The sequence below is a fragment of the Paenibacillus albiflavus genome (assembly GCF_004344915.1).
GTDB lineage: Bacteria > Bacillota > Bacilli > Paenibacillales > NBRC-103111 > Paenibacillus_AM > Paenibacillus_AM albiflavus.
Window position 1 is genome coordinate 1 of record NZ_SKFG01000011.1, and the last position, 115,343, is coordinate 115,343.

92 protein-coding genes are annotated in these 115,343 nt (G+C 42.2%); 78 read left to right on the plus strand and 14 right to left on the minus strand.

Annotation, left to right across the window (positions count from 1 at the left end):
- Positions 1–76: 76 nt before the first annotated feature.
- From E0485_RS12390 to E0485_RS25100, 5 genes are all read right to left on the minus strand, one after another.
- Positions 77–1,009: an IS3 family transposase gene (locus E0485_RS12390; protein WP_132417162.1), complete on the minus strand. Its 933-nt coding sequence runs from the start codon at positions 1,007–1,009 to the stop codon at positions 77–79.
- Complete coding sequence (locus E0485_RS12395; protein WP_132417163.1) at positions 1,006–1,332, minus strand: helix-turn-helix domain-containing protein; 327 nt, start codon at positions 1,330–1,332, stop codon at positions 1,006–1,008. The genes E0485_RS12390 and E0485_RS12395 overlap by 4 nt, the downstream gene beginning before the upstream one ends.
- A 256-nt stretch (positions 1,333–1,588) precedes the next feature.
- The gene (locus tag E0485_RS12400; protein WP_132418373.1) at positions 1,589–3,310 is read right to left on the minus strand and encodes a hypothetical protein; all 1,722 of its coding nucleotides are present in this window, start codon (positions 3,308–3,310) and stop codon (positions 1,589–1,591) included.
- Positions 3,307–4,260, minus strand: a complete 954-nt coding sequence (locus E0485_RS12405; RefSeq protein WP_132418374.1) for a hypothetical protein — start codon at positions 4,258–4,260, stop codon at positions 3,307–3,309. The genes E0485_RS12400 and E0485_RS12405 overlap by 4 nt, the downstream gene beginning before the upstream one ends.
- Positions 4,261–4,265: 5 nt before the next feature.
- Complete coding sequence (locus E0485_RS25100; protein ID WP_165921163.1) at positions 4,266–4,427, minus strand: hypothetical protein; 162 nt, start codon at positions 4,425–4,427, stop codon at positions 4,266–4,268.
- A gap of 203 nt (positions 4,428–4,630) precedes the next feature.
- Here E0485_RS25100 and E0485_RS12410 point away from each other — a divergent pair, with 203 nt between their 5' ends.
- The 7 genes from E0485_RS12410 to E0485_RS12440 are packed head-to-tail and all read left to right on the plus strand — an operon-like array spanning position 4,631 to position 18,054.
- Positions 4,631–6,424: a vWA domain-containing protein gene (locus E0485_RS12410; RefSeq protein WP_165921164.1), complete on the plus strand. Its 1,794-nt coding sequence runs from the start codon at positions 4,631–4,633 to the stop codon at positions 6,422–6,424.
- A gap of 14 nt (positions 6,425–6,438) precedes the next feature.
- A complete protein-coding gene (locus E0485_RS12415; protein WP_132418375.1) occupies positions 6,439–9,831 on the plus strand; it encodes a tubulin-like doman-containing protein in 3,393 nt (1,130 codons plus the stop codon).
- Positions 9,832–9,861: 30 nt separating this feature from the next.
- The gene (locus E0485_RS12420) at positions 9,862–12,201 is read left to right on the plus strand and encodes a hypothetical protein (RefSeq protein ID WP_132418376.1); all 2,340 of its coding nucleotides are present in this window, start codon (positions 9,862–9,864) and stop codon (positions 12,199–12,201) included.
- Positions 12,202–12,243: 42 nt separating this feature from the next.
- Positions 12,244–13,512 (plus strand): vWA domain-containing protein, encoded by a 1,269-nt coding sequence (locus E0485_RS12425; protein WP_132418377.1) that lies wholly within the window; start codon positions 12,244–12,246, stop codon positions 13,510–13,512.
- Positions 13,513–14,166 carry a beta-mannanase gene (locus tag E0485_RS12430; RefSeq protein ID WP_235857552.1) on the plus strand — a complete coding sequence of 218 codons (654 nt, stop codon included), beginning with the start codon at positions 13,513–13,515 and terminating at the stop codon, positions 14,164–14,166.
- Between the two features lie 15 nt (positions 14,167–14,181).
- Entirely contained in the window at positions 14,182–15,450 is a 1,269-nt protein-coding gene (locus tag E0485_RS12435; RefSeq protein WP_132418378.1) for a TRAFAC clade GTPase domain-containing protein, read from the plus strand.
- On the plus strand, positions 15,451–18,054 hold the full coding sequence (locus tag E0485_RS12440) for a GAP1-N2 domain-containing protein (RefSeq protein WP_132418379.1): 2,604 nt from the start codon (positions 15,451–15,453) through the stop codon (positions 18,052–18,054).
- A gap of 421 nt (positions 18,055–18,475) precedes the next feature.
- Here the strand turns inward: E0485_RS12440 and E0485_RS12445 are convergent, their stop codons facing one another.
- From E0485_RS12445 to E0485_RS12455, 3 genes are all read right to left on the minus strand, one after another.
- The gene (locus E0485_RS12445; protein WP_132418380.1) at positions 18,476–20,137 is read right to left on the minus strand and encodes an alpha/beta hydrolase family protein; all 1,662 of its coding nucleotides are present in this window, start codon (positions 20,135–20,137) and stop codon (positions 18,476–18,478) included.
- A 108-nt stretch (positions 20,138–20,245) separates the two neighbouring features.
- On the minus strand, positions 20,246–21,244 hold the full coding sequence (locus E0485_RS12450) for an alpha/beta hydrolase family protein (RefSeq protein ID WP_165921165.1): 999 nt from the start codon (positions 21,242–21,244) through the stop codon (positions 20,246–20,248).
- A gap of 33 nt (positions 21,245–21,277) precedes the next feature.
- Complete coding sequence (locus E0485_RS12455) at positions 21,278–21,832, minus strand: helix-turn-helix domain-containing protein (RefSeq protein WP_132418382.1); 555 nt, start codon at positions 21,830–21,832, stop codon at positions 21,278–21,280.
- A gap of 238 nt (positions 21,833–22,070) precedes the next feature.
- Between E0485_RS12455 and E0485_RS12460 the strand changes: the two genes are divergently transcribed.
- From E0485_RS12460 to E0485_RS12535, 16 genes are all read left to right on the plus strand, one after another.
- On the plus strand, positions 22,071–22,436 hold the full coding sequence (locus tag E0485_RS12460; protein WP_132418383.1) for an NADH-quinone oxidoreductase subunit A: 366 nt from the start codon (positions 22,071–22,073) through the stop codon (positions 22,434–22,436).
- Positions 22,421–22,939 carry a NuoB/complex I 20 kDa subunit family protein gene (locus E0485_RS12465; RefSeq protein ID WP_132418384.1) on the plus strand — a complete coding sequence of 173 codons (519 nt, stop codon included), beginning with the start codon at positions 22,421–22,423 and terminating at the stop codon, positions 22,937–22,939. Before E0485_RS12460 ends, E0485_RS12465 begins: the two co-directional genes overlap by 16 nt.
- Positions 22,936–23,616: an NADH-quinone oxidoreductase subunit C gene (locus E0485_RS12470; protein WP_235857553.1), complete on the plus strand. Its 681-nt coding sequence runs from the start codon at positions 22,936–22,938 to the stop codon at positions 23,614–23,616. Before E0485_RS12465 ends, E0485_RS12470 begins: the two co-directional genes overlap by 4 nt.
- 3 nt (positions 23,617–23,619) lie before the next feature.
- Positions 23,620–24,717, plus strand: coding sequence for an NADH-quinone oxidoreductase subunit D (locus E0485_RS12475; protein ID WP_132418386.1), 1,098 nt, complete (start codon positions 23,620–23,622; stop codon positions 24,715–24,717).
- Complete coding sequence (gene nuoH, locus E0485_RS12480; protein ID WP_132418387.1) at positions 24,717–25,739, plus strand: NADH-quinone oxidoreductase subunit NuoH; 1,023 nt, start codon at positions 24,717–24,719, stop codon at positions 25,737–25,739. The genes E0485_RS12475 and nuoH overlap by 1 nt, the downstream gene beginning before the upstream one ends.
- A 3-nt stretch (positions 25,740–25,742) precedes the next feature.
- Entirely contained in the window at positions 25,743–26,195 is a 453-nt protein-coding gene (nuoI, locus tag E0485_RS12485) for an NADH-quinone oxidoreductase subunit NuoI (RefSeq protein ID WP_132418388.1), read from the plus strand.
- Positions 26,188–26,721, plus strand: coding sequence for an NADH-quinone oxidoreductase subunit J (locus E0485_RS12490; protein WP_132418389.1), 534 nt, complete (start codon positions 26,188–26,190; stop codon positions 26,719–26,721). The genes nuoI and E0485_RS12490 overlap by 8 nt, the downstream gene beginning before the upstream one ends.
- Positions 26,718–27,029 carry an NADH-quinone oxidoreductase subunit NuoK gene (nuoK, locus tag E0485_RS12495; RefSeq protein ID WP_132418390.1) on the plus strand — a complete coding sequence of 104 codons (312 nt, stop codon included), beginning with the start codon at positions 26,718–26,720 and terminating at the stop codon, positions 27,027–27,029. Before E0485_RS12490 ends, nuoK begins: the two co-directional genes overlap by 4 nt.
- 13 nt (positions 27,030–27,042) lie before the next feature.
- Positions 27,043–28,920, plus strand: coding sequence for an NADH-quinone oxidoreductase subunit L (gene nuoL / locus E0485_RS12500; protein WP_132418391.1), 1,878 nt, complete (start codon positions 27,043–27,045; stop codon positions 28,918–28,920).
- The gene (locus tag E0485_RS12505; protein WP_132418468.1) at positions 28,920–30,542 is read left to right on the plus strand and encodes a complex I subunit 4 family protein; all 1,623 of its coding nucleotides are present in this window, start codon (positions 28,920–28,922) and stop codon (positions 30,540–30,542) included. The genes nuoL and E0485_RS12505 overlap by 1 nt, the downstream gene beginning before the upstream one ends.
- Before the next feature lie 6 nt (positions 30,543–30,548).
- On the plus strand, positions 30,549–32,057 hold the full coding sequence (locus E0485_RS12510; RefSeq protein WP_132418392.1) for an NADH-quinone oxidoreductase subunit N: 1,509 nt from the start codon (positions 30,549–30,551) through the stop codon (positions 32,055–32,057).
- Between the two features lie 163 nt (positions 32,058–32,220).
- On the plus strand, positions 32,221–34,224 hold the full coding sequence (locus E0485_RS12515) for a S8 family serine peptidase (RefSeq protein WP_132418393.1): 2,004 nt from the start codon (positions 32,221–32,223) through the stop codon (positions 34,222–34,224).
- Positions 34,225–34,250: 26 nt separating this feature from the next.
- Positions 34,251–34,502, plus strand: coding sequence for a DUF1146 family protein (locus tag E0485_RS12520; protein WP_132418394.1), 252 nt, complete (start codon positions 34,251–34,253; stop codon positions 34,500–34,502).
- Positions 34,503–34,779: 277 nt separating this feature from the next.
- On the plus strand, positions 34,780–36,141 hold the full coding sequence (gene murA / locus E0485_RS12525; RefSeq protein WP_132418395.1) for a UDP-N-acetylglucosamine 1-carboxyvinyltransferase: 1,362 nt from the start codon (positions 34,780–34,782) through the stop codon (positions 36,139–36,141).
- 207 nt (positions 36,142–36,348) lie between these two features.
- Entirely contained in the window at positions 36,349–37,455 is a 1,107-nt protein-coding gene (gene spoIID / locus E0485_RS12530; RefSeq protein ID WP_132418396.1) for a stage II sporulation protein D, read from the plus strand.
- 89 nt (positions 37,456–37,544) lie between these two features.
- Positions 37,545–38,495 (plus strand): M23 family metallopeptidase, encoded by a 951-nt coding sequence (locus tag E0485_RS12535; RefSeq protein WP_132418397.1) that lies wholly within the window; start codon positions 37,545–37,547, stop codon positions 38,493–38,495.
- An 850-nt stretch (positions 38,496–39,345) separates the two neighbouring features.
- On the opposite strand, the gene E0485_RS12540 is transcribed toward E0485_RS12535, so the two are convergent.
- Positions 39,346–40,017, minus strand: a complete 672-nt coding sequence (locus E0485_RS12540; RefSeq protein ID WP_132418398.1) for a PDDEXK family nuclease — start codon at positions 40,015–40,017, stop codon at positions 39,346–39,348.
- Positions 40,018–40,409: 392 nt separating this feature from the next.
- Here E0485_RS12540 and spoIIID point away from each other — a divergent pair, with 392 nt between their 5' ends.
- The 12 genes from spoIIID (at position 40,410) to E0485_RS12600 (ending at position 52,604) form a co-directional block, all read left to right on the plus strand.
- Positions 40,410–40,700 carry a sporulation transcriptional regulator SpoIIID gene (gene spoIIID / locus E0485_RS12545; protein WP_132418399.1) on the plus strand — a complete coding sequence of 97 codons (291 nt, stop codon included), beginning with the start codon at positions 40,410–40,412 and terminating at the stop codon, positions 40,698–40,700.
- A gap of 161 nt (positions 40,701–40,861) precedes the next feature.
- Entirely contained in the window at positions 40,862–41,863 is a 1,002-nt protein-coding gene (mreB, locus tag E0485_RS12550) for a rod shape-determining protein (protein WP_132418400.1), read from the plus strand.
- A gap of 68 nt (positions 41,864–41,931) precedes the next feature.
- The gene (locus tag E0485_RS12555) at positions 41,932–42,849 is read left to right on the plus strand and encodes a flagellar hook-basal body protein (protein ID WP_132418401.1); all 918 of its coding nucleotides are present in this window, start codon (positions 41,932–41,934) and stop codon (positions 42,847–42,849) included.
- Between the two features lie 10 nt (positions 42,850–42,859).
- On the plus strand, positions 42,860–43,738 hold the full coding sequence (locus tag E0485_RS12560; RefSeq protein WP_132418402.1) for a flagellar hook-basal body protein: 879 nt from the start codon (positions 42,860–42,862) through the stop codon (positions 43,736–43,738).
- 7 nt (positions 43,739–43,745) lie between these two features.
- The gene (locus E0485_RS12565) at positions 43,746–44,054 is read left to right on the plus strand and encodes a DNA-directed RNA polymerase subunit beta (protein ID WP_235857554.1); all 309 of its coding nucleotides are present in this window, start codon (positions 43,746–43,748) and stop codon (positions 44,052–44,054) included.
- A gap of 186 nt (positions 44,055–44,240) precedes the next feature.
- Complete coding sequence (locus tag E0485_RS12570; protein WP_132418403.1) at positions 44,241–44,756, plus strand: CDP-alcohol phosphatidyltransferase family protein; 516 nt, start codon at positions 44,241–44,243, stop codon at positions 44,754–44,756.
- A 5-nt stretch (positions 44,757–44,761) separates the two neighbouring features.
- Complete coding sequence (gene fabZ, locus E0485_RS12575; RefSeq protein ID WP_132418404.1) at positions 44,762–45,193, plus strand: 3-hydroxyacyl-ACP dehydratase FabZ; 432 nt, start codon at positions 44,762–44,764, stop codon at positions 45,191–45,193.
- Between the two features lie 48 nt (positions 45,194–45,241).
- Entirely contained in the window at positions 45,242–46,951 is a 1,710-nt protein-coding gene (locus E0485_RS12580; protein WP_132418405.1) for a phospho-sugar mutase, read from the plus strand.
- Positions 46,952–47,143: 192 nt separating this feature from the next.
- Positions 47,144–49,207 carry a DUF5693 family protein gene (locus E0485_RS12585; protein ID WP_132418406.1) on the plus strand — a complete coding sequence of 688 codons (2,064 nt, stop codon included), beginning with the start codon at positions 47,144–47,146 and terminating at the stop codon, positions 49,205–49,207.
- The gene (csaB, locus tag E0485_RS12590) at positions 49,180–50,349 is read left to right on the plus strand and encodes a polysaccharide pyruvyl transferase CsaB (protein ID WP_132418407.1); all 1,170 of its coding nucleotides are present in this window, start codon (positions 49,180–49,182) and stop codon (positions 50,347–50,349) included. Before E0485_RS12585 ends, csaB begins: the two co-directional genes overlap by 28 nt.
- A gap of 17 nt (positions 50,350–50,366) precedes the next feature.
- The gene (locus E0485_RS12595) at positions 50,367–51,137 is read left to right on the plus strand and encodes a WecB/TagA/CpsF family glycosyltransferase (RefSeq protein WP_132418408.1); all 771 of its coding nucleotides are present in this window, start codon (positions 50,367–50,369) and stop codon (positions 51,135–51,137) included.
- A gap of 363 nt (positions 51,138–51,500) precedes the next feature.
- Positions 51,501–52,604 carry a glycosyltransferase family 4 protein gene (locus E0485_RS12600; protein WP_132418409.1) on the plus strand — a complete coding sequence of 368 codons (1,104 nt, stop codon included), beginning with the start codon at positions 51,501–51,503 and terminating at the stop codon, positions 52,602–52,604.
- A 193-nt stretch (positions 52,605–52,797) separates the two neighbouring features.
- Here E0485_RS12600 and E0485_RS25105 read toward each other — a convergent pair whose 3' ends face one another.
- The gene (locus tag E0485_RS25105; RefSeq protein WP_165921166.1) at positions 52,798–52,959 is read right to left on the minus strand and encodes a hypothetical protein; all 162 of its coding nucleotides are present in this window, start codon (positions 52,957–52,959) and stop codon (positions 52,798–52,800) included.
- Between the two features lie 156 nt (positions 52,960–53,115).
- Positions 53,116–53,790 (minus strand): hypothetical protein, encoded by a 675-nt coding sequence (locus E0485_RS12605; RefSeq protein WP_132418410.1) that lies wholly within the window; start codon positions 53,788–53,790, stop codon positions 53,116–53,118.
- A gap of 408 nt (positions 53,791–54,198) precedes the next feature.
- Between E0485_RS12605 and E0485_RS12610 the strand changes: the two genes are divergently transcribed.
- The 8 genes from E0485_RS12610 (at position 54,199) to E0485_RS12645 (ending at position 72,713) form a co-directional block, all read left to right on the plus strand.
- Positions 54,199–58,137: an S-layer homology domain-containing protein gene (locus E0485_RS12610; protein WP_132418411.1), complete on the plus strand. Its 3,939-nt coding sequence runs from the start codon at positions 54,199–54,201 to the stop codon at positions 58,135–58,137.
- A 458-nt stretch (positions 58,138–58,595) separates the two neighbouring features.
- Positions 58,596–62,435, plus strand: coding sequence for an S-layer homology domain-containing protein (locus tag E0485_RS12615; protein ID WP_132418412.1), 3,840 nt, complete (start codon positions 58,596–58,598; stop codon positions 62,433–62,435).
- 582 nt (positions 62,436–63,017) lie between these two features.
- Complete coding sequence (locus E0485_RS12620) at positions 63,018–66,098, plus strand: S-layer homology domain-containing protein (protein WP_132418413.1); 3,081 nt, start codon at positions 63,018–63,020, stop codon at positions 66,096–66,098.
- A gap of 123 nt (positions 66,099–66,221) precedes the next feature.
- A complete protein-coding gene (locus tag E0485_RS12625; RefSeq protein WP_132418414.1) occupies positions 66,222–66,722 on the plus strand; it encodes a hypothetical protein in 501 nt (166 codons plus the stop codon).
- A gap of 93 nt (positions 66,723–66,815) precedes the next feature.
- The gene (locus tag E0485_RS12630) at positions 66,816–67,082 is read left to right on the plus strand and encodes an alpha/beta-type small acid-soluble spore protein (RefSeq protein WP_132418415.1); all 267 of its coding nucleotides are present in this window, start codon (positions 66,816–66,818) and stop codon (positions 67,080–67,082) included.
- Between the two features lie 146 nt (positions 67,083–67,228).
- Positions 67,229–68,434 carry a methionine adenosyltransferase gene (metK, locus tag E0485_RS12635; RefSeq protein WP_132418416.1) on the plus strand — a complete coding sequence of 402 codons (1,206 nt, stop codon included), beginning with the start codon at positions 67,229–67,231 and terminating at the stop codon, positions 68,432–68,434.
- 144 nt (positions 68,435–68,578) lie between these two features.
- Positions 68,579–72,217 (plus strand): S-layer homology domain-containing protein, encoded by a 3,639-nt coding sequence (locus tag E0485_RS12640; RefSeq protein ID WP_165921167.1) that lies wholly within the window; start codon positions 68,579–68,581, stop codon positions 72,215–72,217.
- 244 nt (positions 72,218–72,461) lie between these two features.
- Complete coding sequence (locus tag E0485_RS12645; protein ID WP_132418418.1) at positions 72,462–72,713, plus strand: hypothetical protein; 252 nt, start codon at positions 72,462–72,464, stop codon at positions 72,711–72,713.
- Positions 72,714–72,855: 142 nt separating this feature from the next.
- Here the strand turns inward: E0485_RS12645 and E0485_RS12650 are convergent, their stop codons facing one another.
- The 3 genes from E0485_RS12650 to E0485_RS12660 all read right to left on the minus strand — a co-directional run bounded on the left by E0485_RS12650 (position 72,856) and on the right by E0485_RS12660 (position 77,705).
- On the minus strand, positions 72,856–73,899 hold the full coding sequence (locus E0485_RS12650; protein ID WP_132418419.1) for a hypothetical protein: 1,044 nt from the start codon (positions 73,897–73,899) through the stop codon (positions 72,856–72,858).
- Positions 73,874–75,310 carry an MBOAT family O-acyltransferase gene (locus E0485_RS12655; protein WP_132418420.1) on the minus strand — a complete coding sequence of 479 codons (1,437 nt, stop codon included), beginning with the start codon at positions 75,308–75,310 and terminating at the stop codon, positions 73,874–73,876. The genes E0485_RS12650 and E0485_RS12655 overlap by 26 nt, the downstream gene beginning before the upstream one ends.
- A gap of 712 nt (positions 75,311–76,022) precedes the next feature.
- Positions 76,023–77,705, minus strand: coding sequence for an FAD-dependent oxidoreductase (locus tag E0485_RS12660; protein WP_235857555.1), 1,683 nt, complete (start codon positions 77,703–77,705; stop codon positions 76,023–76,025).
- A gap of 303 nt (positions 77,706–78,008) precedes the next feature.
- On the opposite strand from E0485_RS12660, the gene E0485_RS12665 reads away from it, so the two are divergent.
- From E0485_RS12665 to secA, 35 genes are all read left to right on the plus strand, one after another.
- A complete protein-coding gene (locus E0485_RS12665; protein ID WP_132418421.1) occupies positions 78,009–80,624 on the plus strand; it encodes a stalk domain-containing protein in 2,616 nt (871 codons plus the stop codon).
- A 122-nt stretch (positions 80,625–80,746) separates the two neighbouring features.
- Positions 80,747–81,913, plus strand: coding sequence for a sensor histidine kinase (locus tag E0485_RS12670; RefSeq protein WP_132418422.1), 1,167 nt, complete (start codon positions 80,747–80,749; stop codon positions 81,911–81,913).
- Positions 81,906–82,637, plus strand: a complete 732-nt coding sequence (locus E0485_RS12675; protein WP_132418423.1) for a response regulator — start codon at positions 81,906–81,908, stop codon at positions 82,635–82,637. The genes E0485_RS12670 and E0485_RS12675 overlap by 8 nt, the downstream gene beginning before the upstream one ends.
- Positions 82,638–83,137: 500 nt before the next feature.
- Complete coding sequence (locus E0485_RS12680) at positions 83,138–83,506, plus strand: glycosyltransferase family protein (RefSeq protein WP_132418424.1); 369 nt, start codon at positions 83,138–83,140, stop codon at positions 83,504–83,506.
- An 85-nt stretch (positions 83,507–83,591) separates the two neighbouring features.
- On the plus strand, positions 83,592–83,807 hold the full coding sequence (locus tag E0485_RS25110; protein WP_165921162.1) for a hypothetical protein: 216 nt from the start codon (positions 83,592–83,594) through the stop codon (positions 83,805–83,807).
- Positions 83,808–84,359: 552 nt separating this feature from the next.
- Positions 84,360–84,488 (plus strand): hypothetical protein, encoded by a 129-nt coding sequence (locus E0485_RS25690; protein ID WP_268957566.1) that lies wholly within the window; start codon positions 84,360–84,362, stop codon positions 84,486–84,488.
- Between the two features lie 134 nt (positions 84,489–84,622).
- On the plus strand, positions 84,623–85,630 hold the full coding sequence (locus tag E0485_RS25515; protein ID WP_235857556.1) for a helicase-related protein: 1,008 nt from the start codon (positions 84,623–84,625) through the stop codon (positions 85,628–85,630).
- Between the two features lie 162 nt (positions 85,631–85,792).
- Positions 85,793–86,569 carry a ComF family protein gene (locus E0485_RS12690; protein ID WP_132418425.1) on the plus strand — a complete coding sequence of 259 codons (777 nt, stop codon included), beginning with the start codon at positions 85,793–85,795 and terminating at the stop codon, positions 86,567–86,569.
- Between the two features lie 51 nt (positions 86,570–86,620).
- Positions 86,621–87,046, plus strand: a complete 426-nt coding sequence (locus E0485_RS12695) for a TIGR03826 family flagellar region protein (RefSeq protein WP_132418426.1) — start codon at positions 86,621–86,623, stop codon at positions 87,044–87,046.
- A gap of 186 nt (positions 87,047–87,232) precedes the next feature.
- A complete protein-coding gene (gene flgM / locus E0485_RS12700; protein ID WP_132418427.1) occupies positions 87,233–87,502 on the plus strand; it encodes a flagellar biosynthesis anti-sigma factor FlgM in 270 nt (89 codons plus the stop codon).
- A gap of 31 nt (positions 87,503–87,533) precedes the next feature.
- The gene (locus E0485_RS12705; RefSeq protein WP_132418428.1) at positions 87,534–88,034 is read left to right on the plus strand and encodes a flagellar protein FlgN; all 501 of its coding nucleotides are present in this window, start codon (positions 87,534–87,536) and stop codon (positions 88,032–88,034) included.
- A gap of 14 nt (positions 88,035–88,048) precedes the next feature.
- Positions 88,049–89,614, plus strand: coding sequence for a flagellar hook-associated protein FlgK (gene flgK, locus E0485_RS12710; protein ID WP_132418429.1), 1,566 nt, complete (start codon positions 88,049–88,051; stop codon positions 89,612–89,614).
- A gap of 46 nt (positions 89,615–89,660) precedes the next feature.
- Entirely contained in the window at positions 89,661–90,578 is a 918-nt protein-coding gene (gene flgL / locus E0485_RS12715; RefSeq protein WP_328591312.1) for a flagellar hook-associated protein FlgL, read from the plus strand.
- A 26-nt stretch (positions 90,579–90,604) separates the two neighbouring features.
- Positions 90,605–91,171 carry a DUF6470 family protein gene (locus tag E0485_RS12720; RefSeq protein WP_132418431.1) on the plus strand — a complete coding sequence of 189 codons (567 nt, stop codon included), beginning with the start codon at positions 90,605–90,607 and terminating at the stop codon, positions 91,169–91,171.
- Positions 91,172–91,232: 61 nt separating this feature from the next.
- Complete coding sequence (gene fliW, locus E0485_RS12725; protein WP_132418432.1) at positions 91,233–91,655, plus strand: flagellar assembly protein FliW; 423 nt, start codon at positions 91,233–91,235, stop codon at positions 91,653–91,655.
- A gap of 4 nt (positions 91,656–91,659) precedes the next feature.
- Positions 91,660–91,881: a carbon storage regulator CsrA gene (gene csrA / locus E0485_RS12730; protein WP_132418433.1), complete on the plus strand. Its 222-nt coding sequence runs from the start codon at positions 91,660–91,662 to the stop codon at positions 91,879–91,881.
- Positions 91,882–92,061: 180 nt separating this feature from the next.
- Entirely contained in the window at positions 92,062–92,835 is a 774-nt protein-coding gene (locus E0485_RS12735; protein WP_132418434.1) for a flagellin N-terminal helical domain-containing protein, read from the plus strand.
- A 389-nt stretch (positions 92,836–93,224) separates the two neighbouring features.
- Positions 93,225–93,596 carry a flagellar protein FlaG gene (locus tag E0485_RS12740; RefSeq protein ID WP_207910978.1) on the plus strand — a complete coding sequence of 124 codons (372 nt, stop codon included), beginning with the start codon at positions 93,225–93,227 and terminating at the stop codon, positions 93,594–93,596.
- Between the two features lie 12 nt (positions 93,597–93,608).
- The gene (gene fliD / locus E0485_RS12745; RefSeq protein WP_132418436.1) at positions 93,609–95,189 is read left to right on the plus strand and encodes a flagellar filament capping protein FliD; all 1,581 of its coding nucleotides are present in this window, start codon (positions 93,609–93,611) and stop codon (positions 95,187–95,189) included.
- A gap of 23 nt (positions 95,190–95,212) precedes the next feature.
- Complete coding sequence (gene fliS / locus E0485_RS12750) at positions 95,213–95,605, plus strand: flagellar export chaperone FliS (protein ID WP_132418437.1); 393 nt, start codon at positions 95,213–95,215, stop codon at positions 95,603–95,605.
- Positions 95,598–95,936, plus strand: a complete 339-nt coding sequence (locus E0485_RS12755; protein WP_132418438.1) for a hypothetical protein — start codon at positions 95,598–95,600, stop codon at positions 95,934–95,936. Before fliS ends, E0485_RS12755 begins: the two co-directional genes overlap by 8 nt.
- A 195-nt stretch (positions 95,937–96,131) precedes the next feature.
- Positions 96,132–97,145, plus strand: coding sequence for a dTDP-glucose 4,6-dehydratase (gene rfbB / locus E0485_RS12760; RefSeq protein ID WP_132418439.1), 1,014 nt, complete (start codon positions 96,132–96,134; stop codon positions 97,143–97,145).
- 6 nt (positions 97,146–97,151) lie between these two features.
- Complete coding sequence (rfbD, locus tag E0485_RS12765) at positions 97,152–97,994, plus strand: dTDP-4-dehydrorhamnose reductase (protein ID WP_132418440.1); 843 nt, start codon at positions 97,152–97,154, stop codon at positions 97,992–97,994.
- The gene (locus E0485_RS12770) at positions 97,982–99,919 is read left to right on the plus strand and encodes a glycosyltransferase family 2 protein (RefSeq protein ID WP_132418441.1); all 1,938 of its coding nucleotides are present in this window, start codon (positions 97,982–97,984) and stop codon (positions 99,917–99,919) included. The genes rfbD and E0485_RS12770 overlap by 13 nt, the downstream gene beginning before the upstream one ends.
- Positions 99,920–99,947: 28 nt before the next feature.
- On the plus strand, positions 99,948–101,894 hold the full coding sequence (locus E0485_RS12775) for a glycosyltransferase family 2 protein (protein WP_132418442.1): 1,947 nt from the start codon (positions 99,948–99,950) through the stop codon (positions 101,892–101,894).
- A gap of 429 nt (positions 101,895–102,323) precedes the next feature.
- The gene (locus E0485_RS12780) at positions 102,324–103,973 is read left to right on the plus strand and encodes a glycosyltransferase family 2 protein (RefSeq protein ID WP_165921168.1); all 1,650 of its coding nucleotides are present in this window, start codon (positions 102,324–102,326) and stop codon (positions 103,971–103,973) included.
- Between the two features lie 17 nt (positions 103,974–103,990).
- On the plus strand, positions 103,991–104,770 hold the full coding sequence (rfbF, locus tag E0485_RS12785; protein ID WP_132418444.1) for a glucose-1-phosphate cytidylyltransferase: 780 nt from the start codon (positions 103,991–103,993) through the stop codon (positions 104,768–104,770).
- 31 nt (positions 104,771–104,801) lie between these two features.
- Positions 104,802–105,893, plus strand: coding sequence for an NAD-dependent epimerase/dehydratase family protein (locus E0485_RS12790; protein ID WP_132418445.1), 1,092 nt, complete (start codon positions 104,802–104,804; stop codon positions 105,891–105,893).
- A gap of 35 nt (positions 105,894–105,928) precedes the next feature.
- Positions 105,929–107,056 (plus strand): FkbM family methyltransferase, encoded by a 1,128-nt coding sequence (locus E0485_RS12795; protein WP_132418446.1) that lies wholly within the window; start codon positions 105,929–105,931, stop codon positions 107,054–107,056.
- A gap of 42 nt (positions 107,057–107,098) precedes the next feature.
- Positions 107,099–108,355, plus strand: a complete 1,257-nt coding sequence (locus E0485_RS12800; RefSeq protein WP_132418447.1) for a UDP-glucose dehydrogenase family protein — start codon at positions 107,099–107,101, stop codon at positions 108,353–108,355.
- Positions 108,356–108,361: 6 nt separating this feature from the next.
- Complete coding sequence (locus E0485_RS12805) at positions 108,362–109,669, plus strand: glycosyltransferase family 2 protein (RefSeq protein WP_235857557.1); 1,308 nt, start codon at positions 108,362–108,364, stop codon at positions 109,667–109,669.
- Positions 109,670–109,700: 31 nt separating this feature from the next.
- Positions 109,701–110,654, plus strand: a complete 954-nt coding sequence (locus E0485_RS12810; protein WP_132418473.1) for a glycosyltransferase family 2 protein — start codon at positions 109,701–109,703, stop codon at positions 110,652–110,654.
- 709 nt (positions 110,655–111,363) lie between these two features.
- Positions 111,364–111,561 (plus strand): cold shock domain-containing protein, encoded by a 198-nt coding sequence (locus E0485_RS12815; protein WP_132418448.1) that lies wholly within the window; start codon positions 111,364–111,366, stop codon positions 111,559–111,561.
- A gap of 405 nt (positions 111,562–111,966) precedes the next feature.
- Complete coding sequence (gene hpf / locus E0485_RS12820) at positions 111,967–112,515, plus strand: ribosome hibernation-promoting factor, HPF/YfiA family (RefSeq protein ID WP_132418449.1); 549 nt, start codon at positions 111,967–111,969, stop codon at positions 112,513–112,515.
- Positions 112,516–112,710: 195 nt separating this feature from the next.
- On the plus strand, positions 112,711–115,227 hold the full coding sequence (gene secA, locus E0485_RS12825; RefSeq protein ID WP_132418450.1) for a preprotein translocase subunit SecA: 2,517 nt from the start codon (positions 112,711–112,713) through the stop codon (positions 115,225–115,227).
- Positions 115,228–115,343: the final 116 nt, after the last annotated feature.

Genomic DNA, 115,343 nt, shown 5'->3' on the forward strand with positions numbered 1-115,343 from the left:
CGGTTAGGCCCCCTTATTCTGGAGTCTACCTTATTAAAAAACCAGTTTGGTTAGCAAAGCTCATTATTTCATCTGTTTACAAGGCTCTGTAGAATTTCGTCCGATCTTCTTGCTCTAAAATCCATTTAGAAAACTTCGCTGGCGGCATGCGCTTCAAACTTCCATGCAATCTACGATTGTTGTAAAAGTCCATATAACGATCCATAGCTTCATAAGCCTGTTCTAGTGTCATAAATATCTCCATGGCAAATAGATTTCGCTCCACCAAACTATGGAATGACTCAATATATGCATTCAAATCAGGGGTTTTCGGAGGAATCCTCTCGTGTACAACGCCCCAAGCTGTACACATATCTTCAAAGAGTGCACTCACGAACTGTGGGCCGTTGTCAGTACGTATGGTTGGCAGCGGCTCGCCGGGTTGTATGCGATCCTGTAGAGCCTTTCCTAAGACTTGAACGGCATGTTTCGCTTCACAAGTTGTGCCAACATAGTAACCAACGATTACACGATCAAATATATCGATGATGCTCAGAATGAAAAAGAAGCGGTTTCTAGCTACTACGCGACCATACTTAATATCCATTTGCCATAGCTGGTTCGAACCTGTAACCATTCGATTCACAGGCAATCTACGTGGATAATTGATTTTCTTCTTGCGTTGCTGCTGAAGAATTTCCAGCTCTTTGCATAAGCGATAACACTTTTTAGGATTCAAACTAAGTCCATATTTGTTCCTAAGGCACTGAGCTAAGCACCTATAACCATAGATGTGCTCTTCGCCCTCTAGGAGCTCCAAGAGCCATTTCTTAATTTGCTCATCGTCTATTTGAACGCCACTAATTGTCAAGGAGTATCCCGGGCAGGGACGGCCTTTACGAGCGGTTTGTTTATGTTCTTTAGGTTGCTTGGCTCGTTTAATTCGTGCGTAATAAGTGGACTCTGCTAACCCTATGATCCTTAGAACAAGTGTGGCTGGATTTCCCTGCTTAATGAAACGATGAGCTATTTCAAATTTTTCAGATAAGCAGGGTTCTGCTTTTTTACTAGTTCACGCAAGATTTCGTTCTCAAGTTCTTTCTCACCTAAGATTTTGATTGCTTTATGATATTTATCCTCAATTTCCTGCAGTCTCTTCAGTTCTTGGATTTGTTCATCTGTGCTTGGAATCTGATCTTCCCCTATTTCATCTTGATAATCTCTAATCCATCCACGGATAGTCTCTGGGTGTAATTCATACTTTCTTCCTAGCACTGCAATCTTAATACCAGATAAAGCCTCCCGCACTACCTTTAATCTGATCTCCTCATACACCTTTTTCGTTCTTCTCATTCGATCATTCCCCCTTGATAAATAGTTTATCTTATTGGCGACTAAGACTCTACGTTATTTAAGGGGCTTAAGAGGTTATGCAGGCAAAAGTTAATTTTGGGTAGAAACTGTGATTTTGACTGTATGTTTTACATTCAAGTTGGGGTGAGTTTTGAAAATGGTACGAGAATAGCATCATCCAGTTAAATTTATAACTATCGCGGAGCTTCTTAAATAACTGCATGAATGCAGCTAATTGGTCAACGAGAGCAGATTTTTAGTTATCACTGCTCTCATCTACTTCCACCGTGTAGACCTTAATAAGATCATTACCGATGAGCATATCTTCCATACCGACCCATGTACCTATAATGGTTTGAGGACCGGTCTTGAATTCGGTATTGCCTTTCAGATGGACATAAGTGTTCCAGAACGGTATGAAGGCTTCGTTCTCGCCTACTGCAACAACCTCTGCCTGAAATCTAACTTTAACGTCAAAGTAACTGTCAATATCATCGAGCATAATGTTGACAAAGTCATTGGCAAGCTTCGTAAAAACATAACTGCCATTTAAATATTCATAGTATGCTCCTTCATTAGCGCCTTCACCAACCGCATTATCGACGAGAATTACACCTTTGCGATTTAGTCTGATACGATCAGCTTCAATGTTCAGAATTGGATTCAGCTGCTCCCCTTCCAGCTCGAGTAAGATGAAGCGGTGCTTGCGCTGCTGTGAATCGCCTTGAAGAAGCAGAGTTGGCAAGGCTTGTCCACTATACTCATAAGCGAACGCAATATCCTGCACTTGCAAACCATTTAGCTTAGCTTCTGTAATTTCCATTTTCTGATCAGGCGACATACGAACATAGTTGAGTGTGTCACCATTTATGCCAGCGGCCTCGAATGAACCACTAAGATTACCTTGTTGCCCGACAGCTAGCGAGAAGAATTTATCAGGCAATGCTTTGGCAAGCAGACGACTAGGATCATGCTTCATCCATGCCATTTCGGCAGCTTCAATCTGTTCCTTGACATCTTTATAGTCGGCAAGTACATTGTAAAGCGCGATTGCGTCCGCAAATTCCTTGGCTTGTACGAGCTTGCCAGCTTCTTTGAACTTAGCGTTTATTTGTTTGGTAATGTAGCTATACAGCTTCGATTTGGCGCCAATCCATTGCTGGTTAGCCTCCGAAAGCTTGGCATATTCAATAAAAGAAGTTAACGCAGCTGGCTCGTCCTTGTCGATCAGAACCTCCAATTGGCTTTGTAAATGTTGCTCTACAAGTAGTGTTAACCAACCAACCTTGAGCTGCTCTTTCTGATAAGAATTCCATAGAGCAGCAGTGGCTATCAGGTAATCAGGAACGGATTTCTTTGTAGCCCAGTAATTCAATTTTGCCGTATCGTATTTTTTCAAAAAAGCTTGTACATCCGTATTTTTCTTCTTCTCATCGCCAAATACCTCAGTAGGCAGCAGATGAAATTCTGCAAGATAGCTATCCTGATCAAAATTGCCATTGTGTATGCTGGAATCCGCGACTTGAAGCATATCTTTGTGAATGCGAATGAACGCGTCATGCAGGGTTTGATCAATTGCGTATCGTCTATCTATAGTTTGGAACAATTGCGCGATGTTAGCTTCCTGCTTAGCATAGTCTTCTTTAGCTTGCTCATACCTTTTTTTGAGGTCGAGCAATGGTTGTAGATTATTCTTAGTCGCATTTTCATTGACCCCAGCATCAAGCGAAGAGAATAATTCTTTCATTTGCGTAACGGGCAATAGTTTATTCAAGCTAGCGAGAGTCTCATCTTCCTTATATCGAATTGAATGATTCTGGCTAGTTCGTGTGAAGCTTTCTTCTGCTGCTAGTAGATCATTATTCTCTAAATAGGCTGCAGCTTGGTTGTATTGGTGAATCTTATCTGCGACAAGGTAAAGTTTATAGCCGGTTAATAGAATGGCAATCGAGCAGATGACTATTGCAATTTGTCTCATGTACTAAGCCCTTTCAAAAGTTCTGCAAATTCGGGATCATAGCTGTATTTGACGCGGACGATTTCGACGGTTTGACTATAAAGCTCTGGCCATAATCTAGGATCTGAGTTTGATAATAATTGACATAAACGCAGTAGACGCTCTTTAGGCAAGTATTCTACATACTCTTTAATCAAGGCTTGATATTTATGTACGTATTGCTTTACCCGAAGGGCTGCACCTGCAAAGCTCGTCATCATCTCTTGATGCTGATTCAGACTGCGGATTTGTGACCGATAGGTGATGACGTAGTCGAGCGCACTGCTTTTGATCAGACTTTTGTTAACCTTGGAAACCTCATATAAATACAGAACGAAGCCAGGATCAAAGGTTTTGGGAATCAGAGAGTCGAGCTCAAGGTCCATATCTTTTCGGATAATAAAATGGAACAAGCACCACAGCTTATGATGCTTGATCGGCTCGTCTAATAGTAGATAACCGATTTCTCGCAGCATTTCGTATGCGACCTTGTATTGTTCCTCATTAATCTGTTTGACTGCGAGCTCAAGATCGAATTCAAGGTCTTTCCTAATACTTGGAATCTCTTGTTTAAGCGTTTTATGAAACCATATACGGCTGTTGCTCGTCTTATACTTATAGCGCAAATAAATATAGACGCCGCTTAAGAGAAGACTAGCCGCAAACGCAATAATAATTTCAAGCAAGCTGCGAGCAACTAGAATACATAGACAGAAGAAGGTGATGATCGCCAGCGTTTCGGTATGGACTTTTTTTCGATTGAGGGCTGCTATATGATCTGTGGCAGGAATGAAATTTTGTTTACCGCAATGCTCACAGCTATCATCCCATAGAACGGAGTAATGCTTACAGCTTTTGCAATAACGAAGTCTTTCGAACGCAGGAATATTCTTAGGTGTTTTGCGAAATTGAACCGCATGTTTCGTTGGCATGGCTTTTATGACACCCCTTCATCTGAGCGACTCTTGCTATTTAGCAAGGCAATGAAGTCGGAGTCAATTTGCTCATAGGATGGTTGATTAGCATCATGTCTACGGAATATAATCCATTTGCGGAGCACATAGATCGCAGCACAGCCAAGCAATAGATAAGTTATCATATTATTCTCCTAATCATATAATAAGTGCGTACAAGTCAATTCCTATATTATAGAAATTGATTCGGAATTTGTAGAAAAATAGGCGACAAGTCATATTATAGTTTATAATATATCATAGTCTAATATTACGAATTTAGCGAATAAAGGGCACTCTGAGATAAAGACAATGAGAAGATATATACTGGTGTGGAGGTACTTAAAAGATGAAACCAATAAACAAAGCACTTCATATAGGGTTTAGCTGTATGCTAGCTATCGTCCTGCTGCTGACTAGTTCAGTAAGCCTATATGCAGCAACCGATAGCGATACCAAAATGGATGCCGTACTAGCAGTCGATATGAGCACATCGATGAACAAGAGCGACAAGAACAAGCTCAGTAATGAAGCGATGAAGATGTTCATCGATATGACATCGGTATCCGGTGACAAGATTGGCATTCTCGGTTATACCGATCAGGTCATTCGAGAGAAGGCGCTGCTCAAAATTAATAATGCGAAGGATAAAGAGAATCTCAAAACCTTCGTTGATCAATTGACGAGAGGACCATATACAGATGTTGCAGTTGGGGTTAGCGAAGCGTTGAACATTCTGGAGTCAGGGCGTGAGCAAGACCATGATCCGCTTATCATCCTGCTGACAGATGGCAATAACTCGCTTAACAAAGACCGAACGCAACAAGATTCTGATAAGATGCTGGAAGACAGCTTGAAGAAGGCGAAGGATGCAGGCGTACCGATCTATACAATTGGTTTGAATGCAGATGGCACGTTGAATAAGGATGTGCTGCAAAGAATATCCGATGAGACGAATGGTAAAATGTTCGTGACGACAGATGCGGGTTCGTTACCGCAAATTTTAAGTGAAATTTTTGCCAACCATATGAAATTGAAAGTCGTGCCAATCTCGACATTCACCTCCAATGGACAATATCAGGATGTAACGCTGAGCATTCCGAATGCAAGTGTACTTGAAGCGAATATATCCATCATGTCGAATAAGCCAGTGGAAGTGAAGCTGTTTGATCCATCCGGGCAAGAGCAGAAGATTCCATCCGATAGCTTGCTGCTGTCCAAATCTACGGCCTATTCCTTACTGAAAATATTAAAGCCTGCACAAGGGGATTGGAAGTTGCAGGTCAAGGGTGCTAATAAAGAAGAAATTAAAATCAATCTGTTATTTAATTATGATTTGGAAGTTGTGCTCGCCCCGCTTAGCAAGCAGAATTACAAGAAGGGCGATGTTATCGATATTGCAGCTGAGCTGCAGTCTAATGGCGTCAAGGCAACAGAGCCTGAGTTATATAAGAACTTGAAGTCTACTTTGCTTGTGAAGGATCTCGATACACAACAGACGGAAGAAATCGCCTTAACACAGGCAGATCAGAAGTTTACAGGTAGCTACAAAGTTGCGGATGAACATGATTATGAATTGATTGTTAGGCTGGAGGATTCCAGCATGCTGCGCGAATCTGAGCCTGTGACGATTTCCGCCAAGCAGGGTGGGGCAGTTCAGCCAACTGCAACGCCAAGCGCGACGCAAGCTCCTGATGCAGCAAAAGATGAGAAGCCTTTCCCATGGTTATATGTGATACTTGGCGTTGTGGGTCTACTCATTGTCATTCTAGCTGCGCTATATATCCTGTCGATGGTGAAGAAAGCGAATAAAGGCTTCTTCGGGCAGATGGTCATCGAGGTTCGCGATGAGAACACAGGTGAAAGAAGCAATCCGCAGTACAAAAAGCTAAATAGTTTCAAAGGTAAATTCAACCTGCATCAATTACTTCAACTGGCGCCTGAACTTGCGGAAGTAAGCAAAATTAGCTTTAGCCCAGGTAAGAATGATACGATTATCTTAACCAACTCTACAAGCTGTGTAGTGGAGATAGGCGGAAGAGTAATCGACGCCAGCAAAGGCAAGGAACTTCGTAAGAACGACCGCGTCAAAATTACCTTACAGAATGTTAATAAGTCGATAAGCATTGAATATATCATTTAGGAGGCTTCATAACGATGAAAGCAACGGTCAGGGAGCATATCCAGCAATTAGATGTATCATTAGGAGGAGGGATTGTCAGCGACAAGATTCGGGTCGATACGATCGACAATCCGATGCTCGTGATCGGGCTAGGTGGAACAGGGATCGATGCGCTGCTCCGTCTGAAATACCAGATCAATCGAAGATTCAAATTACCCGAAGATCCAATCTCCAAGAAAAAGAAAGACAAACCCGATAATGTCGAGTTCATTGCTTTTGAAACGAATGAACATGATCGGAATAAGAAGTACAAAGGGATCGGCCTCGATCCCTTAACGGAATTCGTTCTGCTATCGAATGCCGAAATTGGCGGTCTGCTACAGAATCGAAGTATCCTTGAGCCATACATTACGGACTGGCTGTCGAATGAACTCATTATTACAGATGGGATTAGTGGCGCATCAGGCGTCAGACAAGCGGGAAGACTGCTGCTCTTCACCAAGATCATTCAGGTCGTACAGGCGATCGAGAAGAAGATTGCGATGCTGTCCGTTGGTACGAATAAGAAGCTGATGGTATTCCTTCTAACGGGACTATCAGGCGGTACCGGAAGCGGCTGCTTCCTGGATATTTCCTATATCGTACGCGGTCTTATGGAACGCGAGCATGGCGTATCGGGTGTCGATAAGGTCAGCCTCCTAGGCTACTTGTTTACCCCAGACGTAAATTTGTCCAATAAGAGCCTATCCGATCATTCGAAGGAATATATTAAGAAAAATGGTTATGCAGCGCTCAAAGAGCTGGATTACTGGATGAACGTAGATGAGCGTGGCGAACGTTTCCAACAACGTTACGGCAATATTCTTACGGTGAATTCACCTATGCCGCCGTTTAACCTGGCACACTTGATTTCAGCGACGAATCTTGAAGGCAAACTGCTTGAGAATGCTTATGACTACTGCATGAATGTAACAGCAGAGAATATTACGAACTTTATGGCAAGCGAGGAGAAGAACTCTGGCGAGGAGTTTGCGATTCACGATTATATCAGCAATATTCGGACGAACATCAATCAGATGCCGAAAGCATATGCAGCCAACTATCAATACAACATTCTCGGAGCTTCCTCTGCGGTACTGCCGATTGAGGAAATGACGACGTATCTGGCGTATCGAGTATTTAAGAAGATGGAACGTATGTTCCAGAGCGCTCCGACTCAGGAAGATACGGAGAAGCTGGCACGCAAACTGGCGATTGATCTGGATTCGATTCATCGTACATTTGAGCAGAGAGTGCCAGAACCGATTCCAGGTTATCAGCATAGTGAGCGACTTAGTTATAACAATGTGATTAAGCAGCAGGTCGTTCATCTGGACACCGAGCTGGAGCAGAACTTCCTGTCCAGGGCGAGGGAAGAATATATTAAGACACGCAAGCAGCTACCTGCGCAGAAAATAGAAGAGCTGGCGGATCAGATTGAGCGTGTGTTCCTGCACCCTGAGCAAGGTCCATTCTTCGCTTCCCGTATTATTTATTCGGATAAAGGCTATTGCATCCTGAACTTAATTTCATCCTATATCGCAACGCTGCGTGAGAACTTGGCTCGAATTCCGCATGACATAGAGATCGTACGCGAGCAAGCAACTATGAAGATGGCAGACGCAAGAAGTGCCTTTATCTCCAAGGATAAGAAGAAAGATGCTTATATCGAGGCCAAGATTGAAGAATATCTGATGCTTGGCGATATGGAACGCATGGAGCAGATGATCGATTTCTACGAGGATCTGCACAAGCTGATTAACGATCACAATACAAGGATCTATCAAGTATTTACGGAATTACTTGGTGCGCTTAACCAAATTTTTGAGAAGAATGGCGACATTCTTATTAATGGTGAAGAAGAGGTTGATCATAAAGGAAATCGCACGTACTTCTGGAATGTGGTCAGTGTGCCTGATATGGTCAAAACGATTGGTCATATGATGGACGACCGTAACGTCGATGATCTTATTCGTGACTTTACGAGTGAGCTGCTCGAGCATTCCGGCAAGTGGATTAAAGAGCAAGAGGTTGATGTTATTGGATCCATCTCGGAATTCTTGTCCGATCAGTTCGGTGATATCATTACGAAGTCAATGGAAGACTTCCTAGTCATGAAATATGGCAATGAGGATGCGATTGATAAAATTGTCGAGCGCAAAATTTCAAGTCGTCTAGACGAAGAAGCGATTCCTGTATTCCATTTGAATAATAGCCTTGGCAATCATCATTTCCCATCATGGGGTTTCGTATCTGTGCCTGTTCAGGCTCCGAATATTTTTAAAGGAATTAAGAGCTATCAGGAAACATCCATTGCCAAATCTCGCTACACGATCAAAGAGAGCAAAGTGAAGAACCGCATTTTCTGGTTGAATACGAAGAACGGGATTCCACTCTTCTTATATACACCGCTTAAGGTTTATGAAGAAAGCTATGAGCGCACGATCCTTGAACAAGAGGGTGTTGGGCGTCATCTTGTTCAGACAGATAAAATCAACTGGACGAACCTGCCGTCCCCAATTCCTGAGAAATCATGGGGCAGCACGTATATGAATCGCCGAGTTCAGACTTTCAATGCAGAAGTTAGGGCATTATTTGATAAAGCGGTTAACTTCAAAAGCATTGCGATGAAATCGAGTGATGTCGGAACAAGCAGTCGATACGAGATTGTATTCACCAAAGAATTATCGATGAATGAATTGCTGAGCAAATACAATATGCAGTTAGGCGAATCGAGACCAAACTTTGGAGAAGTGAAACGCTGTGTAAATGATCTTGCGGGTATGCTTCAGAATGGACTTGAACGCATTTTTACCAAAGATATTTTTGGTAGTGTCGATGAGGATATGGCCAAGGAGAACTTGATTCGTTCACCAGAGCTGCTCCGCGCTCTTAAGGAAGAGGTTCGTAAATACGAATCGATCGTAGAGAAGAAGACAGAGCTTGAGCGTGTGCTTAGCTCGTTCCAAGACGAAGAGAAGCTGATTGATCAGTTCCTAGAAGCGATGTATACCGACACGATTACCAAAAAAGGGGCTTTGATCGTCTACGACCATGATGCAGAGGAAGATGCATGGGCACCGCTTGTTAACTTGATTCAAGTGAACAAATATGTGGACTATGAAGTATTCAAGATCATGCGCAAATTCGATGAGAAGCAGATGGGACTTATCGGACGCAAATCTTCCAAGCGTGCAACACAGGTCGCTTCTTCGACAGACATTTCGAGACTGCTGTCCAAGCTGCATGAAATGTTGGATAAATTCCAAGAAGCGAAGAGCAGCTTAGATTACACACGCAATGAGCTTGTGAACGGGGAAGAAATGTACACGTTCTATAATCAAGTCATGAGCAAGACCAATGATATGATCCGCACTTTAAAATATTAAACTTATGACGTAGGGAAAGGGTGATGACGATTGAAAGGACGGATGCTCGAATTTGTGAGGCAATTTGCTGCTGAGCAGGAGAAGCGAAGTCATGAGGGTGATGAACAGCGTAATATTCATAATCCGCTCGTGTTTCTATTCGTCGGTGATAAATCCCTTGAAGCCTTGCGATGCATTCATGAATTAGTCGATGCAAATTGGAATAATGCTTCAGGCATTTTATATTTTCATATCGGTGCCACGGAAAGCAGCAGCGCTGCGAACACTTATTATTATCAGATGGCTGGCTCGTGCGAGGACCGAAAGGTGCTGCGCACGAGTCTGCATCAGCATTTGTACCAAGATGAACAGAAGTTGACCCAGCTGAACCATCTCATCAGACAAATGAGCTATCGCATTTCGGAGCTCGGCGGTCAGTATGATTCTTTCCAACGGTTGAACATAGCGGTTGTTACGCATGTCACGGACCCATGCAATGTCGTTCTGCCTGAGATCACGCTCTTAATGAAATCGATTCTGAGTGAATCATTCAAATTTATTCAAGTCGATCTATATGGACTGGTGCAGGAGAAGCATGAAGGCGAACAGTTCGCACTGCCGATCTCTTATGGCATCAGCTTCCTGAAAGAGTTGGATCACTACCAAGCGAAAGATTACAAGTTCCGTGCGATGCTGCAAGTAACAGAGGATCAGATTAAATTCCCTGTCGAGCATCCGCCGTCACCGTTATTTGATCTTGTGTATCTCCTCAGTGACAAGAATGAAGCAGGTATCGTGCCTGAGAATAGTATGATGGTTAATTACGAGATGATCTGTAGATTGAATTTGCTTAAGAATGGCAGAATCATTGAAGGGATCGACCATCGATATGAAACGTATAACAATACACAGTTTAAACAAAATATCGGCTCAGCAAGCGGAGGAGATTCCGTCTATGCTTCAGCTGGTTTTGCGAAACTTAAGCGTCCGAGCAGTGCGATTGCAGCTACGGTCGTTCAGCAGTTTTTTGGCAAAGTGATTAAACAAATGAAGGAGCATGGCGACATTCAGAAGCGGGAAATGGCTCAATTGCTCATGCTTGACCCTCCTTCTATTGAACGTAAAGTTCACGCATTAGTACCTGATATCGGCAGGCTTGAGGAAATGAATAGCTTAATGTATCGCATGCTGTCTGTGGATGATCTGCAGCACGATACACTAAGGCAAGCAGAAGAAGCGCTGTACGGCAAAACCTGTCAGGATTTCTTCTCTTCCTACTTCAAAGAACCTGCTGGGATTGCACTTACCGTGATGAATCCGTATGCAGAGCTCGAGCAGACGATTGATGACAACGTGATTCAGCATGCAAGATATGGCCTATACTGTGCTCACATGTGGACGATGGATGATTCCGTCATGATGAATGAACTGCGGACGATGATCAAGGATACGGCTAGGGATTTGGAGCAGGCTCGCGATGAACTAGCGGATGCTTATCAGGAGACAGTTGGAGGTCAGGTATTCCCTCGGATGCCTTTGTTTAAAAAAGGAAACACGAAGCGGTTTATACGCCACTTTTTCAATAAAATTTATGGTACGCAGTATTCGGTGCTGCAGCTCGAAGTGAAGCTGAAACTGCTTGAAGCCTATGAACGGGCGCTTGAAAAGCTGCATGGCATGTATAATGGCCAAATCGGCCAACTGGATGAGATCGGCAAATGCCTGAAGGAAGTTTCCAGACAGCGTATATCGGAAGCTAGCGATCATCTTGGACGGAACATTCCGGAATATTATGAGACTGTTGTGGACCAGATTGCGAAGGATTTGGAGCAGAAATATGGTCCGCAGTTTTATTTTGAAGATCGATTCATGGGGAATATAGCTGAACAATTGGATGGACAATCGGATCGTTTATTGGAGCGATTACTTGATGTATGCAAGCGGGAAGTATTCCCGTCACCACGACTTCAGTTATCGTTCGAGGATGAGCTGCTTGCACGGGCCAATGTAGCCGTCAGCTTCGATCATCGTGAAGTGCTGTCCAAAGAAATGCTGTTCCGAGATTTATACGTTACGCTTGAACAGGACTCGATGGTTCATATGGACGTGTATAATTACACGCATAAGCATCGCCATGAGGAAAAGTATTTCTTAGGCGATAGCCATAGTGAGTTTATCCAATATGCCTTTGCAGTAGATAGCGGCAATAGAAGATATAAGCTTGGATGCGTACATGAGAATAAGAGCAGCGGGCTCGAGAAGCTGAACCTAATGGGTGGCTTCCATATTACAGACATGATGTTCTATCGTAATGGGCTCAAGTATTATGAAAAGTACCAAGACAATGGCTATAAGTTCCATCCTGAAGAAGAAAGTATAAAGAAGGTTTGACAAGTCAGCTCATAGATAGCTGTAGAGGGGAGTGCCCATATAATGGGGGAGAGAAAAATTAGTGGTTTGATGGTGCTTTTAAGTGTGCTGGGTGGCGTAGTGGGATTCGTCATTGGTGAGCTGCTCTTATCACAGCTAGAAGGCAATATATCGCCAATTCTGCTAATTGCGTTATATTATGGACAGTTCGCTTTAGTAGTTGGCTTCTTTATTTTCTTAGCTGAGCTTATTTCGCCAGATCTTAACGGAATTGGATGGCGTACAAGATATACGCGCCAAGGATGGCTATGGCTCGTTCCTGCCACTTTCGTTATGCTATTCGCAGCAGGAGCACTGTTTCAATTCGTATACGGCCTTGATTTAAATAAGCAAGGGCGTGCGCGGAATCTGATCATGGTTATGGACGTATCAGGAAGCATGAATGAAACAGATCCGAAGCGTGAAAGCATCCAGGCTGCGAAGGATTTAATACAGCGGATGGATAAGGATATGAAGGTAGCGGTTATCACGTTTAACCATCAAACGAATATTTTGCAGCCGCTCGTACCGTTAAATAATCAAGCTGCCAAAGATAGTGTTATCGCTGCGCTTGATGGCTTTGGTGATTTTGACGGTCAGACGGATATTGGACTAGCGCTGAACCAAGCGGTGGAGCAGATCGGTCTTGAAACGGATGCGGATCGCAAGAGTGTTGTTATTCTTGTATCTGATGGGTATAGCGAGGTGAACCTGCCTGCAACACTATCACCTTTTCTAAAGGATCGAATCGCTATTCATACCATTGGGATGAACAGTACACAAGGTTCTGCCTTATTGGAAGAAATCTCGAAGCAAACAGGCGGAAGCTTCTATGAGGTGGATAAAGCACAGCTTCTATCAGGAGTGTATGATCAAATCTATAAAGAGCAGCAGCAGCGTCATCTTGTCGGTGAACGTCCAGGTGAAGAGCAAGCAAGTGCAGCCTATGCCGCTTTACGAATTGTGCTTATTGCGATCATCGGATCGCTTCTCGGATTATCGCTAGGCATTATTTTTGATAATCGACATTTGGCGTTTAGCTTCGGAATCGGCGGTTTAATTGCAGGACTTCTTGCAGGATTGATTCTGGAGTTCGGATTAAGAAGCAGTATACTTCCTAACTGGAGTGATCGATTGTTAGCGGATCTCGCGCTAGCGGTGCTCTTGTCTATATCTTCATTGATCATTCCGATTAAAGGCAAGTATGTACTGAATGAGTCAGCTAGAAATCTTAGCGGTAGAGCATTACATGCGGATCCATATAGGCCAAAATCAAGTAAAGGATTCCGATAAATGAGAAACGTATCCATAGATTGGATTGAAGAAGCTGCTGTCGAGTCACATATTTCGGGAATAGCTTACACTTTGCAGGATGGTGAATGCACGTTAACTTGGCAGTGGCCTGAGAACGTGCATGCAGTCTATATCTATAGCTATTCTGTTGATCATGAGCAAAGCATTGAGGAGCGTCCTGCCAAATCAATGAAGCTCTATACTCGCGAAGAGTATAAGTCTGCCAAAGGTTATTGCGAGCGGCTTGAGACGATAGAACGGCACGGGTATATCGTCTATCCCTGTGTACGACAGGATGGGAAGCTCGTAGCGATTAAGCAGGAAGACGAGGATAATCGCATTCAGTTTAGTGCAGGCAAGGCGATTATCAAGTATGGCATTCATTATCGCAAAAGTCTCTTCAGCAAGCGTCAATCGGTGCGGATCCAGATTACAAGTGAAGTGCATGTTAAGAAAGAAGTGTTATGCTTTGTCAAAAAGGAAGGCAGCCTTCCTCTGCATAAAGATGATGGAATCGTTTATCCGTTCGTCCATGATTTTGAACCGGGACGCAATGAGATGTCCGAGATTGAAATACAGAAGAACGAATACATTAAATTATTTTTTACGGATGGTAAAAAATACGGCCAGATCTATGAGCTAATGCCAGAATGATAAGGAGGATGCGATATGTTTGGCTTTTTAAAAACGATTTTCGATAAAAAACCACCTGTTAAAGAACGGCCGCCCTTCTACCCGATTGTATGTCCTTATTGCTTTAGCAAATTCAATCCGGATGAAGTTGTTTTTCGTGCAACGCACGCGAGCGAAGTGGATGAGGACTACATGCTTCAGGATGATGAAATTCTCAATCGCTATCGGGAGAAATTCGGCTTAGCTCCATTAGATGATATGGAAGCCGTTATTCACCCTGATCATATTCCACAAGACAATCGTCTTTACTCTGATCATGTGCTTGTCGGTGTGATTGATGGCTATGGTTTTGAGACGAAGAAACGGTTATGTCCTGGTTGCCATAATGAATTGCCGCTTACTTCTGGCAAGTTCCCAAGCAATATTATCTCAATTGTCGGCGCATCCCAAGTGGGTAAATCCGTGTATATGACCTCGCTTATCCATACGTTGCAGAATTCGACGGCGTCGAATTTTGATGCAGCGTGTATGCCGCTTAATGCAGATATTAGCCGCAAGTTCCGATATAATTATGAGGAGCCGATTTTTGAGCGGGGGCGGATGCTGGATAGCACACAGAAGGAACAGCGCCAGGAGCCTTTCATTTTCCAATTCGTGTTCAAGGATCAGTCGCAAGCACCGCTGACGCTCGTGTTCTTCGATGTGGCGGGTGAAGGCGTTGTGGAGCGGGAATACCTCGACTTATATGCTTCGCATATTAAGAACTCGTCGGGGATTCTTTTCTTAGTCGATCCCCTGCAAATTCGGACGATTCGCGAGAAGCTGCAAATTAATATCGGCGACCGCCAAGGGGAATTCACAGATCGCTATGATGAACCGAGAGATGTCGTGATTACGATGTTCGAGAGCTTCATCGGTCATCAGCAGAATAGCAAGACGGACATTCCGACAGCTATCGTTCTGACAAAGAGCGACATGCTGGAATATCTCAAAGAAGATGATGGCAACGGCTATATTAAATCCAATAGCAATGTTTTCCGTAATTTCGTACATAGGCAATATATGAATACGGATGAGATCGAAAATATCAATGGGGAAATTCGCAGGTTCATCGAGCGGGTCGATCGACCATTCAAGGATGCGGTTGATGTTTACTTTATGAATACAGCGTATTTTGCCGTATCTTCGCTTGGCAGCAATCCAGTGAATCAACAAATTACGGGTGTTGTTAATCCGATTCGGGTTGATGAACCGTTTATCTGGTTATTGAACCAGCTGGATTATATCGAAGGGAGAGATGAGTAAGTGGCGACCACAGGCCGAATATTTCAACAGATTTATACACGCGACCGAGAAGGAATATTTAGAACTAACGAGGGATTAGACACCGTTGCCAAATCGCCATCGCTCGATAATAGCTTTATTAAGAAGGTATTGCATCCTTTTTGCTTCTATAATGCGCCGCATGAGCTGCGTGTCCGTGCAGAGCAGGATATTGCTCAGTATCCTAAAGCACTTACGATGTTCCCTGTAGAAACTGGGGAGCTGATTATTGGCCGCAGCTTATATGCAGGATCGGACTTTACGGGGCAGCGCAATACCTTTTTGACACATAATTTCGTTATTCCTCCAGAACTAAAAGATGATTTCGTTAAAAATCCGTCCAAAATTTTCCGCATACGCGGCTTTTTGGAACGTTATGATATTCAAGAAGGCAAGGAACTGCCAGAGCTGGCTGATCTGGATTATGAACAGACGCTAGGTTATGATCCTGGTGCGTTGTTAGAGCAACTTGGCATCACGGAGACTATTTTCAAGCAGTTGCTTGCGTCGATGATGATGTCGATTTCTGGCAAGAAAAAAGTGTATGTCATTCTGAATGTCGATATTTCCGAAACCTCGGTTGCCGCTACTATGCTGCTCGAGCTTCTATTCCACTGTCTGCCGTATGAGTTGCGCAGAAATTGTGGATTCATGACTTATAATAATGAACCACAGGGTAAGAAATATATTAACGTCATGTTCGTGGAAAAAGGCAGTATCCGCGCGCTGGACCGCAACATTGAGAAGGATTACCTGTTCGATTTACCGAATGATCGCATTGCCAATATAGATGCAGGTAGTAGTAACAGCGAGTACCTAGATTATGCGTGGAGATATCGCAATGAGCCTGAAATGCTGAATGCATTCTATGAATTTGCTGACGAAGCGCTGACTGGTGCAGATGAGAATGATCGTCTGGCCTTATCTACGTACTATAAACTATTTGCGCTCTATCAAATTGAACAGGGCAATCAACAAGCATATGAGAGTAATAAAGAAGCGGTGCTAGAGTCGCTTAATAGTTTCTTGCATGCCGAGCCAGAGAAGGTTCAACCGCGATTGAACAACATAATGCTGAAGCTCCTGGAGCAAGAATATCGGATGATTCGTACGGAATATACACCTCCGATAGGCGTTATTCAAAGTTCGATGCAGTATGGATTACATGCAAAGGAAGCTGTGAAGAAACAGTTGATCGAATTCTGGGTGCTAGCGATCTATAATGGCTGGCAGAAGCAGGATGCAGGCTACACGGCACAAATCTATGATCGACTGCTCGCTCAGGAGAATCTATTTGATGCTAGTATGGAGTTCCTGTACGGACAAGCTTATTTTGAGCAGATGCTGCTAGATTACATAAATATACGCTTCACGAAGGTGAAGGATGCTGGGCGATTCGAGCAGGAGCTGCTATTCTGGGTGAAGCATCTTCCAGCAATGCTGAATTCGGTCATGTTCGAGGACGCTGCACTTCGCAGAATCGATGAGATGTTTACGAAGCAAGCGGCTTCTAGAGATAGTAGAGCTTTGTATGATGTGATTACGAGGACTTTTGACAAGTATCCGAACTTAGGGATCGATTCATTGTGCGCGAATCTTGTTTCGAGACTGATTGTTCAAACGCTGAATGAGATTGAACCAAATCCAACAAATGAAGAAGAATTGAAGGATTTGAAATTCTTATTTATTATTCCAAGAACAGAGTTGATGGCTGAGTTAACGACTCGCGGAAGAGGGAACTGGAAGATTCTGCATGTCGTAATTCAAGTTGTAACTCGGGAAGAAATTCAAGCATCAGAGCTCGTGAAGGAGTTTGAAGATTTAGCTCCTGCTGAACTGCGCAAGGCGCAAGAGCTCTTGCAGAAGATTTATAGAGGCCAAGTCCGTGAAGATATGTACGGCAAATTGATTTATGCCTTCTATGAAAGCAATCATGAAAAATTTTCAAATGATTCCTATGACCAATTCCAATATGAGCTGCTGCTCGAGTATCTGTTTATTAACGCGGATGAAGAAGGGGTTTATGGCTTTTTGCTATGGTCCAGCACGCAGTCAGGATTTACAGTAGGTAGACAAGTACTGCCTGGTTATGAGAAAGCGATCAGCAACTATTTCCGTAAGCATGACGACAAAGCGTTCAAGAACCGCCAAACAGCTGCTGCCTTGATGGCCGTTCGCCATACAGGCATGCTGAAATTGTTCAAAGCGATCAAGCTTGATCAATCGAATCCACTTGTACGTTTTATAGCTAAGAACAAGAAGCTGTTTCGGCTGACCTTGTTATTTGCAATCATTATCGCCTTGCTTGCCGTCGTAATCATTCTGGTCAGAACGCTGATTCATGCTTTCTCTGGAGATGATACGCCACAAGACAATATCGTAACGCCACCACCAACTACGGTGGTATCACCGTTACCATCACCGGCGGTGTCGGAGATGCCTGATGTCTCACCTTCTCCGGATGGAGCGGGTACGACGGTTCCGCCAACATCGACGCCATCTCCATCTGGTGTACCTAGTCCAACGCCAAGTCCAAGTTCGAGTCCAAATGCAAGTCCAACGCCGAGTCCGGCGATAAAAAAGTAAGTCCTTAGTCTTATCGGTACTTTGCTGATTGGCAGGGCGCATAAACATTGGTAAAGCACATATACCGGTATGCACAGGCGCTCGCTGTGTGCGAACGGTAAAAAATTACCTAACATCGGAAACAAATTACCGAAAAAGCACCTCAAGTTGCCGCATCGCGCTCGGCAACACGGTTAGAGGGTGCTCGCAGAGTGCGAACGGTAAAAAATTACCTAACATCGGAAACAAATTACCGAAAAAACACCCCAAGTTGCCGCATCGTGCTCGGCAGCAAGGTTGGAGGGTGCTCGCAGAGTGCGAACGGTAAAAAATTACCTAACATCGGAAACAAATTACCGAAAAAAGCTTTTCTAAATAAGCCAAAGACCAGCATTCTAAGTGAAGAATGCTGGTCTTTACGCTTTTTTCTAGCAAAATCGATTTATTTCTGCTTCAGCAGCCATTCAGCAATATCATCGATCACAGTTGCTGGAACGTTGCCAGGCGTGTAATATTCCGCACCTGTCGAAGGCATGTCAACGGATACAAAGAAGTGATTGAGCTTTGGATAAGATTTAAACGATACATCTTTACGAGTGCTTAATGCTTGTTTCCATCCTTCGTAATTACTCATGTTCACCTGGAAATCGTTCTCGCCTTGTAGAATGAGAAGCGGAGCTGCTTGCTTCTTCGCAAGCTCGCCTGCATAGTAGTTTCTGAAATCCATCCACCAGTATAGACCCGGTATTGCTAACTGAGGCAGGTTCGACGTAGAGTATTGCGGATCATGGAGGATAGAGACGATCTGTTCCCATTGTGCTACCTGCTGCTTAGCCGACTCTATGACTTCCTTAGGCTGTCCTGCTTTAATTAAACGATCAATAGCTTCGTTATTTTGGTCAATAGAAACATTCTCAAGCGGTTTGCTTGGTCCCGCCATAACTACTGCACCTGCTAGTGCTTTATTCTGATCCTGCTCGATGATTTGCGGAACGAGCATGCCACCTTGGCTATGTCCGATGACGAATACGTGTTTTTGATCAATGCGTTTGTCGTTATGCAGTAATTTGACCGCTTGGAAAACATCATCAATAGATTCATTCTTAACTGTATATTTAGGGATTAGTGCAGCACTAAGGGAATTCACAAATGTCTGTTTATCATAGCGAAGAACAGCTATTCCTTTGTTAGCTAGCCCAACTGCCAAGTCACGGAATGTCTTGTATCCGCCAACAGCTTCATCACGGTCAGACGGACCGGAGCCATGCACCAAAATTACAGTTGGGAATGGTCCATCGCCTTTAGGCAGCGTCAATGTTCCTGCTACGGCTGTCAAACCTTCGCCAACGACAACCTCTTCTTCTGTATAATTATCGGCATTGTCATAGCTTGGTTTGTGATAAGTGCTTGGAGGTGTTGCAACTGTAAAACGGATATCGCTGATCTTATTTGATTGATCATAGCGAATATCAACTTGTATAGGAGTTGATTTTTCCGTCATGTAAGTAAGGTGTGCAATGTTATGTAGTTTGTTTTTCTCCACTTGGACTTCTAATAGGTCTGTCACATTACCATAGGGTGATGCAGCTAAATTGAATAGAACGGGCATCATCGTATCTGGTATAAGCTGTTGCAGATTATCATTCATCAGGGCTCTTGCTTCTGTAAATTTATTATTGGATACGAGCTGCATATAATAGCTTCCAAGTGATGCAGTATCGGTAGGGTCAATCGTTAATCCATTAGCTGCATTCCAATCGAGCTGTACTTGAAGCGCTTCTTCTATGATTTCAAGCGGAATGATTGTAGAACCATCAACGGTAGTCACTTTATTGTTCAAAATGACCTCCTTGCCATTGACGATTGCGTGATCATTACCGATCGTAACCGTGAATTGAAGCCCCCCACGATTAACCGTTACTTGCTGCTTAGCCTCATCCCATGTCACCTTAGCTCCAATCGATTCAGCGATTGAACGTAATGGAGCTTGCGTATTTGCATTTGTGCTTTCAGCCATCGCTTGCACAGGCATGGCAAGTGCTAATGTTAGCATCGAACCTGCGATAAGCGTTTTGAAACTTTTAGTAGGCAATAATTTGATCATGAAATTTCTCTCCTTCTATATGAATTGCTTCATGATATAGAATTTATAGCTTTCAGCCCATAAATTCTAAGTATCACCTGAAGAAACGCATCCGTCTTATAAAGACGGTCAAACTGTTTCTTCTTGTTCGAAAGTTGATTCCGAATGAAGCTGCTTGTGAAGCCATGATTCGAGAAGTGGGAGTAGTTCTTGATGTAAGGGACTGCCGATTAGCTGTTGATATTCCTGCTGCAGCTTAAGCATCGTATGTGTGCTTGTATATCGGCAGAGAAGATGATTCATTTCGGGAATAATATGTGTCTCTACTGGCCCTTTAACAAGATCGGCGATGATATGCACATGCTGTGGATTAACCTGAATGTCGCGATCACCTGTTATGGCAAGTACAGGGCAAGTCATTTGCGGTAAATAATCCAGCACACTCGTTGCATAGTGTTCGCGATACCACTTGGCATTGATCGTAGCAGGACCTAGCTTGATCGTATCCTCCGTAGAAGCAAGGATTTGCTGTATCGTAGCCTCATTACGTTTGCGCGCTTTAGGAATTAACCGCAATAAACGCATGAGGAAGCCCTTGAAGCCTTTGGTTGCCTCTAGTTCATCCAGTACTTGCTCCGCTTGGCAAGTCAGCATAACCTTCCCCGTATCGGCGAATCCAGCAAGCATGATCGCCCCAGCAATCCTGTTGCGTGATGCCAATATGGCAGTAAAAATCGCACCTTCACTATGACCTAGAACAAATACGTTCTCGGGATCACAGTTAGGATGGGATTTTAAATATTGCAGACAAGCTTCGGCATCGTCTACTAAGTCCCATAACCCAGCTGCGTTAAAATCACCCTCGCTTTTATGTGTTCCCCTCTTGTCGTAACGAAGTGTTACAAAGCCTAGGGATATGAGGAAATTGGATAGATTATGATAAATATTCGCATCGATCCCACCACTGTTACCGTTGCGGTCACTTGATCCAGAGCCTGCAATAAGCAATATGGCCGGATGTTTAGCAGCAGCATCAGAATGAGGTGGTACAGGGATGGCGATTGTACCTGCGAGCTTGCCGTCTGGCGCTTCAATCGTCACATCTGTTTCGTGAATGTCATATTTCATATACATCATCTCCTACAAAATTAAGTTACTATGTTACTGTTCTTGCGTTTCATTCGTTTCTCTACCCGGCATAAGGATGGTAGAAATCGTTCGTCTTTGTCTTTCTGGAGATGGCTCATGCCGAGCTGCTTCTTGAAAAGCTTCTCCAATTCTCATATATAACTGTTGTAATTCTTTATCCGTTAAATAGAAGCTTGCTTGTCTGAAGCCGATCCCATCTTTATAAGGATCAATTTCCCCTTTGCGTTTGGTGTAAGCCTCGAAGTCATCGATTAGCATCGCAACGAAAAGCATGAACTGCTGCATCATCGATTCTCTAGTCTCCTCATCGCTTGTGCTCGAAGTGCTTAATCCACCCTTAGCAAGGGAATAGACCTTCTCGACAGTTCCTCGAACCTGATTCTGTTTAACAACCGTTAGCATATTGCCTTGGACCAGTTGATTGACATGTCGATAAAGAGTAGCTTGCGGGACATCCTTCAAATATTCAGCAACCTGTGCAATGGTAAGCTCGGGACGGGTAGCGAATATCTGAACAATACGTAAACGTATAGGATGAAGAAGTAAATCAGCTTTGGAGTGTTTCATCAGGTTGACCTCTTTCCTATGTTTAAAAAATGATCCTCGTAAGCTAGATTCATTATTTTATAAGTTGATTATATTATCAATAATGATAACAATCAACTCGAAATTGTTTAAACAAAAAAATAAATGTAAATTTTGAATCTATTCCTTATCGTAAATTGGAAGGTGTGCTATAATTATTTAGTGATAATTGCCATAATACTGTTGTCATGTCGAAAGAAATGGAGGCGGTTACAAACCAATGTATACCAATCATTACATTGTTGTCGCAATTTTCGTAGTATTGTCGATTATACTGGCACTGGCTGCATTTGTACTGGGGAGAATTCTGCGTCCGTACAAACCTAGTGATCCCAAGTATACGACTTACGAAAGCGGTAACGAGCCGGTAGGCGAAGGACAGATACGATTCAACATTAGGTATTATTTATTTGCCTTGATGTTCGTTATCTTTGATGTGGAAACTGTTTTCCTGTACCCATGGGCGGTAGCATACAATAAGCTAGGGCTTTTTGCGCTTGTGGAAATGTGCATTTTTGTCGTTTTACTGGCAGTTGGCCTACTATACGCATGGAAAAAGAAGGTGCTTGAATGGAACTCAGTTTAGATCAAATTACTCCTGAGCAGAAACAGGAGCTAGACCGCAATGTATTCATGACAACGCTTGAGCAGGTTAAGGCATGGGCAAGAAGCAATTCGCTCTGGCCATTAACGTTCGGGCTTGCTTGCTGTGCCATCGAAATGATGAATACAGGTGCTTCTCATTACGATTTAGACCGATTTGGCGTTATTTTCCGTACGTCTCCTCGTCAGTCGGATGTGATGATTGTGGCAGGAACCGTTACGAAAAAAATGGCGCCTTTGCTTCGTCGTCTCTATGACCAAATGCCTGAGCCTAAATGGGTCATCGCTATGGGATCATGCGCAACGGCAGGCGGACCTTATGTGAAATCATATGCTGTCGTCAAAGGTGTAGATCAGGTTGTACCTGTTGATGTTTATATCCCGGGCTGCCCACCAAATCCTGCGGCGCTCATTTATGGAATCAACAAGCTGCAAGAGAAAATTCGCTATGAAGCAAAGACTGGGAAGCGGGTGACAGGATCGTGAGCGAAGAGAATAAGCCTGTAGAGCCTGAGCAATCAGGAGCACCAGCAGAAGCAGAAGCTGCTAAGCCAGCGGAACCTGTTGCCGAGCCGAAGCAGCCTGCAGAAGCAGCAGCTGAGACCGCTAAGCCTAAGCCGGAGCGGCCTGCAAGACCAGAGCGTCCTGCCAAGGAGGCTGCGGAAGAAGCACCTGCTGCACCATCTCCGAACCAGCCATTACTTGATCAGCTAGTTCGTATTCTTAATAGCGAAGTGGCGGAGAACGCAGTCACTGCTTCATCGATTAACGAAGCCAATGATCATTTGCCAACTGTCGTCATAGCAAGTGAGCACTGGGCAAATGCAGCACGTGTGATGCGGGATCATCCTGAGCTGAACTGCAACTACTTGCGTAATATGTCGGGGGTCGATCAGGAAACACATCTAGAAGCCGTCTATAATCTAATTTCACTTTCGACTCGAGTCAATTATTGTGTAAGAGTGATTACCGATCGCGAAGCGCCTTCAATCCCATCAATCACACATTTGTGGGAAGGCGCCAATTGGAATGAACGTGAAATATTTGATTTGCTAGGTATTGATTTTCCTGGGCATCCGAATATGACGCGGATTATGCTAGCAGATGATTGGGTCGGACACCCGCTGCGTAAAGATTATGAACCGCTAGACCCGGAGGTGTAGCTCTTGTTACGGACAGAAGAACTGTTGCTGAATGTCGGCCCACAGCATCCGAGTACACACGGCGTATTTCGCGTCATCGTTAAACTCGATGGAGAAGTAATTCGTGAGGCAATTCCTGTTATGGGCTATTTGCACCGAGGTACTGAGAAGCTGGCTGAGAACTTAAATTATACTCAAATCATTCCATATACCGACCGCATGGATTATGTATCTGCTATGACGAACAACTACGTGCTTGTGAACGCAGTTGAGAAGCTGATGGGATTACAGGTTCCTGAGAAAGCGGAGTATTTGCGTGTCATCGTAATGGAATTGCAGCGCGTTGTCTCTCACCTTGTATGGTGGGGAACCTACTTGCTAGATATTGGCGCACAGAGCCCATTCTTATTTGCTTTTGTTGAACGCGAGAAAGTTATTGATATGTTCACAGAGCTATGCGGTGCGCGACTTACATACAATTATATGCGTGTTGGCGGCGTGAAGTGGGATGCCCCAGACGGCTGGATCCAGAAAGTAAAAGATTTTGTCCCACATATGTATAGCAAGTTGGAAGAGTTCGATAAGCTAGTTTCGGGCAACGAGATTTTCTTATCACGGATTAAGGGTGTCGGCAAGTACGACGCACAAACAGCGATTAACTACAGCTTGAGCGGTGCGAACTTAAGATGCACAGGTGTCAAATGGGATCTTCGCAAAGATCAGCCGTATTCGATCTATGATCGCTTCCAGTTTGACGTGCCTGTAGGTCAGAATGGCGATTGCTATGATCGTTATGTAGTGCGGATGGAAGAGATGCGCCAATCCCTGCGTATTTTGGAGCAGGCGCTCGAACAGTTCCCGCATCAAGGTGAGATTCTCAAAGCACCTCGCGCTATTAGACCACCAGCAGGAGAAGTATATGCAGGAATCGAGTCGCCGCGTGGCGAGATCGGCTGCTACATCGTCTCCAAAGGCAAAACCGAGCCATTCCGTCTAAAATTCCGCAGACCATCATTCGTGAATCTGCAAATCTTGCCTAAGCTGCTAGTAGGCGAAACAATGACGAACTTAATTACCATTCTCGGCGGTATCGATATTGTGCTTGGGGAGGTCGACGGTTAATGCTCCATTTGCTAACAGAACAGCTCACGTGGACGAACTTTGCGATCTTCTGCGCAGTTGCTGTCGCGTTACTGTTATTCGTTCTGGTATGGGTTATGCTGGAAATTTATTTTGAACGCAAAATACTCGGTGCGATGCAATTCCGTATCGGACCGAACCGTGTTGGTCCGTTTGGTTTGCTGCAATCTGCTGCGGACGTATTCAAGCTTCTGATTAAAGAAGATACAATTCCACGGAAAGCGGAGAAACAGCTTTTCGTGTTCGCGCCGATTCTGACATTCCTGCCATCGTTCTCGATTATGGCGGTATTGCCGTATGCGGACGGATTTTTGCATGCGGATATCAATGTGGGTCTGCTGTATGCCTTATCTTTATCGGGTATTTCGACTGTCGGAATTATTCTTGCAGGCTGGTCATCCAATAATAAATACGCGTTAATCGGTGGGATGCGTTCTGCTGCCCAAATGATTTCGTATGAAATTCCAATCATCATTTCGGTTGTTGGCGTTGTCATGATGACGGGCTCGATGAATATCCGTTTGATCGTTGAAGGGCAAGCAGGTTATTTCTGGAACTGGAATTTTCTTCCTCAAATTATCGGCTTTGTTGTCTTCGTTATCGCTTCAGTATCCGAGCTGAATCGTACGCCATTTGACTTGCCCGAAGCTGAGTCTGAGCTTGTAGCAGGCTATCATGTCGAATATAGTGGATTCCGTTTTGCATTCTATATGCTTGCGGAGTATATTTACATGTTTGTTTTCTCAGCACTGATCGTACTCATCTTCTTGGGTGGATGGAATGCGCCATTCCCGCAGCTTGATTTTATCCCGGATGTCATTTGGTTCTTAATTAAAGTTTGCTGTATCATTTTCTTCCTGATCTGGCTACGTGCGACGTTACCGCGGGTACGACTCGATCAACTCATGGGATTAGGCTGGAAAGTGTTATTGCCGCTGTCGCTGCTTAACATTTTTGTAACAGCTGCTTACATGGGCATCAAATCCTGGATAATAGGGGGATAACCGATGAAGGGGCTTATTAAAGGTATGGGCGTTACGCTCAAAGCCTTTGGCACAAAGAAAGTAACTTACAAGTATCCTGAACAGCCGCTTAAGCTTCCGGATCGTTTCCGTGGCGTTCAGTATTTAGATGTAGATAAGTGCATCGTCTGTAACATGTGCGCCAAAATTTGTCCGACGGATTGTATTACGATCCAAGGCAAGCCAAATCCAGATCCCGAGAAGAAGGGTAAGGTACTGGAAACATTCGATCTTAATTTTGAAATCTGCATTCTATGCGATTTATGTACAGAGGTATGTCCGACTGAAGCTATCGTGATGACGAATAATTTTGAGCTTAGCTCGTATTCACGCGACGATCTGTTCAAGAACATGCTGTGGCTTAACGACAATAACGAGAACGTGCGTAAAGAGAATACGCCAATCGTTGTGAAAGGAGACGACAGCAAGGATGCTTAGTGGACTTAGTGAATTTTTCTCAAGCGGTGCTAACTGGGTATTTCTATTGTTCGCAATGATGGCCATTGGCGGAGCGCTGTATATGATCTCGTTTACACGAGTTGTTCATATGCTGATGTCTGCTGCGTTAACCTTCATTTCGCTGGCGGGAATCTATTTCTTGCTAGAGGCGGAGTTTGTGGCTGTCGCGCAAATTCTCATTTATGCAGGGGCCATTTCGATTCTGATGATTTTCGGCATTATGATGACGAATCACAGAAGTGGGGACGAAGGTCTAACGCCGCCGCTTCATACTGGATTGGCATTCATTGTGGTATTAGCGTTCTTCGGCATTTTATTCTTTGCGATTCAGAACACACTCTTCCAAGCAGCGCCTCCGTTTGATCCAGGTAACGATAATACGCTTGAACTGGGTAAATTGTTCTTTAGCAAATATGTCATTCCATTCGAACTGATGTCTGTGCTCCTGACAGTTGCCTTTATTGGGGCAGTCATCATTGCGAAGAGGGAGGAGGGTGAAGCATGAGCGGATCAATTACTCCTTACTTAATGCTTGCTGCCATTCTGTTCTGTATCGGTCTATTTGGTGCTTTGACCAAAAAGAACGGTGTCGTCGTGCTGCTCTCAGTTGAGCTTATGCTGAATGCAGTGAATTTGAATCTTGTTGCATTTTCCAAATTCGGCGCGATCCCATCACTTACGGGTCAAATCTTCACCTTATTCAACATTTCAATTGCGGCTGTTGAGGTAGCGATCGGTATTGCGATTCTTATCTTGCTGTATCGCAATAAGGGAACTGCTGATGTCACAGAAATCGATTCAATGAAACGATAGGAGGAAATAAAGCATGGTATCTGATTACTCGCAGTACGCTTGGCTAGTTCCGCTCTTTCCTCTCTTCGCATTTTTCATCTTGATCGCTATGGGTCGTCAGTGGAAAGCGGTAGGAAGCCTTGTTGGCATCATCGCGATGCTCGCCTCTTTTGTGATGTCCTTACTTATTTTCCTTGGACGCATGGGTGATCATGTTGCAGATTATGCATGGAAAGATTGGACTTGGATTACGGCAGGTGGCTTTAACCTAACGATGGGCTTTGAGGTAACGAACCTGAATGCCTTGATGTTAGTCATTGTTACCTTCGTCGCTTTATTAGTGAATATTTACTCACGTGGCTATATGCATGGTGATGAGCGCATGAATGTGTTCTTTGCCTACATCGCGCTATTCTCATTCTCGATGCTTGGACTTGTGATTTCTTCTAACTTAATTGAGCTTTATATTTTCTGGGAGCTTGTTGGGGTGTGCTCATTCCTGCTCATCGGTTTCTGGTTCCATAAGCCTGAAGCTCGTGCAGCAGCGAAGAAGGCATTTATCGTAACGCGCATTGGCGACGTTGGTCTTCTGATCGGTATACTGCTTCTGTTCTGGTACATGCCGAATCATTCCCTCGATTTCAGCGACATACATAATGCGTTTGCAGGCGGTGCTGTTGGTGAATTTACTGTAGGATTAACCGCAGCAATTGCAATCTTGATCTTCGTAGGTGCGATGGGTAAATCAGGTCAATTCCCACTTCATACGTGGCTGCCTGATGCGATGGAAGGTCCAACACCAATTTCTGCCCTTATTCACGCGGCAACAATGGTTGCAGCAGGGGTCTATTTGGTAGCGAGAACGTATGATATTTTCCTTGCTTCACCTGATGCCTTGATGGTCGTTGCGATTGTCGGCGGATTTACAGCGATTTTCGCAGCAACGATTGGTGTAGCACAGAACGATATTAAGCGAGTGCTTGCATACTCTACCGTCAGTCAGCTTGGTTATATGATGATGGCGCTTGGTATTGGTGTATCCTATGCCTCTGGTATGTTTCACCTATTTACGCATGCATTCTTCAAAGCGCTTCTGTTCCTGGCGGCAGGCAGCATTATTCATGCAACAGGCACACAAGACATTCGGCAAATGGGCGGCTTGTCCGGCAAAATGAAAGTTACTATGACAACCTTTGCGATTGGTGCTTTAGCACTTGCGGGGATTGTACCTTTTGCAGGCTTCTGGTCCAAAGATGTTATTCTGGCTGAAGCTTGGGATCATAATCAAATCCTATTCTGGGTTGGTTTGGTCGCAGCCTTCTTCACAGCGTTCTATATGGCGAGATTGTTCTTCCTCGTATTCGTCGGTAAGAAACGTTCCGATTACGAAGCGCATGAGTCACCAGTATCTATGACATTCCCGCTAGTTGTTCTTGCGATTCTTGCAGTGGGTGCAGGCTTTATCATGACACCGTTTAATTCTTGGTTCGGTACTTGGATTACAGGGCATGAACATGTTGAGGTTGCGAATTATACCGTTATGATTCTATCGACGTTAGCAGGCGTCCTTGGTATTGGACTTGGCTATGTAAAGTATGGCAGAGGCGCAGTTCAATTCCCATCGGATGCGAATGCGAACTGGCTCTATACGCTTGTACATCGTAAATATTATATCGATGAAATCTATGACTATATCATCGTGAAGCCAATCAGCTACATCGGCTGGCTGCTGAAGCTATTTGATCACTATGTTGTAGATGGACTTGTACGTCTAGTTGCTGCATCTGTTAACGGTCTTGGTCGGTTGAGCTCCAGACTGCAGAATGGTCAATTGCAGCGCTATGGACTTATTATGGTATTCGGGATTGTCATCATCACCTTGGCAATCGTAGGAAGGAGGTTCTTCGAGTGATGCTGGATAACTTTCCAATTTTAAGTCTGATTGCTTTTTCTCCTCTCCTCGGAGTACTGATTCTGCTCTTTATACCTAAACATTTGGGTCATTTGCATAAAACAGTAGCGATCGTAATCACACTTATATCACTTGTGCTTGCAGGAGTCCTATTCGTTAATTTCCATACGGATGGAAGCGGCATGCAATTCAACGAAAGCTATGATTGGATTAGCTTCGCACTTAATCATGAATTGATCGGTCAAGTAACATCCTTATCTTTTGAAATGAAATATAGTTTAGGTGTAGATGGCTTATCCGTCGCAATGGTCTTCTTGACTGCTCTTGTAGCAGCTATGGCAGCTATGGCATCGGTATTTATCAAAAAACGTTGGAAGCTGTATTTCATTCTGTTCCTTCTTCTTGAGGTTGGGATGTTCGGTGTATTCATGGCACAGGATCTGTTCCTGTTCTTCATTTTCTTTGAACTTACGCTCGTTCCAATGTTCTTCTTAATTGGAATTTGGGGTTATATGAACAGAGAAAAAGCTGCGAACCGCTTCTTGATCTATAATGGACTTGGTTCCGCAATTATGTTCATCGCGTTCTTGATTCTTGTAAGTACAGCAGGCTTCACGCAAATCCAGTCGGCTGGGGAATGGAAAATTTTCTACAGCGGCGATATTCAGAACATTATGTTCAATCTGTTCCAGAATCCGCAATCCTATGCGAATCTGGCAGATCCCAATAACGTGTTCTACTTAAGTACTGAGTTAAGATGGACGATTTTCATAATGTTAATCGTTGCATTTGGTATTAAGTTGCCGATCTTCCCGTTCCATACGTGGATGCTGAAGGTACATACAGAAGCTCCGCCAGCTACGGTTATGATTCACTCGGGTATTTTACTCAAAATGGGGGCTTACGGCTTAATCCGTTTCGGAATTCTGTTCTTCCCGGCAGAAGCTTATCAAATCGGTTGGGTATTTGCTTTACTCGGTGTCATTAATATCTTATATGGTGCAATTTTGGCACTCGTCCAAAAGGAATTTAAGCTCGTTCTTGCTTACTCTTCCATATCGCATATGGGAATCGTACTGCTTGGACTTGCCGCATTTAATGAAATTGGTATACAGGGTGCAATCTTCCAACTTGTATCCCACGGTCTGATCTCGGCGCTGATGTTCTTAATCGTTGGTTCGATCTACGAGCGAACAGGAACTACAGAGCTCTCAAGATTGGGTGGTTTAGCCAAGTCAATGCCTTTCATGTGCGGGATTCTGTTAATCTCAGGTCTTGCATCTCTTGGATTACCGGGCTTGTCTGGATTTATCTCAGAGTTCCTTGCATTCCTAGGCGCATTCGAAACGCACAAAGTATTCACGATCGTCGCATTACTTGGTGTTATTCTAACAGCGGTGTACATCTTGCGAGCTGTTCTGCAAATTACATTCGGAGCGATCTCCGAAGAGAATACCAGATTGCTAGACGCAAGATTAATCGAAGCTATTCCGATGATTACACTTGTCGCATTCATCGTATTACTTGGTATTTATCCAAGCGTGCTTAATGGGGTATTGGAACAAACTGTAGGCGACTTCGGATATTTCATTACTAACGTCGCTGACAAGATAGGAGGTTAAGCTGCGATGGAAGCTATGCGCTTACAAGTATCAGATTTAGTACATCTACTTCCGGAGTTAACACTAGTCATTGCGGCTGTGGTGCTGTCCGTCCTTGATTTACTGCTCCCTAATCGGGTGAATCGTAAATTTATCGGTTGGCTAACTCTCGTAAGCTTAATCATATCTGGTGTGTTCGTTGTTCTTCAGTTGAATCCAGCAGAATCGATTGAACTATTGGCGAATTCATATCGAGTTGATGATTTTGCTTCATTAATGAAGCTTGTGTTCATTGTTGGAACAGGATTTGTCGTTTATATGAGCTTCTCCTATGTGAAGAAAGATGAGATTTACCATGTGGGTGAATACTATTACTTCATGCTGCCTGCAACATTAGGCGCGTTCGTAATGGCATCCTCTGCAGATCTCATTACATTATACGTAGGCTTGGAGCTGCTAAGCATTACGTCCTATATCATGGTTGCTTTACGCAAGAAGAGTCAACGCTCGAATGAAGCCGCATTTAAGTACTTGGTTATGGGTGCTATTGCCTCGGCTATTATCTTATATGGCATGTCCTTCCTATATGGAATTTCAGGTTCAACGAATCTGGTTGATATTCGGGCAGCGATTGCATCTAACTTCCATAGTTACGAAATGATCGTTTATATCGCAAGCTTCCTGCTGATCGCAGGGTTAAGCTTTAAGATAGCGGCAGCTCCATTCCATGCATGGGCGCCAGATGTGTATGAAGGTGCACCAACGCCGGTCACTTCATTCTTGGCGGTTGTTTCCAAAGCGGCAGCTTTCGCAATGATATTCCGTATGATCTATGTGTTATTCGCAGTTGGTACGTATCAAGAAGTAGCGGATGCCGTTATGCTAGCTCTCTCCGTAATAGCAGCAGCAGCGATGATTATCGGTAACGTTACGGCATTGCGCCAGCATAGCTTTAAACGATTGCTTGCTTATTCTGGAGTTGCGAATGCGGGGTATCTGCTAGTTCCGATTACCGCACATTTTTCAACTGCACATTTTAGTAATTTCTCTGAGTTCCTCTATTACTTAATTGCCTACTTGTTCATGAACATCGGCGCGTTTGCCGTGTTGATGATTCTTGAACGATCGACAGGCAGTGATCAGATAAGCGGATTTGCAGGCTTGTATCATCGAGCGCCTTACACAGCAGGAGCTATGACGCTGATTGTCTTATCGTTAGCAGGCTTCCCAATTACAGGTGGTTTCTTCGGTAAGCTGTACATTCTGCTAGGAGCAATGGAGACGCAGCATTACTGGTTAGCAGCTATTATGTTAGCCACAACCGTAATCGCCTACTATTATTACTTTGGCATCATTCGTCAAATGTTCATGCGTTCAGGTGATGAGAGCGAGACGATTAAAGTTCCTCTTACACTTGGCGTTACGGCGTGGATCTGTGCGATTATTGGAGTAGGGCTCGGATTCTTCCCACATGTTATTCTGAATGCACTAGAAAAAATATTTAGTTTAACCAAAGATCTCCTACTTCTATCATAACTTTGCTATAATATAGGCACCCCCTCATAGAGGGCGGTGCTTTTATTATTATTATAGAATTTATAACATTTGTGTCATAAATTCTAAGTAATACCTTGAGAAACGCATCCGTCCTAAAAGACGGTGAAACCGTTTCATCTTGTTTGCAAAGGATATAGAAGCAATGAGTAGAGTTTCGAGATGGCTTATAAGCACACTTATTCCTATTTTCATATTCTCGCTAATATTGTTCCCAAGTCATGCTAGTGCAGCCACTTATGGGCCTTCGAGCGATCCGCTTCGCGGTAAGCAGGCGTATTTGGATCGCATTCGTATCGATGCCGCATGGGCTTCGACACCTACAGGTGGCAAACCTATCATTGTAGCCATCGTAGATACGGGAGTTGACCTAGAACATCCCGATTTAGTAGACAATCTAATCCCAGGGATTAATTTAATAGATAACAATCAGCCACCGCAAGATGATTATGGACATGGAACGAATGTCGCGGGTATCTTGGGTGCAACCACAGGTAATGATATTGGAATCGCAGGTATCGCTCGCAATGTTCGTATGATGCCGATCAAGGCGTTAGCAAGTGATGGTTACGGCGGCGAAAAAGAGCTCGGAGAGGGCATTAAATATGCAGTCGATCATGGCGCTCAGATCGTGTTATTGTCGCTTGGATTAAATAAGCAGTCGACCTATATGGAAGAGATTGTGAAATATGCAGAGAGCAAGAATGTATTGCTAGTAGCGGCGGTCGGAAATGAAGGGAACTCCATTAAGTACCCGGCAGGATTCCAGACTGTACTTGCTGTCGGCGGCATTGGCTTGGATAATGAAATCGAATCAAGGTCCAATCATGGACCAGAGTTAGATATCGTTGCACCATGGACCGTGTATACAACTGCACTTGGCGGCAGATATGAATACAAAGAAGGCAGCTCGATGGCAGCTCCGCAAGTAGCGGGAGTTGCAGCACTAATCTGGAGCAAGTATCCCGAATTGAAGGCTCATCAAATTAGAAGCTTGCTTACGCAGACAGCGGAAGATGTGAATAAACCTGGCTGGGATCCGTACACAGGCTATGGTCTCCTGCGTGCAGATCGTGCGCTTACTCAATCGATCAAAGAAGATCCATTTGAACCAAATGATGTTATTGAGCAAGCGCAGCCTTTATCTGTGGACACAAGTATATCCGCTTCATTCAGTTCAAACAAAGATCAAGATTGGTTTGCGCTGGATTGCGACTACCCAGGTACTCTGTCTATAAGACTAACTTGGGATGGCACCAATAAACCAACTCTACGTCATGTCAAATTAGATAAAACTTACCAGGATTATTCCTTTTCGGACAGTGGGAAGTCGGTTGAACTAACTGTAAATAAAGGCCGAAATTATATTAAGCTGCAAGCACCTGATCTTAAGAAAGGTTCACAGCTAGCCTATAAACTTACAACCAAATTTCATATCTATGAAGATCCTTTTGAAGTTAACGATCGTCAATACCAAGCTTTCGTGCTCCCAACTCGTAGCCAGCAAATCGTAGGTACGTTCCACGATGTGAAGGATCAAGATTGGTTTAAGCTGAATATCAAAAATTCAGGAAAGCTGCGTGTCCGTGTAGTTGTCGATACCAATCGTATAGATCCCGTGCTCCTTCTGCAGAAGCAGAATGAGAAAGCCTTGATTATTGATAAAAAAGGCGACGGAGCAACGGAAATTTCTCCAGAGCTGCAAGTCACACCGGGTGAATTCTATATTCGAGTTTCCAATATTAAAGATTACTCCGAACCCGTAGTCGGTGAGTATACGCTATTCATTGAGTACGAGGAACAAATCATTGATCCATATGAACCAAATGATAAGAAATACCAAGCTACCTTAATGACGCAAGGTGAGTCTTATCAAGGCGTAATGGAAACGAAAAAGGATATCGATTGGTTCCAATTTGAAGTTACCGAGAGTGGGACGGTTCAGATCGATATAACCGATATCGGTCCGAAGGGTAAACTTGAAGTGAAATTGTATAACCTTGCTAACCGCGAAATCGGAAGCTATGAGCAATGGTCGCAAGGGGATCGGATCCAGATCAAGCAGAAGCTGAAGGAAGGCACATACTTTATTAAGCTGGAGTCAGCTGACTGGAAAGAGCGACAGCCATACAAGTTGATCGTTAATTAAGGATCAAGAAATGAGGGGACAATGCTATGAATAACATGGATTCCATGATGGATACAGGCTTATCCTACTTACCGATACTCAAATTAGTCGTGTATTTAATTTTTATCGGATTATCTTGGTGGGGGCTTCAGGAATTCAGATTTGATGTGTTCATGCGAAGACCGAAGAGCCTACAATCCAAAGTGCTGCAAGTCCTACTATCCATTGCGCTTGGGTATATGGTAGGCAACTTTTTCTTGGATTATATTATTAATTCCATCCATTTCGGATTTTCTTGAGTATTATAGGATTTATACCATTCGTGTCATAAATTCTAAGTAATACCTTGAGAAACGTACCTGCCTTTAAGGACGGGGAAATCGTTTCTTCTTGTAAATATGTCGAATAAGTTGTCAAGATAAAGTAAATACTGGAAAATATCGCGATAAAAGTACAATAATAAGTCGTAATTCCAGACGTTTCCCTATTTTACGACGTTTTCAATTGTCGACCCCTGTTTATTAAAATGAAAGTATGTTACACTAAGAATAAAAATTTTTGCGCGGAGGGACCAAGATGAGCAAAATTATCATCCGCGGTGGTCGAAAAGTAACAGGGCAAGTGAAGGTGAATGGCGCCAAGAATGCCGTTCTACCGATAATCGCTGCCTCTTTGTTAGCTGCGGAAGGAGAAAGCGTCATTCAGGATGCGCCTCCATTACATGATGTTTTTACGATCATTCAAGTACTGAATAAATTGGGCGTTGCGATTGAATACAACACAGAAACAATCAAAGTAAACGCATCACATATAGCAACCTGCGAGGCTTCGTATGATTTGATTCGTAAAATGCGAGCTTCTTTTCTTGTGATGGGACCCTTGTTAGCAAGAATGGGCAGAGCCCATATTTCTTTACCAGGCGGTTGTGCAATTGGAACTAGACCGATTGATCAGCATCTTAAGGGCTTTGAAGCTATGGGAGCTGTAATCGAGCTAGGACATGGTTGTATTGAAGCTAGAGTAGATGGCAAGCTGCAAGGTGCGAAGATTTATTTGGACGTCGCGAGTGTTGGAGCAACAGAAAATATCATGATGGCAGCATCGCTTGCTGAGGGAACGACAATTATTGAAAATGCGGCAATGGAGCCAGAGATCGTCGATCTTGCGAATTATTTGAATGCTATGGGTGCTAATGTTCGTGGCGCTGGTACAGGCATTATTCGCATTGAGGGTGTAGACAAGCTCCATGGCGTTAAACATACAGTAATTCCTGACCGAATTGAAGCGGGTACTTATATGATTGCAGCCGCTGTTACAGGCGGAGATCTCTATATTGAGGGTGCTATCGGGGACCATCTGCGCCCTGTTATCTCCAAACTGCAAGAGGTTGGAGTAACTGTACTTGAGGATGAGAATGGCATTCGCGTTAGAACGAATGGACCTTTGCGTGCGGTAGATGTCAAAACATTGCCTTACCCAGGCTTCCCAACAGATATGCAATCCCAGATGATGGCATTGCAGCTTGTTGCAGATGGTACGAGCTTAGTTACAGAGACTGTTTTTGAAAACCGCTACATGCATGTTGAAGAATTTAAGAAAATGGGCGGACGAATTAAAGTTGATGGACGCACAGCTGTCGTTAGTGGTGGATCACCACTGATTGGCGCTAAAGTTTGCGCAACTGATTTGCGAGCAGGTGCTGCATTAATCTTGGCAGGACTCGTCGCAGAAGGCGAAACCGAAATATCCGAGATTTATCATATTGATCGCGGATATGTTAATATCGCTGAACGCTTGCGTGAACTAGGTGCAGACGTTCGACGTGTGGAAGAAGCAACAGCATCTCCAGACGAAGCAGCAATTGAAGAAACGTTGGATTCCGTTGCATCAAGAGTGAATGATATCGGAATACTTACAGCACAGCCTACTTGGGCATAAATAAAGTCGATATAAACGTGGTAATTGGTTAATCCAGTTGCCACGTTTTTTTGTGTTCAACTTTGTGTAAAAATCGTATTTTTGGTGCAGGCTGATTAAAGAGAATAGAGGATAAGAGGTTCTATTCTATTAAAAAACCTCATAGGTTATTAGTATCAAAGACTACAGATTCTTGTAAATGAATTGACTAGAATGGAGCGTCTAGCTATGCCTACAACGAAACTTCGGAGAGTTGGACATCATCGCAAGCGATATCGTCAAGCGGAGTGGTCAAAAGTAAATTTTATTCTATGGATACTCATTGCTGCAGTGACATTATTCATTGTAACCATTGTGCTGCCGGGAATGATCGTGAATCGAATCGAACAGCCCGTGTCTATACATACAGGTGTAAATGCTCCAGTTAACCCTTCGGTAGAGAATCCAAATGAAACAACAAGCGTAATGAAACAAGGATTAATGGTTCCTGTCTATCTATCGAAATTAGATAAAATCGAAACAGTGCCCTTAGAAGACTACGTTCGAGGTGTCATTGCAGCCGAAATGCCTGCCGAGTTCGAGCTAGAGGCACTTAAGGCACAAGCCTTGGCAGCACGGACCTATATTTATAGACGACTGCTCGATAAAGATACTAGCAATGTGCCTGTAGAAGGAGCGTTAGTGACAGATACGACGGCGCATCAAGTATATTTAACAAAAGAAGCTTTAGCTAAGAAATGGACGGGAGACGACTATACGAAATATTGGGCTAAAATAACGCAGGCTGTTGAGGATACTCGCAATCTCATCCTCACGTATCAAGGTAAGCCGATAAACGCTACATTTTTTTCAACAAGTAATGGGAAGACCGAGAATGCAGAAGAGATATGGCCATTTGCTGTTCCCTATCTTCGCAGCGTTCCGAGTCCGTGGGATAAACAAGCACCGAAATATCAAGATACAATTTCACTATCCCTTGAAGATGTAGTCCATAAGCTAGGGGTCAAATCGATATCAACGGCGAAGAACGGCATCAGAGTGCTGGAGCGTACGAGTGGGGGAAGTATTAAGGAAATCGAAATCGGCGGATCCACTTTTACGGGAACTGAAGTCAGAGAAAAGTTAGGACTGCGGTCTGCAAGTTTCGAATGGAAATGGAAGGGTACGGGGAAGAACACGAAGTTGGAGATTACAACTTATGGATACGGGCATGGTGTAGGCTTAAGTCAGTGGGGGGCGAATGTGATGGCAAAGGAAGGCAAGACGGCAGCCGAAATCGTGCGCTACTACTATCAAGGCATAGCCATTTCAGAAGCTTCGAACATAGTAAACTAACTATTTTTTTATGAATAAATAGAAAAAAGAGAAAGTTAACGTATAAAACTTTGCGACCTGTCAACAATGGTTACTGAGGTGATAACCATATGAGTGATCAAAAGCAAGGTTTTGACAACAAAAACAATGCTCCTAAATCAAAACAAGGGGCAGAAGAGTCGAGTTCGGCATGGAAGAGGCTGCTAGCCAAAAGATGGGTTTTTCCAGCAGTGTATGTATTAGCAGCGGCAATTATCGTAACCATTGTGTGGGGGGCCTATAATAATGCTACTAAGTCGGCAAATCCGACTAGCGGCAGCACAACACAGACAGACGTAGTCGGCGACACTCCAGAGAATGGGACTTTGACCGTCAATGGCAAAGTAGAAACAATGAAGTGGCCTGTTAAAGAGAAAGACGTTATGGAAGTAGTTTTGCCATACTATGATGTCAATGCTAGTATCGAAGATAGAGGACTAGCGACAATTCAATATGGTGACACCTTCATTCCGAGCCAAGGTCTTGGCATCGCTCGCAAAGACAAAGAAACTTTCGATGTCCTAGCAGCTCTAACAGGTAAAGTAACTAGGGTAGAAAAAGATCCGATTGTCGGCAATCTCGTAGAAGTTACGCATGCCAACGGACTTGTAACTGTCTACCAAAGCTTGCAGAACGTTGAAGTAACCAAAGACGCTGAAGTCAAGCAAGGCGATCTACTTGGTACAGCAGGACGCAATGACCTCGAGAAAGAACAAGGCGTGCACTTGCACTTCGAAATTCGTCAAACTGGTGGCTCCACGCTTAACCCAGAGCAGTATCTAGGTATCAATACGAAAGTAGATACTAACGATACAGCGAAGAAAGTAGAGCCAAGCAAGCAAGATGCAACGAAGCAAGATGCTAATAAGCAAGACACTACTAAGCAAGACACGAACAAAGATACCACTAAGTCTAATGACAAAGGCGTAAGTGGCGAGCAGAAGCCTGAAGATAACAACAAAGTTCAAACACCGGATGCAAACAAAGATAAAGCGCCAGGCACTGACAAGAGCAACCAGTAAACTGGCCGAGCAAAGCCAGTCCATATAGGAATCAAGCAGATCCGCATTTTGCGCGATCTGTTTTTTTGTGTAGTGGGATGGGCGGTGCTACTTGGCGTTCAGCGTAAGGTGGATGCACGGCTGGTTGGCTGTTACCCGCAGGCTGCGAACGGAAAAAAATTACCGAACAACGGAAACAAATTACCAAAAAAGCACCCCAAGTTGCCACATCGCGTCTGGTAGCACGGTCGCTGGGCGCTCGCTGTGTGCGAACGGAAACAAATTACCTAACATCGGAAACAAATTACCGAAAAAGCACCCTGAGTTGCCGCATCGCGTTCAGCAGCATGGTTGGGAGGTGCTCGCAGTGCGCGAACGGAAAAAAATTACCTAACATCGGAAACAAATTACCGAAAAAGCACCTTAAGTTGCCGCATCGCGCACAGCAGCATGGTTGGGAGGTGCTCGCAGACTGCGAACGAAAAAAATTACCTAACATCGGAAACAAATTGCCGAAAGAGCACCCTGAGTTGCCGCAAGGTGTTCAGCAGCACGGTTGGTGGGCGCTCGCAGTGTGCGAACGGAAAAATTCACCTAATATCGGAAACAAATTATCGAAAAAGCACCCCGAGTTGCCGCATCGCGTTCAGCAGCACGGTTGGGAGGTGCTCGCAGTGCGCAAACGGAAAAAAATTACCCGACATCGGAAACAAATTACCGAAAAAGCACCCGAAGTTGCCAGATCGTGTTCAGCAGCATGGTGGGGTGGCACCTCAAGTTGCCACATCGCGCCTGGAAGCACGGTTGGTAGGTGTAAGATAGCACAATTGGGTGGCACCTGCAAACTCTGCCCAGCAGTTTAACGCCCCGATCATTTCCGGATGCTCTTGTAACCCCTAAGCTGATAAGCGACTATTTTCTTATTAGGCTGTATTGGCACAAATAGGCCGCCCTCTGCAAAACGCACCATCCAGTTACGTGCAGTACGAAGGGATATATTGAAGTAGGTCATAATATCGTTGGTCCGCAATACACCGTCGTATCGCTGAGCTAGATCAGTAACTAGTTTCTGACGATAAGTCCATACTTCGGCTTCTTGTAAATCAACCTGCTTATTGCGATTAGCCCACCAGTATCCGATCGCTTGCGTGATTCGGCTTTGGCACAACATGGGGTGCTTGTCCACTAGATTAGGAGAGAAACGGAGGATGATCCAACCCTGCAGAACGAGATCATTCTGTCTCATCAAATGATCATCAAACTCTTTGAGAGATAGATCGCGTGCATGGGTGTGGAATCCATCAATCTCAATTAATAGTCGAATGCCATTTTTGATATAGACAAAATCTGCAAATCGCGTGCTATTCGCAAAGTCTTTGAGTAAATACTCAGGCTCTAAACCGCTAAAATCATAGTTAAATGCGGGTCCCCATACATTTTCCAAAAATGCAATTTCGGATTTGCCTATTCTATTACGATGCTGGCCGGCTTGACTAGCACGCAACTCGAACCTCTCAATGAACTCTGACACTTCAAATCTCACTTCCAACCCTCCCATTATAAAAAAACATAGACGCAAAAAAGCACACCAAGCTGCTAGGCAGCGGGGTGTGCTTCACTCCGATAAGCTCATCATAGTGCAATGTTGGCTTATTGGCAAGATGCCATCAATGATATGACGCTATAGGTTGCAATAGTGCAATGTTGGCTCATTGGAAAGATACCTTCATCGGATATTCAGCAAGATGTTATAGGCTCTAATCGCGCAATATACAAGGCAAGCAAGCCTATCTCAAATCAGATAAATCAATACGAGGAACACCCCATTTTCCATATTTTTGTACAGAATTAGCTTGTCAGGCTTGTATACAAAGAATATTAGCCCTTGCCCCTCATATAATGTACCAATCTAACTCGAGTAGGGAGGCGAGAGGAGTGCACGATTACATCAAGGAACGGACCATCAAGATCGGAACTTGCATTGTGGAAACGAAAAATACGGTTCGAACGATCGCGAAAGAATTCGGGGTCTCGAAAAGCACGGTGCACAAGGATTTGACGGAGCGGCTTCCAGAGATCAATCCGGATCTGGCCAACCAAGTAAAGCTGATATTGGAATACCACAAATCGATCCGACATTTAAGGGGAGGAGAAGCAACGAAAATCAAGTATCGTAAGACGAAGAATACCCGTAATACGGAACCGCTTGTCTCGGTTAAAGCTTAAGGAAGGCAAACTGTTTTCTCCTGCCCAAATGAATTTTGTCGATTTAGATAAAAAAAGAGGATTTAGTGTTTTTCCAGCGAATTTAGCTTATAATTAAAAGTGATGCGATTATGAATTTTGACTCTTTTTTGCGGACGATTTGTTAGGGAGGATAATTTTGGATGTTAAATAAAGATATTGGTATTGATCTTGGCACGGCGAACGTTCTGATTCATGTGAAAGGACGCGGAGTCGTTCTGGATGAACCTTCAGTGGTTGCACTTGAAAGCGAGACCAAACGTGTGCTCGCGGTTGGAGAAGATGCGCGTAAGATGGTTGGCAGAACTCCAGGCAACATCGTAGCCATAAGACCACTGAAGGATGGAGTTATTGCTGATTTTGATGTAACAGAAGCAATGCTCAAATACTTCATTCAGAAAGTTGGGGGCAAGTCATGGTTCTCATCGCCGAGAATTCTTATTTGTGCACCCACGAACATAACCTCTGTGGAACAGAAAGCGATTCGCGAAGCTGCTGAGCATTGCGGCGCGAAGGAAGTTTTCATGGAAGAAGAGCCGAAGGCAGCCGCAATTGGAGCCGGAATGGACATTTTCCAACCGAGCGGAAATATGGTAGTGGATATTGGCGGAGGAACGACGGATATCGCTGTTTTATCAATGGGCGACATCGTTACCTCCTCTTCTGTTAAAGTTGCAGGGGACAAGTTCGATGCGGCTATCGCAAAGTATGTGAAGAATAAATATAAGCTATTAATCGGTGAGCGGACAGCAGAAGATATCAAGGTCAATATCGGAACAGTTTATCCAAATGCAAGAAGCGCGGAAATGGATATTCGCGGTCGCGATATGGTGTCTGGACTGCCACTTACGATTAGTATTCATTCATCTGAGATTTATGAAGCTTTGTTTGACTCGATTTCAACAATCGTTGCAGCGGCAAAGTCTGTACTTGAGCGTACACCTCCAGAATTATCAGCGGATATTATTGATCGCGGTGTGATTCTGACAGGTGGCGGTGCATTATTGCATGGCTTGGATCAATTGCTGACGGACGAACTAAAAGTGCCTATTATTGTTGCAGATGACCCTATGTTCTGCGTTGTTAAAGGAACAGGAATCATGCTGGACAATTTAGATAAAGTATCCAAACGTAAGTTGATCTAATAGATCGGCTTGCTGCTTCCGATAAAGTAAGTAGTGTTCTAACTTAAGGAAGTTCGGGGTGGAATAGCATGCTAAGAGGTTTATATACGGCTGCAGCTGGAATGTTAACGCAGCAGCGCAGACATGATACGATAACGAATAATATTGCCAATATGAATACACCAGGCTTTAAACAAGCAACTACGGTGCAGCGCTCGTTTCCAGAAATGATGATTGCAGCGATGGGAACGGATCAACAGGGTCCTTCACCGTTCATCGGGAATATGTACAATGGTGTATTTGGCGAAGAGAGTGTATCTCTTCATGTTCAGGGTGATTTGCAAGAAACGTATAACCCGTATGATTTTGCTCTTGTATCGAATCTTGGTGTGAATGATGCTGCGGGCAATCCAATGATTTTTGATGCGACAGGTCAAAATATCGATGCAAATGGTACGCGTACGTTTCAGCCACAGCCATTTTTTGCTGTATTGAATGGACAAGGTGAGCAGCGTTACACATTGAATGGTAAATTCACAGCGAACGAGAATAGAGAACTTGTCACTTTAGATGGCAATCGCGTGTTAGGCAATGATGGACAACCTATCGTGCTAACAGATGCGAATGGTGAAGCGATTAGTGATTTTAGGGTAACAGCAAGCGGAGCTTTCGTTGATCACGAAGGCAATCCTATTGTGAACGCTAATGGTGATCCATTAAGCCTGCTTATTATGAAAGCGCAGGACCCGAATCGGATGCTGCTTGAAGGAAATGGACTATATACAATCAATCCAGAGGATCAAGCGACACTTGTTGCAATTGACCCAAATAATCCGCTCGATAATGTGGAAGTGCGCCAAGGATTCATCGAACGCTCGAACGTGGACAGTACGCAATCCATGATTGATCTGATGTCAGCGATGAGAAACTATGAAGCGAATCAGAAGATGATTCAGTACTATGATAAAAGTCTGGAAAAAGCCGTCAATGAGGTTGGTCGGGTCTAGGAGGTAGCATATGAATCGTTCAGTAGTAGCCGCATCCGTTTCAATGCAAGGTTTGCAGCAGAGACTTGATGTTCTATCCAATAATGTTGCGAACGTAGATACGGTTGGTTATAAGAAGAATCAAGTTTCATTTCAAGATGTCCTGACAAGTGTTCAGAATCAATCCAAGGATTTTAGTCTGCCAGGTCGTATGACGCCACTTGGCTATAACATGGGCTGGGGTGCTAGATTGACAGGAATGTCACTAGACATGACGCAAGGCTCGTTCAAGCAAACGGACAACCCACTTGATGTAGCAATCCAAGGTCAAGGCTTGATTGAGATTGGCATCAATACGATAGATGATGCAGGCAATGAGATTGTGAAGCCTGTATGGACAAGAAATGGTTCTTTTAATATTTCGATAGATAAAGACGGCAATGCTGTTCTCGCAACGAAGGATGGACATGCTGTACGGAACACAGATGATCAATCCATCTATGTACCGAACAATCATCGCCTTGTGATAAGCGAGACAGGCTATGTGACGGCTTATGATGATACAGATCCAGGAGCTGCCCCGGTTGACTTGGGACAAATTAAGCTTGTCCATGTTACACGTCCTCAGCTATTGACGGAATTAGGTGATGGCTTGTATGATGTGGCTGTACCGGCTGGTCAGGATCCTACTACATGGATTACAGATAATGTACTTCAAGATTCAGTGGCATTAGTGGATGATCATCCGAATAAGATTACATTGAAGCAAGGCTTTTTGGAGCAGTCTAATGTGAACATCGCGGATGAAATGACAGACTTAATTATGGTGCAGCGAGCATTCCAATTAAGTTCGAGAGCACTTTCTAATGCAGATACGATGATGGGACTAGCAAATAATCTACGTGGTTAATGGTGATATGATGAATAATGAGCACGTGCAAGGATATAGACCAATAGGTCCAGACAGGAAACCGCAGCCTAATCGACCTGCAGACCCGTCTGGCGCAGGACAACAGAAGAAGAAACCAACTAAATCCTCTAGACCCAAGTGGCTAAGGGTTACGCTTCGTATTCTCAGAATCTTGTTTGTCCCTGCTCTATTTATTGTTGCTATATTCGTGGGACTATGGGTGGGGTACTCGAAGCTGGGTAAGCAGCCAAGCAGCGAAATTTTCCATCTGGAGACGTGGAAGCACTTATTCGATCTCATTTTTGCAGAAAAATAAACTTGGTGCAGAGCATAAACTCCCTTCGGGGAGTTTTATTTTATGTTGCTGGACGTGATAGGCTTGAAATAATCAGGGAACTCTCTAGGAAATAAAGGTAAAAATGTTTATTCTCATTGTATAGATATGTATAATAGGTGACAGGCGGTTATCGATACACATGGTATTGATCGGGGGAGAGAGTTGTTGAATATACCAAACGCGTTAACATTGAGTAGGTTTATCCTTATTCCTGTATTTCTTCTATGTTTCTTTGGGGGATATGTGAAAACGTCATTTTTTATTTTGGCTTTAGCAGGATTAACCGATATCGCGGATGGTCATTATGCTAGAACACACAAACAAGTTACAGTTGTTGGATCCATGCTAGATCCGCTTGCTGATAAACTGATGATGATTGCAGTAATCGTGTCGTTGCTCATTTCGGGCATGATTCCATGGGCTGCGGCGGGAGCCATGTTCATTCGGGATGTAGGAATGATTGTAGGCTCAGCCTTTTTCCATTTTAGAGGTAAAAAGACCGTTCCAGCGAATGTCCTGGGCAAGCTAACAACCGTGCTTTATTACTTAGCGATATTGTTTATTATTTTTGAAGTTTCATTTGCAATTACATATTTGTGGTTTATTATTGCTTTTTCATTTATTACGTCATTTGTTTATGTATTTCAATTCAACACACTGAATAGAATTAAAGGAGAATGAACACTATGCTGAACATTACACAAATTCAAGAAATTATTCCGCATCGCCCACCATTTCTGCTAATCGATCGCATTTTGGAAGTAGAAGAAGGGGTACGAGCAGTCGGTATCAAAAATGTAACGATGAACGAGCCGTTCTTTGTCGGACATTTCCCAGGATATCCTGTAATGCCGGGTGTGCTGATCGTTGAGGCACTTGCGCAGGTGGGTACAGTTGCCATGCTAATGAAAGAAGAGAATCGTGGCAAACTTGGATTCTTCGCTGGCGTTGATAATTTCCGTTGGCGGGGCCAAGTTTTCCCTGGCGATACACTTCGCTTAGAAATGGAAATTACGCGCATGAAGGGAACGATCGGCAAAGGCAAAGCTGTTGCATCCGTAGATGGGAAGGTTGTTGCTGAAGGCGAGCTTATGTTCGCATTATCGGACAAACAGTAAATCTTGATATCATTTCATAATTGGATATGGAGAGGATGATTACCAACCATGACACGCGTACAAACTCTATATGAACTATGGCTAAATGATCCAGCAGTAGACGATGCAACGAAATCAGAATTACAGGCGATTGCAGGCTCACCCAAAGAAATCGAAGATCGCTTCTATAAAGATCTTGAATTCGGCACAGGTGGTTTGCGTGGGGTAATGGGTGCCGGCACGAATCGTCTAAATCAGTATACGATTGGCAAAGCAACACAGGGACTCGCTAATTATGTGTTAGAACAGGCGAGCCAAGCGAAATCGACAGATGTGCCATCTGTTGTGATCGCGCATGATTCCCGTCATAACGCCAAGGAGTTCTCCTTAGAGGCAGCACTTGTGCTTGCTGGCAATGGAATTAAGGCTTATTTGTTCGATGACCTTCGTCCAACACCTGAACTGTCTTTTGCAGTGCGTGATCTTCATGCGTCAGCAGGGATTGTTGTTACGGCGAGTCATAATCCACCTGAATATAATGGCTATAAAGTCTATGGTCCAGATGGCGGTCAGCTAACAACTGAGGGTGCAGGCGCCGTAACGGCTCAAATTCTATCGATCGATAGCTTTAAGGATGTTACCAAGCTGTCTCGCGAAGAGGCTGAGGCACAAGGATTGCTGGAGTGGATTGGCGAAGCGACAGATCGCAGATTTGTAAATGCGGTGCTGGCTGTTCGGCAGCGTCCAGAAGTGGCAAAGGCAATGGGCGAGAACTTCCGTGTTGTCTACACACCGCTTCATGGAGCCGGGAATCATTCTGTGCGCAATACGCTAGCTGCTGCGGGCTTTGAAGCTGTGAAGGTCGTAGCACAGCAAGAGCTTCCTGATCCCATGTTCTCAACCGTAGCATCTCCGAATCCAGAAGAACGCGCAGCGTTCACGCTCGCACTTGAAACAGCCAAAGCGTATGACGCTGATTTGATTATTGGAACAGATCCTGATTGTGATCGAATGGGTGCGATTGTTAAGGACAAGAAGGGCGATTATCAGATCTTGACTGGCAACCAATCAGGTGCGCTCATGATGAACTATATACTTGAAGCGATGAAAGAACGAGGCGAGCTGCCAACGAATGGCGCTGTCATTAAGACAATCGTAACGAGCGACTTGGGTCAAGCGATTGCAAGCTCATACGGTGCTCAAACCTTGAACACATTAACAGGCTTCAAATATATCGGTGAGCTGATGACGAAATTCGCTCAAACCGGGGAGAAGACCTTCCTTTTTGGTTACGAAGAAAGCTACGGCTATCTGGCAGGTATGCATGCGCGTGATAAAGACGCAGTTGTTGCATGTTTACTTATTAGTGAAGCAGCAGCTTATTATAAATCGCAGGGCAAGACGCTTGTAGATGTTCTGAACGAGCTGTATGAGCAGCATGGCTATTATTTGGAGAAACTTGAATCCCGCACAATGAAGGGGATTGAGGGTGTGGAACGCATTCGCTCCATTATGGAAGAATGGCGCCTAACGCCTCCAGCAGATATCGCAGGCATTGCGGTAAGCGAAGTAGAGGATTTTCAGCAAGGACTATATGGATTGCCGCATGAGAATGTCATCAAGTGCAAGCTTGTTGACGGATCATGGATTTGTTTAAGACCATCGGGTACAGAGCCGAAGATCAAGTTCTATTTTGCCGTAAAAGGTACAACGAGTACTGATGCTACAGAGCGTCTGAATGCAGTTGTTCAATCGGTAATGGAACGTGTAGATAAGTAAAACAGTTTCACACGGATCGAAAGTGGCCTCTCTTGGTGCGCGAAGCAGCTTGAGAGGTTTTCGTTTGCGGTATTACAACATAGCCGACCTAATTCGGGAGATTTAATCATTCTTCATGTTTTTGCAAGCAAATACCAAAAAGATGTACAATGGGAAACATGAGGATGGAATATAAAGGAGCGAGTATGAACAATGAAATTATATAAGTCATGGAATCAGAGGATACGTCCTATCCTATGGTGGCTTGTCATTATTGGATTAGTGGCGGCAATGCCTCTGGCATTCATGCGCGAGCACACCGAAACATCAACGAACAATGTTGAACTTGTATTTAACTATCGTTCCTTGCAGGAGATTTCGGATACGCAGCCTAAGCCAGATCAGTTCGTGAACGAGCATCTGGACAGAATGAAGAATGTCGGCATCACTTCGATGTCTGTATTTGAATCGACGTTGAATGAGTTAAAGATGGCGAGACGCATCGACGTATTCACACCGCATGAAGCGATGCTGCTTACGCAGACAGCAATACCTGTCAACAACAACTTCACGTATATTTTGTTCAATAATCAAGAGGCGCAGAACAAGCTGGAGCCGATTATTAGACAATCGTTTACGGAAGATTTCGGAGTTCAGGTTTCACCTTGGGCATATGGTGATCGCAAAGGCTTAATTATCGAAATGGCCATGGATGATGCCTTGCTGCGTCCGATGGACCCAGATCCTATTACTATGCAAGCTTTGAAAGACAAGGGCTTCAATTTAGTTGTCCGTATGTCGAATAAACGTCCTTTTGATAAGCATCGTATGGATACCCTGCTTGGAAACCTGCATAATAATTATGGAGTAAGCCGCATTGTTGTGGATTCCGATGCCGTTCCTGGATTTACGGGGGATGATGATGATCTTCTGCAAATGGCGGACAAGCTTCGTAAGTATGATATCGGTCTAGCGACAATTGAAATGCTAAAGGAGCCACAAAAAGGCTTTAATAAACTAGCGAATGCGATCAACTACAACGTTGTACGTTTGCATTCATTTACTGAGAAAGACACAGAGAAGTTCATGACGCCGATGACCAAAGGCGATCTAGAGGGCTTGATTGATGCGGCAGCGGATCGTTTTGTGCTGGCGGTTAAAGACCGCAATATCCGTATGATCTACTTGAATGCGAAAGTTTCAAAGAGTCTTGAGAAGAAGCAAGTGGATCAACCGCTTGAGGCGATCTACAAGGCTTTGGAAGGTCCAGACGGAGCGATGGAGCGGATTGAACAAGCGGGCTTCACTTTTGGTCCGGCAGAGCCGTTCCAGGTGGAGAAAACTTCTTTTACTGATGTATGGCAAAAAATTGCGCCGTATTTACTTCTACTTGGCGGAGTCGCATTAATTGCGCTGATGTTCTCTTATTTTATACCTGAATTGACGCTGCTTATCTATATTATCGGAGTTATTGGTGCAGCAGGACTGAATGTCCTATCGGATTCGCTATATTCTTCAGGGCTTGCGCTGGCAGCATCCATAGCGGCACCGACTGTTGCCATGATTCTGGCGATTAAAACCGCGAACCGAGTGAATTTGGCTAACAAGAATGCAGGTGTTGTATTTGGTATTTGGTTAGTCGTTCGCACATCTGTTATTTCTATAATCGGTGCTGCTTATCTCGTTGCGCTGCTGAATCAAACGAAATATTTCTTGGTGCTTGAGCAATTCCGCGGTGTCTCAATGCTGCACTTGATGCCGATTCTGCTAATTGGTATTTACATCTTGCTCTTTAGTGATGATGTAACGTATGCAAAGCGTTGGGAGAATTTCAAAGGGATATTGAACTATCGTATCAGTGTAATTTGGATTATACTTGCAGCGCTCGGTGGCGTCATGATCTGGTTCTATCTGTCACGTACAGGCAATGAAGGATCAGCTTCTAACCTAGAGCGTATGCTCCGTGCTTTCTTGGAAGATTTCCTAGGTGCAAGACCGCGGAACAAAGAATTCTTGTTCGCACATCCTGTCTTCCTGTTAGGTGCATACTTGGCATTTAAGTACAAGAATGCGATTTATCTCATGATTGGTGGTGTAATCGGACAGCTATCGATTGTTGATACGTTCGCGCATTTACACACACCGCTCCAAATCTCAGGACTTCGTGTTGTATACGGTCTCGTATTCGGTTTAATCATCGGTCTTGTCTTTATTGCAGCATGGGAAATAATCACTAGGAGTTGGAAACGTTGGGGAGCACCGTTATTCAGAGAATAGTCATATCGGGTTACTACGGTTTTGATAATAGTGGGGATGAAGCAGTTCTGCAATCGATCCTGTTTGCATTGGAAGAACAAGGTCAGCAGCAAGGGATTAAGGTCGAACCAATTGTGCTATCCGGGAATCCTGCCCGCACAACCGAAATGTATGGCGTGCGTGCAGTTCCGCGTATGAAGATCGGAGCCGTGCTTGGTGCTTTGCGCGAAAGCAGTGGATTAATCTCTGGCGGCGGCTCGCTGCTGCAAGATGCCACAAGCTCTAGAACGATACCGTACTATCTAGCGATCCTCAAGCTTGCGCAGTGGCTCAGGAAGCCGACGTTTATATACTCGCAAGGTATTGGCCCTGTGAACAAGCAGATGTTCTGGCCGTGGATTCGATCTACGATGTCAAAGTGCGCTTACATCTCCGTGCGCGACGAAGAATCCGCCCAACTGCTGGTGCAGATGGGCGTCAAAACAGAGCGGATCGAGGTGGTACCCGATCCGGTGTTGGGCTTGCCGCTCCGGGCATCGGGATCGAGAGAGGCAGCAGACGCTGCCTCTTCGGCCGATCAGCCCGTGATCGGCGTCTCGGTCCGCCCCTGGGAGGCGGACCGCAGTGAGCTCGCGGCGCTCGCGGATTGCTTGCGCCGCGTATCGGCAGCAGCCGTGAGCATACGACTGCTGCCGTTCCACCTTCCGATGGACGAAGAAGCGTCGGAGTATGTGGCTGCGCGGATGGCGCAGACCGCGGGCGGTGACGGCGGCGCAGGTGCTGCCGCAGCCGCGGTCGCACCTAGCAGCGTCACAATCGCCCGTGGGATTACTCATCCGCAGGATATGATCGCAGAGGTAGCCTCCTGCGATCTTGTGATCGGGATGCGGCTGCATTCGTTGATTTACGCCGCATCGCAGCATGTGCCCATGGTTGGCATATCGTATGATCCGAAGATCGATCATTTTATGCACCGCCTGGGCATGGAGCCTGCCGCATCGACGCGCAGCATCGATGCGGAGAAGCTGAGCGAGCATGTGCTTGAGCTGCTCGCTGCTCGGGACAAGTGGCGGTCGCAAAAGATGACCGCCATCGACAATCTCAAAGCGCAGGCGCAGCAGCCTGCGCAACAAATTATCAACTACTTACGTCTAAAGCTCTAAAGGATGCGATATTGCAAATGAATGATAATCAAAGCTTGGCTAAACCTTATCCGACGGTTCCAATGTACGGCGTACCTATATCCAAAATGAACATGAAAGAAACCGTCAGGTTTCTAACGTCTGCCATTGAGGAGCATGTACCGCATCAGGTCGTGACGATAAATCCCATCATCTTGATGGCTGCGCTGGATAACGCTCAGTTCTACAAAGACCTGCAAGCCTCAGAGCTTATCGTTCCTGATGGTACAGGTGTAGTTTGGGCTGCTAATTATATAGGCCAGCCTGTACAGGAACGCGTTCCCGGGATAGAACTTGTCAATGAGCTGATGAAGGTCGGAGAGCTAAAGCGCTGGAGAGTCTACATGCTCGGTGCCTCGGATGAAGTGATCGAGGCTGCGGCGGCTAAACTGCAATCGAATCATCCTGCTATTCGAATTGTTGGTTATCGCAACGGCTTTTTCTCAGAGGAGGAAGATCAGTCTGTGATTGCAGCGATTCGTGCGACAGAGCCTGATATTCTGCTCGTTGGACGTTCAACTGATAAGCAGGACCCTTGGATTGCGAAGTATAAGCAAGAGCTTGGTGTTCCTGTGATGATGGGAGTCGGAGGTACGTTCGATATATTGTCTGGTAAGTTGAAGCGTGCGCCGAAACTTTTTCAACGTCTCCGTTTGGAATGGTTGTATCGTTTATTGCAGGAGCCTAAACGCTTCCCAAGAATGCTTGTCTTGCCAAAATTTGCGCTTAAAGTGATTCGTGAGCGAGATAAAGTGCTTAAACCAAGGTAATTTAACTCATTATCGCCTGAAAAACGTCTTTTTGCGCCAAAAATGCTAGTGGTATTTATTTTACATACAGAGTATAATTTGTTCGTATTATTGAATTTATAACTTTTGTGTCATAAATTCTAGATAATACCTTAAGAAACACATCCGTCCTCACAGACGGTGAAATCGTTTCTACTTGGTGTAAAAATTGAAATATCATTAGTCCATCATTACAATGATAATAGAATCGATTATTGTTAAATTCTAAATTCGATGTAGGAACGTAAGAAACGACTCTAGCCTGTTATTTTGTGAAAATGCCTGAGTCCGTTTTTCTTGTATATTTTTGGTTTTAGAGAAGTAGAGGGGTAGTGAATTTATATTATGGTTTGGTTATTATATATAATTGGCTTTGTGTCATCCTGCCTAATTGCGTTGTTGCTTACACCGCTTGTGAAGAAACTGGCGTTCTGGATTGGCGCTACAGATCAACCTGATGCACGTAAGGTACATACCAAGATCATGCCTCGATTGGGTGGCTTGGCTATTTTCCTAGCTTTTGTTGGTGCGTACTTCATTGTTTCACCGATTCTGAATGATTATAACTATAATGCGGCTTTGGGAATTTTATTAGGGAGCACGGTCATTGTTTTGACAGGAGCGCTTGATGATCGTTTTCAAATCCGTCCACGATATAAATTGTTAGGGCAGCTTGTTGCTGCAGGAATTGTAGTAGCTTTTGGTATGCGTATTGATCTTGGCAGTCTACCATTCGTTGGAGATCTGTTGGTCGGTGCAGAGTGGGTTTCCATTCCGGTTACGATTCTGTGGCTCGTCGGCGTATCCAATGCGTTGAACCTGATTGATGGACTTGATGGTCTATCCGCAGGCGTGTCTGGTATCGCGACACTTACGATATTCGTATTATCGCTTATCGTTCCGAGTTTAACGGTATCTTTGCTTAGTATCATTCTACTTGGTGGTATCGTAGGATTCTTATTCTACAACTTCCACCCAGCCAAAATATTCATGGGCGACACAGGCTCGCTCTTCCTCGGCTTTGCGCTTGCAGCGCTGTCGATTCTCGGATTTAAGCAAGCGACTGTCGTGTCCTTGCTCATCCCGATTCTGATTCTCGGCGTTCCGTTATCGGACACAGCACTTGCAATCTTGCGCCGATTGGTGAACAAGAAGCCGATCTCTGCGCCAGACAAGAGCCATTTGCATCACTGTCTGCTGCAGCTTGGATTCTCTCACCGTGTAACCGTGCTTATCATCTACGGAATCGCGTTAATCTTCAGTGGTAGCGCAGTTGCATGTACAATCCTGCTGACTAGAGAAACCACTTGGGCCGTATTCCTCATCATCGGAATACTTCTCCTGCTCCTAGCCATCGGAGCCGAATTCATCGGCATCATCTCCAAACGCCGCCGTCCAATCCTCAGCTTCATCCAGAAGATAGGACAGCTGGTTACGAAATCGAACTAATCTATTAGTAGATTCATAGAGAACCAATTCACCTAGGGTGGGTTGGTTTTTTTGATAGGTTTACTTTGGCTAAGTTGAGCTGATTGGGTGGGCCACTCATTACCTTTCGTGTGCCATAATTGGCACATTATCAGGTGAGGAATGCTGGATTAGGGGCAGATGGGGCCATCTATTACCTCTCAGAGGTAAATTGTTAATCGAAAAGTGCCATGAATGGCCCGAGCGCTAGCAGATTAAGTGTTTTGAGATAATTAATCTGCCATTCATGGCCTGCCATCGGCCAATTTTGGCCGAGCGTGCATCTGCATCTACCCAACCAGCCAATCCGTTCAACCATTCCAACCATGGAACCCAACTCAACCCATCCAACCAACCCAACCCCGCAACTCAACCTTACTCAATCCATCCAACTAACTAACCCAACCAATCTAGCCCTTCGTATTACCATCTCACCATTCAATTGATGAGCCGCCCCCAACAAACATCACTCAACACTCCAACCAACCCAACTCTACTTACCACAATCAACATATCCACTCAACCAATATCCCGTAATCTTGCGATTGGGACGTTCAGGAGTGAGCAGCCCCTCATTTACAAAATGTGTAATCCAATTCCGTGCAGTTCTCGTTGGAATATTGAAGCTTCTCGCAATATCAGAAGATCGCAGAAATCCATTGTATTGGTAAGCTAATTGGGTAAGCAATTGTTTGCGATTGGACCAAAGCTGCCCGTCTAGTGTTACTCCAGTTCGTTTGTTCAAGAGTGACCACCAATGGCCAATAGCTTGTACAATCTGACGCTGACATAGCATCGGCTGCTTATCCACTTGGTAGGCTGAGAATCGCAGGATCATCCACCCCTGCAGCATGAAGTCATTTTGTCTTGTTAAATGATCGCTAAAATCACCTGGAGAAATATCCCGAGCATGCGTCGTGAATCCATCAATTTCAATTAAGAGTTTAATCCCATTCTTCATATAGACGAAATCCGCATATCGATCCCCGCCTTTAAAATCCTTCAAAGGATACTCTGCCTCCAACCCATCAAATTCATAATCAAATGCAGGTCCCCAAACTTTTTCTAAGAAATTCATTTCCGACTTTCCTAACTTATTCCGATGTAGTCCCAATCGCTGCGCTTTCTCTTCAAACATATGAACATAATTAGCTAACTCCGCTCTCAAATCAACATCCACCTCTCTACATGACAATTTAGAGCAACCATGTGCCTTGAATGTAATAAGGTTGTGCCTGCAACGCAAAAAAGCACACCTCGCCAATTAAGACAGGGTGTGCTTCACTCTTAGAATTATTGTAAGGGAACGCGCTTCATACCGCAATACATCACGTACATTCCAGACCTGCTAACCCAATAAACGTCAAGAATCTAGCCCTTATGAAAATCTATCTTCCAATCTTCACTTTCTTATGACAAAAACCGATAACTTACATACGGAACTGTCTTTGGAATTCGAAGATTTTTGCTGAATACATTCGATTTGTCGGGGGGTGTCATTGGACATTCGGATTTTCATTGACATAAATAATGTAAGTTTACGGTAATAAAATAAATAGCAAGGGAGAGACAATCGTTGAAGATTTTCAAGAAAGCCTTAAGTTTAATCCTTAGTATCGCATTGGTATTGTCCGTCTTCAGTACTTGGCATGTGAAGCAAGTCGAGGCGGCTACTGCTACATTCTTTCTTCCAGATGACCGGAAGCTAAGTGAAACAGCCAATATAGATTTAGATGCAGGTGGAGCAGGTGCATTGAATCGAGATGTTGTACCTATCTCTAACGACGGTTATTTAACAACGGGCGGTACATTTAGCGGTGTATCAGGTACTAGCCTGAATGTTAGAGTAGATCAAATTGCTTTTAATGATATTAGTTGGGTGGTTCAGTCAGGCAAAACGCGTAACTCTGCTGTACCGAGTCCAAGTGCAAATCGTTTTAAAATCACGAATCTTCAGCTGTTCCCTGGATACAATCGCATCGAAATTTCGGGTGATCAAGGTGGGGTAACAAAGAGTGATACCTTCTATGTTCTATATGAGTCTGGCCCAGTATTAGAATCATTGCAGTTATTTGAAGGCGGTACATTAGTAGATATTAACCAAACCTCACAGATTGTAACTAAACAAGGAGCGGTTACTTTTCAAGGTAAAGTCTTGAATGCAACTACTGTAAGCGTCAACGGCAAGAAGGGATCTGTTGTTGATGGTACTTCATTCTACGCTCCAAGCGTCATACTTAAGCCTGGCGTTAACGAGATAGAGATTGCGTTTAGTAATGCAAGTGACGAGCTGAAATTTACCGTACAAATTTATTATTTTGACAAACAGCAGCCTTTCTCACAATTAAATGTGAAATATAACGGTCCTCCTAAAGACATTCTAAATGCAACGCCTACATTTCCGGTTTCACTTGCAAATCCTTTAGCTGCAGATCTGGATATTGAATTATTAGTTCCTTACCAGAACCTTCCGTTTGCAGGAAATGCAAAGTTAGAGATTGGCAATGGTGAGTCAACAACTAGCCCAATAGCCATCACGAATCCTGCACATAGTGTGACGGAAGAAATTATTTATAATGCCAAAAATCAACCTGATTTTAAAAAAGTTAAATTCACGATTCCTAGCTATAGCTTAGCGAAGGATGCGAATGATAATACAATGCCTGCTGCACTACAGGAATTAAATCTACGCTTGGTTTACGGTACAGGTGCAGGTGCGTCTGTTTCTAACATTAAACGTACGTACTATATTGTAGAAGATCAGAATTTACTATATAATGCTTTTCTTCTTCCTGGATATACTGGTAGCGGAAATATTGATACTAACACACCAAAGCAGTTGTTAAATGGTAGTAAAATTGATCAGCCTGAGTTTTATATAATGGTGGAGAGTTCGAAAGCTCCAGACTCTGCAGCACCTTTGGTTATGAATTTTGAACCAATTGGCACACTTACGTTGAAACCAACTATTGTAAACGTAACTACGCCTGGGGGAACAACAGTCTTAACAGTATATAAGGTAGAAAATTTCCCTCAGGGCACGCAGAACGTAGTTCTTAGCTACCAAGGAGGAAATTCAAAACTAAGAGCTAAGGTTACCTTCGTAACTAAAACCTATATTCAAGTGGATAACTTAGTTGATGGGCAAGTAATTGAGCTTGATTCATCAGCCAGCAATACAGTAGGCCTTAAGGGTCAATTTATTGGTTTTGGAAGTAATTTGCTGGATTACAAGCTGTTTATTAATAATACGGATGAAACAACTTTATTAACCGGCCTAGCTGAAAAGGATGGAATTTATTCTTTCCCTGCAGGATATCCGGCAGACTCAATTGGATTACCTGTTAAACAGGATGGGCCGTTATATTATGGTGAGAATACAATTAAATTTGTACTAAAATATGGAACTGCAACCGGCGGAGTCGTACGTGAATTTACCAAAGAAATCAAAATTTATATTCTTGATAAGAACACGCCAAATGTTAAATTAGTTCGTCCAATTACCGTTCCGACTGGACAAAGAGTTCCACTTGCCCCGCCAAGTAAGCCGTCAGACTATTTATTGCCATCGCCTGAGTTCGTACCCAGTGGTACATTGCCTAACACCTATACAACAACTCACAAAGCCTTCGATTATTATCTTGAAGGAAGCGGAGCAAGTGAGGTAACGATTAAGAAGGCAGGCGAAATACTGTTCCAGTTCGTACCATCGGATACTGTACAAGAAGTCAATGTAACAGCTGGTAGTATTCCAAATGGCGGTATTGCTGTTAGTGTAAATAAACTGCCTCAAGGAACTGACCTTGATTATTACGGAAGCAAGAGCTCCTTTGCTATCCGGATTAATGGTTTACCGATTGTAGAATTAGGACCACATGTATATACAGCAGAATTAAAGAGTTCTACTGGTTCACCAATATCGACTCGTATGGAAATTAATCGTACGACTGCTCCTTATCGAATTCTGGCTCCTAAAGCTAACGTAGGTAAACAGATCGTGGTCAATAAAAACTTTGTACTGTTTGATATTGAGGCAGAAGGAGCAACTGAGGTTATCATTAATGGTGTTAAAGCTGAAAAGCGTAAAGATATTGAAGATCGCTTTGTCGCAACAATTACCGGCCTGAAGCCAAATAAGGATAATAAGATCAGCATCGTTGTTAAGCGTAAGTCTGGTGATTTGAAGGATACAGTTAATGTTTATTATTCAGGCGATGTAGGCGTTGATTCCATGTATATGATGGATATGTCTAGCAAGCTTTCCGTGTTTGATAAGAAAATTGAGCTGACATTCCCTAAGAATACTGTCCTTCGCCGTACACTCGATAAAAAGATCTATCCAAATAATCAACTATTGTTCGGTATAGCTTCACCTGAAGATGGAGTCGTAGGCCGTGTAAACGATTATGGTGATGTGTTAGGTATCAACTATGACCAAGCGAACCAAGATCGAGTGGATGGCAATCAAATGATTACTTATATTGTTGCTGAACTTTATGAACGGTTTAGAAGTCAAATTGGACGCGAACATTTTACACCGGTTTCACAATATTACTGGATCTCTGCTGGTTATGCGGAAAGAGGAAATCCAGGTGATGCGAATTATCAGCCAGCGACAGGTGGATTACCGCCGTATAACTTTATCAATACATTTGCAACATCCCAACCGAATTTAAGTTTCACGCCTGAAGCGCGTAAGCTTAAGCCAACGCAGCGTGGATCAATCAAAATAGCATTTGATCCAAATATTGTTGTAGATGCAGGCTCTTATTTGACGGTGTTCCATTTCGATGATCAAGGTTTATGGAAGAATATCGGTGGCGTAGTAGACATGAAGACGAAGACGATTAGCGTACCATTCGAGGACTTTGGATACTATGTGGTAGCTAAGCTGAAGTATTCCTTCGAAGATATTGTAGGCCATAGCTGGGCACGTAATGTCTTGGCTGCTATGTATGCTAAGGGCTTTATGACCAACTTAAGATATGAGGATTTCGGTGCGGATGACTACACCTCTAGAGGCGAATTTGCCACAATGTTAGTGAAGGCAATGGATATGCCGCTTAATTATGATGACAATAATTCATTCCTAGATGTCGTGCCAGGCAGCCGAACTAGCACATGGAGCTACGAAGAGCTGGAGACAGCTGCAAGAGCTGGTATCATTCATGGTATGAGCGATCGCGTATTTAACCCTAGTGGCCGAATTACTCGCGAAGAAGCTGCGACGATGATCGCTAGGACACTGAATTTGAAAGTGCCAGAGATCAATGATAAGTTAATCGATAAGTTGAATAAAGTATTTGTCGATGGACCGGCCATTAGTCGTTATGCTAAACCAAGTGTTGATGCCGTATATTCGGCTAAGATCATGACAGGTCAACCTGCGGATACCGCAAATAAGAAGTTGCTTGTATTTAATCCACAAGCGAATCTTACTCGAGCTGAAGCTGGACAGATTATGGTAAATATATTGAAGAAGTACAACAAGACATTTGCTAAAGAACTATCCTAATTACTAATAAAGTGGGGGGACAAGCTTTTATTTAATAGAGAGCTCGTCCCTTTGCTAACTGTAAATCTTTTCAATATGGTAAAAGATTACTAATGACTGAGCTAACAATCTAGGCTATACTTGCGTTGAGTGTTACTAACACTATACATAATTCGACAATCGTACATAAAACCAGGAAACTTTTTTTGAGAACACCGCAACTTTTTTTCATACCATGCGTTTAATACTATGTAAAGTTGAACGCCAGACGGCTATCAGCATAGCAATAAACGTGAATAACTGGAATGTATTCTCAAAAACAGACTTTACGCTTGCTACGAATCATTGTATAATGAACAGTGACACTAGGCGTGTCTAATTTTTGTGTTCTAGTTTACTAGATTCATTGCGACAACTGTCGCTTATGGATATTAGTTATATAAATAAGCTCTAACTCTGGAAGGGGGGTGAATTGACCAATGAGAAAAACGGGCTCAAATATTTCCCATAATAACAATTCGAATGAAATTCGAGGAGGAGAAAAAAAGGTTATGAAAAAAAGTTTATCAGTAATTTTATCAACTACAATGGCATTATCCGCATTTACTTCCGTAGCACTAGCTGCTACATCCAGCACAGACTTCTCAGATCTTAAAGATCTTTCTGCAGCTGACAAGGTGATCTTCGATCAACTTATCAAAGACGGTATCTTCTTAGGAACTGGCGACGGCAAATTTGGTATTAACGAGCCAATGAAGCGTTCCCAATTCGCAGTAGCAATCTCCAAAGCTCTTAAATACACAGCTGATGCAACTACAAGTTCATTCGCTGACGTAAATGCTGACGCTCCAGAGCTTCCTTACATAGAGGCAGCTTACAAGAATGGTGTAGCTAACGGTAACCCAACTACGCCTCCAACGTTCTCACCTGCTGACAACGTATCCAGAGAGCAACTAGCGATCTTCTTAGTAGGCGCTATGGGTCCTCAGTACAAAGCAGAAGCTGAAAAAGCAACTGGCAACGATGCAACAGTAACTAGCTGGGCACAAGGCTATGTAGCAACAGCTGTTAAGTACAAACTAATGGATGGCGCTGCAACTGGTTTCGACGGTAAAACTCCAGCTACTCGTTACATGCTTGCTAAAGGTGTAGACGCTACACTTAAAGCAATCGCTGAAGCTAACAAGCCAGCAGTTGCAACTAAAGTTGAATCTGTAAGTGCAACTAACTTAAAAGAAGTTGTAGTTAAATTCGATGGACCAGTTGATAAAGAAACTGCAACTGACAAAATTAACTACTCACTTAAATCAGGTAAACAAATCGACGTTGTTACTCTATCTGAAGATGGAACAACAGCTACACTTCGTGTGGTGAACACTCTTGCTAACAACAAGACTGAAGCTGTTAACGTTTCAAACGTCAAAGCTGGCGATACTACTCTTAACGTGAAGAACGTTGAGTTCACTGTTTCAGACAACGAAATTCCTGAAGTAGTTGAAGTTAAATCTCTAGGCACTAAATCATTGAAAGTTGTATTCAGTGAGCCTGTTAACAATCCAGCTCAAGCTAACTTTATGATCGATGGTAAAGCATTCTTTGGTAAAGTGAAAGCTGTTGGTTCTGAGAGAGAAGTTATTCTAACTCCATTCAGCTCTTCAACTCTTACTGTTGGAGATCACAATGTAACTGTAACAGGCGTTAAAGATTACGCTAACTTCAGTTCTTTAAGATCTTCTCATGACTTCACAGTAGTTGAAGATAAAGAAGCTCCTACAGTTGAATCAGCTGAAGGAACACTTGAGAAAATCACAATTACTTACTCCAAAGAAGTTGACGAAGATTCAATCGACGCAGCTAAAGTATACTGGAAATCAGGCAATGACAAGAAGAAAGCATCTAGCTTCAAAGTTATTGCAGGAAACCAATACGAATACTATTTCGCTGGTGACAATGCACTTCCTACAGGTTCCGTAGTTCTTTATGTTGAAGGAGTTAAAGACTACTCTGGTAACGCAATCGCTAAGGATACAACTGTAGTTGTAACACCAACAATCGACCAAACTCGTCCAGAAGTTAAGAAGGTTGAAGGAGTTACTACTAAGCAAGTTAAAGTAACTTTCTCCAAAGGTCTTAAAGATGATGAGAACCTTAAGAATGTAAAGAACTACACTATTACAAATGGTGATGACAAAGTTCTTTCTGTAAAAAGTGCTAAACTTGATGATACTGTTAAAGCTAACAATGTTATCATTATCGATTTGTACCAAGAACTTACAGTAGGTGCTAACTCAATCGTTATTAAGAACGTTAGAGATAACACTAAACTACAAAACACAATGCTAGATTTCAGTGGTGAATTTAAAGTAGCTGACGAGAAATCTCCTAAGCTTGCTGGACATCTTGTTAACACTAAAGATCGCATTGTAACAATTCAATTCAACAAGAAAATGGACATCGAAACTCTTGGTAACTACTCTAACTACACAGTTACTATGAACGATAAGCGTGTTCCATTGACTAGCGAAATGGCTGATATCAATGTACTTCAAGATGGTAAAGTAGTTGTTATCACATTTGCAGAAACATACAAAGATAAAGACGTAGTATTTGGAACAGGATCTTTAACTACTAAGTACGTCGTATCAGATATTAGTGTACTTTCTGTAAAAGACGCAGCTGGAAATCTTCTTGCAGAATTCCTTGATCCTGCAAGCAAAGCAAATATTCTAGATGTAAGTAAGAACATTAATGTAGACTTGAAAGACTACGATAGCGATTATGCAGGTTTCGCTGCTGCATTGGTTGATCAGCAAACTATCAAAGTGAAGTTCAACGCAAGCATCACTGATGTTAAGAAAGGTGCATTTACTGTACTTGATGGTAATACTGATGTAACTGGTTCAGTTGATGTAGATGGTTCTAACGTTGTAACAATTAATCTTACTAAGAAAATTGGAACTAACCCTAAAAACCTTAAAGTAACAGTTGACACTGGTCTATTGTTAACAGTTTCTGGCCAATTACAAGGTAAAGAGTTAACACCAAAAATTCTTGGTTTAGTTGCTCCAGTTGTTAAAGGTACTGCTGACTATGAAGTTAAAGGCCAAGATATTATCGTTCCTTTCTCAGATGACTTATTCTTTGATGTAAAGTATGAGAACATCATTAAAAAGAATGAAATGAAAGTCGTTCGTGATATTGATGGACATAAGTTAACAGTAGACGAATTTAGTATTGCTTTAGATACTGCTGATAACAGTAAACTAGTTATTACTCTAAAAGACGCTTCTGATCGTAAAGAAGGATCTTACTACTCTGTTGAGTTCTTAGGTTCTCAATATTTAACTGACACATTAGACGCTGAGAATGGTGTTGCTGCAACAGCTGCAAGAGATACTGCAACTAAAGTTGGATTCGTATCAGAAAAATCCATTAAGATTACTGGTGCTACAACAATCCAAGTTCCCACTACTGGAAAAGTAGTTACAGAAACTTATAAAGCAGTAGTCAAAGACCAATCTGGTAATCAAGATAATGTTGTAGCTCTAGATCTTACAGGTAAACCGGCTTCTGCTGATCCAACTGGTGTTACTTTTGATAAAACAACTGGAGTATTAACAGTTAATACAAATGCTACTCCTGGTGAATATGTGTTAACAGGTACTTCAGTAGGTATTACAAGTGCAACACTTAAGATCAATGTTACTAAAGAAGGAGTTAAAGTTTCTTCAATTGATGTAACTGGTCCTGCAAGCATTGAATTACCATTAACTGGTGATGTTACTCCAGCTCCAAAATATGTAGCTGTAGTTAAAGACCAATTTGGTAAGGAAATTACTTCTGGAAACGACGCTATTGTAGTATGGACTGTAAATAAAGGTACTATTAATCCAACAACTGGCGAATTAACAGTTTCTTCTACTACTCCAGAAGGTACTTACACTGTAACAGCGACATCATTTGGAACTAAAGAAGTAGTTGGAACTAAAGAAGTAACAGTTAAAAAAGCTGCTTCAGTAGCATCAACTATCACAGTTACTGGTGATACAGCTGTAACTATGCCTAATCCTGCAGCAGATCAAAAAATGAACTTTAAAGCAGTAGTTAAAGATCAATATGGTGTTGAAATCAAAAATAATGCTGTTTACTCTTTGAAAGCAGCCGTAGCAGGTGTTGATATTAATCCACTTACTGGAGAAGTAACAATTAAAACAACTGTTGCTGATGGAGCTAAGTTTACAGTAGTAGCAACATCTTCCACAGTATCTAGTGTTACAGCTGAGTCAGCTGTAGTTACTGTAACAGTTGTTGCTCCTTAATAGTAATTGCTTTTTATTAAAGACCTTTGAGGACTTTCCTCAAAGGTCTTTTTTTACTAAATGGCAAGAATTTATCTAGTTTATTTATTGCAAAATAGATATACACGTGATAATTCCAAATAACCAATAATTTGTATAGTTCGAATTGGTTCCTAATCTTTTTCTTAACAGAAATAGAAGCTGATGCATGAATCCCTTTCTGCAATTGGTCTTGTTAAAAAATCTGTGGCCAGATTTCAATTTTTATCTATGAGAGGCTTTAATCCAACAATTCATATTACTTCAATATCCATTCTATGTAACGAACTGACTTCATTCATATAACAATATAATTATTGCCTCAGTAAACTTCATCTTAGACATTTCTCCCAAAATCCCATGTAATCAATGTTAAATCCGAAGTCCTCTATATCAAAAGTCCATATAATAATGTACTTTTTAAAAATATATAAAGTTAATTTAAAGTCTCGACAGACTGCATATCAAAAAATTGCATCAATACTATATAAATAATGATTTTAAGATCTAACACCACTTTTATAGTATAATAAATCCATAACATATAGACTTGAGGTGTAATGGATGCGATTTAGGAAAACCGTATGGATCAGGACGATCCTAATACTGATTGGTGTGTTCATGTGCAGTGGTTCTGCGTTAGCAGCTACAACAACAGTGAGTTCAATCCAATTTAATGAGAGTTATAATCAGATTACGACTACGAGTAATATTACTTTAAGCGTTACAGCTAGATATTCAGATAGTCAAACTGCTTATGTGTCTTCACGCGATGTTGAGTGGATATCAAGTGATAATAACATCGCATCAGTTAGCAACGGTATTGTTTCTTTCACTGGACAGAATGGCAAAGTAACCATTTATGCTACATATCAGAACAAAACGACATCTCTTAATTTGAATGTCAATATTGCGAAGACTGTTAGCAATCTCGTGATTAATGATGGACAAGCCTTAACATACAGTAATAATTCTACGCCTATGCAAGTCACAGCTTATTATACCGATGGCACGTCAGATGATATTCGAAGCGGATTGACTTGGAGTTCTTCCGATAACACGATCGCTTATCTATCTGGAAGCTACGCTTATTTTACCGGTAAGAATGGAAGCGTGACGCTTACTGCTAATTATGGTGGCAAGTCTTCAAGTGTATCTACATATGTTTACAATCAATCAAGTTACAGCTCGATTAAGATTAATGAAGCGAATCTTAACTATACATCCAAGCCCAAATCGGTTCAGTTAACGGTAGATGGTATTTATCCGAATAACAAAACTGAGCGTATTTATAGTGGAATCGTATGGAAGGTCATTAACCCAACGAATGATGCGGTTGCAACGATCAGCCAATCAGGGCAACTAACTTTTACAGGCGTGAATGGTTCAGTGACGATTATTGCTGAATTCGGTGGTAGTTCAGCTACGATTACAGCAACGTTGAATGCACCCAAAGCATTAGCTTCCTTGATCCTTAATAATGATAATCCGTTAAGCTATACGACTGATCCCGTCAGCTTAACTGTATTAGGACAATATTCAGATGGCACGATGATGAATGTTGATAATCAGGAAGTTTCTTGGCTAAGCAATAATCCTAGTGTAGCGACTGTAGATCAAGATGGTGTGGTTAAATTCACAGGCCGTAATGGCAGTGTGACAATTACCGGACAGATCGGGAATGTAAGCGGTAGTGTGACAGCGACTGTGAATAATAAAGCAAGTTCTTTGATGATTGAATCCGTCTCACCTTTCATATACGGAACCAATCCAATACAGCTGAGAGTGAAAGATGGCAGTAAATATTTAAATAATGCGGTCTGGTCAAGTCTTGATCCAACAGTAGCAACAATTTCTCCGAATGGTACTGTATCCTTTACAGGTAAGAACGGTGTTGCGACGATTAATGCAACCTTTGGTGATAAGACAGCTTCGATCTCAACGGTAGTAAACTTCTCTGTTAGTTCGGTTAACATCAAAGAGACAGCTCTTACATTTAGCAAGATACCTCTTCAATTAACGGCTGAAGCGGAGATGCTGGATGGCCACATCCAGGAGTTGTCAACGGCAGGATGGAGCAGCAGCGATAATTCGATCGCAACAGTGAGTAATACAGGTTTAGTTAAGTTCACTGGCAAGAATGGAAAAGTCAAGATCACGGTTCAGTATGGTGATCGTGAAGATAGTATCACAACAGATGTTGTAAATGAATTCGCACTGCAAAATATCCGAATTGATGAAGGGATCTTCTATAGTTCCTCCCCTGTAACTTTAACCTTGACTGGTGTACAAGCGAATGGTAAGACAGAGCAAATTCGAGGTATGGACGCGAAGTGGACAAGCAGTGATTTAAATAAAGCAACGATAAGTAATGGTGTTGTAACCTATACAGGAAATGAAGGATGGGTTACGATTACGGCTAAATATAACGGTATGACAACAGAGCAAAGTGCATATGTGAGTAAGGCGCTTTCAATTAAATCGCTTCGGATTAATGAAGAGTTAACTTATACTTTAAATCCCGTGACGTTATCGTTAACGGCAACGCTGCCGGATGGCAAGACGAAAGAGATTACTGCTTCCGAAGCTGTTTGGACCAGTAATGATCTATCGATTGCAGATGTAAGCAGTAATGGTATTGTCAAATTTAAGGGTAAGGATGGACCTGTGACCATAACAGCCTCTTACGGAAACCAGAAGGCTACCGTGTATGTGAATGTTAAGGGAGCAATAACGGTAGAATCAATTAAAATTAATGAACTTTTAAAATATAGTAAAACACCAATTACATTGACAGTTGATGTTACAGATACAAAAGGTAATAAAGCAGATGTACAGTCATCTTCATTTGAGTGGAAGACCAGTAATGCATCAATTGCGAAGGTAGATAAAGGAGTCGTGACTTTCACAGGCATTGTAGGTCAAGTGACAATCACGGCAACTCTTGGTGGGAAGACGGCTACTGTATCTGGTTATATAAGTCCAAATGCTGGACAGGGACCATTCATGACCAATGTGATTAATAATGATACTTTAGAGACAAATATGCTCAAGAAGATTCGTTCAACTAATCCATTAAGCAGTATTCCTAACTATACGGACACAAGCAGTCATTGGGCGAATCGACAAATCAAGATTGGTCGCAAGCTTGATTTGATTACCGGTTATGCGGACGATACTTTCAAACCTAATCAAAATATAACCCGTGGAGACTTCGTAATCATGCTGACCCGTGTATTCGATATTCAGCCAACAACGAATCGAAACACAGTGTTCAAGGATATTACTAACAACGCTGCTAAAGATGCGATTATAACATTGAACAATCTCGGTATTATTGGTGGCTATGAAGATCAGACGTTCCGACCAGACAGGCAGATTACGAGAGCAGAAGTTGTGGTAATCCTGAACAAACTCGTGAACGTCAGCCAGATTCCGAAATCGACTAACTCGAAGTTTACTGACATTAGCAAGCATTGGGCAGCTGAAAGCATCAAGAATATAGCGGATATCGGGCTTTTGAGTGGTCGTGGCGACGGCACTTTCGCACCGAGCGATAATACAACTAGAGCGGAAGCAGTATTTTTATTGCTGCGAACATTGAGTTTGAATCCATCGATCAATGCTGCGCTTGAGGAACTTTAAACAAGAGAAGAGGTCATGGATGCATTGCATTCATGACTCTTCCTTTAATAGTGGATTTTGACACTCTATCAACTGTTATATACAATTAAGATAGATATCAATTACTAGGGGTGAATAATTTCGATGAAAAAATACATAATCTCTTTAGCTTTAATAGGCTCTTTATCTTTTGTAACAGCAGCTCAAGCCGATGCGCCTGTTCCTGGCTCAATCGACGACCCTGTAGTAACCAAGAGCTACATGGACCAAAGAATTAAAGAAGAAGTGGCGAAAGCGCTAGGTAATGGCGGCAATACAAATACAGGTAATAATTCAAGCAATAATAACGGGAACACAAGCACATTATCAGATAACTCATTTGAAACCGTCCAACTTGAAAAAGGCAAAACGTTAATGGCTGAAGCTGGTACTGAAATTATTGTACGTCGTGGTAAAACTTATGTCGTTAGTACAGATGGAGATTCTGTCGTTGATGCAACAACGGGGAAAGACGTAAATAAAGGAGCATTAATTGAAAATAATCATTTATTAATCTTCCCAAGGGAAACACGTGGTATTCAAGCAGATGCGAAAGATACGAAGGATATTTGGCTAATGGTTCGTGGTGGTTATACCATTAAATAAATTTTACCCTTTATGACAACATCTTATTCGAGTGGAGCTTGCTTGAGCAGACATACTATAAGTACACCAAGGCTTAAGGGAGGTATTTATCGTATGGCAAGAAATCGTAAGCTCGTTCCGGAGTCAAAGAAAGCGCTGGATCAAATGAAGTATGAAATTGCCGCTGAATTAGGGCTATTTTCAGGACATGCTGTAGGTGATGCTCATTCCGAATTTGCATCTGAATTAGGTTCAATGTCAGGTAGTTCTGCTGGTTCTATTCAATGGGGGAATGTGGCTACAAGAGATGCAGGCTTAGTTGGAGGCAATATTACAGCCAGGCTTATTCGCAAAGCGGAAGATGCACTTTTATCTCTCTAATCCATTGATTGACAGCGCTTTGTAAATGCAGTAACATATGTCTCAAGGATATGCAGGTTATGTGACCTTTTCCTATCGGAAAAGGTTCATTTTTTGTGTTATATAGAATTTGGTATACTACTATACCGATTAGGAGGTCGATCTCTATGGCGCTTGAGCGCGGACGTCGTTTATTTACATCTGAATCTGTTACGGAAGGTCATCCGGATAAAATGTGTGACCAAATTTCGGATTCGGTATTGGATGCCTTTTTGGCAAATGATCCGAATGCTCGTGTTGCTTGCGAAGTATCCGTTGCGACGGGGCTAGTGCTCGTAATCGGGGAGATCACATCTCAGTCTGATTATGTAGATATTCAGGCAATTGTGAGACAAACCGTCAAAGATATCGGATATACGCGTGCAAAATATGGTTTTGACTACCAAACTTGTGCGGTTCTATTATCACTGAATGAGCAGTCACCAGACATTGCTCAAGGGGTGAATCAGGCTCTTGAAGCTAGAGAGGGTCAAATGTCCGATGAGCAGATTGAAGCTATCGGTGCAGGCGACCAAGGGTTAATGTTTGGATTTGCGGTGAATGAAACACCAGAGTTGATGCCGCTTCCAGTCTCGATTTCACATCAGTTGGCACGTAGATTGGCTGAAGTTCGTAAGAATGGTACGCTTCCATATCTTCGTCCAGACGGTAAGACACAAGTTACGGTGGAGTACGATGGGGATACTCCTGTTCGTGTAGACACGATTGTCGTTTCAACTCAGCATGGTGAAGAAGTTACATTGGAACAAATTCAGAACGACATCAAAGAACATGTGATTAAACCAGTCGTTCCTGCTAATTTGCTTGATGATGAGACTAAATATTTTATTAATCCAACAGGTCGTTTTGTTATCGGCGGACCGCAAGGGGATGCTGGATTAACAGGACGTAAAATTATTGTTGATACTTATGGCGGATACGCTCGTCACGGTGGCGGCGCGTTCTCTGGTAAGGATCCAACAAAAGTTGACCGTTCTGGTGCATATGCAGCACGTTATGTAGCTAAGAATATCGTAGCGGCAGGACTTGCGAATAAATGCGAAGTACAATTAGCCTATGCAATTGGTGTGGCTAAGCCAGTATCGATTGCTGTTGATACTTTTGGTACAGGCACGATAAGCGAAGAGAAACTAGTTGAACTTATTCGTAAGCATTTTGACCTTCGCCCTGCAGGCATTATTAAGGAGCTTGATCTTCGTCGTCCGATCTACAAGCAGACTTCAGCGTATGGACATTTTGGCCGTACGGATGTAGATCTTCCTTGGGAACGTACAGATAAAGCGGAATTGCTTAAAGCTGATGCTTTAGTATAAATTTTGATTAGAATATATAAGCTTGGAGCCCTATTGGCTTCAAGCTTTTTTTATTTTAGACTGGTAATATCTGAAACTTTAATACATAGTTAGCGTCTATAATAGTAAAGACTTGATGGGGTGGTAATGGTGAGTTTAAGCAGGATGCGGATTAAAAAATTGTTAATTATGATCTTATGCCTAACTTTAGTGATGCAATGGGGCATGGTAAGCGGTGTTAAAGCGGCAAGCAGCTTGGATATTCAAGTTCCTGGTGATCAGTACGTTTACTTGGATATGAAACCTGGTGGGACGATACAGTTAACGTCGATTGCAGATGGAGTTGATGTGACAGATAAGACGGCTTGGAATGCGGTTAATGAGAATGGTAAGAATATTGCAGACGTAGATGCCTCCGGACTTGTTACATTTACTGGATTCAATGGAAATGTCACTATCAATGCGAGTTATGACGATAATAATAAATATGTGACGCTTCAGGTTCAGAATCCTTCGAATACCTTGCTTTCAGTAGGAATAGTAGGGATGGCAGGCTCGCAGATGATTGATCCTTATGTATTTACTTATAGCAATCAACCAGTTCAATTAGCATTAAAGGGCAATTATGCCAATGGAACAACAGGTAGAATAACATCAGGCATAACATGGACTAGTACTGGTGTTGCCAGTGTTGATGGAACAGGTCTCGTAATTTTTAGCGGAAAGAACGGAGTTGCGAAAATTGAAGCGAAATATAACAGTTTCCCAGTAGAATTTGTGACATGCGATGTTGACCTAAAAAATACAGGTGATTTATCTATACAGGTGCCAGGCGGAGTATTCGCCTATAGCCCTACTCCGATCAAGTTGAGATTATTTAACGGGGCTTCGGAGGTTACCAATGCGGCGGTATGGACATCGAGCAACAATTCAGTTGTGACGGTAAACAATGGAGTCGTTAATTTTACGAATCAGAAAAGTCCAAAAGTAACGATTACGGCAAATTATGGAGGAAAATCTTCCGAAGTTACAACTTCTGTTAATTCGGTCGTTGAATCGATCGCGATCACGACACCAATAAGTTATAGTCAAAATTCAGTACAAATGAAACTGGAAGCAACCTACACGGACAACAAGAAAGTAGCCGTTCCAGCATCTGATATTCAATGGAGTGCTTCACCAGCATCGGTTGCAACGATTGACAATAGTGGTTGGATTACGTATAAGAACAATGGTGATTTAACCGTAACGGCGACATATGGTGGTAGATCCACGTCTATTACAGGTAAAGTATTTAATAGCAATGTGCTTACTTCCATAAAGATTAATGAAACGCCTAGCTATAGCTCGACTTCTGTTAATTTGACACTGACCGGCATATTAGCCGGAGGTGGATCACAAAGCATAGTAGCATCGGAAGCAACATGGTCAAGTGATAACACATCCGTTGCTTCAGTTAATAAGAATACTGGCGTCGTTACCTATACGGGACAATATGGTTATGTAACAATTACTGCTAGTTACAAAGGACTAACTGCCAGTACACAGAGAGTTTATATTGATCCATCCACAGGGATTAAAGATTTAAAAATCAATGAATTACTTTACTATAGTTCTAGTGGTCAGCAGCTATCACTTACGGCAACTTTAAACAATGGTACTGTACAGGATATAACTGCTTCCAAAGCTACTTGGTCTACAAATGCCACTTCTATTGCAAGTGTAGATAGTAAAGGATATGTCAGGTATACCGGAAATAAAGGGAATGTTACAATCACCGCGCTTTATAGCGGTAAAAGTGCTACAATATCAGCTAGTATTGACCCTTCAATAGACATTTATGATCTTAGAATTAATGAGACGCTATATTACAGCACTACTGCAGTTCCTTTAACACTTACAGCTACGAATCGATATGGAAATGAAGAGAACATTCCATCTTCCAAAGCCACTTGGAAAAGTAGTGATAGTACGATCGCAACCGTTAATAGTTCAGGTTCTGTATCTTATACTGGTAAAGAAGGATATGTTACGATAAGCGCAACGTATGGAAATCGGATTGCGACGCAGACCGAATATATAACAACGGATTATAATCTAACAGCTCTAGATATTAATGAGGATTTATTCTACAGTCCGTTTCCAATGCAATTATCTCTTAGCGGTACACGATATAATGGAAGTACAGCGGTAATTACAAGTTCAAGCGCAGTATGGAGCAGTAGCGATACCTCCATTGCAACGGTTAATTCGAGCGGAGTTGTGACATATCGAGGTAAGAGTGGTAATGTGACCATTAAAGCTACGTACGGGAATCGAGTAGCCACAAAGACAGGATATATAGATGCCAATAACACGATTGAAGCATTGAATATCGAAAGTGACTTATTCTATAACACAAGTCCGTTAACTTTAATACTCACCGGAACACTTCGCGATGGCAATAAACAGAACATTCCATTGTCCAGCGTATCTTGGAAAAGTAGTGATACGAATATTGCAACTGTAAGCAATGGTGTTGTCACATTTAAAGGTAGAAGTGGTTATGTGACGATAACGGCAACTTACAGTAAACTTTCGGCTACAGTAGATGCGTATATTGATACAACGGTTACGCTTAAACAATTAACAATTAATGAATCTCTTGCTTATAGCAATACACCAGTTCCTTTGAGTCTTACGGGAGTGTTAAGTAATTCAACGCAACTTACAATATCGCCAGTAAGTGCAGTATGGAAAAGTAGCGATACTTCAATAGCAACGGTTAGCACTAGCGGTGTTGTTACGTACAAAGGTAAGAATGGTAATGTTACGATTACGGCTACCTATGCCAACCGGACCGCTGCAGTCTCAGCAAACATTAACACATCTGCAACGCTGAGTATGTTGGAGATAAATGAATCACTCAACTATAGCTCTAGTCCAGTAACTTTGACGTTGAAAGGTAAATTAGTAAATGGGACGACTCAGACAATATCCTCCAGCAGTGCAACTTGGCAAAGCAGCAATACAACAATTGCAACTGTAAAGAATGGGGTAGTTACCTTCACTGGTAAAGCGGGTTATGTATCTATTTCGGCATCATATGGCGGAAGAGCAGCTAGCGTAGCTACAACAGTTAATACAACAACGAATCCAGATAATACAAACAATACAAATAGTCCATTTGCAATAACAGTCAATAATAAAGAAGTTGAAACTAGGATCTTAAATAAAATTCGCAATATTAAACCGCTGTATACAATCCCTAACTATTCAGACTCTGGTAACCATTGGGCTAGTCGTGAGATCAAAATAGCGAAGGAACTAGAATTAGTTAGCGGTTACGAGGATGGGACTTTCAAACCGAATAACAATGTAACTCGTGGCGATTTTGCCATCATGATTGCTAGAACGTTCAATATGCCAATGAGCGGTGGCAGCTATACTCCGTTCAAGGATGTAAATAATCACTATGCTAAGCAATCGATTATGGCGCTTTATAATTTAGGCATTATAAGTGGATATCAGGATATGACATTTAAGCCAGATAATAAGATAACGAGAGCTGAAGTGGTAACGATCTTATCTCAATTAATTAACTTTAGCAAAGTCCCAGTAACAAGCAATGTGAGTTTTAATGATACTAATAAGCATTGGGCAGCAAATCAAATTAAGCAGATCGCTAATGCCGGTATTTTGAGTGGAAAAGGGGATGGCAAATTCGCCCCTAATGATAATACAACTAGAGCGGAAGCCATCTCCTTGCTGCTAAGAACATTGAGTCTGAACACCAATATTAAAAATGCTTTATCTTCATTGTAAGTATTGAATAAGCATAGCACCTCTTTAGAATAACGTTGATAACCGAATGGTTGTAGATGCGATTCTAAGGGGTGCTTTACTTTTTTATACTCGTATGTTAAGTATCAAATCTTCTGTTCTAAGTAACAGTTCCTCCGTAACTAAAGCAATACTATTTGGGTCGAGAGCAAGAGGAGACAACAGATGCAATTATGTTATAAGATTCTATATTTGGTTAAGGCGATTGTTGGAAGGAGGTAGTTCAATGTCTGTAAGTAAGGAAGATTTAGTTGAATTAGTTCGGCAACTTCCAGAGGATGCTCAACAGTCTGCATTTGATTATCTTCAATTTTTGAAAAGTTGTCATTCAAGATCAAACTGGGATGAAATTGATAAAAGGGAACCAGATAATGACTCTTTATCAGATGAGGAAATTCGACAACTGAACTGCGACCCCGAGTATTTCACGGGGGAGGAAGCCAAGCGTGAATTCGGGCTACAGGTTGAATTACCATAAAGAAGTCTCGAAATTCTTGTATTATTTACGCACAATAGATTCTCGAGGTGGAATTTATAAATAGAAGAATAAGAATATACCTTTAAATAACCTATACCACTTAACCAGTAGTATAGGTTATTTAAGTTCTAGAGAGATGGGCTCACCTCATCCACCGCTCCGCCACATACTTCGCTAACCACTCGGCGCCAGCTTCGTTCAGATGATTATTGTCTTGAAAATCCTTCTGTGTATCCAGTTCCGTATTTGGAATTACCTTGAACTCCGCGTCGTTGGCTTGGGCAATGGATTGCACCAAATCTAAGTAAGCCTGATGCTCAGCAGTGTGTGATCTTGCGATTGCAGCTTCAAAATACTCTGAGCGCGGTAATTGCAGGATGATCACTTCTACACCTTGCTTGCTTAGTCCTTCGATCATGGATTGCCATGCAGCTGTACGAAGTCCATTCATATCAAATCCCGTAAACCAGCGGTCAACGTCTATATTCGCGCGCTCGGGTGTTACATCTTTGGTTTTAGATAATACAGGTTCGAGTCCATGTGGATATGCAGGAATCGTGTCGCGTATTGCCTCTCTCGTCTTTGGATCTAAATACTTGTCCAATATTTTCGATGTCCATATGGTTCGCATATCAAAAGATTTAAGCGCCCAGCCCAAAGTAAGCTCGCCGTAATTGTTTTTGTTCATGACCTTGAGGCGGTCGGTTAGTCCTGCGTAATAGCGGAACATTTCGCTTTTGGCAATTTCATCGTCATTTAGCTGGTGCTCGTTCACGACGACGATGGCACGCTTCAGGTTCGGCATCTGGTCGTGGTATTTTTCATACAGTTTGCTGATTTCATATGCTTTGCCACCAGAAACACTAAAATTGAATATTGTGTCTGGATCTACTCCTGCTGCTTCTGCCAATAAGGTCGGTCGTAATCCATCCATACCCATGGAGTCGCCGAAGATAGCAGTTTCGATCTGTTCATGCTTTGAAGTTTTCCAAGAATGATCGAGTTCGGCAAATTGTCCGATAGTGTTGTAAGTTAACCCGTAGAAATCTAAGTTGCGAAAAAGGAAGATTTCCGAAGAAATAATCAATAATACGACACCAATCAAGCCCCAAGATAGCGATTTCTTGCGTTTACGACGAGAAGGGAGGTCATGAAGACTGTTAGAATTGGAAGTAGATGAAATCATACTTTTCCCCCTTTAAGAAGTAAATGAGCAAGAAGACGATCCCCAGATAACATATGCTTCGAATTGGGAACGGAATAACATGCCAAACGCGGCTGATGCTATTCTCATAGGTGCGCAGCAAGTATTCCACGATGTGCATAAGGAATAACAGCGCAATCCACCCAAACTCAGGTGCATGCAGGATGTTGCTCGGAAGAGCGTGTATCATTTTCCAAGTCATGGTGATGGCTTGTGATACATCTTTGGCACGGAAGAATACCCATGTCCAGACAATGACGTGAAAGAATACAGCAATAGCTAAAATACGATATACAAGCGATTCACGGACTTTTTTGACCAATGTCCATCGATTCAGCAAGAGTGATAGACGATGAACGACGAGCAGAGCGCCCCAGAGTGCCCCCCATAGGATGAATGTCCAATTGGCGCCATGCCATAGACCTGAGATCACCATAGCCGCAAACAGGTTAATGTAAGTGCGTACAGCGCCTTTTCGATTCCCGCCTAGTCCAATGTAGATATAATCGCGAATCCAGCGTGATAGGGTAATATGCCATCTGTTCCAGAACTCCTGCGGACTCTTGGAGAGGTAAGGCGTTCGGAAGTTGTCTGCGAATCGCAGTCCCATAATTATGCCGCAGCCGATTGCGAGATCAGTGTATGCGGAGAAATCGTAATAAATTTGAAAAGTGAATGCGTAGGAGCCAATCCAAGATTCAGTGCCCGTCATGGTAGTCCCTTTATCAAAAATAGCATTTGCCAGGGGTGAAATGTTATCTGCGATAACCACTTTCTTGATCAAACCGATCAGGATCAGATAGAGACCATATTTGATTTCGCTCCAAGGGATGCGTTTGTTGCGCAAATCCTGAATTTGTGGCAGCAGCTCATCTCCGCGCATGATTGGACCCGCAATGAGATGCGGGAACGTAGAGACGAATACCCAGAACGATAGAAAAGATTTCGTTGGCATGCTACGACCACGACGTACATCAATTAAGTACGAAATAAACTCGAATGTATAGAACGATATCCCGAGCGGGAGGATTTTGCTAAGTGTCTCGGCGGATTGTGTAAATCCGATTTGGATCCCTGCCAGACTCTCAATGGTTGAAAGGGCGAAAAATGTATATTTATAGAAGACCAAGTTAAAAACATTCAGTCCGATGCCGACCCAAAAAATCCAGCTCCAGCCTGGTTTTCTCATCATATGTACAGATATGAATGTGATTAGGCACATGAACATAAAGAGCAGCAGCCAGGCAAGGCCATTTGCTCCTTCCACTTGTGCAGCACTATAGAAGATCACATTCGCAACAGCAATTATGAGCATGCGATTGCGCTTAAAGATGAAGAACGGGATTAGCATTAAAATGAAGAATACCAAATAATTTGGCGAATAGAAGAACATTTGCTCACCTCACGGTTGTATTATAGCATTCGCCTAGGGAAGAGTGAAAGCAATCGCACAGGAGAAATGGTTTGAGAATGAGAAAAGTCCTTAATTCTCTCGAGATTGCGTGAGAATTAAGGACTTTCGTTGCGGGTAATTTCATATTTAGTGCTCCCGTTGGCAAATACGGTCGCACTCTGCGAGTGCGCATCAACCGTACTGCTGGGTGCGATGTCAATCGTGCTACCGTGTGCCACCCGGCCACTCGCCCCAAGGCAAGCATCCTAACGCCATGCTGAGTGGCGCGATACGGCAAGTTCCGGTATTTTATCGGAAAATAATTACCGAAGTTAGGAAACTAGTTACCGTTCGCTCCCCGCGAGCATCCTCCAATTTTGCTGCTTAAAGCGATGCGGCAAGTTTAGGTACTTTATAGGAAAATAATTACCGAAGTTAGGAAATTAGTTACCGTCCGCCCCCCGCCAGCACCCTCCAACCTTGCTGCTTAGCGCGATGCGGCAAGTTCTGGTACTTTATCGGAAAATAATTACCGAAGTTAGGAAACTAATTACCGTTCGCTCTCTGCGAGCATCCTCCAACCTTGCTGCTGAGCGCGATGCGACAAGTTCCGGTATTTTATCGGAAAATAATTACCGAAGTTAGGAAATTAGTTACCGTCCACCCCCTACGAGCACCCTTCAGCTATGCTACGTGGCTCGATTAGGCAAGTTCACTTCTTCTTCGGCTTATACGATGCGAAAACGATTTTGCCCTCATCGAGTTGGACAATTTCTTCTTCGCTCCAGTTAGTCAGCTTATTCGTTCCTTTGACGCCGGTTAGTTTAATCTTGTATGTCTTGGCGAGATACTGATGAAGTTCTTTCATATCGGCTTCGTTCAGTTCTCTGAGCTGTTTATTGCCATGTATTTGTCCAAGAATGACGCCGATTGATTCAGCGGCTAGTGCCGTATTTGGCTGGATTCTTGCGGAGCCATAGGCAACGACGTTGGCCCCGACATTTTTGCCTGCTGTTAGAACATTTGAATAATTTTTGAGCTCGAAGGCACGCAGAGGCATACCGTATTTATCGGGGATTCCCATCTGGATTCCCCATTTGACAAAAGATACACCTTGCAGATCAAGTGGATAGCCAGCAATGCTTACATCATCCCAGTGCATCGAACCACCAAGCATATCGGATGGCTTCAGCACATATTCCGTTTCATATCGAGTAAATTCGCGTATGTAGGGGTACGTTGGAATGTCGCCCAGTTCAGCCTTCTCCCATCCTGCAATTGATTTGCGGAAATGCTCCAGAATGCCCGGCAATTCTTTGCTTCCAAGCTCAACAGCTTCCTTAATCGATTCGGGATCGGATGGATCGACTTTATAGACGAGCAGTGCGTTGATTGCCACCTGACCGCCGCCTTGGTTAAGCGCATTCAATCCACGCAAGAAAACACGATCATTACTCGTTTTAAAACGGTTGGTCATCCCGGTTAGTCCAAGTGCGAAGGATTCATTGACATAGCCCCCGCCGTAATTCTTTGTCTTGTCTGCCGCGCTTAATCCGTTAAATTCCTTGTTGAATTTTGCCCAATCCACATTCTTGAATTTCATCATGAGACCTGCTGCCATAAATTCAAGCTCTTTGCCGCCATAAAAGGAATTAGAGCTTGGCAGGGGTGTAGCTTTCAACCTGCTGCTGAGTGCGGCATGATCCGTATTCTCCACGAAGTAGTCTGCTTGAATGATCTTACTAGAACCGTTCACTGAATAGGTGATTGCTTTAACAGTTTCAAGTCCACTAGTTTCCGTTACGGTATCAATCTGCTCAATCTGAATGCCAGACGCTACGGGAATGGTGCCTACTAGTTTAGTTTGCACATAGTTTTCAAATTCAGGTAATTTGCGAATGGAACCACCTTTGAAACCTGTAAAAAGCTCTTTTACACGACCTTGCAGGAGAGAAGTGCCTGAACCGTCCTTCGCTTCGTCAAGGAAGAACATTTGCCCCTGCAGGAGCTGTCCGCCGAACTCTTTGCGGGTATCGATGATTTTGACAGATAAGCCTTCGTCAGCAGCAGCACGTGCCATGTAGAGACCTTCCATTTCACTACCGATTAAGACGAGATTGTAGTGTTCGGTTGGTAGAGGTGTTGGACTTGGTGTGGAGGCAGGTGTTGAAGCTCCTGCGGGATCTTTGGTATGCCCTAAATTGGAAGGCTTGTCGCTTGTTGCAGGGTTAATCGTAGTCACTGGCGTCTGATTGTTACCGTTTTCAGATTGCTCGGCGTTTGCTGAACTGATCCCTGCGATCAGTGATCCGGTTGCTTTGTCTGCACAAGCTGTGAGTAAAAGGGAAAAGCATAGAATTAACAGTACCGCTGTTAATTTGATAGATTTGTGCAAGGTAAGAGCCTCCTGCTAATGAAATGTTTGAATATTAAGTTAAGGATAACATGCCGATTCTATCAATAAAACTCCAATTTCAACAAAGAAATACAAATTGCTACTATTTACCTATCTAATTATTCGCAACTTATTTGAAAGTTTGATAGTCTATTAAATAGACAAGAATAAACTGGCAGCTACTATATATTGTTGCCATGGGAAATTGCGCCTCTCTTTTGACAGAAAGAGCTGTAGGTGGCGCTTCTTCTTGCGTTTCAATACATAATAGTTTCAGAGAGAGTATGGGAGAGGAGATTACAGATGAAATTACGCCACAGAATTTGGGCAGGCACTCTAGCAGTAGCACTAGCAACCCAAGTATTTATGGGCATGTCGGTTGTTAAAGCCGATACGGTAGATTTGAAATCTACGGAAATTCTAACTTCGGGTGCTGTGCTAAAAAGCTACGTATGGAAGTCAACACGCAAGGGAGCTAAAGTATCAACGAATGCGAAGGTAGTTGAGGTTGATCTGACAAATCCCAACGTCAAAATTGATACGATTACGGGTACAAACGGACAATATGCGAAGAAACAAACGGTCCTAAACATGGCGAAGGAAACAGGTGCAGTGGCTGCTGTGAATGGGGACTTTTTTAATATGCAAGCAGAAGGTGTACCTCTTGGACCGCAAATTATGAATAGCAAGCTGATGTCGAGCACATCCGATAATATGAAGGGAATGTACTCGTTCGGAATAACGAAGGATAATGAGCCTGTCGTCGATTTATTCGGGTTCAAAGGCACGATTCAAGCGGCTGACGGTTCTACTTATCCGTTAGAAGGCTATAACAAAACCTACTATTGGTACGATGATGGCACACATAGCCATACGGATGGCTTATTTATGTATACGGATACTTGGCCACTAGCAGCGAGATCGAATAACGGGTTGTCCATTCCGACTGAAGTTAAAGTTCAGAACGGCGTTATTACAGCGATTGCGCTAGACACAACCATTAAAGAAACTCCACCAGCGGACGGATATATTCTGCGAGCTGCAGGCAAATCTGCCGAATATGTAAAAGCGCATTTGAAAGTGGGCGATCCACTAATAGCAGATTATGGACTTGTTTCGCAAGATGCTAGCAAAAACTATGACATTGCAAACTTCAAAACATTGATCGGTGGGCATTCTATTCTAGTTGATGGAGGGCAACCAGCCAAGTTCTCACGCAGTGTGAATGATTTGAACGGCAATCGTTCGCGTACAGGTGTTGGTTACTCCAAGGATAAGAAGAAAGCTTATATTATTACGATCGACAAAGCATCGGGCAGTGATGGCATGACATTGCAGGAGATGCAGAACTTTATGGTAAGCATTGGCGTATGGAAAGGTCTAAATCTGGATGGAGGCGGTTCGACACAACTAGCAACTAGACCACTAGGTGAGTTTACCCCAATCCTTACGAATATAACGGAATATGGTTCTTCACGTGCAGTTGTGAATGGTCTTGGTGTATTTAGCCTTGCACCTCAAGGTACAACAGTGAAAGGCCTGACTTTGTCTGGACCAGATGAAGTGTTCTTGGGTGAGAAAATTAACTTTACCATGAAGGGTTATGACGAATATTACAACCCTGTCAAAATCGACGAGACGATGAATCCAGAATGGTCTTCTTCGACGGATGTGGGTAAATTTGATGGCAAATCTTTTGTACCGATGAAAATGGGTATGACGAAGATTACTGCGAAGATTGGCAGTGGAACAGCTACCAAGGATATTCGAGTGCTAGGTAGTGACGATATCTCAGCATTAAAAGTAACAGCTTCCAGCCAAGTGCTGAAAGAAGGCGAGACGATTAAGCTGAAAGCTAGCATTACGGATCGCAACGGCAAATCAAGATCCATTGCACCAGATGTTCTGAAATGGGAAGTTGAAGGTATTGATGCCAAGGTTGTTGGCGATGAGCTCAAGGTTGGTAGCTTGAAAGATGTGAAGCAGGCGAGAATTATTGCCAAGTACGACGGATTCTCCACAATGCTTGCATTGCCGATCGGTCAAGAGAAGATGTGGTATGACCTTGATCATGATGCGGTAATGACGAATAAAGATGTGTACCCTGCAGAAGTCGACGGAACGGTGAAGATTGTTCAGGAAGAGTCAGGTAATAAGGCGCTAGAGCTTACTTATGACTTCAAAGGTGGAACAGGCAACAAAGCACTTTATGCAACTTTTAACGGCAAAGATGGCGCGAAGATCGACGGCAAACCGCAATATATGAAAATGAACGTGTTTGGCGATAACTCCAACAACTGGGTACGTGCCGAAATTATCGATGGCGATGGTGACTTGAACCGAATTACCTTCACAGAGAACATGAACTGGGATGGATGGAAAGAGCTAACCGTTAACTTGGCGGATTATCGCTTAACGTATCCAATTAAGGTAATGAATGTGTACGTGACAAATCCTGCTGAACAGCAAGATGAGCAAGCACTTGAAGGCAAGATCATGATTGACAATATTTCCTTCATCTACCCAACGAGTACACAGCCTAAGCCGAATGCGAAGCTTGTAACGATGACGCTTAATAATAAAACCGTTCAAATGGATGGTAAGAAAATGACACTGGACCAAGCACCAGTCGAAATTAATAGTCGGACTATGGTACCAATTCGTTTTATTGCTGAGGCTTTTGGCGGTGAAGTGAAATGGGATCCTAAGGCAAAGAAAACGACTATTTTCCTAGGCAACAAAATGATCGAGCTATGGAATGGCAAGGATGAAATGGTATTCACAGGCAAGCGAGTGAAGACCGATGTTGGTCCTAGAATTATGAATGGCTTAACAATGGTGCCACTTCGTGTTATTGCTGAAGAACTGAATTGGACAGTAGGCTGGGATGCGAAGACAAAGACGATTACGCTCAAGTAATCGCCTATGAAATCCTCTAGAAGCCTTGGCAATAAATAGTGCTTTATGCGCAGACACGAAGACCCTGGATATGATACAATTAATTATTATGTTAATTCTTGTCGTGAAGGGGTTTACGTAATTTGCAATACGATGCAATTGATAGAGTTATCAAGAGTGCAATAGAAGTAATGGAAAGCAGCAAATACCAGATTTATGAGATTGTAGAAGCTGCTAGATTTGAACGTGAGTCTCTGATGAAAGAGCTTGAAGATATTAATCGTGAGACGAACCATACAATTGATCAAGTAGATAAGCTGGAAGCGGAACTCCGGCGGTCGCGCATGCGACTGTCGGAGGTTTCTCGTGATTTTAAGAAGTTCAATGAGCCTGATATTAAACAAGCCTATGATGGAACGAATATGCTCCAGTTGCAATTAACGATTGCACGCGAGAAGGAAAATCATCTGAGGGTTAGGCGCAATGAACTGCAAAAACGACTTAAGAACACCGATAAACAAATAGAGCGTACAGGCGCGATTGGTTCGCAAATGAACGTCGTGCTTGAATACTTATCGGGAGATTTAACGCAGGTTACACGAATCCTGGAATCAGCTAAGAACAGGCAGATGTTAGGTCTTCAAATTATTTTGGCGCAAGAGGAAGAACGCAAACGAATCGCTCGCGAGATTCATGACGGTATGGCGCAGACACTTGCGAATGTCGTACTGCGAAGTGAAATTGCGGAGAGATTGCTGGCGAAGGAAGACTATTCCGTTGTTAAGGCTGAGCTCAAAGAACTTAAGGGCCAAGTGCGTGGAGGTCTTGAAGATGTGCGCAAGCTGATCTTTAACCTTAGACCAATGGCGCTGGATGATTTGGGTCTTGTCCCGACACTGCGCAAGTTTACACAGGATTATGAGGAGAAGACCAGAATTCGAACGAAGTTTGAATTCAAAGGGAAAGAAACACGCCTGCCGTCTGGTATGGAAGTGGCGATATTCCGCTTGATGCAAGAGGCGTTCAGCAATGTTTATAAACATTCAAAGGCAACTTTTGCCGAGCTGGAAATTACATACGATAACGAAGATATTACAATTAAGGTTATGGATAATGGTGTTGGGTTTTATACAGAACGAATGGAACAAAAGCTGTCTAATGGGAATAATTTTGGTCTGCTCGGAATGAGAGAACGTCTAGATCTGCTAGAAGGCAGCATGACGATTGAATCCGTTATCAACGAGGGTACCACGATAAAAATGGTAATTCCGATCCGAAGAGAGAATAAGGAGGATAATAAAGATGGATAATCTGGGCAATCGCACTAGTAAGGTCAAACTCATACTCGCCGATGACCATCAATTGTTCCGTGAAGGCATGAAACGTATCATCAATATGGAAGATGATATGGTTGTAATCGGAGAAGCAGGCGACGGAATCCAAGTTGTTGAGCTATGCAATGAGATGCAATCAGAAGTGGACGTAGTCCTGATGGACATTAATATGCCGATCGAGAATGGTGTTATGGCAACTGAAAAGTTGAAAATGATTTTTCCGAATATCAAAGTTATTATTCTATCGATCCATGATGATGAAAGCTATGTGTTCGAGACATTGCGCAAGGGCGCGTCAGGCTATCTCCTGAAAGATATGGAAGCTGAATCATTGCTTGATGCTATACGATCAGTTGTCTCAGGTTATGCATACATACATCCCAAAGTTACAGGCAAGCTCATTAATCAGCTTCGTCGCATGACATATTTGGACGAAAGAGGCATTATTGACGCTTCTCAAACGACTCTCGAAAGTAATGCCAAGTTCATTCCTGCACCGACTTCTCCACTCACCAAGCGAGAATCCGAAGTGCTTGTGCTTATGTCTGAAGGCAAGAGCAACAAGACGATTGGCGAATATCTTTTTATTAGCGAAAAAACAGTTAAGAACCACGTAAGCTCGATACTCCAAAAACTCGAAGTTGATGATCGCACACAAGCCGTGATTATCTCCATCAAAAACGGCTGGGTCACACTTTAATGTGACTGGTCGTTTTTTTTATGCTAAGCAGCTTCTCAAGAATTGCACCCACAAATAACGGATTATGGCGTACTTATTTGGATGGTATCTCGGTTGGTTGGCCAAATAACGGATTTATAAGTACTTATTTAGGATCTGCAGGAGCTCTAACGTCTCGGAATGATGAAATAGATCCCTCATAATCCTCTATTCATCAAGAACGGATGTTTGTAAGTTAAATAAGCACTTGGAAGTCCGCTATTGTAATCTGATCAGGTAGAAAGTAAAAGTTATACACTTATACATGGGATCTATCTCGCAGAAACGCCTCCGTTCTTAAAAACGGTGAAACCGTTTCTTTTTGAGTATAGAGGTTTGTCTTTCCTTGGAAAATCAAGGCTGATCAGCGGTGTGCTAGGCCCAAAGTTGGACCAAGCATATCGAATTTAGGCGAAAATCCTATAAATGTGGAACTTCTGACGACTTTGGGGCATATATTGCTTTCAAAGGAGGGAGTTAACATGTGGATCGTGTTATTATCGATTGTCGGTAGTTACGCTTTATGTGTTCTGCTGCTTCACTGGTTGTATGGAGTGGGTAAGCTTCAATCTGTACCACCTACACGTATTTTACTTATTACAAACAACAATCAGAAGCACATCGAATGGGTTCTTCGCTCCATATTCTTTAGGTCTAACTTAAGAGGCACGAATATTCGGACAACGATTGTTGATAAAAGCTCCACTGACGATACGATTAAAATTGTCGAGCGTCTATCGCATAAGCATCCTCTAGAAATTCACCAATTCTCACCTACGACACCTCTTGAAGAAGTCATGCTTCAATATCCAAAGGACGCTACAATCTTCCAAGTCAATCGTATCGATTGACAGCCCTATAAACAAATCAAGGTAGGTGGTATATTGCTCGTCAATCTATATGCTAAAAGGCTAAATGGGCAGCAGTCCTGGCATCTTGCAATCGACATGGAAGCAGCTGCCCTGTTCTGGCTTGAACATGATCCAGCTAGCAGCTTGGACATGGCGATTATCGAACCTGCTATTTCACTTAGACAAGCTATTCGATTGTTGGATATGCTTGGCGGGAATAGCGGATCGCAGACACAAGGAAGTGGCGGAAGGAATGGACAAGCTAGCCCTGTTAAGAGTGGTAGAGCAAATCAGGGGTTAGCACAAGATCTCAAGTTACTCAAGCAGTATTATCAAGGGAAAAATGTCCATATACAAGCCTATAACCGCACCGAATTAGCAGCCACATTCCACAGTTCATGGCGTCCCGAATCAAAAGCGTATGAGCGTATGGTACAAGCATTAGCAGGTAGACAGCTGCTAATCGAGGAAGTTGAAAGTTTACTAGAACATGTACTATCGAGAAACACTGGGGACACGCAGGTAACTTCACAGTCTGAACGAACAAGTAACCACAAGGCTGGCTTACATACTATCTCTGGCGAAGAGCTAAGAGCCTATATCCAGTATGCTGAACTACGTGGCGACGTCGCTTTAATGAATGGGCTAGAGGCGACAGAGCGTCGTCAGCTGCCTTTATGGTGGCGTAAGCAGCAGGAGTATAGATGTCGCAGATGTGGAAGCGGAATGGAACAACTCCATTTGACACAATGCGCCACTTGTCAGGATGTCTGTGCTTATTGCGAAGCCTGTCTCACGATGGGACGCGTAAGGAATTGTTCTTTGCTAGTATACGGCTTAAGGGGAAGCGGGCATGAGCAGACGAAAGCAGCATCGGCAAATCCAATGGATCGGAGGGAAATCATACATCATCCACTTGAAGTCTATATTCAGCCTTGGGGACTCAGCCCTGCGCAAGCAGAAGCGGCGAGATCAGGCTTAACTTGGCTTGAGACGCAGACGGTTAGTAGCGTTAAAGGAAGAAACACCAAGGGAACAAGCGTCAATGAATCAAGAAGGAGCGGGGAGCCTTCGCAGTTCCTAATCTGGGCAGTCACAGGGGCAGGGAAGACGGAAATGATCTTCCCGTTTATTGGTTACACCCTCGCCCGCGGCGGCAAGGTGCTGATTGCCACGCCCCGCAGGGACGTGGTGCTGGAGCTGCGCCCGCGCGTAATGCGGGCGTTCAAGGGCCACGCCGTCGTTACCCTCTACGGCGGCAGCGAGGAACGATGGGACAGCGGCCCCATCGTTATCGCTACAACGCACCAGCTCCTGCGCTATCGCGAGGCCTTCGACCTCGTGATTATCGATGAGCTGGATGCGTTCCCCTACCACGGCGACCCCATGCTGGAGTTCGCCGCGCACAGAGCGTGCAAGCCATGCGGCAGCACGCTGCTGCTCTCCGCTACGCCGCCTGCGAAGCTGCGGCGGGATACCGTGAGGGGCAAGCTCCCTCACGTGAAGGTGCCAGCGCGATACCACGGGTACGCGCTGCCTGTCCCGCGGCAGCTGGCTGTGCCATCGCTGCCGCAAATGCGCAAGGCGGACGCGGTGCCGTCCGCCTTGCTGACTGCGCTGCGCGCATCGCTCGCACGCGGTGCGCAGCTGTTCGTGTTCGTGCCGAATATCGCCACGGTCGAACCGCTGGTGCACCTGCTTCGCCGCACGCTGCTCGCGGCACAGCCGTCTGCAGGTGGCGGTACACCACCTGCCCCCGCCCCGGCTTCGCTCGTCATCGATGGCACCTCGTCCAAAGACGCCGGCCGGACGGATAAGGTGCAGCAATTCCGCGATGGTCACATCCGGATTCTCGTGACCACCACTATCCTGGAGCGAGGCGTAACCGTGCCGAAGACGGATGTTTTTATTCTGGACGCGAACTCTCGTTTATTTGATGAAGCCTCACTCGTCCAAATGTCGGGCCGCGCAGGCCGATCCAAAGATGATCCAGCAGGCAGGGTTTACTTCGCGGCTTCCGAACGAACCAAAGCACAATCAGGCGCCATCGCGCAAATCAAAAGCATGAATCGGCTTGCGAAACGCAAAGGCTTTTTGCATGGTCGTCCACTAGAGGAGAATTGATCGATAAGATGTTCAATCGGTTGATCGGTTTATCCATCAAAAAGTAGAAAATTGTCAAAATACGCAATAAACGTTAGTAAAGCTTCATGGTATAATAGCGTATATAAGCGCATATAAGCGCATGTCAGTCACAAATCCTTTTGTCCAAAGGAGGATCTCCGATTGTCCAAGCTGGTCTCGTGGTTTCAAGACTTACATAGAGTTCTTCGTCCTGCACATCAAACTTGTATACAGTGTAATCAACAAGCAGTAATGAAAGCGGAATGGTTAGGTTTTTGCAAACGCTGCATGGAACGAATTCCTTGGATCAGAGAGATTCATTGTCCGACTTGTGGACGCTATGAGACATGCCCTGATTGTCATCGGCGAACGGATCAGAAGTTCGTGATGAATCGAAGTGCGGTACAGTACAATGCGGATATGAAAGCCATGCTCGCACGATACAAATATCGGGGTGACGAGCGTTTGTGTGAGACGATGTCGAACATGCTCATGTATGCTTACGTCCATCTGCAATCAGCTTTAACCAAGAACCAAGCATCTGGTAAACGCACTCCTAATGAGCGATATCAGCAGATCATCACCTATGTTCCGATTAGCCCAGAACGTCAGGCAGAGCGAGGATTTAATCAGGCGGAGCTGTTAGCCTTGCGATTGGGTCAACAGGTAAAGCTGCCCGTGATCGATTTATTGCAGCGCACCAGGCATACGGATAAACAAAGTTTTAAATCGAGAAGCGAACGACTGGACAGCTTGGATAATGTTTTTAGAATAAAAAAGGATATTGATAACCAGCTCATTTCAGCCGATATACATGCTATACGCATCTATGTAATAGATGACGTATATACGACAGGGAGTACCCTGCAGCAATGTGCTAGTGCAATTAAAGAAGCATGGCCTCTTGCAGAGGTCTATGGCCTAGCATGGGCGAGATAGAAACAGCTTGGATTAACCATATAGAAAATTAAGACTGAGAGGGGATTAATAATGTCGCTGAATAATATAATGAATTGTCCGCAGTGTGGGCGAATTTTTGTACGGGGATTTCGCGATGTGTGTCCGGATTGTCACAAGAAAGTAGAAGATCAATACGATACTTGCCTCAAATACTTAAGAGAGCACAATCGTTGTACGATTTATGATATGAACGAGGCTACAGGGGTTTCCATTAAGCAGATTACCAAATTCATCCGTGAAGGACGTATTTCAATTGCGAACCTGCCAAATATGAGCTATTTATGTGAAGTTTGCGGTGCGCCTATTCGTGAGAATAATATGTGCGATAGCTGCAGGCATAAATTAACGAAAGATCTTAAGAATGCGGAAGAAGATGCAGCGCGCAAAAAAAATATTATGCAAACCGAAGGCAAAATGCAGTTTAAAATCGAAGATCGTCTTAAAGATCGCCGTTAATGAGTTCTAGAACTAAAACTAAAGTTTAACATACGTTATGCCGATAATAGTCTTAAATGTTATCGGTTTTTTTGATGATATAGAATTTATAACCTTTGTGTCATAAATTCTATGTATCATTTTAAGAAACACTTCCGTCTTTATAGGATGGTGTAAACGTTTCTTCTTATGAGAGGGTGAGTTATTATGAAAATCAATGATATCCAACGATTAGGTGCCATTAATCAATATAGACGATCGGGCGAAGGAAGCTATGGCAAGGATGCTAGCAAGAATGCGAAGCGCAGAGATCAGGTTGAGATCTCAAGTGAGGCGAAGGAGCTTCAGGAATTGCAAGGGCTTCAAGGTGCTTCGAATAGATTGCGGATCGAGGAATTGAAGGAATCCGTTAATGCAGGAACGTATCATGTAGATGCCAGATTGCTTGCAGATAAACTGTTTCCTTTTGTTAAGTAAAGATCCACAGTGAAAGATCGGGTGAGCAAGTATGACCATTGACCAAATAGCCGAAATCCTTGAGAGATTTATTGAGATCCATGCCATGATGATTGAACTAGCGAAGGAGAAAACGCCAGTTCTTGTCAGTAATCAGATTGAGGGGCTTAATGTAATTCTTAGCAAGGAGAGAAAGCTTGTAACTGAGCTTAATGCGCTCGATGCCAAGCGAGTCCAAATGACCGGAGATTATCTGATTGCAAGAGGCTATGTCCCAGATCCTCGAGTGAATATCAGTGATTTAATACGGTTAACCTTTAAAGCTGATGAGAAGCTCATGCTGCAATCCTTGCAGGAGAGATTATTAAATAGCATAGCAGAATTGCGCCTTGCCAATGAATTGAATCAGCAATTAATTGAACAATCCCTGGAGTTTATTGACTATTCCCTGGATTTACTCATAGAGCCGCCTGGTGAGGATATGATTTATCAGAATCCCAATCAACCAGCTGGCAAATCTACGACAACTCTCATGTTTGATTCTAGAGCCTAAGAAGGAGTGAAAGTATGAGATCCACATTTCATGCTATAGAAACAGCCAAACGCAGCTTGTATACACAGCAAGCCGCACTCAATACAACAGGTCATAACGTAGCTAACGCCAACACGCCAGGATTCTCCAGACAGGTTGTTAATATGGCTGCAACCAAACCGCTTGAGGCGATTGGTATGAGTCGCTCTACTGCTCCGGGACAATTAGGTACGGGCGTATATTTCTCATCCATTACTCGTGTAAGAGAACAATTCCTGGATCAACAATTCCGTGATCAGAATAAAATGCTCGGAAGCTGGCAAATCCGTGCGGATAGTTTAGAAAAGCTCGAAACGATATTCAACGAACCTTCAGATACTGGTATTCGAACAGTTCTCGATAATTTTTGGAAAGCATGGTCAAGTTTAAGCCAAGATCCCGAGAATGTAACAAGCCGTAAAGTGGTCAAAGAGAATGCGATCGCTTTGACAGATACTTTTAATCAAATGTCCAAGCAGTTAACAGATATGCGTGACGATTTAACGGCAAACATTAATGTGAAAGCTTCGGAGATTAATACGACTCTTTCGACAATATCGAATTTGAATTCGGAAATTAAGAGAATTGAAAGTTTAGGCGATGATGCTAATGATTTGCGAGATCAACGAGATCTGTTAACGGATAAGCTATCTAATATCGTGAGCATTCGTGTCACTGAAACATCAGATGGTTATCAAATTTCGATGGGCAATCAAGCGCTTATTGATGGTCCGAATGTTACGCAGGTAACGCCTGATTTACTTAAAGACGCATATGATGCGGGTGACCTTAGCAGCGGTGAGGTTCACGGCATGATTTTATCACGTGATACTTATGTCGAAGACTATCTCAACCAGCTCAATGCGCTCGCTAACACCATAGCCAATGGGGAGATAGAAATTACAATTCCTGCGGGTTCGGTACTTCCAGAGGGAACGGTTCTTGGGAACCCGCCTGTAACTTATTCGGGTGCTAATCGTACGCTTAAGGATGATATTAAAGTGACGGTTGCCGGATTAAATGGTTTACATCAATTAGGCTATACATTTGATTCACCGTCATCGCAAGGAGTGCCATTCTTTACTTCTAAGGATGGGGGACCGATTACGGCTGGAAGCATCGATCTGAATGCCATCATTAAGAATGACGCGACGAAAATTGCAACCTCAATGAGAACAGCAGGAACAGGTACTTCGGAAACAACGGTTAAAGGGAATAATACTCTTGCGATGCTTGTTTCACATCTTAAAGATACAGCCTTCAAATTTAACAACCCTTCTTCAAGCGGAGTTAAAGAAGGGACACTTGATGATTACTTCCGTGCTACAGTTGGTCAATTAGGTGTTCAATCAGCAGAAGCAGGGCGTCAAACGAAGAACTTACAGACACTCGTAGATTATGTAGATTCTAGACGCGAATCCGTCAGCGGAGTATCTATGGATGAAGAAATGTCGAATATGATCAAATTCCAGCATGCTTATTCAGCTGCTGCTAGGTTCATGACAACGATTGACCAAGTGCTAGATAAGTTAATTAATAGTACTGGTGTAGTTGGACGATAGATAATAAATTTGTGACACTAATATTAATTGCTTATAGGAGGTGTTTGTGTTGTCACTTAGAGTTACACAAGGCATGCTTCATTCTCAAATGTTGAGAAATATTAATAATAATGTAGGTAGGCTTGATAAATACCAAGAAATGCAGTCAACTGGACGTAAGATCAATAAACCATCGGATGATGCTGTTGGTATCACCTATGCATTGCGTTATCGCAGTGAGATTTCCATGAATGAGCAGTATCAGAAAAATTTAGATATGGCTAAATCATTAGTTGAACATTCGGACACCACGCTTGGTCAAATTGGTGATGTGCTCCTTAGGGTTAAAGAGCTTACAGTTCAAGGAGTTAACGGAACCAATCTAGGATCCCCAATGAAGGCAATTGCAACAGAGCTTGAACAACTTTATCAGCAAATGGTGAGCCTAGGAAATGATCAATTAAATGGCAGATATATTTTTAACGGGCAATTTACAGATAAACTACCATATCCAGATGGGGTTCTACCTCAAGATGCTCAATCAGATCCTCAACTGATTAATTATAAATTTGCGGCTGGAGTCACGATTCCGATTAATATAACAGGCAATGAAGTGTTCGGTCCCCCTGTTGGCTCAGCCGGTGATCAAGGTGACAATATGTTTGCTGTTATTAAAGGATTAGCGGATGCATTTAATTCGGATGATACAGCAACTGCATCGTCATTACTGGTAAAATTGGAACAACGCTTTCAGAAGGTACTCGATGTTCGATCAGATGTCGGTGCGAGAGCGAATCGGATTGATTTAATTGATAATCGTCTTAAGGATCTTGATCTGAACTTGAATGAGCTTAGTGGTAAAACAGAAGATGCAGATATGGCTGAAGTTATTATGAATCTCAAAATGGCGGAGAATGTGTATCAGGCTTCATTGAGTACAGGTGCTAAGGTCATTCAACCAAGTCTAGTTGATTTTCTAAGATAATACTCTAGTGAGAGGAGCATGAGCTGATGGATCGTTTACGACTTTCTATTCATCAAACAAACGCATTAATCGGGATGGAAAGTAAGGATTCATCTATTTCGATGCGCTCGCCACATGGAGAATTATCGATTGAGCAGCCCAAAGCAAAGATGGATATTCAATCACCTAAAGGTGAACTCGTAATTGATTCGTCCAAGGCTTTAGATGCATTGGCAATGGGACCTCATTTAAGGTTTATGAACAATATCTATAGTCAGTCGCCTAATGTACTGCAGCAAGCTATAAGTAAGATTGTTGAAGATGGCAATCGTATGATACAGATTACGAATCCTAGGAACGCATTTGCCGATAACGCAGCAGATGTTTTCACGCGAAAGAATCCAATCGAGTACGCTACCCCAGCATCTTGCCTAAATGTTGAGGTTCAATACTATCCTCAAAAACCAATCGTTCATATTGAGCAACAAAGACCAATTATTAATTACACACCACATATGCCAGAAATTCAATACAATCCAGGGTTTCTAAATATATATCTTCAACAGAAGAATTCGATTCAATTTAGTGTTAGCAAGTATAATATGTATGCATAGATATTCCTAATGCTATAGCTCTATAAGCTATAGCATTAAGTGTTCTGAGGGAGGATACAACATGCTAGAACAATTGCATGGTAAAGAGATTGATTTTAAGGGTAGTGTGTTGGGATTTAAAGAACTTAACAAGTTTGAGTTTAATGTGGTGGATGCAGAGACGCCTTATGTATTTTTACAAAGCAAGGAGGATCAAGCTGTTGGTTTTCTAGTAACAGTTCCCTTCGTATTCAATTCCGAGTATAGCCTCGAAATTGATGATCATTATAAGGAGATACTTGAAATCCATCGTCATGAAGATGTAATTGTGCTTTCGATCGTGACGATTAAAGAACCGTTTGAGCAATCAACGATGAATTTGCTAGCTCCTATTGTGATCAATATATCGAATGGATTGGGGAACCAGATCGTTCTTCCGCCAAAATGCCCATATGGTACGAAAGAACCGCTATTCAAACAAATTGAAGTAGAAAGCGGGGAATAGAGTCATGTTAGTTCTTAATCGTAAAGTGGGACAATCGATTATGATCGGCAATGATATTGAAATTGTTATTACTTCCGTTGAGGGTGATCAGGTTAAGATTGGCTTTCAAGCGCCGAACTCAGTGAACATTTTGCGCAAAGAAATCTACGATACAGTCGAACAAAGTAATAAAGAGGCAGTTACTGCAAAATTTAATCTAGATAATTTGAGAAAAAGAGAGAAATAAGTAGATTTTGGGATGAGTTTATGAGATATCATGATAAAAATCAATAATTTTGGACAGAAATCGATTAAATTTAATAAATTGTCTATTACATTGTAGACGACATTAACCGATATATATATTACAGGCCAAGAGCCTATTCCACATGGATGTGGAAATCCAAATTTCAAGGAGGAAATATCAATGATTATTAATCACAACCTTAATGCAATGAACACTCACCGTGCGATGGGTAACAATACTCTTCAATCCGGTAAGAACATGGAAAAGCTATCTTCAGGTCTTCGCATCAACCGTGCTGCTGACGATGCTGCAGGTCTTTCCATTTCCGAGAAAATGCGCGGACAAATCCGTGGTCTTGACCAAGCTCAACGTAATGCTCAAGACGGTATCTCATTAGTACAAACTGCTGAAGGAGCTATGACAGAAATCTCCGATATGCTAGTTCGTATGAAAGAATTGCACGTTCAAAGAGCAAACGGCACTTACAATGGTAATGACAAAGCTAATATTGACGCAGAACTTACTGCATTAACTTCTGAAATTGATAGTATTACAACTAGAACTACATTTAATGGTATTGATGTATTCGATGCTAGTAAAACTGTTGACATTCAAATTGATGATGCTGCTGAAAAACTAACCATTACATTGCCTGCTAAAACATCAATCGTGCCAGCTACTGGTGCTACATTAGGTGACATTAATACCCTAATTGACACAGTATCAACACAACGTGCTAATTTAGGTGCTATTCAAAACCGCCTAGAGCATACAGTTAACAACTTGGGTGCTACTTCTGAGAATTTACAGGCATCTGAGTCCCGTATTCGTGACACAGACATGGCGAAGGAAATGGTTCAACTTAGCAAGAACAACATTCTTCTTCAAGCTTCTCAAGCTATGCTTGCTCAAGCTAACCAAAATCCACAAGGCGTTCTACAATTGCTTCGTTAATTTTTTCTTAGAATGGACCTTAGAATTTTCTAAGGTCTTTTTCTTATTTAATGCTTATTACAGGGAACTATATGAAAACTATTTCGTTTATAATGATTATTAATAACGTGGAGAATAATCTTGCTCGGTGCTTGCAATGTGCTCAATTACTTAAGGATGAAATAATCGAAACAATCTATTACAAGAATTGGAAATTAAAGATCATCTGAATGATCCTTATTATAGATATTAAATGGCAAAGGAATATCGCGATTTAAAGCTAATTGAAAATAGTAATGCGTACTTTTGGGTAGCGATAAATCATTTAGAACAATTTCTGTAACTCTCTAACTATTAAAAGCGAGGTGTCCGATAATAAGGTTAAGATCTTTATTATGGAGCGTGAAGTTATGGATATTGATAAAGTTAATTCGGTAGAGCCTGTTAAGGTCAGTCATACTCGTCAATCAATAACAAAAGAAGCTTCTCAACCTAGTACACCGATTAAGAATATGGCAGGACTTAAGCAGGCGGAGCTGCAAGGAAGTGTCTCTATTAGTGAGCAACAGTTAATTAGAGCCATTGATCGTGCTATCAAACATATGCAAGGTCCAACTACTTCCTTAGAATTCTCTGTACATAATAAGACTCATGAAATTATGGTCAAGGTAACGGATAAGGATACAGGTGAAGTTATTCGTGAGATTCCGCCTGAGAAGACACTAGATTTTGTTGCCAAGCTATGGGAAATGGCTGGAATATTAATTGATGAACGTAGATAGGGGGAGAACACGATGAGAATAAGCGGTTTTGCGTCTGGAATGGATATAGATTCAATGGTACAGCAATTGATGAAGGCTAAACGTATACCAGTTGATACTTTAGGGCAGAAGAAACAGATACTCGAATGGAGACGAGAGAGCTATCGTGAAATTAATGCGAAGATCGTCGATTTTCGTAATAACAAATTATTTAATTATAATAAAGCTGGCACATTTGGACAAATGAAAGCTCAAGTATCAGGTGATACAGCGGCAATATCTGTTAAGGCAGATGGTAGTGCTATAAATGGGACAATGTCGATAAAGGTTGATAGCTTAGCTGAACCAAGAACAACCGTAGGTGAGGCTTTTATCAAAAAGGGCTCCGAGATTGATGTAACGAAGAAACTGACTGAGCAACTAGATAGTTTTATAGATGATAGTTTAATTACTGATCAAAAATATACTTTTTCTATAAATGGTACAAAAATTACAGTTAATCCAAGTGAAATGTCAATGAAAGACATTATTTCAGAAATCAACTCCAAGACTGATGTTCAAGCAATTTATGATGAAGGTAAAGGTGCATTATTATTAACTACAAAGCAAACTGGTAAAAATGCAACCATAGAAATTCTTGCTGATCCTAATGACCCCAATGATCCCAATTTTTCGAAAAATGATGAATTCTTGAAAAATGCACTTGGAATAACAGAAGAAAGTATAAAAAATAGTAAGCCAGGACAAGATGCTAGTCTTGTAATTAATGGTGTATCTACAACTCGTTCAAGCAATTCATTTACGATTAATGGTGTTAGTATTACATTAAACGCAAAAGGTTCATCTACAATTACGACTAGTAGAGATATTGATAAAATTGTTGACGACATCAAAAGCTTTATTAATGATTATAATGATCTCATCAAACTGCTGAATGATAAAACTCGTGAAGAACGTTATAGTAAGTATAAACCATTAACGGACGATCAGCGTAAAGATATGAAAGAAAGTGAAATTACGTTATGGGAGTCCAAAGCCAAAAGCGGACTGCTTAAGAATGACGGCATCTTAACCAAAGCACTTGCTGATATGAGATTGAGTATCTATTCTGAGGTAGAGACAACAGGAAGTAAGAACATTCAGCAGATTACCCAGATTGGTATTGAAACGGGTTTGCGTACAGATCTTGGAAAGTTATACTTAAAAGATGAAGATAAATTAAGAGATGCTCTTACCAAGGATCCTGATGCAGTAATTGCGTTGTTTACTGCTTCTCCTGCTCTTGAACCTAGTGAAGCAGGTTCTACCAATATGGTTCAGAAGCCTGAGAAAACAGGTATATTCCAAAGGCTTTACAATAATTTAAAAGATGCTCTGACTTCGATTTCTGACAAAGCTGGTACTAGTGCATATTCTACTTCTCTTACAGATACACTGAAGTCAGATAGTATTCTAGGTAAGGGAATTAAAGAATTAGTTGACAAAATTAGAACTCAAAATGACAATCTGAGTATGTTAGAAAAACGTTACTATCGTCAATTCACGGCAATGGAAACAGCGATGAATAAATTCAATTCGCAGTCTAGTTCATTATTTGGCATGACTAATGGATAGTAGATTATAGGGGGAACTTATTTATGCTTCAGGCTAATCCCAATAAATATTTGGAAACGGCAGTTCAGACAGCTTCTCCAGGTCAGTTGCTCTTAATGCTTTATGATGGTGTTATTCGCTCATGCAAACAGAGCATTAAATACTTAGAAATAATGGACTATCCAAACGCAAATAAAAGCTTACTTAAGGCACAGAGAATCATAAGTGAGCTTAGGGTTACATTGGATAATAAGTATCCTATATCACAAGAGCTGTATAGCATCTATGAATATTTTGGTTTCCGATTGATTCAAGCTAACTTAAAGAAGGATGCAGCTCAAGTTGAAGAAGTGCTTGCCTATTTTATCGAGTTAAAAGAAGCTTGGATTGAGGCATCGAAAATAGCTAATACGCAAGGTGCCAAGGCTAATGGATAACTTATTGCAAAGTCTTGAGCTTGCCACCAATGATGTCATTACTAATCTAAATACCCTTGATTATGAAGACTTCGTAAAGTTTGTTGATCAAAGGGGAGTTGTCATATCTCAGATTGTGGAATTGTCACAGTCGGGATGTAAATTAACGGCTGTTCAAAAGGAGCAATTAGAGAGAATTCTAGCATCTGATACACCTATTCGTGATCGAATGCAAGAAATTAAGCTTGAGGCAGAAGTAGGTTTGCAAAAACTCAATAATGGCAGACTACAGCATTCCGTATATGAGAAAGCTTACTCAGTTGAAAGTTTGTTTTATGATCAGAGGAAATAGACAAAGAGAGCGGATGGAATAAAGCTATGTTGCTTTTCCGGTCCGTTCTTTTTCTTTTGATAAACTTTGTTTGAAATATTTAATTAATCAGCATCATAAAAGTGGTTATATACGGGTTTTACACAGGGCTCGAGGCGAATTAGAAATCACAGATGTATTAATGCCTTATATCGCGAAATTGATGGGGTGATTTTGTTGAGATTGTTAGTAACTGGCGGTGCGGGATTCATTGGAAGCAACTTTATTCACTATATCTTTAATCGATATCCCGATTATCAAATCACCAATTTTGATGCTCTAACCTATGCTGGAAATTTAAATAATTTAATCGATATACAGGATAACGTAAATTATACCTTTGTGAAGGGCGATATTGCGGATCGTCACGCTGTTGATATGGTGTTTGCTGAAGGGGATTTTGATTGTGTGGTCAATTTTGCTGCAGAATCTCATGTGGATCGCAGCATTTCTCAGCCTGATATTTTTGTACGCACGAATGTACTTGGCGTTCAGACCTTGCTTGATGCTGCAAAGAAATTCAAGATTTCTAAATTCGTTCAAATATCAACGGATGAAGTGTACGGCAGTTTAGGTGCTACGGGATTGTTTAGTGAAACGATGCCGCTTTCTCCCAACAGTCCTTATTCAGCAAGCAAAGCGGGGGGCGACATGCTTGTCCGTGCCTATTATGAAACATTCCAAATGCCTGTATGTATTACCCGCTGCTCCAATAATTACGGTCCATATCATTTCCCTGAAAAATTAATCCCGCTGATGATTATTAATGCTTTACACGATCAGTCTCTGCCTGTGTATGGTGATGGTCTGAATATACGAGATTGGTTGTATGTGGAGGACCATTGTGCGGCTATTGATTTAGTATTGCACAAAGGAATTGCTGGAGAGGTTTATAATATTGGCGGCAATAATGAACAAACCAATATCGCTATTGTCCAAGATATCCTTCATCAGCTAGGCAAGCCTCAATCCCTTATTCAATTTGTTAAAGATCGTCCGGGTCATGATCGTAGATATGCAATTGACGCTAGCAAAATTCGTAAGGAATTAGGATGGATACCTAAGTATGAATTTAATACTGGGATTAGCACAACGATTCAATGGTATCTGGATAATAAGCCTTGGTGGGAAGAAATTATTAACGGCAGTTATCAGCAATATTATACTAAACAGTATGGTTCTAGGTTGTGAAATAAGATGAGAGTATTGATCGTTGGAGCAAAGGGACAATTGGGCCAAGAAGTCGTGCAGTTTATGAGAACGCAAGGAACGCATGAAATAGTTGCTTTAGATAAACAGAAGTTAGATATTACGCTTTATCCAGATGTAATGAATACAGTAAGCACAATTAAGCCGGATGTAATTATTAACTGTGCCGCATACACTGCTGTGGATCAAGCAGAGCTGCACCCGGAGACAGCAAGGGCAATTAATACAGATGCTAGTAGAAATGTTGCCATGGCTGCTAAGGCAGTAGGTTCTAAGTTGTGTTTTGTTAGTACGGATTATGTTTTTGATGGAGTAGCACTAACGCCTTATAAAGAAACAGACCAAACAAATCCGATAAATGTATATGGAATGACTAAACTAGCGGGAGAACAAGAGGTTAAATCGATTTTAAATGATTATTTCATTGTGCGAACTTCTTGGCTGTATGGTGAATATGGTACAAATTTCGTTAAAAGCATGCTTAAATTAGCTTCAGAACGAGATAGTATTAAGGTTGTTAATGATCAGGTCGGGTCACCAACCTATGCTAAAGACTTGGCCTTGTTTATTTCCAATTTAATCAGAACTGAGAAATACGGTATTTATCATACTTCTAATACAGGTCAGTGTACTTGGTATGAATTTGCAAAGAAAATTTTTGAAATTAAGGGGATAAAACATCTGGAAGTTATCCCTTGTACTACTGATGAATACCCGCAATTAGCAAAGAGACCGAAGTTCTCTGTGATGGAGAACGCTGCTATGAAAATTAATGGCTTCAGTCAAATGCGACATTGGGAAGAGGCACTGGAGGATTCATGGATAAATTAATTTCTCTCTGTATGATCGTCAAGAATGAGGAGAAAACGCTTTCGCGCTGCCTGGATAGTGTCCAAGGACTAGTTGATGAAATCATTATTGTGGATACAGGCTCTATCGATACTACCAAGCAAATAGCTAAGCGGTATACGAATCAGGTTTATGATTATGAATGGACAAATGATTTCTCAGCTGCCCGTAATGAGTCCATCCGAAGAGCTACTTCCGAGTGGATTCTGATTCTTGATGCAGATGAGTATATTGAGCGTGATGATATTGATGTTCTACGTCATTACCTACCAACCATAAAGAATGAAAGTATTTCAAGAATTGCTTTAACGATACCTATTACTAGCTTTGTTGGTGGTGGACACAATGTAGCGGAGGGATATGTGGCGCGGATATTCCCGAATAATAGTGGTATCACTTTTATTCGACCTATACATGAACAATTATCTTGTGATTCTGGAGAACTAGAATATAGATCTTTTTCTTTTTATGTTTATCATACTGGCTATACGCAGGAAACAATGCTAGAGAAAAATAAATCTCAACGTAATTTGAAGATTCTCGAACAGTATAGCAGTAATCATAAACTTGAACCTTATGATTACTATACAATTGGTAATGAATATAAAATGATTAAAGATTATGAGAATGCGTATATTAATTATATGAATGCCTTCAAAGGATTGAGTTCTGCTACTCCATGGTATGTCGGATGCTTAATTAGTTTAATTGATTGCTTATTCGGGTTGGATCGTATGAAGGAAGTAAATGAATTAATTGAGAGTAAATTAGTTCAATGGAAGCAATACCCTGAGTATTTCGCTATTAAAGCACGATGGTTTAATCAGCTCGGATTTTATGATGAAGCCAGAGTGCAGTATGAGGAAGCAGTCCAAATTGCTGAGAAGTTGTCTATGCAGAATATTCCTTTCTGGCTGATCAGTTCGGACTATGGTCGTATTATTCCTTTTAATCAGCTGGTTCAATATTATTCGCGCAAGCAAGATCTATCACAAACTGTATTTTATTTAATTAAGGTATTGAATGATCGTCCATATCATTATTTATCTTTAATCAAATTAATCAATTTGCTAGTACAAACTGAGAGCATAGACGCTATCCTACAATTGCTTTATAAGCTTTATCCGAATCGAAACTCAGTAGAGATTGGTTTACTTTTTCAAGTATCGCTCGAAGTAGGAAACTTGAGTCTATCTAATCATTTTTTTGGAATCTCCCAAGAAATGAGTATAGATATTTCTCCATCACAGATGCTTCAATTTGCTGTTTTGACAGGAGATCAAGATAAGTATATACAAATTATGAAGAACCTAGATTTATCTTCAGATATGAAATTAGATATCATATTACCTCTGGTAATAGCTAGTGTAAGATGGAGAGAACCTGATTACCTGCTAGTAATAGCTAATGATCCAACGTTTTACCAACTGTATATATTAGCTTCTGCTTGTATAAATGAGGAAGAATTAATAATTTCACCTACTGATGAAGAAGTTGATATGCTAATGAGGCTTTTTATTGAATTGTTTAATTATAAATTATATGAAGAATATGATCTTCTGCTTAAGAGAGTTTCCAGCAGCATGCTTATTAACTCCTTAGCAAACTATTATTATACACATCATCACCTGGAGCTGGCACTCGATTATTACTCTATCTTATTAGATTCTGATGAGCTTAATGCTGAAGGATATGAGCATCTTGCTCATTTGCATTTGAACCAGGGTGAAAAAGACGATGGTTTGAAATTTCTGGGAAAGGCGAGCGAGCTTCGACCTGATGATATAGTCTTATATACGAATATGTGGTTGAATTGTAAAGATTCGCTTACTCGTCTGAAATATAAGAATGAGCTGTTCCGGAAGTTTCCTCATTATGTCGGTATACCTATATTCAACATTAAATAAAAAGTAGAGGATTGAATCAGGAGGATTTATGGATAAGCTTATTTCACTCTGCATGATAGTTAAGGATGAAGAGAGGGTTTTGGCACGCTGTTTGGATAGTGTCAAAGGGCTCGTAGATGAGATCATTATTGTAGACACAGGATCAACAGATCGGACCAAAGAAATTGCATCGAAATACACTGATCATGTATATGATTATACGTGGAGCAATGATTTTGCAGCGGCAAGAAATGAATCGATACGCAGAGCGACCTCAGAATGGATACTTGTCCTTGATGCTGATGAATATGTACAGCAGGCAGGTATTGAATCTCTTCGTACTTATTTGATAAATAAAACCCCTTCGCCTTATACCGTTCTTATGGTTCCAATCATTAATTACTTAGGTTCTGCAAATGTAGATGACAGTATAGTGGAAGCTACAGTGGCTCGAGTATTCAAGGCGGGTCTTGGTACACATTATACGAAGCCAATTCATGAACAAATTACAAATCATGACCATCGCTTACAGTTCGTTCAGTATCCTTTGCGTCTCTATCATACTGGTTATACAGAGCAAACTCGCAAGGCAAAGAATAAATCAGAGCGAAATCTCCAAATACTAGAAAGGCTAACGGAAACGAGTGCTTCAAAGCCAGTAGATTATTTTTCGCTTGGAAATGAATATGCTTCTATCTTAAATCATACCAAGGCGATCGAATATTATAGACGTGCTTTTAAAGGTGCACAAAGAACTATCGCTTGGTATGATACCTGTCTGGTAAATTTTATCAATAGCTTGATTTACGTTCAGGAGTACCATGAAGCATGGGAGTTAATCGAGAACTACTTGATAGAATGGGACAATAGCCCTGATTATTTAAGTGCAAAAGGAACCGTGCTATACTGTCTAGGCTTTTATGATGTCTCAAAGGATTATTTTCATGCGGCTGTACAAGCAGCAGAGACAGCAGCGAAATCAAAAGATCGATTTTGGCTTGTAAGCCCAGATTATGCTTATAAAATTCCTTATCAGATGTTAGAACATTATTACGATCATAAACAGGATACTCAACAAATAGTGTTGATGTTAATCAAGATATTGCAAGGAAACCCTTATCAGTATCAGTCTTTAAGTAAACTTATTTCCTTACTTATTCAACGAGAAGATACACAATCTATTATTAATCTGCTAGAACGTATTTATTCCAATGATGTACCAAAGGATATCCTATACCTCTTCCAAGCGACGTTTAGGAGTGGTGATACTCAATTATCAACCTATTATATGAACAAACTTGAGGCTACTAAGCTGGTCTTACCAGTTCAGAATAATTTGTTATATGCCGTCCTGCTGCAGGATCAACAGCGATTTGATCGTTATAGAGAATTGCTCCCCGAGCACACAATGGGAGACCTTAATCAAAGCGATGTTATGCCGTATCTGCTTGCAGCACTACTGTGGAAGCAGCCTATGTATATTCCTATGCTATCACAGGATCATTCCTTATTTTTTATTCGGGAGCTCATTATCCAAACACTTGAAGGGGAATCGGTGGTTATTACCCCATCGAAGGCAGAAGTTACGCTTTTATTTGATCTCCTTACTTCATTGTTTACATATAAACTCTATGACGCATATGATCAATTGCTCCAGCGTATATCAAGTGCATGGTTAATCAATTTGCTAGCAGACTACTATTATCAGAGCAATCGTCTTGAGCTCGCACTTGATTATTACTCCCTGCTATTAGATGCTGGTGAGCTCAGAGCCCAGGGTTACGTGAATCTGGCCTTTCTTCATTATAATCAAGGTGCAATGGATGAAGGATTAGCTTTTATGCAACAAGCAATTGAGCTTCAGCCGAACGAGATCGCTTTATATACGGTATTATGTACGAACACACAGGATCATAACGTAATCGAGACATACAAACAAAAGCTATTTGATCAATTCCCGGGATATAAAGACATGGAATTATTCCGTTCCTTATGATTCATGATGCAGTCATCAATAGACGCATGCAGGAATTTAAGTCTGAAGCGGAAGTTGATATGCAGAAGATTAATCACAGTAAACTGCATAATGCAGCTTTTTTGGAAAAAAGCTATTTTTGTCGTTTAACTAAACTGAACAGTGGAAAGTTTTTCATAGCAAAATAACCCTTTTAGATGATATGATCTTGAATCGTTAACTACTAGAATCATTTATGTTTCGCAAAGGATTATAATAGAAATTCTTTTTTTCTTCTATTTCTCATTCAGCTTATCAGAACAGGGCAATATTAATAATCTAATCGACCTAGCCGATAATAGTAAAGGGATCTGAGAAGGTAATTACATGGAAACCCCATAGAGTTATGCAAAGCGTGGGTTGACATGTATGAAATACTGCTTACGCAAACTGCAAGAGGAGAAGGTAGCTGTGAACAAAAAATCACCATTAATAACGATCCATACATTTGCTTATAACGTTGAGGAATACATAAATGAATGCGTGGATAGTGTATTAAATCAAACCTTTATTGATTTTGAATGGGTAATACTAGATAACGGATCGACAGATCAAACAGGGAAAATATTGGAAGAATATTCACGAAAAGACAAACGAATAAAACTATTTAAAAATAAGAGGAACACTTTTATACACAATGTGCCTGTTAATCCCGATTATCAAGAATTTATCAGGAAGCAAGAAGTTGATTATTGGTGTTTGTTGGATAGCGACGATTACCTTCATCCAGATTTTTTGAAAGATTTATATACAACTGCAATAGAACGAAATGTAGATATCGTAGTTTGTGGTTCTGAATTTTTTAGAGACGAGGACCATTCTATTCAAGGTAGACGTGTTCCACCGGATTTTTATGTTTCTGAAATTACTGCATTAGGTGATATTTTCCCCAATATTTACGGGTCTTTTAGACCGATGTGGGGTAAGTTAGTTAAGTATTCTGTGGTAAAAAAGCAAGTTGAGTATAGATTGCAGAACCCTGTTGCTCTCAAGAACGCTGGTGACACTTTATTTTGTCTAGATGTATTAAGATTGTCTAACTCCGTTGTTGGTGTAAGCCGAGTACTTCACTATTACAGAATAAGGAATAATTCGTTTTACCATACACTGACGGATAGTCAAAGATATTTGGAATATGTAGTTATTTATCAGGAAGGCAAATCGCTTCTGCAGAGCTGGGGTCATCTAAATAATACCAATAAAGAATTTCTGGCTGGTGTTCTTTATTATTCTATACTACATTGTTTAGAGTTGACTATTAACGCTTCGTCTTCATCAGTCAAAGACAGGTTGGAAGCGATCGAGATGATGTTATCCAATGAGATAATACATGAGGTTATTCTTAGCGACAGTATATCTCAAAAATTGCTATATGATATGAATCAAATGATGGAACTCTTACTTGATCATATTTCAGAGCACGACATTCCTATTGCAACTACTCACTATATTTATAGATTATTTCTGTCAATTAGAATGGGGAAATCTGTTGATGGAAACAAGCATAACGCGTTTTTGCTGTACATATCTGCGCTTAGTGACGAAATGAACAAAAGTCGATTTGGGCTAAGCATTCTCCAGCAGTTTTTCGCTCTTATCGGAAAATCTCATCTGGTTGAACTAATGAAGCACGTTATCCGTAATGATGATCTGGTTTCTAATCCATTATTACTTCGTGAAGTTATTAATGGACAAGTAACAGGTGGAAAAATAAGCGAGGCCAAAGAACAAATCGAAATGAATATATCTAATGGAAATTACGATGATGCAATAGATTTGCTATTAAAGATTTTGGAAGAAAGCCCACTCGATAATGTTGCACTATCTTATAAAATGTTCTTTTTATCCATGGATGGTGATCTTATGACACTTGTCGAAACGGCTGTTGCATTAATAACGTTTTACCCCGATGATCATGCCTCGTTAAGTTTCGGTGCCCAAGCTTTTGCCCACGCAGGCCTTAAAGAGGAAGCGAAAATCGTTTATCAAAAAGCATTGAAAATATGTTCAGACAAGAACCAACAATTGGAGATTATGAGGGAACTGAAAGAAATATCATAAAAAGCGAGCGTGAGCACATGAAGGTAGTTATTCTAGCTGGTGGATATGGTACGAGAATAAGTGAGGAAAGCCATTTGCGACCAAAGCCGATGGTCGAGATTGGGGATAAACCAATTCTGTGGCACATCATGAAGATATATAGTCATTATGGATATAACGATTTTATCATCTGCCTTGGATATAAAGGATATGCAATCAAGGAGTTTTTTGCAGATTATTATCTTCATGCATCGGATGTAACCTTTGATTTCGCCAATAACAATAGCTTGAAGATCCATAACAATGTATCTGAGCCATGGCGTGTAACGTTGGTAGATACGGGGCTAAACACGATGACTGGCGGAAGAATCAAGAGAATAAAAAAGTACTTAGGCAACGAACGATTTATGCTGACGTATGGTGATGGGGTTTCGGACGTAGATATCAATAAGTTGGAAAAATACCATATCCAATCGGATGGCTATCTTACGATGACTGCCGTTCAGCCTGGCGGGCGATTCGGAGTACTGGATATTGAGGATTCTTCCAATCAAGTGAAAAGATTTATTGAAAAGTCGAAAGAGGATGGCGGTTGGATTAATGGGGGCTTCATGGTGGTCGAACCGCAAGTATTGGATCTTATCGAGGGCGATGAAACCGTCTTTGAAGCCAGCACTATGGAAAAAATCGTATTTCAAAATAGATTGAATGCCTACAAACATCATGGGTTTTGGCAGTGCATGGATACCGTTCGAGACAGAATGGTGCTTGAAAGGCTTTGGGGAGAAAACAAGGCGCCATGGAAATTGTGGGAGTAGCATCATAAATTGTGCAAGAGGAGCGTAAGCTATGAAAACATTCCCAAAAATCACATCAGAGGATATGGAGTTTATTTATCATTCCTTATCTCAAGAAAACTTGCAGAACCTGTATGGCAGTACGATCTTGGTTACAGGTTATGCGGGATCGATAGGATATTCCTTATTGCATTTTCTTTCCGAGTATGGAAGTAAATTAGGCATTAAAAGGGTTTTTGGCATTGATAATTATATGTTCGGTAAGCCGAAGTGGATCGAGCGTATTTCGCGAAATCCGCTTTTTGATATACGGGAATGTGATGTGATCACTTGCGATTTCGATTTTGCTGAAAAGGCAGACTTGATTTTTCATATGGCGTCTCTAGCATCGCCTGTATATTATCGTCTGCATCCGATCGAAACGATTGATGCCGATGTAACAGGATTGCGCCGTATGCTTGATTTCTATAAGGAAAAGAAATTGAAGGGTTTTCTGTTCTATTCGAGTAGTGAAATTTACGGAGATCCGCATCCTAGTCAAATTCCTACGCCGGAATCGTATTGGGGGAATGTAAACACCTGTGGACCAAGAGCATGCTATGACGAGTCCAAGCGTTTCGGGGAAACGCTATGTTATAACTACGCTCGGCAATATGGAATGCCTGTAACCATAGTGCGTCCATTTAACAACTATGGCCCTGGGATGCGAATTAACGATCAGAGAGTCGTAGCTGATTTTGCCAAAGCAGTGATCGACAACGAGGATATCGTCATTTTCTCTGACGGTAAGCCGACTCGCACCTTTGACTATTTACCGGATGCGATCGTCGGGTATTTGAAATGTGTGCTATACGGCAAGTTCGAGATCTTTAATATAGGCTCTGACAGCCAAGAGTTGAGCATTATGCAATTGGCAGAGCTGTACCGTAAAACCGCAAAAGAACTGTTTGATTACGGCGGTGATATTGTGTTTAAAACTCATGAGGACAAAGAGTATTTGACCGACAATCCTAATCGTCGATGCCCAGATATTTCAAAAGCAAAAGCTTTGCTCCAGTATAGGCCTCAAATTCACATCGAAGAGGGAATCAGAAGATATATAGAATATTTGAGAGAGTGCGATAGGTGCGAATTCGAGTGGTAGAACAATTTATGATTATGCGATAGGAGAGATATGGAGTGATAGCGGAGTTTTCTATCGATCAGTTAGCCAAAGAACCGAATCAAATACAATTGTTACTCCAGGTATGTTCGGAAGCCCTGAACAGGGAATTCAAACCTATTGTGCTTTTTGGATCAGGAGCAATAGGAAGATATTACTTGAAGTACTTGGAGACAATGAATATTCCAATGGAGATTATTTTCTGTGACAACAATCCAGCGAAGTGGGGAACTTCGGTAGAAGGGGTACCGATTATTAGCTTCAACGAGCTGAAAACCAATTATCGTAGAAGTTATATCATTATATGTTCATTCGATTTTTACGAAGAAATATCCCTGCAATTAAAGGACAATGATTTAAAATCTATTTTAGATCCTCGAATTCATTCTGTTCTTTTAGAAAGTCAGGATACATTTGATTTATTTAATTATATTTCACTAATTGAAAAGAGCGAAAAACAGTTTCAAGCTGCTTATGACTTGTTGGCTGACGAGTTATCGAAACAAATTTTTTACGATAGAATCAATTATTGTATAACAGCTAGCTCTAAATATCTTGCTCCATTGAGAAGTAAGTCCCCGCAATATTTTGCTACTGATCTAATTAAGTTAACTGGTGAAGAAATTTTTATTGATGGCGGCGCATTCACTGGAGATACGATTGCAGAATTCATAAAACAAACAAAAGGGGATTTCAACAAGATATATGCCTTTGAACCTGAGGAGAGCAAGCATAAAGAATTTAAAGAACTGACTGCAAGGTATGAGCATATTGAGCTTCTGCCATATGGTCTCTGGAGTAAAAAAGAGGTACTGCGTTTTCACGCACATAATGACGGCACTAGCTCAGTTGGGAAAGACGGAGATATAGAAATTCCGGTAATTTCAATTGATGAGCTTTTAGATGGCCGACCGGTTACGTTTATCAAAATGGACATTGAGGGGGCAGAACTCGAGGCACTTAAGGGGGCGGAGATTTCTATTAGAAAATATAAACCTAAGCTCGCTATCTGTGTCTATCACAAGCCTCTTGATATCGTGGAAATCCCATTGTATTTAAAGAAACTTGTTCCGGAGTATAAATTTTATTTCAGGCATTACAGCAATAATATAAGCGAGACTGTGTGTTATGCTATAGCAGAATAAATGAAGGATCTTTTGTGCTTCATGAGTAGGGGGATACATAACATGAAATATTCTGTGAGTGTATTTGGGCTTGGTTTTGTAGGGATTACGACCGCACTCGCATTTGCCGAGAAAAATCATACCGTATATGGTTTCGATGTAGATACGAAGAGGACAAGCCTGCTTAAAGCTGGTCAGTTACCCTTTTTGGAGCAGGGGCTGGACCAAGCTCTTGTTCGACATATCAACAACAAGTTTATGATCACGGATAATGCGGAAGATGCGGTAAAGAATAGCGATTTTGTCTTCTTGTGTGTAGGAACACCGAGTGGGGAACGGGGAGAGGCGGATCTTTCGTATATCTTTAGCGCAATTGAAAAATTTGCTTCCGTATTACATGATGGCAAGCATCGTGTAATCGTTATTAAGTCTACGGTTCCGCCTTCCACTACATCGGAGCGAGTCATCCCACATCTGAAGAAGATGGGATTATCACCTGGCGATATGTTTAGTGTAGCCAATAACCCGGAATTCCTAAGGGAAGGAAAATGCTGGGACGATGCCATGCATGCCGATCGAATCGTTTGTGGGGTTGAGGATCGTAAGGGAGAAGACATGCTCCGATCACTATATAGTGACTTTGATGCTCCATTTTTTAACGTATCGCTAAACACAGGCGAGTATATCAAGTATTTATCCAACACTTTGCTTGCGACGATGATAAGCTATTCGAACGAAATGTCCAAAATAGCGGATGTAATAGGAGATATTCAAATTAAAGAAGCCTTTGAAATATTGCATATGGACCGTCGTTGGGGCGGAAGCAATATGGCCTCTTATGTTTTCCCCGGATGCGGGTATGGCGGTTATTGCTTGCCTAAAGATACACAAGCGATGTATGCGGCCTCCGTTTCGAAGGGATATGAGCCCATGATCCTGAAGGATGTCATTACTATAAATGAATCGATGCCACAGTTTATGGCTAATAAGGTTATGCACGTTGTAAACCCATCCGAAACATTGGGGATATTAGGGTTATCATTCAAACCAGGTTCAGATGATGTACGAGACAGCTCATCTGCAAAAATTATTAAGCTACTGTTAGCAGCAGGATATAGGAATTTCATAGCTTACGATCCTGTCGCAAACGAGGCTTTTGACGGGCAGTATCATTTTAGTGAACTCGAATATTGCGAAAGCTTGCAAAGTATATGCGAGAAATCTGACGCACTTGTTCTTATTACCGCATGGCAAGAGTTTGCTGGCATTGATAAGAAATATCCCGATAAACCATTTATAGATTGCCGATACTTCTTGTGAGGTGATATGATGCCACTCTTAAGTATCATTGTTCCAGTGTATAATGTTGAAAATTATTTGGATGAGTGTCTTCTTAGTATAGTGAACCAAGCCTTTAGGGACTACGAGGTTATTTTGGTTAATAATGCTTCGAAGGATAATAGTGGCAAGATCTGTGATGAGTATGCTTTAAAGTATGACAATATCAAGGTTATTCATCTGGAAGTAAATATTCTTCCGGGAGGCGCTCGCAATGTGGGCTTGCAACATGCAACAGGGCAATATATTCACTTTTGCGATAGTGATGATTACTATGTGGAAGAGAGCTTGTCACGCATCTCTGATATCTTGATTACATATTCTCCGACAGTTCTATTTGGACAGTTTAATTGTGTACCTGAGAAGGGCGCATTTTTCACTAATGACGTTCCTCTTGATCCAGAGGTGTTTAAACAAAACGATGCAGATCAAGTCGTAAACTATCTCTTCAACATGCCATTCCTACTAGCAACACCATGGAGAGTTATTACGAAACGCGAGTTCTTAATCTCCGAGAATCTTAGATTTGTTGAAGGTTACTTTGCGGAAGATGAGGAATGGATTCCTAAAGTCTTATGCAGCGCTGACTCGTTTGCATTGTGTTCAGTGCCGTTTTATTGCTACAGACCTCGAGCCACAGGGTCCTACACAGCTACGAAAACATATTTGCACAGTAAGTCCCACCTCATGGTTGCGGTAAACTTATTGCGCTTCTTATCTGAGAAAAAGTATGACGGGGATCGCAGGAATTTTATTCTTACGCGCGTTAAGTTTTTATTAGGGTTGTTTGCAACTCGTTGTGACACCTTCGATAAAAATCAAATGCATGAGTTGGCTTATATTATTGAGAGTAATAAGGATATTCTCTCGGTATCCGGAGAGATTTCAGAACTGGATGAATTAGTTGGTTTTATCAATCGATATGGGCCATATATGGGGTTATGTCTGTACCGTACGTTCGTAGTGGAATACACGCTTGAACTGGTGTTCGGAAAAGAGGATAAGGATATTTATATTTTTCCCACCGGATACAACGGCGAGGGTACCGCAAGAATGCTGCTAAATGCGGGGTACAACGTAAAAGGATTCTTTGACAACAGCTCTGTTAAAAATGGCTGTCTGGTGGATGGCTTACTTGTAAATTATCCTTCCGTTCTTAAAGAGTTTCAGAAGGATAAATTAAGTCAGATTAATGTGATCGTATCCATTCAGCGGAGGGAAACGAGTCTTCTTCTGATGGAGCAACTAAGGGAGCTTGGACTGGACGATTCTCAATTTACTGCTAGAATCTACTAAGCAATAGTTGGCGGGGTGAGCTTAAGTGAACATGGAAATACCCAAAATTACGGTTATCATGTTAACCTATAACAGAAAAGAATACTTGAATCGCTCAATCGAAAGTGTGCTCACACAAACTTATCGAAACTTCGACTTCATCATCATTAACAATGGTTCAACCGATGGCACTGATGAGGTGGTCAAGCAGTATGCACAGGAAGATCATCGAATTAAACTTATACACGTTTCTGAAAATCGCGGTGCTGCAGTACAGCGGAATAATGGCATTAACTTAGCTCAGACCGAATTTTTAACCTTTGTTGACGACGATGATTGTTGTGAGCCACAAATGTTAGAGGTTTTATGGAATTTAGCTAACGAACACCAGGCCGACATATCGATGTGCGGAAGCTGGAATGATTTTAACGGTCGGCTGGAGCCTTATTTTATATTTGACGAACTCCTGGTCCTAAATAAAATTCATGGCCTTGATGAGCTGTTGAAGAGAGAAAAATATAATGTGGCACCTCCGACGAAGTTGTTTCGGAAGTCTTTATTTGATGGTATACGCTTCAAAGAAAATGTACGGGTCGACGACATACATGTCATTTACAAAGTATTCACCAATGCAACTACTGTAGTTGCGCAAGGTGTGCCACTATATCGGTTTACCAAACATGGTGGGAATATGACTTCTTTCATTCACAACAATAGTCTTTCACCTGCGATTTTAGAGGAATATCTTTCTGCTTTTCGAGAGCGAACGGAATATTTATCAAAGAAAGTACCGGAAATTGCACCAAGAGCAAAATATTCCGAACTATCCTATATGATCTCAATGTGTGACAAGATTATTCAGAACTGCATTACTGATTGCTTATCCTTGTACAATAGAATGGTTGAAACGCTTTATCGAAATATCGACGAGTTAAACAGAAGTACTTTCTTAACGGAAAGAGAAAAGAATATTTTACAACGAGTTACTATTAACAAGGTGAAGTAGGACGTTGAATTAAGTAATTTGTCATTCTGGCAGATCAAATAAACGGTTGGTTTTTGGACAGGTTGTAAGCTGTTTACCCAGAACAATACATCCAGCTAGAGACAAGTGTTGTAATGGTCAGCGAAGCGTATCCCGAAACTATGGGATGAGGAGGAATCATGTATAAGCTAATTTCACTTTGCATGATCGTAATTAACTCATTGCCGATTTCTATTTTAAAAATAACTATTTAGATCTTTCACTTTACTATTACTCCCTACTTCTTGATGCTGGTGAGCTCAGAGCCAAAGGTTACGTGAATCTAGCTTTTCTTCATTATAACCAAGGTGCATTGGATGAAGGATTAGCGTTCATGCAACAAGCAATTGAGCTCCAGCCGAAGGAGATCGCTTTATATACGGTACTATGTACGAACACACAGGATCGTGACATAATCGAGACATATAAACAAAAGCTATTCGATCAATTCCCACCCCTGTGGATAATGTGCATAACTTTGTGTATAACTCTGTGTGTAAATTTTTCAAACCTAGATTTTTCCGGAGATTATCGGTTATTGATAGCATATCCACAGCTGTGGGTAATAGCAAGCGAAGAATCTTGTAGAACCCTTGGCAATTCATTGACACATGGCAATTTTGAGTGGTATAGTCGAAAAGTAAGGATGCGCTTACATTTTATTTATTTGATTATGAAGGGAATGTTCTAAATGCAAGGTAAAGTTAAATGGTTTAACGCAGAAAAAGGCTATGGTTTTATCGAGCGTGAAGATGGTGGCGACGTATTCGTTCACTTCTCAGCTATCCAAACTGATGGATTCAAGACACTTGACGAAGGTCAAGAAGTTGAATTCGACATCGTTGAAGGCGCTCGCGGCCCACAAGCTGCTAACGTGATCAAACTTTAATAATCCGGTATCGCAATCCGAGGGGAAAAGCATGTTAACAGAAGGATTCGACGTGAATGCCGAGATGGCTTCAAACATATAGGCTTTTCTTTGCAAGGTGATTAGTGATCAGAAGCATCCTAGGTGATAAACTGGGGTGCTTTTTCTTTTAATTCGGAATGTCGCGATTTCTCTTTAGTATTATAGAATTATCACTTTCGTATCATAAATTCTAAGTAATACCTTAAGAAACACACCGCCTTTAAGGACGGTGGAACCGTTTCTTCTGGAATTCCTTCTTTCCTGATGTGAGGAATTATTGACTTTTTGTGAAGCGAAAGTTCCAAATTTAGGGCATTAAATGGAGATAATTTTTGAAGTAAACGCTTGGATATAGTATAATATAATCAGAAGGAGGAGTTAGATATGAAATATAGCATTCGCGGAGAACATCTGGAAGTAACAGCAGCCTTAAGAGACTATGTTGAGAAGAAGTTAAGCAGGCTAGGTAAATATTTTGAAACTCCCCTAACTTCTGAAGTTAATGTTACTTTAAGCGTTGTGAAGGGCATGCAAGCCGTTGAAGTAACGATTATGTTGCCAGGCATGCTGCTACGTGCCGAAGAGAAGAATTCGGATATGTATGCGGCAATGGATTTAGTTACAGACAAGCTGGAACGTCAAATCCGTAAACACAAAACAAGAGCTAACCGTAAAATACGCCAAGAAGGCAGCAAACGTGATTTATTTAAAATGGACTTTGGCACATCCGCTGGATATGTTGAAGAAGAAGATGAACTAGAATTAGTCAAAACTAAAACATTTGAGTTCAAGCCTATGGATGTAGAAGAAGCGATCCTCCAAATGAATATGATCGGACATAGTTTCTTCGTATTCTCCAATATGGATTCGAACAAAGTGAATGTGGTTTACCGTCGTGATGATGGCAAATATGGTTTGATTGAACCAAGATAATTCGCTTTAAAATGATAATAACGAGTATAACACCTCTCTAATTCGGAATTGCGAATTTGGAGAGGTGCTTTTATATTGACAAATATATTAATATTACAATATATGACAGGGTATGAATTGCCTAGCTTTGTTGCGACTATGGCGACAAACTGTTACAATTTATACAAATTGTTTTTTAGAGGAAGGGGTTCGCCCATGCTGGGAATCGTAAAAAAGATGTTCGGAGACTTCAACGAAAAAGAGATTAAACGAATCCGCAAGATCGTTGATAAAGTTAATTCGTTTGAAGCAGAAATTCAAGTATTGTCGGATGAGCAGCTGAAAGCGAAGACGGTAGAGTTTCGCGAGAGATTAGAGAAGGGTGAAACGTTAGATGACCTGCTGCCTGAAGCATTTGCAGTTGTACGTGAATCGTCTAAACGTGTTCTAGGCAAGCGGCATTACGATGTACAGTTAATCGGGGGTATTATCCTTCACGAGGGCAAGATTCCTGAGATGCGTACAGGGGAAGGTAAAACATTGGTAGGAACGCTGCCAGTTTACCTTAATGCGCTTAAAGGTGAGGGCGTGCACGTGGTCACAGTCAATGATTACTTGGCACAACGTGACAGCGCCGAAATGGGACAAATTTATGAGTTCTTGGGCATGACAGTTGGCGTTAACCTACATGATTTATCTTCTGAAGAAAAACGCGAAGCGTATAACTGTGATATTACGTACGGAACGAATAATGAATACGGCTTTGACTATTTACGTGATAACATGGTTCTGTATAAGGAACAAATGGTTCAACGTCCTCTTTATTATGCAGTAATTGACGAGGTTGACTCCATTCTAGTCGATGAAGCGAGAACACCGCTTATTATTTCCGGTCAAGCTGCTAAGTCTACAGATATGTATTATGCAGCAGACCGTTTTGTTAGCCGTCTAAAAGAAGAAGAAGATTACACGATCGATATTAAAGTTCGTGCCGTTGCTTTGACCGATGCGGGTGTTGCGAAGGCAGAGCGTGCGTTTGGTGTGGACAATATGTTCGATCATCAGAACGTACAGTTGAATCACCATATCCAGCAAGCACTTAAAGCGCATGCGATCATGAGACTTGATGTAGATTATGTTGTGAATGATGGCGAGATCGTAATCGTCGATGAATTCACGGGTCGTCTAATGACAGGCCGCCGTTATAGCGATGGCTTGCACCAAGCGATTGAAGCGAAGGAAGGTCTTGAAGTACAGAACGAAAGTATGACGCTGGCAACGATTACGTTCCAGAACTATTTCCGTATGTATCGCAAGCTTGCAGGTATGACAGGTACGGCGAAGACGGAAGAAGAAGAATTTAAGAAAATTTATGGCCTTGATGTTATTACCGTTCCAACTAACCGTCCGATGATTCGTGAGGATATATCAGATGTTGTTTATAAATCGGTTAAAGGTAAGTTTAATGCAGTTGTACAAGAAATTATAGAACGTCATAAGAAGAAGCAGCCTGTTCTGGTAGGTACAGTATCAATCGAGAACTCAGAAGTTCTATCCGAGCTGCTTAAGCGTAAAGGTGTACCGCATAAAGTACTTAACGCGAAGTATCATGCAGAAGAAGCGGATATCATCTCACAAGCGGGTCAACCTGGTGCCGTAACGATCGCAACGAACATGGCAGGTCGTGGTACGGACATTGTGCTTGGTGAAGGCGTAGATGAGGCTGGCGGTCTGCATATTATTGGTACCGAGCGTCATGAGAGCAGACGTATTGATAATCAGCTGCGTGGTCGTGCGGGTCGTCAAGGTGACCCTGGTTCCTCTCAGTTCTATTTATCGCTGGAAGATGAGCTTATGCGTCGATTTGGTGCAGAGAACATTATGGCGGTTATGAATAAAATGGGGATGGAAGAAGATCAACCGATCGAGAGCAGACTTGTCAGTCGTGCAATCGAAGGTGCTCAGAAGCGAGTAGAGGGTAATAACTTTGACTTGCGTAAAGTCGTCTTGCAATATGACGATGTGATGAACCAACAACGGAATATCATTTATAAGCAGCGTCTTGAAATTCTTGTATCCGAGAATATCCGTGAGATCGTTGAAGGCATGATTCATTCTTCCATTGATCGTCTTGTTAAAGCGCATTGCCCACAAGATCAAATTCCAGAGGAATGGGAACTGGATGCAGTTGCTGACTATGCCAACAACTTGCTATCCGATAACGCCCTTACAGATAAATCCCTTTGGGGCAAAGAACCGGATGAGCTTGTTGAGTACATCGAAGGTCTGATTAAAGCGAAGTACGATGAGCGTGAAGAAATGATTGGCGAAGAAAACATGCGCGAATTCGAGAAAGTTGTCGTACTACGTGCGGTTGATAGCAAGTGGATGGATCATATTGATGCCATGGATCAACTTCGTCAAGGTATTCACTTACGTGCATACGGCGGTACAGATCCACTTCGTGAGTACCAATTCGAAGGCTTCGAAATGTTCCACGAGATGGTTGAGAACATCCAAGAGGAAGTTGTTAAATACATCATGAAGGCGCATGTAGAGAGCAATCTTGAGCGTCAAGCAGTGGCGGAAGGTCAAGCAGTTGATCCGAAAGCTGATGCAGCTGGCAAGAAGCCAGTTGTGCGCAAGGAAAGCGATCGTATTGGTCGCAATGATCCTTGCCCATGCGGCAGCGGCAAGAAGTTCAAGCAATGCCATGGTGTAGACAAGAAATAAGTTTCAGTAAATATATTTGCAAAAATTCGGAGTCCTGGGCTTAAGAAACGCATCCGTCTATAAAGACGGCAAAACTGTTTCTTCTGGGTATTATAGAATTTATAACATTCGTGTCA

Coding starts and splice junctions, on each gene's coding strand:
- E0485_RS12395 (WP_132417163.1), bottom strand. CDS start 1,332: ATGAGAAGAACGAAAAAGGTGTATGAGGAGATCAGATTAAAGGTAGTG.
- E0485_RS12400 (WP_132418373.1), bottom strand. CDS start 3,310: ATGAGACAAATTGCAATAGTCATCTGCTCGATTGCCATTCTATTAACC.
- E0485_RS12405 (WP_132418374.1), bottom strand. CDS start 4,260: ATGCCAACGAAACATGCGGTTCAATTTCGCAAAACACCTAAGAATATT.
- E0485_RS25100 (WP_165921163.1), bottom strand. CDS start 4,427: ATGATAACTTATCTATTGCTTGGCTGTGCTGCGATCTATGTGCTCCGC.
- E0485_RS12410 (WP_165921164.1), top strand. CDS start 4,631: ATGAAACCAATAAACAAAGCACTTCATATAGGGTTTAGCTGTATGCTA.
- E0485_RS12415 (WP_132418375.1), top strand. CDS start 6,439: ATGAAAGCAACGGTCAGGGAGCATATCCAGCAATTAGATGTATCATTA.
- E0485_RS12425 (WP_132418377.1), top strand. CDS start 12,244: ATGGGGGAGAGAAAAATTAGTGGTTTGATGGTGCTTTTAAGTGTGCTG.
- E0485_RS12430 (WP_235857552.1), top strand. CDS start 13,513: ATGAGAAACGTATCCATAGATTGGATTGAAGAAGCTGCTGTCGAGTCA.
- E0485_RS12435 (WP_132418378.1), top strand. CDS start 14,182: ATGTTTGGCTTTTTAAAAACGATTTTCGATAAAAAACCACCTGTTAAA.
- E0485_RS12445 (WP_132418380.1), bottom strand. CDS start 20,137: ATGATCAAATTATTGCCTACTAAAAGTTTCAAAACGCTTATCGCAGGT.
- E0485_RS12450 (WP_165921165.1), bottom strand. CDS start 21,244: ATGAAATATGACATTCACGAAACAGATGTGACGATTGAAGCGCCAGAC.
- E0485_RS12455 (WP_132418382.1), bottom strand. CDS start 21,832: ATGAAACACTCCAAAGCTGATTTACTTCTTCATCCTATACGTTTACGT.
- E0485_RS12460 (WP_132418383.1), top strand. CDS start 22,071: ATGTATACCAATCATTACATTGTTGTCGCAATTTTCGTAGTATTGTCG.
- E0485_RS12465 (WP_132418384.1), top strand. CDS start 22,421: ATGGAACTCAGTTTAGATCAAATTACTCCTGAGCAGAAACAGGAGCTA.
- nuoH (WP_132418387.1), top strand. CDS start 24,717: ATGCTCCATTTGCTAACAGAACAGCTCACGTGGACGAACTTTGCGATC.
- nuoI (WP_132418388.1), top strand. CDS start 25,743: ATGAAGGGGCTTATTAAAGGTATGGGCGTTACGCTCAAAGCCTTTGGC.
- E0485_RS12490 (WP_132418389.1), top strand. CDS start 26,188: ATGCTTAGTGGACTTAGTGAATTTTTCTCAAGCGGTGCTAACTGGGTA.
- nuoK (WP_132418390.1), top strand. CDS start 26,718: ATGAGCGGATCAATTACTCCTTACTTAATGCTTGCTGCCATTCTGTTC.
- nuoL (WP_132418391.1), top strand. CDS start 27,043: ATGGTATCTGATTACTCGCAGTACGCTTGGCTAGTTCCGCTCTTTCCT.
- E0485_RS12505 (WP_132418468.1), top strand. CDS start 28,920: ATGCTGGATAACTTTCCAATTTTAAGTCTGATTGCTTTTTCTCCTCTC.
- E0485_RS12510 (WP_132418392.1), top strand. CDS start 30,549: ATGGAAGCTATGCGCTTACAAGTATCAGATTTAGTACATCTACTTCCG.
- E0485_RS12515 (WP_132418393.1), top strand. CDS start 32,221: ATGAGTAGAGTTTCGAGATGGCTTATAAGCACACTTATTCCTATTTTC.
- E0485_RS12520 (WP_132418394.1), top strand. CDS start 34,251: ATGAATAACATGGATTCCATGATGGATACAGGCTTATCCTACTTACCG.
- murA (WP_132418395.1), top strand. CDS start 34,780: ATGAGCAAAATTATCATCCGCGGTGGTCGAAAAGTAACAGGGCAAGTG.
- spoIID (WP_132418396.1), top strand. CDS start 36,349: ATGCCTACAACGAAACTTCGGAGAGTTGGACATCATCGCAAGCGATAT.
- E0485_RS12535 (WP_132418397.1), top strand. CDS start 37,545: ATGAGTGATCAAAAGCAAGGTTTTGACAACAAAAACAATGCTCCTAAA.
- mreB (WP_132418400.1), top strand. CDS start 40,862: ATGTTAAATAAAGATATTGGTATTGATCTTGGCACGGCGAACGTTCTG.
- E0485_RS12555 (WP_132418401.1), top strand. CDS start 41,932: ATGCTAAGAGGTTTATATACGGCTGCAGCTGGAATGTTAACGCAGCAG.
- E0485_RS12560 (WP_132418402.1), top strand. CDS start 42,860: ATGAATCGTTCAGTAGTAGCCGCATCCGTTTCAATGCAAGGTTTGCAG.
- E0485_RS12565 (WP_235857554.1), top strand. CDS start 43,746: ATGATGAATAATGAGCACGTGCAAGGATATAGACCAATAGGTCCAGAC.
- fabZ (WP_132418404.1), top strand. CDS start 44,762: ATGCTGAACATTACACAAATTCAAGAAATTATTCCGCATCGCCCACCA.
- E0485_RS12580 (WP_132418405.1), top strand. CDS start 45,242: ATGACACGCGTACAAACTCTATATGAACTATGGCTAAATGATCCAGCA.
- E0485_RS12585 (WP_132418406.1), top strand. CDS start 47,144: ATGAAATTATATAAGTCATGGAATCAGAGGATACGTCCTATCCTATGG.
- E0485_RS12595 (WP_132418408.1), top strand. CDS start 50,367: ATGAATGATAATCAAAGCTTGGCTAAACCTTATCCGACGGTTCCAATG.
- E0485_RS12600 (WP_132418409.1), top strand. CDS start 51,501: ATGGTTTGGTTATTATATATAATTGGCTTTGTGTCATCCTGCCTAATT.
- E0485_RS12615 (WP_132418412.1), top strand. CDS start 58,596: ATGAGAAAAACGGGCTCAAATATTTCCCATAATAACAATTCGAATGAA.
- E0485_RS12620 (WP_132418413.1), top strand. CDS start 63,018: ATGCGATTTAGGAAAACCGTATGGATCAGGACGATCCTAATACTGATT.
- E0485_RS12625 (WP_132418414.1), top strand. CDS start 66,222: ATGAAAAAATACATAATCTCTTTAGCTTTAATAGGCTCTTTATCTTTT.
- E0485_RS12630 (WP_132418415.1), top strand. CDS start 66,816: ATGGCAAGAAATCGTAAGCTCGTTCCGGAGTCAAAGAAAGCGCTGGAT.
- metK (WP_132418416.1), top strand. CDS start 67,229: ATGGCGCTTGAGCGCGGACGTCGTTTATTTACATCTGAATCTGTTACG.
- E0485_RS12640 (WP_165921167.1), top strand. CDS start 68,579: ATGCGGATTAAAAAATTGTTAATTATGATCTTATGCCTAACTTTAGTG.
- E0485_RS12645 (WP_132418418.1), top strand. CDS start 72,462: ATGTCTGTAAGTAAGGAAGATTTAGTTGAATTAGTTCGGCAACTTCCA.
- E0485_RS12650 (WP_132418419.1), bottom strand. CDS start 73,899: ATGATTTCATCTACTTCCAATTCTAACAGTCTTCATGACCTCCCTTCT.
- E0485_RS12655 (WP_132418420.1), bottom strand. CDS start 75,310: ATGTTCTTCTATTCGCCAAATTATTTGGTATTCTTCATTTTAATGCTA.
- E0485_RS12665 (WP_132418421.1), top strand. CDS start 78,009: ATGAAATTACGCCACAGAATTTGGGCAGGCACTCTAGCAGTAGCACTA.
- E0485_RS12675 (WP_132418423.1), top strand. CDS start 81,906: ATGGATAATCTGGGCAATCGCACTAGTAAGGTCAAACTCATACTCGCC.
- E0485_RS12680 (WP_132418424.1), top strand. CDS start 83,138: ATGTGGATCGTGTTATTATCGATTGTCGGTAGTTACGCTTTATGTGTT.
- E0485_RS25690 (WP_268957566.1), top strand. CDS start 84,360: ATGAGCAGACGAAAGCAGCATCGGCAAATCCAATGGATCGGAGGGAAA.
- E0485_RS25515 (WP_235857556.1), top strand. CDS start 84,623: ATGATCTTCCCGTTTATTGGTTACACCCTCGCCCGCGGCGGCAAGGTG.
- E0485_RS12695 (WP_132418426.1), top strand. CDS start 86,621: ATGTCGCTGAATAATATAATGAATTGTCCGCAGTGTGGGCGAATTTTT.
- flgM (WP_132418427.1), top strand. CDS start 87,233: ATGAAAATCAATGATATCCAACGATTAGGTGCCATTAATCAATATAGA.
- E0485_RS12705 (WP_132418428.1), top strand. CDS start 87,534: ATGACCATTGACCAAATAGCCGAAATCCTTGAGAGATTTATTGAGATC.
- flgK (WP_132418429.1), top strand. CDS start 88,049: ATGAGATCCACATTTCATGCTATAGAAACAGCCAAACGCAGCTTGTAT.
- E0485_RS12720 (WP_132418431.1), top strand. CDS start 90,605: ATGGATCGTTTACGACTTTCTATTCATCAAACAAACGCATTAATCGGG.
- fliW (WP_132418432.1), top strand. CDS start 91,233: ATGCTAGAACAATTGCATGGTAAAGAGATTGATTTTAAGGGTAGTGTG.
- csrA (WP_132418433.1), top strand. CDS start 91,660: ATGTTAGTTCTTAATCGTAAAGTGGGACAATCGATTATGATCGGCAAT.
- E0485_RS12735 (WP_132418434.1), top strand. CDS start 92,062: ATGATTATTAATCACAACCTTAATGCAATGAACACTCACCGTGCGATG.
- E0485_RS12740 (WP_207910978.1), top strand. CDS start 93,225: ATGGATATTGATAAAGTTAATTCGGTAGAGCCTGTTAAGGTCAGTCAT.
- fliD (WP_132418436.1), top strand. CDS start 93,609: ATGAGAATAAGCGGTTTTGCGTCTGGAATGGATATAGATTCAATGGTA.
- fliS (WP_132418437.1), top strand. CDS start 95,213: ATGCTTCAGGCTAATCCCAATAAATATTTGGAAACGGCAGTTCAGACA.
- E0485_RS12755 (WP_132418438.1), top strand. CDS start 95,598: ATGGATAACTTATTGCAAAGTCTTGAGCTTGCCACCAATGATGTCATT.
- rfbD (WP_132418440.1), top strand. CDS start 97,152: ATGAGAGTATTGATCGTTGGAGCAAAGGGACAATTGGGCCAAGAAGTC.
- E0485_RS12770 (WP_132418441.1), top strand. CDS start 97,982: ATGGATAAATTAATTTCTCTCTGTATGATCGTCAAGAATGAGGAGAAA.
- E0485_RS12775 (WP_132418442.1), top strand. CDS start 99,948: ATGGATAAGCTTATTTCACTCTGCATGATAGTTAAGGATGAAGAGAGG.
- rfbF (WP_132418444.1), top strand. CDS start 103,991: ATGAAGGTAGTTATTCTAGCTGGTGGATATGGTACGAGAATAAGTGAG.
- E0485_RS12790 (WP_132418445.1), top strand. CDS start 104,802: ATGAAAACATTCCCAAAAATCACATCAGAGGATATGGAGTTTATTTAT.
- E0485_RS12800 (WP_132418447.1), top strand. CDS start 107,099: ATGAAATATTCTGTGAGTGTATTTGGGCTTGGTTTTGTAGGGATTACG.
- E0485_RS12805 (WP_235857557.1), top strand. CDS start 108,362: ATGATGCCACTCTTAAGTATCATTGTTCCAGTGTATAATGTTGAAAAT.
- E0485_RS12810 (WP_132418473.1), top strand. CDS start 109,701: ATGGAAATACCCAAAATTACGGTTATCATGTTAACCTATAACAGAAAA.
- E0485_RS12815 (WP_132418448.1), top strand. CDS start 111,364: ATGCAAGGTAAAGTTAAATGGTTTAACGCAGAAAAAGGCTATGGTTTT.
- hpf (WP_132418449.1), top strand. CDS start 111,967: ATGAAATATAGCATTCGCGGAGAACATCTGGAAGTAACAGCAGCCTTA.
- secA (WP_132418450.1), top strand. CDS start 112,711: ATGCTGGGAATCGTAAAAAAGATGTTCGGAGACTTCAACGAAAAAGAG.